This is a genomic window from Fervidobacterium islandicum, assembly GCF_000767275.3.
Taxonomy (GTDB): domain Bacteria; phylum Thermotogota; class Thermotogae; order Thermotogales; family Fervidobacteriaceae; genus Fervidobacterium; species Fervidobacterium islandicum.
On record NZ_CP014334.2, the window covers coordinates 1408258 to 1522787 of the forward strand.

Sequence of the window (114530 nt, forward strand, 5' to 3'; positions counted from 1 at the left end):
CTTGAAAACGTTGAAAATATAGTCGCCTCAACAACGCTTGTAACTGAAAAGATAAGAAAGCGAATATCATCAATTCGAGAATCTCTTGATTCTATCGTGCAGGTGGCCCAGGCATCTACGACGAACGTTGAGAAGATAGTTAGTGCTTCGAAGATGGCGCACAATTCAGTTGAACAGCTCTACTCAGGTATCGAACAGCTCGAAGAAGCTATAATTAAAATAAAGGAAGAAATCGAAACATTCAGTTCAAAAGTGCTAACTGCGTTACAATCTGGGAAAGCCAACGAGCAGGATCAGGAATAAAGTACGTTTCATCTTGGAGTGCTGATAAGATTTCTTTGGGGGTCGTTGAGGTTTGAAGTTGAAAAATCAAAAAAGCGCGTCAAACACAAAAAAGGTCATTATCGTAGGCTCAGCTGGAAGTCCTTCAGTAGCTGTGGACATTCTAAAGATCGAAGAAAAATTGAATATACCTGTTGTTGTAGTTATTCACTTCACAAGCAGTGCAATACCGACGTTTGCACAGCATATTCATTCTGAAACCGGCCATGATGTGACGATAGTCGACGGTCTAACCATCCTTGAGCCGGGGATCTATTTGCCCGAAGGCGGTAAGGATTTGGTCTTTGTCAACGAAGAGACCGTAACGGTTATCGATGAACAAACATCGAAAGAAAGCGTACATCCTTCCATCTCCGCTTTGTTTAAATCTCTTAGGAAAGTGGCAAATCCGGACTTCACAATAATTGTCCTCGGTGGTTTGGGGAACGACGGTGCTGAATATGTCAAAGAATTGAAGGCAAAAGGTGTAAAATTCGTTATCGAAAAGACGCCGAAGTTTCCGTATCTTCCAGACAATATAGCTCGGCAATTGGGTGAAAGGTACGAAAGATACGAAATTGAAAGGATAAGAGAGCTGATCAAGACGATAAATATCCAAAATTCCTCGGAAAAGGCGCGAAAAATTGAAAATCATACAGAAGGCGGTGATGGGAATTGAAAAAGGTACTCATAGTGGATGATTCTGCTGTGTGGAGGACTTATCTACAGAATCTTTTAGAACTGCACGGGCACACAACTGAAGTTGCAAAAGATGGGCTTGAAGGCTTGAATAAATTTTTCACGTTCCTACCTGATGTGGTCATTCTGGACTACGTCATGCCAAAACTAAACGGTGTTCACTTCACAAGATTCATTAGAAGCTTCAGTACATTCAGGAACGTCGGAATTATGATCCTTACGGGGGCTGAAGAGACAATAAATCCGTTCTGGGCAAAAAAGAGCGGTGCAAATGTGTTCTTGAAAAAGACGGCAGCTCAGAGTGAGATCGAAAGAACCGTTCTTGAGTTTGTATCCCAGCCGTTCTCTATGGAATGGTCAAGAGAACTCCACACGCTCCACATCGAACCGTACGGCGAACTTGTGGACATACTTGAGGAAAGTCTGCGAGACTCCACAATCACAAAGGAAATTTTGCAACTCTCAGAATACATCTACGACGAAACCCTTATCATGAAGAAAATCTACTCACTTTTCACCGAACTGCTTGAGTTCGACAACTTTTACGCCTGCATCTCTACTTACTCACATGCAAGAATATACGCATTTGGGAAAACTGACCTTGCAAGTCCGTACAGTGTGTTAGAAAAAGCAGAAAATTACGGTTTTTTTAGTTACTTCGAGTATGTTGAGAAATGCTACAACTTTGCCGATAGAAACTTAGGACAAGCTGTCGTGGAGCTCATGTCAAAGAAAGATGAACCTATAGGCTTCGTTCTTATCGAAAATCCGAAAATCCCCGAAGTCGCGGGACATATCCTTGCACTTGCTAATTACAGCATCTCTCAATTATTTGATTTGCTCAATTACAACAAGCTACTTGGTAGTGGGAAAGAATTAGATGAAGTAACGGGAGCTTACAATCGTCATTCGATAGCTGCCAAAATAACCAATTTGATGGATTTCTCAAAAAGAAGCGAACTACCCCTCTTGTTCGTTCGTATCACACTGCGAAGTCTAAGGAAACTTTACATTTCCAAAGGTGCGGAATATACAAACCGTTTGCTGAAAAGCTTTGTAACATTGCTTGAAGAAAGTCTTTCCGATACAGTTGCAAGAGTCTCAATCGGTGAATTCTTAGTAGTCTTATTAGGAAAAAACCAACAACAAGCGCAAGCTCAGATAGATTCACTTTTGAAGCTCTGCTCTGAACCAGGCAGATGCGAAGATTTAAAAGAATTGGTCATAGAAACATATATCCTTGAATGGAAAGATGAAAGTATCGGTGAGATCTTTGAAAGGCTATCAAGCAAGAAATAAAGAAGATTGGGGAGGAGAGCATTTATGAAAATCAACTTGCGCATTTCTTGGAGCTACGCGATAACTGTTTCTATTTTTGTCTTAGCCTGGGTTGTCGTTATCCTTTTGTTCTTCATGTCAGAAGCAACAAAATCCACCACCGATGTCGCTTACAAAGTTTTACTGCAGGAAGTCGTCGCCATTTCACAGACCAAAAGCTATGCTTTAATATTTATGGAAAAACCATCTTTCGGATACTACTACATGGTGGACGAAAAAGGGTACACCGTTGCTCACACGGACAGAACAAAAGTTGGACTAAATGTCCGAGAACAAGTCCCCGAACTGTTCGAATTCATGGAAAAAAATAAAAAAGGAGTTTACGAATACAAATACGAAGGCATAAAGCGGTACGTTGCCTTTACATACGATGGACAATATTATTTTGCACACGCGACATCGGAAAACGAGTTACTTAACCGTTTCCAAAAGTTCAAAACCACTTTCAACAGAGTGCTGCTACCAGTGGTAATTTTACTCACTCTTGTGAGTAGCTACTTTGTGGCCGAATTCCTTTTGAAAAAACCGAGGTACCAACTTAAAGTTTCAAACAACTTAGTCAAAAATATCTCGGAAAATATTATACAGACGTCTTCTTCTGCATCGGAGATTAAGGCTATGGCAGAGAACACCGAAAGTGCAGCAAACCAAGTAGACCGCTCGCTCGAAGAATTTGCAGCTTACTTAGAAGAAAGCAGAGCGGAAACTGAAACCACGATAAGAGGGCTTAACGAATTCACAAACACAATAGAGCAGATAACGGAATACACTTCGAAACTCGCCGTGTTAACGGAATCTCTTGGAAAATTGACCGACAGCATTACCGATATTTCAGACAACATCACCGTTTTGGCAATTAACGTATCCATCGAAACGAGCAAACAGAACATAGACAGGGAAGGATTGTCAAGGATCGCTGAAATGATTATGGAGCTTTCCAATTCTGCGCGTAACCTTGCAAAAGAGAGCAAACAATCTCTTGAAAATGTTGAAAACATAGTGACATCAACGACGCTGATAACAGAAAAAATCACAAAACGCCTATCCTCCGTTCGAGAATCGCTCAACACGATACTCCAAGTGTCGCAAGCTTCGACCACAAACGTCGATAAACTTGTTAATGCATCACGTATAGCTCACGAATCGGTAGAAGAACTCTATTCGGGCATCGAACAGCTCGAAGAAGCTATCATGAACATAAAAGACGAGATTGAAAGATTCAAAGAAGAAATTGGGAAGTTCAACCTGTGATTTTACACCTGTCAGGAGGATTGGAAATGGAAGGTATGGAAAGAGCCGAAAATTTCGTGTTTTTTGACTATTCCCCACTTTACAGACAGATGGCTATCCTTCAAGCTTTGTTTGAAGGAATAACGAAGCATTCCGAACTGGCTTTGAAAGCAGGAATCGTTCCATCGCTTGTGAACAAATACCTGAAGAACTTTGAAAAAGAAGGACTGGTTCGTAAAACAAAAAAGGGCTACGAATTAACAAGTGAAGGTATCGTTCGGCTCAATTACCTGAGGTTAGGATACTTATCGGAAATCTCCCAGATGTACAAGAGCATCGAACTCAAATTCCAAGACATATTCCTGAAGATCACAGGCAAGAAGGACCTTTGTGTTTACGGAGCTGGTGTTGTTGGGAAGATGCTTGCTCAGTTGATTTCCACAAGGCAAACCCACAATGTAGTAGCCTTTTTAGATGAAGATGAAAAGAAGGTCGGAAGTCGGATCGAAGGGATACCGGTTATGCCACTTGACACACGCGTTCAGGCTGATGCCTACATAGTCGCTTCATTCAAGAACGCCGAGTCAATGGCGAAAAAATTGCTCGACAAAGGTTATAGGAATGTCTACACTGTAGAATTCAGCAAAGATAGGTTAAGACTCGTGTGGAAAGGATAGTCAGCTATGTCCGAAAAAGAATACTTTGAGAAGCTTCTCGCTGGTGTTGAACAAAGCCTGAAAGAAGAATTTCTATCGCTGAAGCAGTTGAACGAGGAAAACTTTTCGGAATACAAAGACCAGTTCTCTGAAGTATTCTGGAAATTATACGAAGCCATCGCACAAAACATAGATGAAACGTCCCCGCTTGAGCAGAAATTCTTCCTTCGACTTGGGCTTGTCGATCCCAGGTACCTGACGAAAGATGACTTGGAAAGAATCAAAGAGTGCATGATTTCTCAACCGGATGACACATTTTACTACGTCGACGAGTGGTTAGTTGCGGTGAAAAATGGAAAGATAAATCCCTCGACATTCGAAGAAGTAATCCAAGAACAACCCCAAGAAAAGCGCACTTATGATTATACTTGGATCGAAAAAGAATACGAAAGAAAGCTTTTCGAACGAAATGTGGAAGAAGAAAAACTGAAGGACTTAGTGAAAGGAGTACAAGGAAAAGGGCCTTACACAAAAGGCGTGTACGTTATATTCGACGAGATAACAAAATCAATCGGAAAGCTCAAGAAACTAGATAACGACATCAAAAATTTAAAAGAAACTCTCGACAAAGCTAGAGAGCAAGCACAGGCAGTCCAGCGGCTGCCTAAATCAAATGGGAAATCCTCAGCTTTTACGGAACCTTTGGTGATCCGTCAGATGGTTAAAAAGACAGTAGGAAAACTTGGTATTCAATATCCTGCGCTCACCTCGAACTACTTAAGAGAAATCAGCGCGATTTTTTCCAAAAAAAACTCGCTGAAGCTCTTTGAAGAACTCAAATTGCTTGATCCAACAACATTGAGAAGAACGATCAAAGGTACTGAGGTCTTCATGTCACCGTTTGTAATATTAGTTCCAGGCTATGGTGAAAGTGGCTTTTGCTGGGAACCTATCGAAGGTTTAAATATCTATGGACGTGGTCGTATTGTTGTCCCCATATTCTCCAGAAAAGGGCTTGATCCGTTCTATCAAGCGTTCGGGGAATACAGATGGAAGCTTGAAAAAGAACTTTCATTCGGTAGGTGGATGGAAGAGGGACTAACGGGGGAATACTACCAGTACCTCGAAGAAAACAAACTCAAGGGTCAACCTGCTGAATATTTCGTTAAAGACTACATCCTCTGGCTTTCAAAAGAAGCAAACGGTATACAAAAACTCGACAAAGCGGTTCGGGAGATATTTTGGAAATACATGCCATTCGATGATTCAGTGAAGGAAAAGTTATCCAAAGTGAGCTACATCTACCAACAACTATGGGAAAGAGATTTAAGGAAAAGGCAGAGGGACCAGTACTAATGAAAAGGGGGAACGACTGTGACAAAAGTAAAAGCTTTAAGAGCAGTTTTACTAGCGGCTATTTTCTTTGCAATTGCTTTCGGTTTATTTCTTTTTTTGAAAGAAGTTTTTTCAGGTAGGCTGATCGTAAGGGATTACATCTTCCAAATTGGACGTTTTCAGATCAGATGGTACAGTGTATGCATAGCTACGGGGATCTTCACAGCGTATTTTCTTGCCAGAAGAAGACTGAAAAACTATCCTATAACCCCAGAAGACCTCGACGAAGGTGTATTCTGGGGAGTTATATTCGGTATACTTGGTGCAAGGACTTACTACGTGATCTTCAACTGGTCGTATTATTCACGGTATCCTTCTGAAATTTACAAAATTTGGCACGGTGGACTCGCTATACACGGTGGATTTTTCGCAGCGCTTTTAACAATATATGTGTATTCAAAAATAAAGAAACGGTTCACCTTCGTTCAGGCAGCTGACCTTTTCACCTCCGTTCTTCCAATTGCCCAAGCGATTGGTAGATGGGGGAACTTTTTTAACTACGAAGCCTACGGCAGACCGACAAACTTGCCATGGGGAATGTACGTTCCACCAGAAAGGCGCATGCCGGGTTTCGACATGGCAACTCATTACCACCCAACATTTCTCTACGAAAGCCTCTGGGATTTAGCGGTGTTTGTGATACTTTACTTCATCGTAGAGAAAAGAAAAAGGCACTTCGGAGAAACGACCGCACTCTATCTTGTGATGTATTCTCTGGGTAGGTTTTGGATAGAAGGTCTGCGTTTAGATAGTCTCATGGTAGGTCACCTCAGAACTGCGCAGATAGTAAGCATAGTGCTCATAATCTTCGGAGCATCGTGGTACGCTTTTCTGCTTGGGAAGAACAAAAACTCAGAAACAAATCCCGAAAGTAAATATCAGCCTAAAGGATAAAACATTTTTCGAACTTTTTCCAAACCTTTGAACGTTTTTTGAAAATCTAGGGTCTAAAATAATGGGAAGAATGGAAAACCTCTAGATGTTATTGGTGAGACCGGTATGTTGTGTGTTCCTTCTTAATCCTACAGCTTAAGGGGGGATTATATGGAAAAAGAAAAGATGGTCAGCTATGTGAAATACGAACACGAACTGGAACCAGAATACCGGGAAAAACTCGCCGAAGCAAAGAGGAAAAGCGATGTTCGGGAAGTTTTTGCCGAGTTCGTTATCAGATTGCTGCGAATGATCAACCCGGACATACCATTTTCATTCAAAGAGCAAATTCGGTTTGATGAAAAGGAATTCCAATTCGAATTCGTGGATGAACTAAAACAAGCAGTTGATGAACTCTCTGCAGGGAGTGATTTGAAAGCGATAATAAACAGAATGTACGAAGCGGCAAATAAAAGATACAAAAAAATTGAGCACGACGAAAATCTGGACTACTTCAGGTTAGGAAACAACGCGAAGAAAGAATAAATTCTCCCCCTCCCCTATCCCCCAATGAAAAGACATTACCCCGTGTGTTTGTTTTCAACGCACGGGGATTTTTTGTACTATTACTTCTTTGTTCTTTGAGTTTTTAACTCTTTTAAAGCCTGTAGATTCAATGCCCTTGGTCCCAGTTCAAATGTTGTCTTGTAACTTTCGCCGAGTATCGTCATCGTCACACCTGCAAAACAAGTCTCCTTTATGATAATTCTCGGATTTAACTTGAACATCTCCTGAGTAGAAACAAACTTTAGGGCCTTTAGTTTTTGTCTCAGCTCATTGATTTCGTTTGCAATCTCCTCTCTCCTGGCCTCCAGTTGAACGATAAGGCTTCTAAATTTGTCCTTGTTAACAGAAAAACTTTCAGAAAGCTTCTCATATGCAGCCCTTAGTTTTAAGACATACACACTTATATCGCTCATTTCATCTAAGAGCAACTTCAACCTGTGTGTTATCTCCGCTTTTCTTGTTTCGTATTCAAAATCTATACCTACTTCAACATTCGTTGCCACCCCGAATTCATTTCCAATGCGTCTTGCTTCAACGAGCTCCCCAGCCTTTACGTTACCTCCCAAGATCAATCCTTCTCCAGAAACCTTGACTGACCTGCCTGCTATCACTTCTGAGTTCATCACATAATCTCCTACATAAATGTCCTTTTTAGCTATCACCAACCCCTCGGTTATGAACTGCACAGTAACACTTCCATCAGCCATCACCAAACCTCTTCCCCTGCCAAAGAACCCACCTTTTATGTACACATCCCCACCAGCTTTAATCTTGACACTTCCAGACACTACACCGTTGATATTTAAATCCCTACCGGCACTTATTCTAAAAGGCCCGTCGACATTACATGTAACAACAATCGTTCCTGGAAAATCAAACTTCCGGCATCTTTCCAAATCTTGTTCTCCAATGATAAGAACGTCCCTAACGTGGACTCTTCCTTCTTCATCTACATACGGTTGACCGCTAATTGCAGCAACGATTTTGTTGTCTACGACCTTTGTATTTTCACCGGCGTATTTTCTCAAATCAAAATCTTGCCCCTTTTGACTCGGTGATGCTGTTAACTAAAAGTATTGAAAATTTCCAAAAACCGTATTATCTTCTTATTAGTGGAACACCCCCCACCATCAATTCTCACAAAAAGGAGGTACTCCACTATGCAAAATTCTGTAGTCTCTTGCCCCAAATGCGGCTCTACCAACATCTACAAAAACGGTCATGATAAGTACGGTAACCAACAATACTTTTGCAAAGACTGTAAGCGCACTTTCAGACTTGTTCATTCAAAAAAACACAAGCTCTTCTCTTTCCCTTATCCTAAATGCCCTGTCTGTGGAAAAACTATGCAAATCCACAAAATCAAAAAAGCCTTCGTTAAGTTCCGTTGCCGTTCTTGCCATACCAGAGACGAAATCCCAACTAACTTACCTCAATTTGTCCCTCTTCCTTTCGACTCTTTCAAGTTCTTCCGTTTCCCTATCTTTATTGTCCTTAAAGCCTTCGTCCTTTATTTCAAAGCTGTGTCCTTGCGTTCCATCAGAGACTCACTTAATATCAAAGTCTCTCATGTCGCTATCTACAAGTGGATCCTTAAGTTGTCTTGTTTCTTTTCCATCCTCGTTCCTGTAGATGCTTTCAAAGTCCATGGTGATGAAACTGTCGTTTTGTTTAAATCCAAAAAGTACTACGTTTGGTTCTTAGTTGAGCACGATTCGAATCTTATTGTTGCTTGGCATGTATCCAAATATCGCGATATGGGTCAAGTGAAGATATTGTTAGAGAAGTTCTTTGGTAACAACGAAAGAGAAATCGAACTAATCACTGATGGACTTGGTGCGTATGGTGCAGTGAAGATACTATACAAGAATATCAACCATATAGTTGTGAGACTTGGGCAGAACAATCAATGTGAATCTAAATTTTCGTTATTCCAAGACTTTGTACGAGCCAAGCGTGGATTTAAGAATATTGACAATCTTCCAATGTACGTAAACAGCTTTTGTGTAGTGAGAAATCTCTTGAAACTGAACGGGAATGATATTGCGCGTGTTATGAGTGTTCTATTGTCTTCCATCACTACAAGTTAACAGCATCACTCGGTATTTCTTTGCCAGTCACCGTTCTTCCTGGAACGCCGTCCTTTGGGGGAATTTTCTCGGCAAGCACCTGCCCCTCGGTGCAACTGGGGAATTCGTCTAAGCCTTCAAGTTCTCTTGATATTTTGAACCTATATTCTATCATCGCATTCACAGGGGCTTCTGGCAGTTTTCCCTCCGCAACTAATATCTGCTGGTAGGTCATCTTCTCGTTGATTATCTTTTCAAGAACATCCTTTTTGATACCAAAGATCACACCTGATTTGTTCAGGGCACCGATTAGTTCGTCTATTGTCGGCATCTCCTTTTCAAGTCCAGGGATAATGGTGACATACGCTTTCATTTCATCTTCGCTTACTGTTACGTAAATTCTTGGATTTTCATACTCTTTGAGCTTCTCTTCAAGATTTTCAATCTTCGAAACTGCTTCCTCCAAATATTCTCCCATCTTCTTTCCAGCAACGACATCATGAAAATCTTCCGTGGCTTTTACCTCTTTCCCTACAAAAGCTCTAAAGGCAATAGGTGTGATGATTACACGAATAGTACTATCTGCATCCGTACTAATATCAACGTGAACGTGTTCGTACCAATTTTTCCCGTACCGTTTCTCAAGCTCATCGAAGACTTCTGTTAACTCCTTTGCTTTGATAACCTCCATTCAATTCACCCCCTAACATCGTTCTGGGGACGATCATCGTTTGACCGAGCTATTCAATTTTCTTCAACACCATGCCTTCCTTTACAAGCCCACCGTTCTTCGCATCACTGAAGGTTATCTTGTTCTTTCCCGGGAACTGGATATACTTTATCCACAACGCTTTATCTTCGCAAGCAACAAGCCCACCTTTCGATTTGTCTATACATACCACCGTTCCTGGCGTTGGTAAAGCCCCATGCCCACTATCGAATTCAAATTCCTCAACTTCGCAAGCACCGAACAACTTAACTTCAACATCGTCTAACAACGCCCTTGTTCCTGGAACAGGATCGTACGCTCTGATCTTATTCCTCACCACTTCTGCTGGCATTGAAAAATCCACACACAGATCTTTCTTCTCAATCTTCGGAGCATAACTGGCTTGCGTGTGGTCTTGGGGGATCAATGGAACTGGATAATTTGTTAAAAACTCATCGAGCAATTGCGTTCCGTATTTAATCATCTTTTCGTATAATTCACCGAGCGTCTCACATTCGCTGATTTCAAACGCCTTTTGCATCGCTATATCTCCATCGTCCATTCCTTCGGAGATTTTGAATATAGTAACCCCTGTAACTTTTTCACCTGCTTCTAAGCATCTTTGCATAGGAGCTGCGCCTCTGTACTTAGGCAAAAGCGAAGTATGAACGTTGTAAAACTTCAGCGCATCTAAAAACGGCTTTTTCAAAAGCCTGCCGTACGCAACAACGATGCCAATGTTTGGCCTGAACTTCTCGATAACTTCCATCCCTTCTTTTGCCAAACTCTTCGGTTGGAAAACAGGTATTCTGTACTTCAAAGCCACTTCCTTCACAGGGGTTGGCAACAATTTCTGACCTCTTCCGCGCGGTTTGTCTGCCTGTGAGATAACAGCCACAATGTTGTAATTCCTTTCCAGCAAGAATTCCAAATAACTTGCGGCAAACTCCGGAGTACCAAGAAAGAGTATTTTCAAATCTTCCCTAGACTTCACACCGCTCATCTACCCAACCTCCAGCGTTTCGGATTTAAGATTTCCAATAAACCTCTCAGAAGCTAATATCTATCGCATTCTTATTATACCACAAAAGCCTATTCTAAAATCAGTTGCAAAAATCCAAGAAGTTTTGGTATAATTGACAATGTTAGATGCAGCAAACTTATAGGAACGATTAGAGTGAAAACGAAAACACAGAAGATTTCCGGTAATAAGTCAAGAGGAGAAAAAATAGAAAAATAAAAAACCTAGTCAACACTTTGACTTTCAATAACTTAATATTTCACTTTCATTCTTCACATACTTGATTTCGTTCTTTTTACCTATTTCATCGGTACATACGGTACGTTGTTCTTTAGTAAATAATACACTAAATTTACTAATTTCCTTGCAGTTAATATTAGCGCTCTCATGTGTTTGTGTGTTGTTGCTTCTGCGTACTTTTTGCGATAATATTCTTTGTATACAGGATCGTATGTCTTTACTCCGTTCGCTGCCATTACTAGGTATGTTCTTAGATACTTGTTCCCTTTTTTCGTTAGTTGGTTGTTTTCTGATTTGTAATTTCCACTTTGATTGATTGTCCATACAAGCCCTGCGTATGATGCTAACGCTGAGGCTTTTTCGAAACGATTGATGTCTCCTATTTCGGCTATAATTCCAGCTGCAGTTATTTCTCCTATCCCTTTGACTGTTGTTAGTGTGTTCGAAATTACTTTAAGTAATTTACTTATTTCTTTCTTTACTAGTTCGATTTGTTTTTCATAGTGCTGTATCAAATCGATAGTGGAAACAATAGATATTCTCAGAGTGTTTGAAGGATTAACAGACAACCTCAAGGCATCTTTAGCAAGAGTTTGGAGTTTTTCTGCTAAGACTTGTGAAGAGACATTGTGTCTGGAAATTTTCGCAATATATTCAAATAACTCTTCAATTGGCATGTTTGCGATTTCTTCGATTGTATAATCTTTAAGCAGGCATTCGAAAGTCTTATTTAGTTTAAAGTCAAGTTTAGGGAAATAAAGAGAAACGCCTAAGTTTCAATCGAGCGATATCTTCGTTGAACTTTAAATAAAGTCTGGTGAGATTACGAAGCTCAGAGATGATATATGAGTTATTGACAAAAGGGACTAAAGACTCAGGAAATTTAGAAGCGATAGAGAAAATAAGTTCAGCATCGATTTTGTCAGTTTTAGGACGATTGAGAATTTTGCGATAGAGCTTAATGTTATCAGTTTTAACCCAAAAGACAGGTACGTTGTTTTGAAAGAAGAAGTTAGCGACATTAAAAGAAAAAACACCAGTTGATTCAAGGACAAGAGAAAAATCGGAAGAAGAAGCAAAAGCTTTGTTAAAAAGTTCAACAATACCTTGAGGAGAGTTCTCAACAGTCCCACTACCGATGAAATCAGAAAAGAAAGAAAGATAGTTCTTTGAGACATCAATAGCTAAAATAGCCAAAGGAATCACCTCCGGATTGAGTACAGCCTTACAACCTCGCGGTACATAAGAAAACGAGGCAAAACATTTTCCGGCAAGTAAAAAGCTGTACTCTAGTTAGGCAATCTTATTTAAGAGAACAAAGTCTCAAGGAGGGGCAACCTGAAACTATTTTACCAGAGGTGTTAAAAAATATGCATTCAATTTTCAAAGACCAATTTTAATTTTTACCGAACTTATTATACGAGGAGGGAGAACGATGAAAAACAGAAGGTGGATTTTTCTTTTCACGGTGTTTGCTATTTTACTAACCACTCTGGCTTTTGCAGATTCAAAAACAGAAGACTTAAACAAAATGTTCTACGAAGCAAGAAGAGACCGTGATGCAAGCAAGATTCAAAGTGTTATTAAAGACATCGAATCAACACCAAATTTCGACAAAGATTCGAGACTTCTAACGATATTAGCAGATGCGTATTTAGAATACGGCTTGTGGGGAGTAAGTGACAAAGAAAAAGAAAAGACCTACGAAAAAGCACGCTCCTACGCAGAAATGGCTCTCAAAATCGATCCAAGGAATGGCAGGGCATCTTACATAGCAGGTGCCTCAATTGGCAGGCTTGCTCAGTACAAAGGTATATTGCAGAGCCTTTTCATGCTCGGGGATTTCGACAGATACATCGACAGCGCAATAAAACTCCTCGATGAAAAAGACGAAGAACAAAGGTTGTACAAAACATTTGCTTACATAGCTTCTGGCATGAGATACAGAGATGTTCCGTGGCCACTGTACAACTACAAAAAGTCTGAAGAGCTTCTGAACAACGCGTTGAAACTTACTCCAAACTATTCAAACATTTACTTAGAACTTGGACTTCTGTATGTTAAAACAGGTGACAAAGCCAAAGCAAAGGAGATGTTCGAGAAAGTAATTTCCATGCCACCTCATCCTTGGCTTGTTAAAACACACGAAGAAGCTGTGAAAACAGCTCAGGAAGAACTGAAAAAGTTGAAATAGAGTTTAAAATAATCTTCACATGATTGCCTCGCGCGAAGCGAGGCATTTTTGTTTTGCAGTACATCGATATGATTGGCTGAGAAAAACGATGCCATCGGCTGAAGTTGAGATTTAAAACAAGAAATTCCACATTAATTCTGGTTATTGCAATGCAAAAACGCAGCACGTAGCATGTTATAATAAATGCGTAAAACAATCCACACTATATCAAGGCGGAGGTAGGAGCATGAAGTTTTCACGGTTTTTTGTTTCAGTCTTTTTCTCGGTTCTTTTTTTATCTCCGTTTTTGGTAACGTTACCAAAAAGGAACTCAACAAGATGTTCAACGAAGCAAGGTGAGACTACGACGTTCAAAAGATTTAAAACGTCATAAAAACTATCGAAGGCACTCCGGGATTCGACAAAGACGCAAGGCTTCTTACGATCCTTGCGGATGCTTGTATGGAGTACGGTGTATGGGGTGCAAGCGATAAAGAGAAAGAAAAATTTTACGAAAAGGCAAGAAGTTACGCTGAAGCCACGCTCAAACTCGATCCCAAAAACGGTCGAGCTTCATACGTTGCAGGTTCTGTAATAGGAAGACTCGCGCGGTACAGAGGCATCGTCCAAAGCCTTTTCATGCTTGAAGACTTTGACAGATACATCGACAACGCAATTAAGCTGTTAAACGAAAATGACGAAGAACAAAGATTGTACAAGACCTTTGCCTATATCGCTTCTGGTATGAGATACAGAGACGTTCCATGGCCACTGTACAATTACAAAAAGGCAAAAGAGCTTCTTAATGCTGCCTTAAAGCTTATGCTCAATTATCCAAACATTTGCCTTGAGCTTGGTTACCTGTATTTAAAGACCGGAGAAAAGGCAGAAGCCAAGGAGATGTTTGAAGCTAAAGACACTCTCGTGTCTTCAGACATGAGTAACAGCTGATATGTTAGATAGTTATGTTACCAGAATCGTCGTTTTGAGTTTCAAACAACAGATGGTATAATACATTTAGCATGTTAATTTACCTACAAATGAGCATCGGTAGTGGCGTGCCTTTACAGATGGAAAGGTAGGGAGAGAAGTTAAGTTGATAGTCACGTACAGATATAGGATATATCCAAACAAGCAACAAAAACTGCAACTTGCCAAAACATTCGGCTGCACAAGATTTGTGTGGAACTATTTTCTTGCTTGGAGAGAGGAAAGATACAAAGAACAAAAACTCGCAACCACTGAGGCTGAGTGTAGAAAACACCTAAATAGCGTGCTCAAAGAGCAGTATCCTTGGCTTAGGGAAGTCGATAAGTTTGCTCTGGAAGATGCATTGATAAGATTGGATAATGCTTACAAGAGATTCTTCAAGGGTCTATCCGGTAAACCTCGCTTTAAGAAGAAAAAATCACACAGGTTTTCATACACAACGTATTCTACAAACAACAACATCCAGATTGATTTCGGAGTTATGGCAAAAGATAAGACCAAGAACCGCTGTTGGGGAAAAATAAGACTACCAAAACTTGGTTGGATTAAGGCACGAATACACAGAACGTTCAACGGTAAGATAAAGACTGCAACAGTTACGTTACTTCCCAGTGGACATTACTATGTTTCAATCGCTGTTGAGGTTGATAAAGTTAACAACAAAACCAAACACCAGAGCCAATCAACTATGCAGTTGCACTTGACCTTGGGCTTAAAAGTTTCTACGTGGATAGCAACGGTAATCGTGTCGAAGCACCGAAGGTGCTTGCTAAATATGAGAAAAAACTAAAGAAACTGCAAAAAGATTTATCAAGAAAGAAAGTAAAAAGCAAGAACTTTGAGAAAGCAAGAATCAAACTTGCTAAGTTGCATCAGAAGGTATCAAATATCAGAAATGATTTTCTGGAGAAATTATCCTTGCAGGTGATTAACGAAAACCAAGTAATTATCTGCGAGGATTTGCGTGTTAAAAACCTGGTAAAGAACGGACGGCTTGCAAAGAGCATACATGATGCATCATGGTCGAAATTTTTACAAATGCTAAAATACAAAGCCGAGAGACGAGGCAGGATTTTCATGCAGGTATCGCCAAACTTTCCATCATCACAAATATGCAGTGATTGTGGATACAAGAATGAGGAAGTGAAAGAGCTGAGTGTGAGAGATTGGGAGTGTCCAAGGTGTGGTAGTGTACACGACAGAGATTTCAATGCGGCGAGGAATATACTTGCAGAAGGTCTAAAGCTGCTTAGCGAGATTAATAAACCCGTAGGGCTGGGACGGTCCGAGCCGGAAGGCGATGCCTGTGGAGGCAAGACCTCTACTATCGGTGGTGTACCACTGGTAGCAAGTCTTGTCAGTGAAGCAGGAAGCTCGTGACTTCAGTCATGAGCGGTTCACAAATCTGAAATGATGGTCACTTGCATAGGGAAAGCCAACTTGGATATTTCTTATTCTATTCAGCAAGTACATTTGGGGGACAACCACGTATCACTCTCAGTTGACCTCCACCTCGGTGGGAAGGCGGCAAATGTATCGGTAGCACTCAAAAAACTCGGTATACAGTCACAGCTGATTGCAGATATTGGTAATGACCCTTTCGGACAAAGGATTACTGAAGAGTTGAAAACATTTGGTGTAATTTCCCTTCTCAAAGTAAAGCCCGCCATGACGGGCTTCACTTTTATCGTTGTCGAACGCGATGGAAAAAACACCATGTTCAACTATCCCGGCGCTAACTTATTACTTTCTGTAGAAGATATCTCAAGTTTTAAGAACGAACTACTCAGTTCCAGTATCATATTCTACCAATCAGGTACAGGAAACCAAAATGAAATTATTCGTTATTTAAAAACACTTCGCAAACCGATATTCTTAGAACTCTCCGAAGCCGTTGAACCTGATTTACTCAGCGAAATAGACTTTGTTTCACTCAACGAACAAGAGGCAATAAATATAACCAACACACGAGATATCGACAAAGCTCTTGAAAAGCTCTTAAGATATGGCATCAAGAACATCTTTCTCAAACTCGGCGAGAAAGGGAGCGTACATGCAAGCAAGCAGGGAATCGTTAGAAAAGGTGCTTTTAAAATCCAACCAGTTGACACGACAGGAGCTGGTGATTCGTTCAGCGCCGGGTGTATATACGGTATTTTGCACAACCTTGCGATTGAAAAGATTCTTGAATTTGCCAACAAATGCGCAGCAATAACGTGCACGCGTTTAGGTACGGTGAGCGCGTTTCCAAGCATAGACGAGGTGGAAAAATTAGGTTTATAGCTTTAGATAAAAATAAAAAAACCGATGGGGGATTGCCCCATCGGTTTGCTGTGTTTTCGATTTACTTAATGCCTATTCCATACCAAAGACAGTCCACCAAATGTAGAGTGGATCCGAAGGAGTATTGAGGTTTAAACCACCGTATTCGTCCATTATCACCCACGTTGTTCCTTGTTTTAGCACACCTCTGACTGGGATTTCATAGCCATTAATTGTTACCGTTCCCTGTATCAATATATCCGATTGAGCGGGCAACAGCGTCTGAATACCTAGGGCTACCGGACCTGATAAGTAAGAAATGTCATACTCTCTGCCCTTCTGGTACTTGTAGCGGCCGTAAATTCCTCTCAGAGCTGGATCAACAATTACGAACTCGGGGAATCTCACTCCTGTTAGATCAGTATCAAACTTTACTTTAAAGGTTGATGAGAAGTTTACTGTTAGTTCCGGATTTTCCTGAGAAACATCAAAGTTATCAAACGCCGCCTGTCTTTCCTCTTCCATTCTCCAAGAAATCGCATAAGCACCAGGCTGGCTTTCACCGCCGTACGGTGCTAATGCCCTGTCCCAATGATCTGGACCGCCGACAATAATTTTGTAAGTTCCTTCATCTATGTGTGGGAACCTCGCAATTCCGTCCAGGCCCGTCTTTGCAAAGTAGCATGAACCATTATCTCTCATCAACGAAACAAACACCGTAGGAACTCCCCACTCTTCGTACGCATCGGTAACTACGACCTGAAATTCTTCGACACCGCCAGCTGTCGGTAATGAACCTTCCAGTGCTGTATTCAATTTCACAAGTCCGTAACCTGTATCGTGGTCCCAACCATTGTTGTTAAAATCATACGCTGTGTTTTCAAGCAGCTTTCTTATCTGCCATGGTTTTGCATTTGGGAATTTCTGCAGCAACACAGCAACGGCGCCGGTTACGTGCGGTGCGGCCATCGATGTTCCCTGATAATAGTCATATGTACCACCGTTGGTTACAGGAACGTTTGGGTTATGCCCTTCATACCCGAGGCTAGCCACACCAGGAACTGTCGAAAGAATTGCAACACCAGGAGCACCCACTGAAACTCCATCGCTTCTGCTGGAGAAACTTGCTACCCTGAAGGTACCACCGTAGTATTCAAGTGCTGCAACTTGTACAACACCAGGGTATCCAGCTGGGTATTGGTGATGCGAATCGGAAGTATTATTACCTGCCGAAACAACCATCACAACTCCATTTTTCAGTGCATAGTCAAATGCTTCCTTCATAGTGTAGCTGTATCCCCGGCCACCCCACGAGTGGTTCATTACCTTGGCTCCGTGATCAACTGCCCAGACGATACCTGCAGCTACAAAGTCGTCACCAACGTATCCATTTCCACCAACAAGTGCAGGATCATCAAAAATCACTATCGGCATTATCTTTGCGCCGGGTGCAACACCGACGATGCCTTTACCGTCTTTCTTAGCAGCGATGGTACCTGCTACGTGCGTACCGTGCGCACCGCCGAATGAGGAATCTGTTCCAGCAGGAAGTTCTTCATCAAAAGCTGGTCTGTAGCCACCAATAACTTGCCCTTGCAGGTCTGGATGCGTTCCATCAACACCGGTATCGACAACGGCTACGATTACTCCTGTTCCAGATGCTTCCTCCCAAAGTGTCGTTGTTATACCGAGTGCTTCAAGTCCCCAAAGTTCGTTGGATAGTTCTTCTCCGTAATTCCTCGTATTGTTTAATCCAGGTTTGCCTATTTTGAACATTTCCGGATTTGGTTTTACGACTGTTGGCTTTATCAGTTCTCTCTTGTAACTTGGTTCAACGTACCTAATACCAGAAAGTTTGAGTGTTTTTATTTTATCGTAAGCCTGCTTGACCGTCATGTTATTTAACTTGATTGAAACTACCTTAATTTCTGGTATTTCAAGTACGATTTTTCCATTAACTGCTTTAACAATCTTGTCGACTTCTTTTCTGTCGTTATACCCAACAAGAATTCTTCCTTCCGTGTATTCACCATCTTTCAATTCGCCAAATAGAATGTTGAATCCGTTCGGCTTGATTTCAGGTAGAGAGGTTAGATCTTTAATCTCATTTCTTGGTTCAAAGCTCGGATTAGTACATGAAAATAGCGCAAGAAGAAGAGCAACAACAGAAATGATCAAGAATGCTTTTCTCATCACAATCCCCCCCTTCTCAATTCTCACCAGTTACGAATCTGTGGTAAATTTCTGTAGGAATTGTTCCAAGACCAATGTAGTTGTTATTATCGACTCTAATTGCGTAAGCGATGCTTCTATCGCTTGGGTCAATGATTCTTGCAACAAGCAATTCATTGCCCCATTCGTAGACTTTGTTGGCTTGTAGTTTGTTGTATGGATACCATGCTTGTGCTGAAAAGTCTATCCAGCGATATGTTCCAGACGTGAAATCACTGAATTTAAATTCAACAGTCGGAGCCGTTGCAAGAGTTCCGAATATCGAATAAGAACCGGATGTAGGATTCGTACCTAACGAGTAGTAACAGTAATCATTGACCACTTCATCGTACAACCAGATATCCCAGAGGTATTGAACCGTTCCTTCAGCAGTTGAAGACGTACCATCAAATCTCCACCTAAATGTTGGGTCCCTTGAAACGTTCGTTGAACCGTTTACAGGAGATACGTAGATTACATTGAACATCGGAAGTGGGATAACGTCTCCGATAACCGTGTACGGCGTTTCAAATCCGTCGTACACCGACGAAACAGCGTAGTATACCCTCTTCAGTGGTTCAAGTTCTGCCGAGTAGTCACGGTAGTAATACGTTGTGTTAGGCACCGTTGCTATTGGTTCGTATGTAATGTTATCAAACGACCTATAGATTCTGTAAGCTTTTGGACGTGTTGTATTTGACGCAGAATACCAAGCTCTCCAGCGCACTTCAACATAGAGATTAGTACCTTTAGGAGCTGCTGTCGGCTTTTCTCCACCTTTGTAGTACTCTACAGCCAGATTTCTTGTATATGCCAAAATGTTGTAGCTTGTGGGAGCTGCTGTTGTGTACCTTTGAACAATGTAAGGAACGATGTTTGTTGCTGCTTGTCTTACAATGTTGACGTACACTATTTTTTCATATCTATTGTCGTTCTGATCATAAACATCAATAAGAACTGGTGTCATACCTTCAAACTCGGCCGCTGATTGAGTAGCTACGATAGGATTGCTGTAGCCAATAGTTCGCGGAGCTGTAAATGTTGCAGTTCCTGGTACTCCTCCGACTTTGACGTACCATAGATTGAGTGTGTATTCGGTTGAAGTAGCTTGTCCAACAACTCTTATGGTATCAGTACTCAGGTTACCGTTGGGGAGTACCACGTTGTTGTTTGCATCATACATCGCAAAATTAAGTTCGAAAGGTTTTACAGAGGTTGTCGGTCCGAGTTTTGCAACTCTGAGTTGTGTTTCGAATTTAACTGTTTCGTTGTGTTTCAGTCTTAATCCTTCGATATATGTCTTGGCATATCCAGCTTTTTCAATTACTATGTCAAAATCTGTTGTTGTGGATAGAGTAACGTTGTTGAATTGAACCTTTCCATTCGCATCAGTTGTACCAACGGCTACTTGAGTGTTACCAACCATCAATTTAACAGCTGCGTCAACAGTAGCGCTACCGGATTTATAATCAGTCACGTAAACTACCAATGAACCAGTTCCGTCGTATGGTGCGCTTACTTTAAATGTCATGTTAGCTGTTCCACCTTTGCCGTCGGAAACTTCAACTGTCACCGTATTCTTTGTTGAACTCTTTGCTGTTGGGAACCAATAGTATTTATTACTGATAATATACCCGGGACCAGATTTGATTTTGAATGTCAAAGCATCGCCGTCTGGATCGTATGCATAGTCGGAAAGATTAATAGTTAACATCTTACCAACGTTCACAAGCTGGTCCGCTATTGGTAAAACGGAAGGATTTCTGTTGGTAGTAGGAACAGGAAGTACAGAAACCTTTAAGTGACCATATGAGAATGCACCTTTCGAATCAGTAGCCTTTAGAAGGAATATGTAAAGCCCTTCTGCGAAAGTAGCTGTGTCCCACTTTAACCTATCGTTTTCTATTAGTGCTCCCGATGGCCCACTTTCGAGCGTTATAGTTATTTCGTCACCGTCGGGATCACTAACTCTGCTCGTTAAATCATAGTCAAGCTTTTGACCCTTAATTATTTGAATGTCTTCTGGAAGATTCCACATCGGAGCGTTGTTCGGCGCAGCTGAAGCCACGACTATCAAAGTAGCAAACGCTTCTCCACCTCTTCCGTTAGAAGCCTTCAATGTAAATGTATAAGTTCCTACTGATGCTGGAGTAAACTTAAAGACCTTGTTTGTAATAGTTGCACCATGAGTCTCGCCCACAATAGTAATCGTGACTTGATCCCCATTTGGATCGGTTACTTTCCCAGATAGATCAAAGCTGACTTCTTGCCCTACGGTACCAGTCAAGGTGTAATTTGGCTTATCCCAAACCGGTGCTACCGGCACACAGCTGGTGAGTGTGAGCAGCAAAAACAACATGATACTGGCTGCTAAAAATACCACTTTCTTCACACTAATCCCCCCTCGTTTTAGAGATGTGATATTGCAGGCTTGGTAATTTGAGGACTTTCGTTTAGCTTCCCCCGTTAGCTTTGTTTGTTAGGAGAGCATAATAATTATACAATTTTTATATTTTGATGTCAATACCATCCGTCCCTATTTTCTGTTTATATTTCAAAAAGCGGTACATCGTTGTAAAGCTTAGTTAAAAATCATTCCTTCTAAGAAATTCTCTCAACAATGCAAGTGTATGCTCGTAGTCTTTTTTGTTGATTATCGACACCGGTGAGTGTATGTATCTTGCCGGCACTGAAACAACGCCTGCTGGGATGCCCGTTAGTGCGTACCTTCTTGCGTTCGTTCCACCAACGGTGCGCATTTTGTATTGGAATGGTATGTTGTTCTGCTTTGCTGTCTCAACGAGTTTTTCAAATATCGTCTGGTTTACTACGTATCCGCTGTGCATGAAGGTGATGGCTGGTCCGTCTCCAAGATGTGTGGACCAAAGCTGTCTTTCAAGTTCAGGATCATCACCGCTTGTTGTGGTCTCAACTGCAATTGCTATGTCTACTTTGAACTGTTCAGCTATGATAGCTGGTCCTCTAAGACCTGTTTCTTCTTGAACGGTAAATGCAAAGTATACGTCGTGGTCTGTTTCTATGCCTTCTTCTATTAAGTCCATTAATACACTGCAACCACACCTATCATCAAGTGCTTTGGCGATTATGTAATCTCCCCGCTCTTCGTATGATGTCACAAACGATACGTAATCACCGATTTTTACTAGTTTTTCAGCTTCGGCTTTCGATTTTGCTCCGATGTCTATTTTAAGTTCGCTGTATTTAGGTGTGCTCAGATAACCATCCCTTTGCAGATGTATCGCTTTGTAGCCGATAATACCGATGACGTCTTTCCCAACTTTCACTTTCTTGCCAATAACAACCCTCGTATCCACACCGCCAACCGGTGCAAATGAGAGTGTCCCGTCTTCGTTTATGTTTGTAATCAGAAAGCCCACTTCGTCCATGTGTGCATCAAGCAGTATCTTTTTGCCACTACCTTTGCCTTTTTTGAGTGCTATCAAATTGCCCATTCTATCCGTAATTACCTCATCGACTTTGCCAGCGATCTTTTCTTTTATGTACTCTCTGACGTTATCCTCGTTTCCCGATGGACCTGCAAACTCTGTTAAGTCTTTCAGGTACTTAAGCATCATTCTCCCTCCTCGTATAATAAGTTCGGTAAAAATTAAAATTGGTCTTTGAAAATTGAATGCATATTTTTTAACACCTCTGGTAAAATAGTTTCAGGTTGCCCCTCCTTGAGACTTTGTTCTCTTAAATAAGATTGCCTAACTAGAGTACAGCTTTTTACTTGCCGGAAAATGTTTTGCCTCGTTTTCTTATGTACCGCGAGGTTGTAAGGCTGTACTCAATCCGGAGGTGATTCCTTTGGCTATTTTAGCTATTGATGTCTCAAAGAACTATCTTTCTTTCTTTTCTGATTTCATCGGTAGTGGGACTGTTGAGAACTCTCCTCAAGGTATTGTTGAACTTTTTAACAAAGCTTTTGCTTCTTCTTCCGATTTTTCTCTTGTCCTTGAATCAACTGGTGTTTTTTCTTTTAATGTCGCTAACTTCTTCTTTCAAAACAACGTACCTGTCTTTTGGGTTAAAACTGATAACATTAAGCTCTATCGCAAAATTCTCAATCGTCCTAAAACTGACAAAATCGATGCTGAACTTATTTTCTCTATCGCTTCTAAATTTCCTGAGTCTTTAGTCCCTTTTGTCAATAACTCATATATCATCTCTGAGCTTCGTAATCTCACCAGACTTTATTTAAAGTTCAACGAAGATATCGCTCGATTGAAACTTAGGCGTTTCTCTTTATTTCCCTAAACTTGACTTTAAACTAAATAAGACTTTCGAATGCCTGCTTAAAGATTATACAATCGAAGAAATCGCAAACATGCCAATTGAAGAGTTATTTGAATATATTGCGAAAATTTCCAGACACAATGTCTCTTCACAAGTCTTAGCAGAAAAACTCCAAACTCTTGCTAAAGATGCCTTGAGGTTGTCTGTTAATCCTTCAAACACTCTGAGAATATCTATTGTTTCCACTATCGATTTGATACAGCACTATGAAAAACAAATCGAACTAGTAAAGAAAGAAATAAGTAAATTACTTAAAGTAATTTCGAACACACTAACAACAGTCAAAGGGATAGGAGAAATAACTGCAGCTGGAATTATAGCCGAAATAGGAGACATCAATCGTTTCGAAAAAGCCTCAGCGTTAGCATCATACGCAGGGCTTGTATGGACAATCAATCAAAGTGGAAATTACAAATCAGAAAACAACCAACTAACGAAAAAAGGGAACAAGTATCTAAGAACATACCTAGTAATGGCAGCGAACGGAGTAAAGACATACGATCCTGTATACAAAGAATATTATCGCAAAAAGTACGCAGAAGCAACAACACACAAACACATGAGAGCGCTAATATTAACTGCAAGGAAATTAGTAAATTTAGTGTATTATTTACTAAAGAACAACGTACCGTATGTACCGATGAAATAGGTAAAAAGAACGAAATCAAGTATGTGAAGAATGAAAGTGAAATATTAAGTTATTGAAAGTCAAAGTGTTGACTAGGTTTTTTATTTTTCTATTTTTTCTCCTCTTGACTTATTACCGGAAATCTTAGCCAAAGCCGAGTCTCTGCTTGGTTCTTCAATACCAACTTCTGGAAGGTGCGCTGCGCAGAATGCAAGTAGTTTTGCGGTGTCTTCAACGTCTTTAACAAAGACTTTTTCATATGGGTTGTGCATGTATTTCAGAGGAATGGATACAAGCGCTGTTTTGACACCGATTCTTGTGAGCTGGACTTCGTCTGTGTCCGTTCCAGACCTTCCTGCTATCGGTTCTATCTGTGTCTTTATGTTGTACTTACCTGCTACAGTGTTAATGTGTTCTACAAACTTTTTGTTCGTTACAGGTCCGATGGCAACAGCGGGTCCTTCACCCATTTTTATTTTTGGATAGCCCGGAACATCCTCGTCTCCGTGTGTTACATCGATGACTACACCGTATTCGATTTCAGATATGTACGCTCCGCTTTTTGCCCCGGGTCCTCCAATTTCTTCTTGCGTGGAGAAGATGTAGTAAACTTGTGCATCTGTTTTAATTTTGCTCAAAAGTTCAGCTGCTTTGATTATCGCGACACAGCTTGCCCTGTTATCGAGTGCAGGTGCGAAGATCGTTCCATTTTTTTCAAAGCCTTCAACATCGAGTGTGACTAAATCTCCAATTGAGATATCCTTCCAGTTTTGATTCATCATGACATCCACAAAGATACGATCGTAGTCTGGTACCTTTTTCGATTCTTCAGTTGTCTGGAGGTGTGGCGGCATGAATCCGATAACTCCCCTGAGTTTACCTTTTTTTGTGTGTACCCACACCTTTTGGCTGATTATCGTTTTTGGATCCCAACCGCCTACTCCAGAAAACCTCAGAAAGCCGTCTTCGTAGATTTTAGTCACAACGAACGCGATCTGATCAGCGTGAGCAAAAAATCCCACTTTTGGACCAGAACCTTTCTTAACGCACACCAAACTACCCATGGGTGTTCTAAAACACTCGTCGATGTATGGCTCCATTATCTGCTCAATTTCACTGAGCACCCCATCTTCGTATCCCGACGGTCCGGGTATGGATGTTAACTTCAATAATAATTCGTTTGTCTTCAGTTCGACTTGTTTGTCAGCCAAGTTCTATCCCTCCTATCTTTGTATCGTATTTTCCGACCTCTATTCTTCCTGCTTTTACGTGTAAAACAACTGGATAGTTGAACTTCTCCGTAAACGTGCCTTTTAAGTCTGAAATTTGGACAAAAGGCGACTCAAATGAAAGTGCGATGATTATAGCCTCTCTGCCTTCGTTTATCCCCGCCCTTACCGTTCCTTGACATCTACCGAAGATGACAACACTACCACCGGCAACGATTTCCGCACCGGCGTGCAGGTTTCCGACCAAGATAACATCCCCGGAATGGATGATGCTCTGCCCGCTTCTGAGGTTTTTCTTAACAAGTTTTGTACCAGAGCGCGTGTCACCTTGGTTGACCATATCGACTTTCTTTTTTATTATCACATCGTCTTTCCCTTCCGAGCCCATCAGAACATGCGAGATGGTCAGTCCAAGTTCTTGGACCCGAGCAACGATCTTTGGGATATCCGAGATGTGTTTTTCGTGCTCTTCGACCAAAAGCATGATTTTATCGCCCTTGGCAAAGAAATTGCCCATCGATTTTACTTTGTCCTCCACTTTCTGGAGCACATCAACGATATCCGCGTAATCTTTTATGTACAGCACCAATCCATCCTTCGTCATCTTGAAATCTACCATGCCTGTTCTCCTCCACCAAGTTTTTATTAAACTTAGAAAATCACGCTTTCTATTTCATCTATCCACTGCGAAACGTCTATTGGAGAGGTTTCTTTTATCAGTTTTTTGAAATTGAAGAAGTTTTCCCGAAAGATTTCTATCTTGTTTCCTGAATCTATCTCCACAGCACATTCTAAGAGCGCAGCAAGATAGTCCGCTGTTCTGACTATTCTGCCGGCTTCTCCAGAAAACGGCTCTACAGCCCAGTCGATGTATCTTTTGAGCGCAGACATAGTTTCACATCCGCTTATCCACTCAACCATCATCTCTTTTTCGACATTTGACACAAGTTCATCAAGCCCAGGGACTTTTTTCTTGGTGGGTGTTATCACATCGCCGGTGAAAGCTTCCGGCAAATCGTGGAGGATGCTTTTGACGATTACCTCTTCGACACCTTCGAATTCGGAAAGCTTGGCTATTAGGTAAGCCATCGTGACAACCGCGAACGAATGCCCACTGACACTTGTGCGGACATTCCTGTGCGTTCTGTTCCAGCGGACCATCGATGTGAGGTTGACAAGCGGGCTCCAGACGTACTGTGCTATCTGCCAGTATTTTTCCATCTCGCTTGGTGGAATATTTTCAGCCATTCTGTCGATTTTTTCTTTCAGTTCCCTGAGAGGCTGGTTGTAGTCGTAGAGCTTGCCATTTTCGTAAGCTTCCAGATAGCTTATGTAAAGGTCGGCAAGTTTGTCAAGGGGATTGCAGTCAAGTACTTGGGGCACAAGCACGTTAACAGTCTCTTCGTCTGCCATGACCTTTAAATCGTCGAGTGCTTTCGTTCTTACTTGGTTCCACACATCTGGCGCAAAGCGCTCGATACGCTCTTTGAGCTGTAGGGAAACGTCTGAAAGCACGATTTTAGGCAGCTCGCGGGAAAGTCTCCAGCGCAGGCTGTTTTCGATCAGTTGTTTTTCTTCGTCGTTAATTGTAAGGAAGACAAAAGAAAGGAAGAGCGTGTTGAAAGAGTTCTCCGCTTCGGTAAACCTAAGGAGCGCTGGTCGGTTGTTCCAGCGCTGTATGGTGAATAGATTCGATAAGGAAAATAAAAATGTTCCCTTCCCCAATTATGACCACCCCTTTACGTTCTTTAATAGATTATATCACAGGATGGTTGGGAAAGAGAACATTGAAATAGGCATACAAAACCGTCTTTTAAGTGAAGCCCCCTGTAAGTTTGGAAAATCTTTCAAAAGCTTATGAAAACACTTTCTTTCAATTGTCTGGTTGGAGAACTACACTCTTTTTTTCTTTTTCTCTTCGTACATTCTCTTATCGGCAAGTTTCAGAATTTCGACTAAGGTTTGCCCTTGCTCGATGCGAGCTAGTCCATAAGAAAATTCAACACCACAACTACTTCTTATCCTCTCAAGCAAACCGTTGGGATTTTCTGAGTCTACGAAAAGAACAAACTCGTCTCCTCCGTATCTGACAAGAAAATCTGTTTTTCTCATGTTGTTCAAACACGCTTGTGCGAATTCTTTTAAGGTTTCGTCCCCTTTTGAATGCCCAAATGCATCGTTGATTGTCTTCAAATCGTCGATATCGATAAATACTACAAACGCCGTTCTGCCAGTTCGCTGAACACTTTCCACTGCACTCCCCAGGATTTTCATCCCTGCCGTTCTTGTGTACGCTCCGGTGAGATAATCGTACAACGCCATGTTTGAAATTGTGCTGTGCTTTAGAATGTTTCTGTAGTGCAGTTCACAAATGATTGAAGCTGAATTTAGAAGTTCGATGTCCTCTTTGGAGATCTTTGAGAAGTAAACTATGATTTTTACGTGCTCAGAGTCAAAATGCAGCGGGACACCTGAATTGGTGCCGAGTATTTTAACGAAGTTAGGGGTCATTACCCGGACTCCGTTTGCATTTGTGTGCACATATACTGCTTTTGCAAGTTTATCAACAAATTCCAGTTCGTCCAACTCGGTTATGAAATCAACTACCAACATCGTTAAGTTCGGTATTTGACTTGACGTTCTCAAAGAAATCAATTCTTCAAACTTTTCCATGCTTTCAGCTCCAATGAAGTTTGTTTTTCCTTCCTGAACAAATTATCGTCTAACTTGGTCTAATATTTTAGAAGGCATGTAAGAGTGGGAAAATTTTTCGGGATAATGTAGTAAAATTTTGTTAAGGTGACCAGGGGGTGAACTTGGTGAATAACTTGTATTTAAAAAGAGGCTTTTCCTTAACCGAAGCTCTTGTTTCGTTATTACTTATCGGCATCGTCTTTGCCGTTATTGCAAGTGGGTTGTCGGTTGTTCTTCAGTCGATTTCGATGTTATCAAACCAGCAACGTGTAATTGAGTTGGAGAATTTTATCGCAAGGTATGTGTACATGTTGGGTACACAGAATGCGCAGGTCAACATAGAAAACATAAATAAAGCGTTTTATCAAGGAAGCCAGCTTTCTTATCCCAAAGTTACTGGTGTTCAAACCACAACGGTTGGTCAATATTTTACAAAATATACTTTTACTATAGAAACCTCTCCAAGTAAATTCCAACCGTTCATTGTGTACCAGTACAAGCCATATTAATCAAATCTTTGCGAAAGCGGGGTGTTAAAATGGATATAACTCTTTCTGGACTAATTGCATCGATGGTTGTTTTGGCTTTCATAATTGGAATGTTAGGGTTGATAGTTAATATCACGTTGAGTGTCTTAAATGAGCAAAAAGAATACGCGAGTTTTTACTCGGAAGTGCAAACCATAACATCGCTCATCGATAATCTGCTAACTCAAAGTGTTTGGAATGATGACTGGCTGAATACCGATAAAAGCCCAAATCCAAACGAAATTGATCCGAATGGTAGATATATAAGTTTAGCGTTCTTCGCTCCGTCTGGATCAGGCGTTGTCGCCAGAGAAATGGAGTTGAAATTCGATAAGAGACCTGAAGATAATAAGATTGTTATTAAGTTCGATGGTAAAACTATTTACACATGCTCGGAAAGAATAGAAAGTATAACGATCGCTCTTCAGACAAGACAAGATAATGGCGTGATAACCGACCCGAAGTATTTGGAGTTAAAGTTCACCCCTCGAAGTCAAAAGTTGAAAAGGAGAGAATTTGTAGTTCCACTGCTCACAGCTCTAAGTAGCGCATCGTGAAAAGTGTGAGAAAAATCGTGGGAGGGCTGCTCATGAAAAGAAAAGGTTTTATAACCGCTTTAGTGCTCATTTTTCTTTTAGTTGGAAGCATAACACTTTTGGCGCTGTACGAACTCGTCGCGAATTACCGAACGAATATCGTGAGAACACAGATAAGTTCGCAACTTGATGTTGATGCACTCAACGTGCTCAACACGGGTATCGGTTACATCCGAACCCGTTCGGCTGGGGTATTGGGATTCAACATCGTGTACCAGAATCAAGTTCCACAATGGTATAATACATTTTTGTCAAGGCTCGGCGCGGAGTGGAAGGGTTTCTTCCAGACAAATGTGCTGAGTAACAATTCGTTTGCGATAGCCACAATAACAACTACAAGCGCATCTGCTGAGGATAATGTATTGAGAGATGAGCTTAGAAACTATCTATCATCGAGGAATCTAGACAGCATTTCCATATACGCCTTCAGAACTACTTTCCCTCTAACCGTTATGCTTGTTTCGAAAGTTGAGAAGAAGAACCTGGTAACGTACGCATACGGAATCGTGACTTCAAAATTACTCAATCAGTACATATACTTCACAAACAGAGAAACAAGACCCGATGGTACAACGATATATTTCATAAAAGATGAACTGATCGATGGACCGCTGAGAAGTCATGATTTTATAAACATAAACAACGCTGGTGGAAGACCGACGTTTAGGTCAACAATAGAAGTAAGGGGAATAAAGGACAGGAACGGGCAAGTTGTTCCAGAATCGAATTACGGTTCTCACGCAAACCTGCTCGGCAATCCACCATACCGCATACTAACTCAGCAAGATATTGATGCACTTAATTTTTCTGCCATCAAGGATGAATACCGAAGAACGGTCAACGACCTTGTTCGTGATTACAACACGATAAAAAACAATCCAAATGTACTGAGTGGGATAAAATTCACCGGGGATGTAAAAGTAAGCTTCAACCACGGTCAAGGCGCAACTAATTACGACGTTATGATTTCTCAAGGAAATACAGACTACATTATCACATGGAATCCTGAACCCCCGCACGCAAGACTCACAAGACGTGGCGGTGGTCCTCAGGAAACAATTAACATGCTTTTTAATGGGATAATTTACGCAACTGGAAATATCACCGTGGAAGGGCAAACCAAACTTTCCACTTACAAAGGAGCGTATACTCTGTTCTCTGAAGGAGATATTGTCTTAAAACAGCGCATAATACCTTACGAAACGTTCAGAGACCATTTTGGAGCATCTGAACACGGACAAAACGGTGAATTAGTTAGTCAGTCAAAAATAGATCAAATCAAAAATTTTGTCAACTCCAACGAAACTTCTGCTTTGAATCTTGTTGCGATAAACAACATAAGAGTTGGTGAAAAACTGCAAAATATGAAGATATTCGCAAGCCTTTTTGCCTTTGATGGGTCGTTCCAAGTAGATGGATACAACCAAGGTAGCTCAGCAGGTCAGCTTTTTGTTTTTGGGAGCATAATGCAAAACGTCAGGGGGCCTGTTGGAACGTTTAATCCATCTACCGGGGATATAGTGACGGGTTATCGTAAAACGTACGTGTACGACCCAAGGATAATCACCGGTGCTTTTCTGGCGTACGGAACACCAACTCGCTCACAGACCGTAGCTTTGAAGGTCTTGGGATTAGTTAAATGAGGTAGATAGGTTCTATGAATCAAAAACCCCCACAACTTGTCGTGGGGGTTTCAGTTTTATCAGTTCACTAAACTTTAAACTTTCCTATTTCCGAAATTAATCTATCGACAACAGCTCTCAGTTTGCTTATCTGCTCACCGATACGTTCTATTTCACTTATACTCCCACGCGTTTTTTCAAGTATCATTTGTCCACTTTCCTCAATTCCTTCCATACTGTGAACGATTTCTGTCGAAGCTGACCTCATTTCTTCTGCACTTGCTGTTTGCTCTTCCGAGTGAGCAGCGATGCTGTCAATTAAATTGGTGATGTCTCTGACCACTTTTGCAATCCTTTCAAAACTTTCAGAGACTTTGTTGTATCCCGATTCGGTCTGCTCAACCTCTTTGTAAAGTCTTTCAATCTGCTTTTCCAAAACTTTTGAATATTCGTCCACAGCAGATATGGTAGAGGTAATAGTATCGGTTGATGCTTTTGTTTGCTCTGCCAGTTTCCTAATCTCGTCAGCAACTACAGCAAAACCTCTTCCAGCTTCGCCAGCTCTTGCAGCTTCAATTGCAGCGTTTAGTGCGAGTAAGTTCGTTTGCTCAGCTATCTGGCGAACCGTTTCTATTATACTCCCAATATTCTTCGTCGCATCGGCCAGGTTACGGATACCATTTCTCAGTTCTTCGTACTCCTTTACAAAGCCAGTTGTCAATTTTCTGACACTTTCCAGCTCGCTACTTCCGTATTCGGTCTTTTCTTCAAGTATCTTTGCAAGAGAGGCGGCATTAATAGAAATCTTGCTCAGACCTTCAGCTTGACTGGACAGTTCTTCAATTGTTGCATTTATTTCTTCCACTGAGCTTGTGATTCGTTCAATAGCTTCCTGCTGCTTTTCTATGCTGTTTAAAAAGACCCGCGAATTTTCTTCGTACTTTGCAAAGAGCTTTCTGAATTCCTCTAACGATTCCTTCGTTAGAGTCGAAGTTGTTTTTGAATCCTCGATCAATTTGGCTATGCTTTTTGTTGCATAATTCAACATAGAACCGATTTGGTAAAACTCATCAACAGATGAAATTTCAACGTTAAACGTCAGATCACCCGCAGCGATTTTTTCAAAAGAATGTCTCAAAATCGGTAGGCTTTTCAATACTCTGCTTACAAGTACGATTGTCACTATTGCAATCAGAAAATTCAGTACAATACTTATCAGGACCAACCTTCCTTGTACCGACTGGTCTAACTGAAACCTCAAAGTAGCGTACTTTAGCAAAGCCGGACCTATCCAAAGCGAGACAGACATAACACCTACGCTTATTTTCAGCGTGGTTGGAATCATGAACTTGTCAAATACTTTATCTGGTACACTTTTTGCAATGTTGAGTTTTGAGTAGATAAAAATCGCAAGCGCAACTATGTTCATATTAATTGCGAGTGCGCCTGAGAGCCTCAAAATAAGTGAGCCTTCAGGTAGAGGTGACAATTTGTTGGCCACTATTCCAACTACAGTGGCTGCTACGATATTAGCCACGAACAGCACCACCGATGTGTAGATTGAAACATTGAATCCGCTCCCGTTCAGTGCTTTTAAAGCGTTGCTTCTAATCAGGAACAGCACTACAGGAAGCGTTATCAGAACCGCAATCATATATCCTATCACCATGTTCAGTATCGGGTAACTCCCGATGCCTGTAAAAACATAGTAGCTGAACATCAAAGCAGGGAAATCGATTAAGAAAACAACTATCATTATAAGTTTTGTGAGCGAACTTACCACACGGGACCTCACATCTTCCATACAAATCACCCCTTTTCGTGAAATAAGCGTATTATCAGGAAGAACTCTCTCTATTAAAATATTATACCACGAAAAGGAGTAAACCACAATCGTTTACTAAGTTTCACATTTGAAACCTTTTTATAAAGGTCAACAACCCAGAGTCCTACTCAGAACCCGTTACGAATAGGTAGTATTTTTCAGGCGCGATTACCATAGGTGCAACTTTGAAGTTGTAATCGCAGTTAACTGAGAGTGAAACCGAGTTGTTTTCTCTGTCCTCCCACATTGCTGCTATGAGTTCCGGTGCCCATTCGTAAGGTTTCCCACTCTGTAATTTTCCATCTGGAAGCTTATACCATGAATAACTTGACAGAGCTATCGAAACGTGTGAGGACTCACTTACAAAGTATGTGTCTTCTATTAGTGGATAATGGAATTGTCCGCTGTTTACAGTAAGGTCGTACAACCAAATGTCGTAGAGGTATTTGACTTTGCCTACGTATTTGTCCACACCGGCCATTTTCCAGCTGAAAGTAGGTGTTAAAGACACGTTTGTGGCTCCGTCCGTCGGTGAAACGTCGGTAATGTAAACCATTGGAAGCGGGACAACACTGCCAAGAAACGTCTTTGGTCCTTCCAAATCACCATATTTCGCACTAATCGAATACCAAACCCTGACATCAGGTAAGTTATTGTATGTGTCGTAATATGCATTCTGCTTTGAACCAACCACGGAGAGTCTTTCGTACTTTTGACCGTCGTATGATTTGTAAATAACGTATCCGTCTGGTTCATTCGTCCGGCTTCTTTGAGTACTATCGCTCCATTTTTTCCAAACGAGCTTCACGTAAAGATTCGTAAGTTTTTCTTTTGAATCGTACGATTCACCAATCTCGGTTGAATAGTACTTGACGGTGGTGTTTAGATGGTAAGCGTACACGGAAGGTTGTTGAGCTTCAACGATGTATGGTACAATCTTTAAATCCGTCGATTTGATTATGTTCAGAGGAACCACTATTTCGTATCTGTTGTCGTTCACATCGTATGCATCGATAAATAGGTACGTCTTACCCGAAAATGGTGTAAGTTCCAAATAGCCTTCAAGAACATCAGATTCAGCAAACAACCTCGGTGAGCTAAGGTATTCTGCACCTGGCGGATTGCCAAGTTTTGCGTACATAAAAGCTATGGGGAGTCTTGAAACTGTGCTTTGCGCTGATATGTATAACTTTGGCAGTCCGAAAATGCTATAAACTCCATTCTCATCAGGAAGCAATTTGGAGAGTTTTCTATCAGAAGTGTATATATCAAATGATATGTCTATCTCGTTCGTGTTTTGCTCTCCGACCAGAAATTTCGGTCTTCTCAAAGTGGTGTTGAGTACAAGTGGGGAATGTATGTTTAAAACCTTTATCGTAGTGGTTGCGTACCCATCTTTCGAAATTCTTATCAAATAAGGACCGGAATATCGCGGTACTTCGAACCGAGCTAATCCACTATTTGTCTTTTTCTTGTCGATTACACTTCCGTTTTTAATAACCTCGACAATAGCATCCTCAACAGATGGACCGCTGTTGTATTCCGAAACGAACAGAGATATCTGAACATCATTTGCATTGGGCCTTCCAGCATTGAGGAAAACACAAGAACTAAGAGAAAGTAGCGAAAGTGGTAAAACCACTGTTAGTAAAACATAAGAAGAATAGTTTGTCCATAGTTGTCTCAGCTTTCTCATTTTTCCACTCTCCACTAAATCTGCCTTTTAACCCTTTATTCCGCTTTTCCAAAAAGCGTCCACCAGGTATATGAACCGTTGTCATCCGACAAGTAAGTTTCCGTGGAATTTTTGGTTATTTTTCCATTCACGGGGATTTCCACCCCGTTCAGTGTCAACGTTCCAGAAAGTAAGATATCCGTATCAGCTTTCTGAGGCAATCTCAGCTTAATCAGATACCGTCCGCTGAGTTCTGAGAAGTCAACAAAATTTTCTTCTAAATTCATTGCTATCTCATATCCTGTTTCCGTGGGCAACTTTGTCACATCAACGAAAACAATTTGCGAATTAACAACCGCCGGTGGTGGATTCACAAGACGCAACGATGCAGATGAGGAAAACCTTACCGCATTGTTACGGTTATCAACCAAAGCCGCTTGGAAAATCACCGTTCGTTCCTCTGCTTTTCTGAAAGCTACCCTCGTTAATCCGTTTGAGTTCACTTTCGTGTCTGGACCACTGACAATTACATCGTACCTACCGGAGTCTATACCGATAAACTTCGCAATACCTTCAGTGTTGGTCTTTGCAAAGTACCGAACATTGCGACCAGTACTTGAAATTCCAAGAAGTGAGACACTAACGGAAGGCACCCTCCAACTGCTATAAGCATCTGTAACGGTGAGTTGATAGTCCAATCCTCCACTTGAAGGTAAGTCGTCTTCGACAGCATTAGCCTGAATGAGTCCATAGCCTGCCTTTTCATCGTAACCAGTAGTTTCAATATCCAAAGCATTTTGCTCGAGCATTTTTCTTATTTGCCAAGGTTTTGCGGTTGGATACTTTTGCAATAGCAACGCCACCAAACCTGACACGTGCGGTGTTGCCATCGAGGTACCGGTCATGAAACCGTAATAGCCGCCGTTTTCAGGTATAACGAAGCTTTGCTTCGCTTCGTGTCCATAAGAGTCTTTTTGTGGCATCGTTGAAATAATCGAAACTCCAGGTGCACACACACTTATCATCGGGCTTCCACTTGAAAAGTCCGCTATTATGTAATTCCCACCGTTGAATTCTACAGCACCGACTTGTATTACACCGGGATAGTTCGCAGGATATTGATAAGATTGTGTCGATTTCGAGTTTCCCGCTGCCGCAACTACGACAACACCTCTTTCAAGTGCGTAATCGAACGCCTCTTTCAGCGTCTGTGAATAACCAGAACCGCCCCACGAATTGCTGAGCACTTTCGCACCATGGTTGACCGCCCAAACGATGCCTTTTGCAGCGTAATCATCTCCCACGTACCATCCACCGTTGTCAAACAAAACAACAGGCATAATCTTTGCGCGTGGCGCAACGCCGACGATTCCCTTACCATCTAACTTCGCTGCTATCGTTCCTGCAACATGTGTCCCGTGCGCACCGCCGAACGATGAATCACTGCCAGCTGGAAGTATTTCATCATTCAAAGGCCTGTATCCTTCAACCAACTGCCCTTCTAAGTCAGGATGAGTTCCATCGACACCGGTGTCAAGCACGGCTACGATAACGCCATCACCATTATATCCAGCTTTCCAACCGTCTTTCACTTTAATCGCTCTGAGCCCCCACAAATATACATCGAGTGATTCACCTGTGTAGTTGGAATAATATGAGGATACCTTGGATGCAACAAGCGCTCTGTTTACCTCTTGAAGAGGTCCAATTTCAAATGGTACCAGTTTTCTAACGTATACGTACTCTGCGTAGCGTATTCCATATTTATTCTTGATTCCTTCCGTTTCCAGCAGTTGAATTGCCTTTTTCGCATCTTCGGTGATTTCTACAGAAATTACACTTATCTCAGGAATGTGGAGCAACAATCTTCCGTTCAAAAGGTTCAGGATTTGACTTATCTTTCTTACATCAGAGTACCCGATGAGTACACGATTGGGATAGTACTCATTGCCGGTCTCATCTATGCAGACAGAGGGCTTGGTGGATTGGCCTTCTTTGAGTTGTTCATATCCTTGTTTTGTAAGCGCGCAAGAACTAAGGAGCAGGAAAATCGTGAGCGTGACAGCAATAGTGACTGTAAAACAAGAAAAGATTAGGCTCGTTGAAAAAAAGCCTAATCTATTTAAAAAAGCGTACCTCACACTTTTCTCATCGCCTAACATCGTATGTTTTTCTCCTTCCTACTTTGTTTATTTTTCTAATCCTCAGCCGAATTTTCTTGCTTAGACTTCTTTTTCATCTCATACATTCTTCTGTCGACTTCTTTGTAAATATCTTCAATTGTTGCGAATTCAGAAATTTCTATCATCCCATACGAAATTGATATATTCTTTTCACCAAGTGCTTCCACTATTCTTTTCATAACTAAACCGGCATTCTCCGGCGTTGTTTCAGGTAAAACAATCACAAATTCATCACCGCCGTATCTTGCAACTAAGTCCATTATTCTGATATTTTTGTATATAACCTCATTTATCTCCGTACACGTGTCCATAAGTATCATTTATTCTCTTGAATTCGTTAACATCCAAAAAGGCAACGGCTGTCTTCGAATTCGTCCTTTTGCATTTACTCAGTTCTTTTTCTAGGAACTGTTCCAAAAATAGCCTGCTGTATGCACCGGTTAGATAGTCTTTTATTGATACCTCCAAGAGTTTTTTCTTTTCATCCTCCAGCTCCTCCAATATATCGATGAACCTGAGGGCAAGAAAGATGAAGTGTGCTACTTTATCGAATACAGCAAGCGTTGCGTTCGAAATTGTTCTGTCCCTTGCTTTTCAAATAGGATCACTCCTCTTGTTTGTCCTCTGAAGATTATTGGAACGCCGTAGATTGTGAAGTCTTCTCCTCTTATCTTCTTAAGCCTATATCCATCCCCCAAATCTTGCTGTTTTAAAGCGCTTTTTATGTGCAATTTAAGCCCTTTGTCTATGATGTACCGCGACATCGTCTTTTCTGAAGGTGACATCACAAGGCCGCTTCTATCATCTTCATCTGCGTATTTAAAATATGGAAAGTAAATCTCACCGTTGGTCCTTAGCAATCCTACTCCAAAGATATCGACAAGACCATGCTTATTAAGTATAGTCCTAATCCTGTCACCAAATTCATATAAGCTAATGCTCTCTTTTGAAATTTCCTCTTCAAAAATCTCGTTCAGCTCGGCTAATATGGTGGTTTCCAAATTTGAGAGCTCGTGAGAAACATCCCTTGTCGTCAAAACTACGTACTGTTTCCCGTCTAAAAATCTTCTGATGTACTTTATTTCAATGTACTTTTGGCCAATCTCTTTTCTCCATGAGCCGTAATATTCTTGCACATTTGCTTCACGTCGTTTTTTAATCTCAGTTATAACATCGTAAATAACAAGATGCTTCTCTGGATGAGCAAACAACTCATCAAGTTCTTTTCTACTCTTTATATCGATTCCCAACAGATTCGAATGTTCCAGCAAAATACTATTAATGTACGTCAAATCGTTGTCAATCCATATGGATATTCCGAGTTTTTCTGTATCCAATACGATTCCGAAACCCGCAAGAAGCTTGTTTAGAAATGCTTCGCTTTCGATTTTGTCACTTAATCTGCGCTTCAGTAATACAAAAAAGATCGTAAGGATAGTTACCATGCTAATCAGAAAAACTACAAACCAAACCATTTTATCACTCCTTAAGAAAAAAATGCCAAGGCTTTAGTAACTCCTTGGCATTTATTTTATCACAAAAAGGCTGCGAAGAGCCATATTCTTTTTTTCTTCTGAAAATTTTACTCAATTTTGATTGTCGTCGATCACCAGTTGCTTTTTATACATCCTCGCGTACAATCCGTCGTTTTGCAAGAGTTCATAGTGCGTGCCTTTTTCAAGTATAACACCTTGATCAAGTACATAGATGACATCAGCATTTTGGAGCACTTTTAGTCTATGTGTTATTATTATCATCGTTGAGCCCTTCATTTTATCCCTAAGTGTTTGGATGATTTCTTCTTCGGTTTCCGGGTCTACAGCGGATAGACAGTCATCGAAGATGTAGACATCCGCTTTTTTCATAAGCGCCCTTGCAATTGTTAATCTTTGTTTTTGACCACCTGAGAGCATCACACCGCGCTGCCCAACGACTGTGTCGTATTTTTCGGGGAACTTCTCGATGTCTTCATCAACTGCAGAAAGTTTTACATATTGCTTTACTTCTTCCAAATCGAATTCCTCCATAGCGAAGGCGACGTTTTTTGCCACAGTGTCGGAAAATAGGAATGTTTCTTGTGGCACGTACGAAATAAGTCTTCGAATATCTTGCGAATGTATGTCATTTATATCGATTCCGTTTATAAAGATTTTACCTCTGTCAACTGGATAGAACTTACTGATAACCTTGACCAACGTTGATTTGCCACTGCCGACAGTTCCAACGATACCTACAAACTGTCCCCGTTTCACTTCGAAATTAACACCTTTTAGCACATATCTTTCCGTTCCAGGGTATTTGAACCAAAGGTTGTTGATCGTTATATCGTCTATCCTATCTATCTTAACAGGTTTCTCAGGCTCTATCACCACAGGCTCAGCGTTGCTGATTTCCTTTAATCTTTGCAATGAAGCCCTTCCTTGCTGGATCACGTTCATGACCATACCGTACGCAGTGAGGGGCCAGACCAACATCCCTATGTAGCTATTGAACGCAACGTAATCACCGAGTGTGACCGTCCCCTTCACCACCATGGGACCTCCGACGGTTAGTGCAAGAAAGAACGCAAGAGTTCCTATGAAGTGAACAAGTGGCCACATGATACCCCATATACGTATCAACGACATCGTTGCTGTGAAATGTTCTTTGGCCTTTTTATCGAAAAGTTCTTCTATTTTCGGCAGTATTGAAAAGCTCTTTATCACCCTTATTCCATCCATAGTCTCTTCCGTGTAACCACTCAGGTCCATGTAAACATCCTGCGTGTAGCGGGACCTTTTGAATATTAGTTTACCAAAAAAGAGGGAAACAAGGATTATCCCAGGAAGTGGAATCAGGGCTGTTAATGTTAACCTCCAGTTTGTGGATGTCGCCATGAAAAATACCGTCATCGAGCTCATGAAAAGTGCATCGGTTAGTTGGACAACCCCTATTCCAAGCATCCTTTCAACCGTACTCACATCGTTTGTAAAGTACGCCATAATATCTCCGGAGCGGTGCTTATCAAAAAAGTGCATATCCAAACTTAGTATTTTGTCAAAAAGATTCTTTTTGGCGTAGTAGTCGAAATATCGTGCGCTCCCCATTATGAAATATCGCCACCAAAACCTGCCTAAAAGCATGCCAAACGCTAGTGCCAATATTGTAAGCACAAGAAACCGTACTTCAGAAATGTCTCTTATACTTTGCAGCGAATTTATAGCTTTTGATATGACCTTAGGTACAAAAAGCTGTAGTAGGTCTATAACGATCAACGAGATGATACCAAAAACGTAAAAATGCCACCTCTTCCTGATGAACTCTCTAAACACTCAGCTCACTCCCATTTGAGAAGTTTCTTTGTTCAATGCACTGTATTTAAAAATTAAAAAGTTTGTTCTACGAACAATATTATAACACGAAAGTATAAAAAATGGAGCCCCAATTTTAGGGGCTCCAAGAATTTACCGAATTTATTTATTACATTGGATAGTATCCTCTTTCCTTGACAGCATTTGCAACTCTGTTGATTGCAACGATGTATGCTGCCGTTCTCATGTCTGTATTGTATTTTTCTTTCGTCTTGTAGACTTCTGCAAAGGCGTTGACCATCATCTTTGTGAGTTTCTTTCTAATATCATCGATGTCCCAGAAGAACGTCTGGAGGTCTTGTACCCATTCAAAGTAGGAGACCGTAACACCACCAGCGTTTGCAAGGATGTCTGGAACTATGAGAACACCTTTCTTTATGAGTATTTCTTCCGCCTCTGGGGTTGTTGGACCGTTTGCACCTTCGACGATGATCTTCGCTTTGATGTTGCTTGCGTTCTTTTCTGTGATTGCATTTTCAAGTGCTGCTGGAACAAGGATGTCCACATCAAGTTCGAGTAGTTCTTCGTTTGTGATCGGTTTGGCTTTTGGATAACCTTTGATGAGCCCCTTGTTTGCATCGCGGTAAGCGATGAGGTCGTTGATGTCAAGCCCGTTTTCGTTGTAAAGCCCGCCACTTACATCGCTGACTGCAACAATTTTTGCACCGAATTCTTCACTCAGTATCTTCGCAGAGTAAGAACCGACATTACCAAACCCCTGAATTGCCACTGTTGCCTTGGATATATCTTTACCGAGCGCTTTGCATGCTTCATTAGCTGTTATTGCAACACCACGTCCTGTTGCCTCTGGTCTACCTTCCGAACCACCAAGGTCGAGTGGTTTTCCGGTAACAACACCGAGGGCTGTGTAACCAACGTTCATACTGTAGGTGTCCATGTACCAAGCCATTATCTTTGCATTCGTGTTTACATCTGGAGCTGGGATGTCTTTCTGAGGTCCTACCAATACTTGAATTTCGGAGAAGAACCTTCTGCTGAGTCTTTCAAGTTCCTTTTCCGACAGCTGAGTTACATCTACCCTAACTCCACCTTTTCCGCCACCGTATGGGAGGTTCATAACAGCACATTTCCATGTCATCCAGAACGCAAGTGATGCAACTTCGTCAAGGTTCGTATCGGGGTGATACCTGATACCACCTTTTGCTGGACCTCTTGCTGTGTTGTGCTGAACTCTGTAACCTTCGAATATCTCTACTCTTCCGTCATCCATTACTACTGGGAAGTGGACTTCTAGAATTCTCTGTGGCCACAGCAAAAAGTTCCCAATGTTTGGGTCAAGGTCCATCAGATCTGCCGCTTTTAAGAACTGCTTCTGCGCATTTTCATAGAGTGGTCCAAATGGTTTAAGGTTACCCATCGTGCTCAGCTTCATCTTTTCACAACCTCCCTGATTTTTGATGCTGGCGCAACTACGTGCCAGCGTGTAGACTGCAAAGATTTATCATTTCCAAGTCTATTATCTTTTAGCTTGGCCAAAGTATCAACGTTCATTTTGTGAAGGGTATCACATTTACATTGAAAGAAGGCTAAAAATCTTCTTTTTTCTCTTAGATGTTTATTTATCTTTGCTTATGCGTTCATATACATCAATCGTTTCTCAGAACAAACCTGTAATCTCTCCATTCTCGTCTATGTCGATATTCACTGCCGCAGGCACTTTCGGAAGGCCGGGCATGAGCATAATTTCTCCAGCAAGCGCAACAACAAAACCTGCACCCGAGCTGATTTGGAAATCTCTAACTGTAAATTCGTACCCTTTTGGCGCATTTATCTTCTTTGGATCATCGGAAATGCTGTTTTGAGTCTTTGCCACAATCACAGGGTAGTTTCCAAATCCGTTCTTTTTAAGCATGTTCAACTTTGTTCTCGCAGTTTCTGTATATGTGACCTTACCAGCACGGTATATTTCCTTCGCTATGAGTTCTATCTTTTGTTCAACCGGTAGTTCCATAGGGACAAGTGGTTTGTAGTTGCTTGGTATTTTTTCGATCGTTTCAACTACAGTCTTTGCAAGTTCAATAGCCCCTTGCGAACCTTTTGCGTACGCTTCGTTAAGTACACATGGAACTGGGCTGTTATTCACGACTGCATCTATCTCTCGCGCTGTATCGCTTTCAAATTTGTTGAGCGCAACGACAACAGGAACACCATATTTTTGCAAATTCTCAACGTGGACCTTCAAATTCTCCATTCCTGTTATTACAGCTTCTACGTTTTCTTTAGAAAGCTCTTCTTTTGAAACTCCTCCGTGGTATTTTAAAGCTCTTATGGAAGCAACCAAGACAACCGCATCGACAAACAGTCCACCCGTCGGAGCGACGAAGTCTAAGAACTTCTCAGCACCCAAATCGGCTGCAAACCCCGCTTCAGTCACTACGTAATCTGCCAATTTAAGCGCCAATTTTGTTGCAATAAGTGTGTTGGTTCCGTGTGCAATATTTGCGAATGGTCCACCGTGAACAAACGCCGGAGTGTTTTCAATTGTTTGCACAAGGTTTGGGTTAATCGCGTCTTTCAACAGAGCAGTTACTGCTCCCTGTGCACCAAGGTCCTTCACCCTTATGAGACCTTTATTTTCACTCTGTGCAACAACTATCTCGCCTATCCTTCTTTTCAAATCCGCAATATCTGAAGCAAGGCACAAAGTTGCCATAATCTCGGAAGCAGCGGTAATCAAAAATCCATCTTCCCTTGGGTAACCATTTGCACTTCCACCAAGCCCCACAACAATTTGCCTGAGAGCTCTATCATTCATATCCATTGCGCGCTTCCAATAGATTTTTCGGATATCTATCCCTAGTTCGTTGCCATGGTTTACGTGCGAGTCTATCATCGCAGATATTAGGTTGTGCGCAGCCGTAACTGCGTGTATATCTCCAGTAAAATGAAGGTTTATATCCTCCATCGGTAAGACTTGCGAATATCCCCCACCTGCGGCACCGCCTTTCACACCAAAAACAGGACCCAGGGAAGGTTCTCGAAGTGTCACTATTGATTTTTTTCCGATTTTATTCAATGCCATCGACAAGCCTATGCTCGTTGTCGTCTTCCCTTCACCAGCCGGTGTTGGTGTAATCGCGGTAACAAGTATCAACTTTCCATTTTTCCTTCCTTGAGACTCAAGCTCCTTCAAATATTTGTGGTCCACTTTCGCAATGTAATTGCCGTACAGCTTCAATTTCTCTTCTGGAACTCCAATCAACGCCGCAATCTCCCTTATATCCTTCAGTTTGGCACTCTTTGCGATTTCGATGTCAGACAACATACTGTCACCTCCTACATAAAAATATGGTATAAATAATTTAGCTTAAAAAAATTGAGGGCAGGACAACTTATGTCACCTTGGCTTTTAAGCCATTTAAGGAGTCTGTTGCCTGCCTTTAACCATGATTAGTTGGTTGGGCTTTCAGCCCTCGTCAGCATGGAGGATTGGTTCAGCAGGCTCCCTGCCCTCATCATTCGAAAGGAGGATTTTTCATGGATAACTTCCCTGTTTTCGTCGGCATCGATGTTTCCAAGGATAAGTTCAACGTCTGCGCTATCTCTAATCCCAGTTCCATCATCTTCGAATCTTCTTTCGATATGTCCCAGCAAGGCTTTTCCTCCTTCGCAAACAAACTCTCTGCCTTCCCAAAACAATCCATCATCATCGCTATGGAATCTACTGGCTGTTATCATCTCAACCTTCTGGCTTTCCTTTCTTCCAACGACTTTGCTTGCGCTGTTTTTAATCCTCTAACTGTTAAAAACTTTGCTTCTCTTCGAAAGACCAAAACCGACAAAATCGATGCTCGCATTATCGCTACTGCTTTGTTTTACCTACAACATCAAATTCCTTCTTCTGCTTTTGTCAACTCTGAGCTTCGTGATATTGTCAGAGCACGCGAAAACATTATCCACCGCATCGCAAAAGTTAAAGACAATATCGAAAAACTGCTCAACGTTCTTTTCCCTGAACTCGAAAGAGTTACCAATATCTACAGTGACACTATCCTCAATCTTCTTTCTCATTTCCCTTCTGCCAAGGCTATTCAAAAGGCTCGTAATCTGGATGTGTTCTTTTCCAAAGACCGTGGCAGAAGTACAAAACTTAATGCTCAAAAACTTAAAGAACTCGCTAATAACTCGATTGCTCAATATTGGCCGATGAAAGAAAAGATTCTTGTGCAAAATATCAAAGAACTACAATTTTTACAGCAACAGCTTGAAGAATACGACAAGATGATGAAAGAATATTGCGAATGTAGTGCGATAAACCTTGATATCGAGATACTCACGTCAATACCAGGTATTGGTGAAAACAGCGCGATGCATTTCTTGGCAGAAGTTGGAGATATCTCAAGATTTAGTACATACAAAAAACTCATTGCGTATTGTGGACTCGATCCAAGCATTGCCCAATCAGGCAAAAGCAAAGTAGAAGGACACATATCGAAAAGGGGCAATGCCCACCTAAGACGAATACTATGGCTAATGGCAGTGAGTGTAGTGATTCACAACGAATATTTCCGAACATACTATGAACGAAAAAGGCAGCAAGGTATACCGTACAAAAAAGCGATAATGTCAGTAGTACACAAGTTATTGCGAACGTTGTACGCAATGTTGAGAAAGAAAGAGAAGTTCAATATTGATTATGCTATCTCACACTCAAAACAAAAATTTAATTTTGCATAGTTGACTCCCATTCTAAGTTTACCACGGCTTTTTGCTTCTTGAAAGCATAGAAAGTTACATTAAAACATTTTTATTATGCCACTTCAAACTATGTTTTCACAAAAGCTTCGTGCTATTCAATTTTGCTCTCAAATATGGTAGAATATTAAAAAAAAAGCAAGAAAGCAAAAGAGGTGCAAAAATCGATGCCAGTGAAATCTAAGGAAGAAATCATAAATGAGATAAGAGAGGTTGCAAATCAGTATGGCATGGATTTTGTTGTAGCGTTCTCTGGAGGTATGGACAGTACAGCTGCAGCATTGCTGTGTGCCGAGGCACTTGGAAAAGAGCACGTTGAACTTGTTCATGTAGTCTACGGCCCATATACGTATTCTAACGCCTTGAAAATAGTTTCTGATTTTGCAAAAAACCACGGTTTCAAGCTTACATTCGTTGAAAATTTCGGACAAGAGAAAATCTGGAAGACAGGGCCATCCTGTAACATGTGCACGAAAACGATCAAGATGGGAACCGTTTTGAAATACGCAAATGGTCGTATAGTTGTGACCGGCTCAAATTTATCAGACACTTGGGGAAAAACAGGCTTAAGAGTATTCAACGGAATGTACGCACCTCTTGGTGATTTGACCAAGGATGAAATAAAAGCGATTCTTGACGACTACGGTGTAGGTATCCGAAGAATCGGAGAACACGCTACTAGGGAAGGCTGCAAACTCAAGCACTTACTGAAACCCATGACAAATCCCTCTTATCACGGACAGGCAACAGTTGTTGCAAATGAGTTGGTCTTGAAGTACTTCCCTCAAGGAAATGAGATTGCGAATGTTAAGATAATCGGTCCGCTATCTAAGAACATCGCGGTCATCAACGTCAAACCTTTCAGAAAGGAGGTTTATGATTTAGCTGAAGAGTTGAGAAAAATTGAAGTAATTGACGAAGTGGTTGTCGCTGACAGGCCTTTGGTTTTGGTAGCTGTTGCAAATCCGTCGATTTACAGAGTTGAGGAATCAAGATACTGGATAGCTGAAGGCAAACTAAAGCCGGAATTTGCCGTACCAATCAAGGTTGAATGGCACGAAACGAAAAACAACAAACTCAGAACTTTTCACGTTGTGGAGGTGCGTGAATGGACGACATACGAGAACGAGAAAGAAGAATACTGGGAGAACTTCAAGAAAAACTCGGATATCATTTCAAAGATCAAATGCTCTTGTTCAATGCCCTCTGCCATTCCAGTTACGCCTACGAAGTGAACCAACTCGGGAGGAATATAAAGAACAACGAAAGGTTGGAATTTCTAGGAGATGCTGTAGTAGAATTGGTCGTCTGTGATATACTATATAACAAATACCCAGAAGCAACAGAGGGAGAAATGGCAAAGACTAAGGGAGCCGTTGCCAGCGAAGAAGTTCTTACCGAGATAGCCAGCCAGTATGAACTCGGTAAGTACATCTTCCTTGGCAAAGGCGAAGAGAAAACTGGCGGTCGAACAAGGAGTAGTATAGTAGCTGACACTTTTGAAGCGGTCTGTGCAGCTATCTATCTTGATGCTGGATTGGCAAAAGTAAAGGAGATTTTCGGTGGAAAGTTTGAAAAAGCCATTGAAGTCTTTCTGACAGGGCAAAGGATTTTTGATTATAAGACCGCTCTGCAAGAGATTACACAGGAAAAGTACAGAGAGTTACCTGAGTACAGAACTGTTAAACAGGATGAAAATGGAAGATTCGTAGTCGATCTGTATCTGCAAGGTCAAAGGGTTTCAACGGGCACAGGTGCATCAAAGAAGGATGCGGAAAAGGATGCAGCAAAAAAGGCCTATGAAATACTGACTTCTAATCAAGAAGACAAGAAGAATGGTGATTAAGTATTGAAAAAGGCTGGTAAAATCTCTTGGGGGGATTCCTATCGACATTGGAGCTTTACTGAAAACTTTTGAAGATTACCTAAGACATGTGAGACGAAGTTCAGAAAATACAGTAAAGGCTTATATGAAGGATATTAAAAGGTTCTTCGAATACCTTGGAAAGTCCCCAAAGGAAGTTGAACGTACAGATGTTGAAAAATTCGTAAAAGCACTCTCAAAGGGTGATATAACTGGGGAAACGGTAACTGAGTCGACGGTCTCGCGGTATATCTCTTCGCTTAGAACGTTTTTCGATTACCTCGAACTGATAGGCGTCGTTGAAGAAAATCCAATGGAACGGGTTAGACATCCAAGGCTGAGGAAGAAGATACCGAGCTTTTTGACACTCGAGGAAGTTAAAGCTTTACTTTCTGTTTACGATGAAGAACGAAAGCTTAAGTATAAAGCCATAGTTTCACTTTTGTATTTCTGTGGGCTTCGAGTCAGTGAGCTTTGCAATTTGCGTGTCGAGGATGTTTCGTTCTACCCACCGTACGTCAAAGTTATAATGGGTAAGGGGAACAAAGACAGGTTGGTTCCTATAAGCGAAAATGTCGTCCCATTGTTGGAAAGATATGTAGAAAAGTACAAGCCGAAGATCTATTTCTTCGAAAATAAAGGTCAACCGTTACACCCTTCGACGGTCTTTAGAATTGTCAAGAGAGCAGCGTTGCGTGCTGGAATAACAAAGCGTATCCATCCGCACACGTTGAGACATACCTTTGCAACACACTTAGTTATGAACAACGTAAACGTCAAGATTGTCCAGGAATTGCTGGGACACGCAAATTTGAGTACTACAAGCATATATCTGCACGTTGCTGACAAAGAAAAGTTCGATGCGGTGAAAAAATTAGTTATTTAAGAAAGAAGAAAGAGGGTATCTGTTTGGAAACACAAGAAAACAGGAAAAGTCAAGTTCAGACGCAGAACGTTGAGAACATGAGAGCCAACACAACAAGGGTTAATGTTACAGGAGCTATTCGTGAATACGACAGGGAAAATTTCATATCTGAGATAGAATCACTCCTTGGAAGGCAACTTGGAGACGAGGAGAAAGATGTGGTTTTGCACGCTTTCGACATGGCGGAAGTTGCTTATCGCGGACTGTACAGAAAGTCTGGAGAACCTTTTATAACCCATCCTATAGAAGTCGCAAAGATAATCGCTTCTTTGAAACTCGATATAGATAGCATAGTGGCTGCGTTGTTGCACGATGCAATTGAAGATAGCGAAGGCCGAGTGACTTACGAGATGATAGAAAAGGCATTCGGGGCAGACATCGCCAAGATAGTAGACGGTGTCACAAAGGTCAGCAGGATAAACGCACCTGTTGGGAATGTTGAGCAGAAGAAAAAGCTTGAGACCATTCAAAAGATGCTATTTGCCATGGCAGAGGACATAAGGGTGATATTTGTTAAACTCGCTGATAGGCTCCACAATATGCGCACAATCGATTTTGTGGAAGATGAGGAAAAGAAAAGATATAAGGCAATGGAAACGCTGGAAGTCTACGCTCCCATAGCACACAAACTTGGTATAAATGTCATTAAGTCCGAGTTGGAGGATTTGAGCTTTAAAGTGCTGCACTACGATGAATACCAGAAGATAAAGCAACTCGTCTCTCAAAAGAAGGTCGAACGAGAAGAAAGGTTAAAGAAATACATCCAACAACTCCAGACATCGTTCCAAGAGCACAACATAGATGCAATAGTTGAAGGAAGGTATAAACATTACTACAGCATATGGAAAAAGATGATTCAAAAAGGTAAAGATTTCAACGAACTGTACGACCTCATGGGTTTGCGAGCGATTGTCCCCGATGTCACAACGTGCTACACCGCCGTTGGCGTGGTCCATAACCTTTGGGTGCCATTACCAGGAAGGTTCAAGGACTACATCGCTGCGCCGAAATCAAATGGCTATAGATCAATTCATACGACGGTTATCACCCAATTTGGCGAACCTTTGGAAATCCAAATCCGTGACAAGCAGATGCACGAAGAGGCTGAATACGGTCTTATCGCACACTGGGCTTACAAAAGCGGAGAAGCGATTGTAGATATAAAACAAAAGTGGATCTTAAGGCTTGCGGAATGGCGTAAGGAACTCGCCCAAGGCTATGCGAGTATAGAAGATTTGAAAAAGGAATTACAGATGTCAGAAGTGTTCGTTTTAACTCCCAAAGGGGAAATCATCCACTTGCCTTACGGTGCTACTCCTATAGACTTCGCCTACGCCATACACACAGAAGTAGGCCACCACTATGCGGGCGCCAAGGTGAATGGGAAAATCGTGCCCATTGACTATCAGTTAAACAACGGAGATGTGGTAGAAATTATAGTCAACAAATCTTCGCCGGGCCCGAGCCTCGATTGGCTCCGGTATGCGAAAAGCCCTAGAACAAAGGCAAAGATCAAAAGGTTCTTCAAAGAAAAGGAAAGAGAGCAACTCATTGAGAGAGGAAAAGACGTTCTTCGCAGAGTCGCGAAGAAGATGAACATCTCTATCGAGGACCTGCTGAATAAGCCGGAGATTAAGAAATACATAAGTGCTCACCAAATCGATGAAGAAGAGTTCATAATTCGACTCGGAGACAAAACGATAACACAGGAAGAACTGCTCTTGATAGTCGGTTTCAAAGAACCTCCGAAAAAGAAGGTAGCAAAGGCAAAGAAAAAGAGTACAGGCTCTCTTGTCATAGTGGATGGCCTTGCAACACTTGAAACTCTGTTTGCAAAATGTTGCAACCCGATTCCGGGGGATAAGATCGTCGGAGTTTCCAGTAAGAGGGGAATTGTGATCCATAGATCGAATTGTCCGAACGTTGCTTCCCTTGGACCGGATAGGAAGTTCCCAGCCATTTGGCGCTCGGATATAACCGCTCAGTTCGGCGTTTTGGTGAAGCTGGAACTCGATAAGAAGGAACGTGTTCCAGAGTTACTTTCGAAAACAATGGAAAAGAAAATTGAAGTCAGAAATTTCAAATTCGAATCCGTAGAAGACGATTTTGTGATTATATCGCTCAGTGTTACAGTTAAATCTCTTGAGGAACTGGAGGATATAATGGAATACTTCAAATCATCCCCGGGAGTTAGAAAGGTGGTTCGCGGATAAGATGCGTGCGGTTGTTCAAAGAGTATCAAAGGCAAGTGTTACTGTGGAAAACGAAATCGTCGGGAAGATTTCGACCGGTGTTACCGTTTTGCTCGGAGTTGGGAAAGACGACACTGAGGAGGATGCGAAGTACTTAGCTGAAAAAATCGTCAATCTAAGGATCTTCGATGATGAAAATGGGAAGATGAACCTCTCTCTGCTCGATGTGAAAGGGGAAGCTTTGATTATATCACAGTTCACACTTTACGGTGACTGCCGAAGGGGTCGAAGACCTTCGTATTCCGATAGTGCATCTCCCGATCTGGCAAAAGCCCTTTATGAAAAATTCATAGAACTGGTGAAAAGCTATGGTGTCCATGTGGAAACCGGTATTTTCGCTGCCCACATGCTTGTTGAAATACAAAACGACGGACCAGTCACGTTGTTACTCGACTCAAAGAAGGTATTTTGAGTATATTTGGTGAGGATAGTGAACCTATGACTGAAAGAGCAATTGAAACAGAGAGTGAATTTATCGTTCAAAATGATGTAAAAGGTTGCCATTTACTCCACGTGTGCTGCGCACCTGATTTGGTTATTTCATATTTGTCAGGTGCCCGTGGTGATATTTTCTTTTACAATCCGAACATCCATCCAAAAAGCGAATACGAAAAGCGGTACAACGAAGTGTTCAAAGTCGCCTCTTTATTTCAGATGAATGTTATCCAAGTTCCGTACGACCCTGAACGATTTTTCAAACTCACAAAAGGATTGGAAAAAGAACCCGAAGGCAGTCCAAGGTGCGAAATCTGTATAAGGATGAGACTTGAGAAAACAATGGAGTACGCAAAACAGCACGGTTACAAGAGCGTTTCAACAACACTTACATCATCACCGAAAAAATCCGTGGAGATGATTAACAGAATCGGAAAGGAGTTAGAAAAACAACACGGTATTGAATTTCTACCAAACGTATATCGAAAAAGTCCGCTCTACAACGATGCACAAAAGCTTGTACGAAAACTTGGGATTTACAGGCAAAACTACTGCGGCTGCATCTACTCAATCAGGCACTCCGACGGAGAAACCGCTTGGAAAGTTACGAAAAGTGAGGTTGAGGTATGAAGATATACTACAATTTAGAAGAAGTTGAAGAAGAAAAAAGAAAGTACGCTTCCATCGCATTTGCATCGAAGGTCAGGGTGGAATATGATTCAGGCGGTGAAAAGCACGCATTTGTGCCCGTAAGTATCGGCGACTTTACTGTTCTTATCGAAATAAATGACGATAAAGAGGTATTTAATACGTTGCTCAACGAATACATCCGCAACTCTATTTTAAAGCACTTCACTTATCCTGAGGAAATAAGAGAACTTGCTAAGCATTTTCGCACTGAATTGAAACAGTTCAGGATATTGGTCGTAAAGTACAACACCGTCGAAGAAAAGGAATTCGCAAGGTACTCTTTATCTAATATAACCTTCGGTGTTGTATCGTACAACCACGTCGATATTCATCTACTACCGAGCAATGTAAAAGTAAGGCAAAAGCCCGGATACTGTCTTTCAAGTGTAGTTCAAAGACCTGAAGAAGGTTTGAGACAAGCGCTTTTAATAGCTCGATGGTTTGCAAGAGGAGCTTATAACGAGTTGCCGAGGCTAGCACTGGAAACCGACAACATTGACCTCGGGAAGTGGACTGATTTGGTGAAGTACGTACTTGTTGGAGATTTTGAGGAAAAGTATTTTTCTGGTATAATAAGAAAGCTGAATGAGTTCAGAACTGAGACGTACTTTGACCCATTTTCAAGACTTGAAACGGTTGCGCTTGGCATAATCGTCGCCAAGTCGAGGGGAGGAGGAGATTTTGAACCAGACAGTTACGATATCATTTAGAGCACTCACCGAAAACATAAAATTGGCAAGAGTTGTGATACACACGTTCCTAACATTCAGGGGCGTATTCGATAAGGACATATTTGATACAGAATTGGCCGTAAATGAGGCCATTGCTAATATAATTCAGCATACGTACAAAGGCGAACCAAACTACATTGTTATGACTATGAACTGGGTAGAGCCCAATACACTCGAAGTATTACTTCGCGATTTTGGCCCAAAAGTAGACCCTGCGAAAATCAAACCTCGGAACTTGGACGACATTAGACCCGGTGGACTTGGGGTTTACATCATCCAGCGCATTTTTGATGTAATGGAGTTCCGCGACGTAAGCGAGGGGAATCTGCTGTATCTTAAGCGTTCCTTCCTGATTCCTCCGAAAAAACCGGAGGATGGAACATCAAATAACGAAACTTTGAGAGAATACTGATTCTTTTTAGTTGGAGGAAAAAGTACAATGAGCTGGTTAATAGGCTTGTCAAAGAATCCATCTTTTATGGCTGCTTTTTTCGGCTTTCTATCTGCTCAGTTTATTAAGGTAATAATATACAAAGATTTTCGCGTCTTTGGTAGGTATGGTGGGATGCCAAGTGCACATGTTGCTACCACTTCAGCACTCGCATGGGCTGTAGGTTACACCACAGGATTCGACTCATCATTAACGGCTATAGCTGCAATCTTTTTAGCCATTACGACAGCAGACGCCGTTGGTCTAAGAAGGAATGTAGACCCGAATAAGGGACATACGCTTATGGAAGCTATCTATGGCTTTTTGCTTGGTTGGATTGTTGCACTGTTGACTGTCAAGTTCTATCGATGAGACTTGTTTATTTAAAGAAAGAGGTGAAATTTTGGTGGTCTTCTCACGAATGATTAAATTGAACGCTTTCATGCTCTTGCTTTTCGTATTTGTTTTGGCAAGCATTGTTGGTTTCGGTCAAGAAAATCAATCCAGCAATCAGATTCAAACACCAGAATGGTTTAAAAACGCGGTAGTTAAAAAAAGAGCAGGTATAAATTTAAAGACTGCGCCAGAATTCATAAACGACCTGTGGAGTGCGATATATACCATAAGTACAAAGTACCAAGTTCCGCCAACATTGATAGCTGCGCTAATCTCTGTGGAAAGTAACTTCGCCAATGTAAAAGGTGGTGGAGATGTTGTTGGTATGATGCAAATTTCGATTTCCACCGCCAAAAATATATCTAAGCTACTCGGTTTGGAACCACCAAAGAACGGATGGGATGAATTACTCACAAATCACTGGATGAACATAACGTACGGCACAGCGTATATTTCCTATCTTTACAAAAAGACAGGTAGTTTCCAAAAAGCACTAGAAATGTACAACAACGGCAAGAACAAAACATCATACGCTCAAATGATACTAAAGCAGTACGAGTATTATGAAGGTCTACACATCGCGGAACTTAAAAGTAAACAGCAGAACGCTTCTCCAAATACCTCTGATTACGCTTCGCTATCAAACAGTGCTACACAAACAGACCTATTCGAACAAATTTTGTCGAATCCAGCACCAAGTGCTACAGAAACGGCGAATGCTTCTAACACATCAACGAATAGTTTAACGGGGTCGCTTTCTAATTCGAACGGCGGTAGTACAGATAAACTACCACCTCTTTTTGGGGTAACAGACAACAAAAAGTGAGAAAAAGTACTTTTCGAGGTGTGTCTGATGGGCAATGAAATCATATTAAAGGCTGAAAATCTCTGTTTCTCCTACCCGAACTTCAAACTGAAAGATATAACATTTTCTGTCCGAAAAGGTAGCTTTTTCGGTATCATCGGTCCCAACGGTTCAGGAAAAACAACTTTGCTCTCCCTGATCATGAAATTTCAAAGACCAGAAAGCGGTAAGATTACTGTTAATCACAACGATGTGTCTAAACTTTCGCACAAAAAGATTGCCCAGTTAATAGCATATATTGCGCAAGATTTCAATCCAGCATACGATTTCACGGTTGAAGAACTTGTTGAAATGGGTGGCATTGCTCGTTCCGTACACTTTTTTGAAACACCTGTCTACGAAGAAGAACTCGAGAACGCACTTAGGACCGTTGATTTGCTTGAGTACAGAAAAAGAATATTTTCTACCTTAAGTGGAGGTCAACAGCGCAGGGTTTTGATCGCACGTGCGATATATCAAAACACGCCTATCATTATTGCAGATGAATTGGTTAATCACCTTGATCTGGGCCAAGCTGTCAAAGTTTTGGACTACTTAAAGCAACTTACCAAAAACGGGAAGACAATAATTGCAACATTCCACGACATATCATTAGCCGCGAAATACTGCGATGAAATATGCGTTATGAACGATGGAAAAATCGTCGCCATGGGGAAACCTCAAGAAGTGATAAGGAAAGAAATCATAGACAGTGTTTACGGAATTTCCGTTCATATACTACGTCATCCGGAAAATGATTATCCTGTTATTCTAATATAGCAGTTGTCGATGTTAGATTTTCTCTTCTGCTTCGAGTCACTTAGCAAGTTTTCGTTACATTTGTCTTTTTTTCTTAACGTTGACTTTCTAAAAACGAGTGTGGTAATATAATGCTGTAGGAACTCAAAAACCTTTAAACTCGTCCAGCGAGGCGAGAAAGGAGGAGAAAAGATGGAAAAAGACGTCATTTTTGGTAATTCTGAACCGGCAAATGATGTTTCTTCTGCTTCCAACGTTACCCACCGAATTGATTTACCTGCCTCAAAGAGATTTCTGCTTTCACTTCAACACTTCGTCGCTATGTTTGGTGCCACCGTTTTAGTTCCGCTCCTTACAGGACTTGACCCGCTTGTAGCACTCTTTACCGCAGGACTTGGAACACTGGTTTTCCACTTTTTAACTGGTGGTATCGTGCCCGTCTTCTTAGGTTCAAGTTTCGCTTTCATAGCTCCTGTCATATTAGTTAAAGAAAAATACGGAGATATACGTTACTCCCTTGGCGGAATCGTAGTGGCAGGCTCTGTTTATCTGATTTTCTCGTTGGTTGTAAAACTGTTGGGGACAAACATAGTGAAGAAACTATTCCCTCCTGTTGTAACTGGTCCAATGATAATGGTTATAGGTCTTGGGTTGAGTCCCGTTGCAGTCAACATGGCTTCTTCGAATTGGCCTATCGCATTCGTAGTAATCATTACCGTTATCGCATCTGCAACAATTTTCAAAGGTTTCTTCTCTCTTATCCCCGTCCTCACGGGTGTCTTTGTTGGATACATAACCTCGATCCTTTCACGTATAGTAGATTTCTCACCTATAGTAAACGCATCGTGGTTCTCAATTCCAAATTTCACCTTCCCAAAGTTTGATGCTGGAGCGATTAGCCTGATAGCACCTGTTGCATTCGTTACAGTGATGGAACATATCGGAGATATAACAACGAATGGTGCAGTTGTCGGAAAGAATTTCTTTGAAAAGCCAGGTATCCACAGAACACTTCTCGGAGATGGCTTGGCTACGATGATTGCAGGACTTCTTGGAGGACCTGCTAACACAACTTACAGTGAAAATACAGGAGTATTAGCTATCACCAAAGTGTACGACCCATCTATCTTGCGCGGTGCAGCTCTCCTTGCCATGCTCGTTGCCTTTCTGTCAAAATTCGGTGCGGTTCTCCAGACTATACCTACTCCTGTAATTGGTGGTGTAAGCTTGATCCTTTTCGGTATGATCGCATCTATTGGTGTGCGCACGCTCGTTGAGGCAAAAGTGGATTTCTCGAAATCCAGAAATCTGATCATTGCCGCACTTATCCTAACACTTGGTATAGGTGGGGCAAGCATCAAAATAGGTGTCGTTGAGCTAAAAGGTATGGCTCTTGCTGCAATCGTCGGTATTATAGCTAACCTTGTAATTCCAGAGAAATTAGAAAAATGATAGAAAAAGAAAGCCGCATAAAGCCGTGGGGGATTTAAGAAATGTTTGGATCGACTGAGAAAGTTGCACACTCCTTACCTATCAAGACCGTTGGTATTATAGGTGGAGGACAGCTTGGAAAGATGTTAACACTGAAGGCAAAAGAGATGGGTTTAAGAATCATTGCGCTCGATAAAGATCCAAGCTGTCCGGTTTCCTCGATATGCGATGAGTTAATAGTTGGCTCACTCTACGACAAGGAGAAGTTGTTGGAACTTGCAAAGAAGTCAGATGTGGTTACATACGAAATTGAGCACACCGATACCGAGACTTTAAAATGCATCGAGCAAGAAGGAATAAACATTCTCCCATCACCTGCCCTCCTTGAACTAATAAACGATAAGCTCAAGCAAAAAGTCCATCTGATAAGTCACGGCATCCCCACATCAAAACTGATATGTGAGGTCAGTAAAGAAGAAACTGTTGCTTATAAATCAAAAAGAAAGCAACTTCCACAATTTCCTTTAGTTCAAAAGGCAAGAAAGGGCGGTTACGACGGGAGAGGGGTTGCGGTAATCAGAAACGAAAATGACTTACATAAGGTCTTAGAAACCGATTCCTTCTTTGAAGAATTCATCGAAATAGAGAAGGAAATCGCCGTCTTAGTCGCTCGAGACCTTGAAGGTAACGTGGAGTCATATCCGGTGGTTGAGATGGTATTTGATAGTAGGTCGAACATCCTAGACATGCTCATTTCACCTGCTCGGATACCGGAAGAAATTTCAGAAAAGGCAAAGAGGATCGCATTTGATGTTATTAATTCTTTTGTCCTTTCCAATTTAAAAGCTGTGGGGGTTTTTGCCATCGAGATGTTCCTTACCAAGAGCGGAGATATACTTGTAAACGAAATCGCACCGAGAGTTCATAATTCCGGTCATCACACAATCGAATCGTGTTACACAAGCCAGTTTGAACAGCATCTCAGAGCCATCGCAGGCTTACCGTTGGGTTCCACAAAACAGCACTCACCTGCCGTTATGATAAACTTGCTCGGTGAACCTGGCTACTACGGTAAACCAGCCATCGTTGGGCTCGAGGAAATCTTAAGAACCGACGGAGCCTATCTGCATTGGTATGGGAAATCTACAACAGGCCCGTTTAGAAAAATGGGACATGTAACTATAATCGACGAAAGTTTAGATTCTGCAATTGGAAAAGCAAAAAGATTAAAAGATAGTGTTAAGATTATCTCAGAAGGTTCTGAATAAACGCATATTTCGAGGTGATGTATCTTGAATAACGTTGACAACGTTCAAAAGCCGCTTGTTGGTATAATAATGGGTAGTGACTCTGATCTTGCTATCATGAAAGAGGCTGCGCAAGTGCTTGAAGAGTTCGGTGTTCCATATGAAATCACTATTGTATCAGCCCACAGAACTCCTGAAAGGATGTTCGAATACGCAAAAACGGCAGAAGAAAGAGGCATAGAAGTGATAATAGCGGGCGCAGGCGGTGCTGCGCACTTGCCCGGAATGACCGCATCGATAACAACTTTACCCGTGATAGGTGTTCCTGTGAAAGGTTCCAATCTGGAAGGGCTCGACTCACTGCTTTCGATCGTCCAAATGCCAAAAGGTGTACCAGTTGCCACCGTTGCTATCAACAACGCAAGAAATGCTGGTCTACTCGCAATTTCTATACTCGGTGTAAAATACCCAGACCTTAGGGAAAAGCTAAAAGCCTACAAGGAACGCATGAGGCAGGAAGTAGTTGAGAAGGCTTGTGAATTAGAAAGGTTGGGATATTTGGAATACCTAAAATCTAACTCTCAGAGGTGAACAAGGATGTCCGGAACGTTTTTGTACGAAGGAAAAACGAAAATTGTTGAACTTTCGGAAGATGGCCAGAGCGTTATTTTAACGTTTAAGGACGATATTACCGCTGGGGATGGCGCAAAACATGATGTTCTGACTTCAAAAGGGCAGTTCTGTTCAGAAACCACCGCACGGTTGATGCATTATCTAAACACCAAGGGCGTCTACACGATGTTCATCAACTACATCCCACCTAACAAAATCCGCGCGCGTAAGTTAAAGATGATACCTCTTGAGGTTATTGTAAGATTCAAGAAAGCTGGTTCCTTTGTGCGAAGGTACGGGGGAACGGAAGGGGAAGATCTACCTGAAGCTCTTGTGGAATTCACTTACAAGAGCGATGCCATGCACGACCCATTGATGTGCGTTGAACATCTCGAAGTGCTCGGTATTTTGGACAGAGAAAATGCCGTCAAGATTATCAATCAAGCCAAGCAGGCAGCTAATTTTTTGAAGGAATTCTTCTCCTTGCATGGATTTGAACTCTGGGACATAAAGTTCGAGTACGGTTTCGACGAGGCTGGGAATATCTGTCTTGGTGATGAGATATCACCGGACACGATGCGCCTTAGAAAAGCTGGAGAGATTTTTGACAAAGACATCTACAGAAGAGACCTTGGAAATCCCATGGAAAAATACGAGGTGGTGTTGAACTTATGCAGAAGTATACTTTTGTAGTCGATATCCAGTACAAAAGCAATGTGCGTGACCCAAGGGGAGAAACTATAAAAAGGGTGCTCAACGAGGAGTATTCCATACCAGTAAGTTCCTTGAGATTAGGAAAATCTATACATCTCGAGGTGGAAGCAGAAAATGAAGAAGAGGCAAGGCTTTTGGTAGAAAAGGCTTGCAAAGAACTTCTGGTTAACCCCGTTACGGAAACATATGAGGTGAGACTGATATGAACATCCCGAAAGCCCAGGTAGTTGTCTATCCTGGGAGCAACTGTGATAGAGACGCCCTTTGGGCCTGTAAATACGTCGGCTTTGATGCAGAATTCATAGATATCCACTCAGAAATCGACGCTGATTTGCTGGTTCTACCTGGTGGATTCTCGTACGGAGATTATCTGCGAGTCGGGGCAGTTGCGGCGCGTGAACCAATAGCTCAAAAGATAAAAGATTTTGTTAGCCGTGGGGGGCTTGTTATTGGCATCTGTAACGGCTTTCAGATACTCGTAGAAATGGGACTTTTAGACGGAGCGCTTCTTCAAAATTCCAACGGCCGATTCATATGTAAAATCGTCGATTTAGAAGTTGTGGATAATTCAACGCCATTTACCAGCTACTTCTTAAAAGGTGAACGAATCAAACTACCCATAGCTCACGGTTTTGGAAGGTACGTCAAGGTAGACGATGTTAACGTAGTTATGAAATATGTGGAAGATGTCAACGGAAGCGACGAGCTGATAGCAGGGATAACTAATGTTAACAAGAACGTCTTTGGTTTAATGCCGCACCCGGAACGTGCGATGGAAAAGGTACTCGGCTCAGACGATGGATTGAGGGTCTTTTTGTCGGCATTTAATTACATCAAAACTAACGGTGGTGTTAGGGGATGAAGTACTTAGACGTCCTTGAATCGAAATTGGGGAGAAAAGCAACAAGGGAAGAGATAGAAGCGTTTACCGTGATGTGGAGCGAACATTGTGGGTATTCCCATACAAAAGGCTATATAAGACAGCTGCCAAAAGTTGGAGCTGGAGGTAATGCCGGGATAATAACGCTCGATGACTATCATTTCTTAGCTTTCAAAGTCGAGAGTCACAATCATCCAAGCGCAATTGAGCCTTTCAACGGCGCAGCAACTGGGGTGGGGGGAATTATTCGCGACGTGCTCGCCATGGGCGCACGACCAACGGCGATTTTGGATTCTCTTCATATGGATAGAATAATAGACGGAATCATCGAAGGTATATCCGACTACGGAAATTCCATTGGTGTTCCAACCGTCGGTGGAGAACTGCGCATATCGAATTACTACAAACACAATCCTCTCGTTAACGTTATGGCCGTTGGAGTGGGTAAAAACGAACACCTCATATCTTCTAAAGCTTCCAAACCCGGACAAGTTATTGTCATATTTGGTGGAGCTACCGGCAGGGATGGAATACACGGTGCGTCTTTTGCCTCAGAAGATTTAACAGGTGAAAAGGCCACAAAACTTTCCATTCAGGTAGGAGATCCATTTGCTGAGAAGTTGCTAATAGAAGCGTTTCTTGAGATGGTGGAAAAAGGGCTCGTTGAAGGTGCGCAAGACCTTGGCGCTGGTGGCGTGCTGTCCGCCACAAGTGAACTCGTTGCACGTGGTGGATTGGGTGCCGTTGTACATCTTGAAAGAGTTCCTCTTAGAGAATCTGACATGTTGCCAATAGAAATCCTGATAAGCGAAAGTCAAGAACGCATGGCGGTTGTCACATCAGCGGAAAAGGCAGAAGAAGTTTTGAGGATAGCAAGAAAACATCTGCTCTTTGGTGATATTGTTGCTGAAGTTACCGACAATGGAAGGTACGTGGCTAAGTATAAAGATGAAGTCATACTTGATGTACCAGCAAAACTGTTAGAAGAATCACCTGAGGAACCAATTTACGATTATACACCTGCACCTTTCAGAAAGTTCAGATGGATCAGATTCAAGAACGTTGATGCACACGATGTGTTTGAAAGGTACGACTACATGGTAGGGACCGACACAATACTACCACCAGGCTTAGGACCTGCGGTAATGAGGGTCAAGAGCTCAGCGTTAGGATATTCACTCGTAATCCATAGCCGAGCCGATTTAGGCGCACAAGATCCATACTGGGGTGCATACATAACCGTACTGGAAGCCATTAGAAAGACCTTATCTGTTGGTGCAAATCCTGTTGCGATAACCGATGGTATAAACTACGCAGATCCAGACATCGAACCACTGGGCTTGGCAGGACAGATGAAAGGGCTAAGAGACGCTTGTGAGCGATTCGACGTTCCCGTAGCCTCGGGAAATGCTTCACTGTATAACACTTACAAAAAGAAAGGGATACCTCCAACATTGGTTGTTGGCATGGTTGGGAAAATTGAAAACTTGAACATCCCAAAGCCTTCCAAAGGTCCCGTGTACGCAGTCGGTTATCCTGACTTTTCATTCGACCGGGAAAAGAAACTTCAAGAAGAGATAACCAAACTGGTAAGAAAAGGGCTCTTCGTAATATCAATGCATGATTACTCAAGAATGACAACATTCAAGAATGCTTTATCAAAACTCGGACTCAATTTAAGAATCCAGACGCCAATAACAGAGGCTGTACATCAAATGGTTATTGTGTTTGGCGAGCCAAAAACAGAATTACCAGTTCGAAAAATTGGTTTTTGCTACTGAGAATTACTCTGAATAAATCTTTTTTAACCTAACCTTCGCGGCGCATCAGCGCCGTTTTTTGTTCAGAATAACAATTAAAAATTCTATGGAACTTTTTTTAACAAATCGTTATATAATAGATTTTGATTACCATCCTGTTCTTCAACCTTTGGAAGGGGGGATACTGATGAAAAGGTTATTCACGATTATTGCGGTTTTCATGATGTTAGTGATCATCCAACTTCCGATGTTTGCCGAAACCAGTTCCGGCCATCATCACGAAGAGGGTGAAGAGTGTGCCTGTGAAGTTGCTGAGTCAAGGGATATAACCATAGCAGAGAAAGAGTTACAAACTATCGATGAAGAACTAACAGCAAAGATTTCAGAACTGGAAGAGCTTACCAACATGTTGTACGAGCTCATTTCAACTAAGCTTAGCATCGAAGATTTCGAGATGTTCTCCAGTGAGCTCGAGCTCAGGTTATCCGAGGTCGAGCAAAAGCTTTTGAACGTGGAATCAACCATCGAAACGGGGCTTCCAGCAGTGCGCGATATGATTTACGAAATTTCTTCGAATTTGGATTCTTTGGAGAATCGGTTAACGGAATACATTAACGTTGCTACGGCACAATCAGTCGAGGAGGTAAAGACGACCGTCTTGGATGAAGTGAACACAAAACTCGCCGATATCGAAGTTACTTTGGATATCCATGACTCCGACATCCTGAAGATCTACGATTTGCTCGGAGAGGTTTCCGAAAAGCTGTCCTTACTTGAAGACACAATTAAATCACTTACGGAAATGAAAGATGCCACAAAGAGCGAAGTCTTTGACGAATTGAGCCCTATACTAGATGACCTACAAGTTGCTCTAAATATACACGATTCTGACATTTTAAAACTATATGACATCACATCAACACTGACTGAGGAAATAGCATCGATAGAAGAATCTATAGCGAATATCCTTCCACTTCAGGAGTCCCTCGAAACGGTCTCACTTAGATTAGACATGCACGATCAAGACATCGTAAACATCTATGATGCACTATCCACAAAGGCTAACGTCTCGGACGTTGAAGAGCTCACCGTTAGAATCGAGAACCTGGAAAGTGTCGTTGGGACACTGGGAAATTCGAATATTGAAGACAGGATATCCCTACTTGAGGAATACGCTAATATGATATACGACACCATGAGTACCAAACCGTCGCTTGAAGATGTTGAGCAGATGATAATTCCGGTAAAAGAAGAGATGGACAACATTTCGGTGTCATTGAAAACCGTTGCTGACAAAGTTAGCGCTCAGGATGTTGATATTGTCAAACTATATGGATACGTGACACAACTTTTCAACGAGGTGCAGAAACTGTCAGGAAGGATTTCTCTGATTGAAACAATGGTAAGGGAACTATATCAAAAAGAAGGGAAATAAAAACCCAAGAAGAATAAATGAAAGCCCGGGAATCCCCGGGCTTTCGCTTTCTAATTATTAAAAACACCTGGTCTGGGCGGTGGGACTTGAACCCACGACCACCAGATCCCGATTCTGGCGTTCTAGCCATCTGAACTACGCCCAGAACTTTAGATACCTAAACATCCCAAATCCTTTGTTTATTTTACCACACAGGTTCAACTTTATCAAGATTTTTTGAAATTTTTTTCTTTCCATATTCTTGTCTAAGGAATTTTTGTGTTATAATAAGTTTGTAAATCTAAAATTTACCTGATATGAACAAGAATTAACTTTTTCAAACTCCTTCAAAGATTATTAATCTTGGAGGCTTAGAGATGGAGAGAACGAAGATTTTAATAGTTGACGATTCGAAAACTGTTCATTCAGAACTTACAGCTATTTTAAGTGATATTTATCTGAATGGTAAAGTTTTAGATATAGAACATGCCTATGGGTTTGAAGACTTCCGGAAGATTTTTGTTCCTGAAAAGTATGCACTGGTCATTACCGATTTGGTTATGGAGCGCGATGATTCTGGAATCCAAGTTATAAATCACATTAGACATACGTATAACGATAAAAGAACCAGAATAATCCTTATGACCGCAAATCCCGAGAAGATACCCTCTGATTTATTAACAAAAGATTATGATGTGAATGCATACCTTGAAAAGAATCATCTTTCGCCGTTTTCAATGAAGCTCACGGTTCTCTCCATGTTAAAGACATATGAGGATATAGTCTCGCTTGAGCGTGCGATAGTAACGTTAGAAAACGTAACAGCGAACGCAACCGAAATGAGCTTGGAAGAACTGCTCATAAATACGTTTTTCCAAGTTCGAACGTTTTTGTCTTTAAAAAGACCGGACATAAAATTGAACGGTGAGATCTTTGTTAACAACGAGCGTATTTTTCCACCAAAATTCATCAAGAGCGAGCCTCTTGAACATAGGTATGATTTCCAAACAAAAGTGCAGGAAAATAGAATTCTTTTTAACATATATTCATCGAAAGAGTTAAATACACTCGAAATATCTTATGTTAGAAGTCTTTTGAAGAATCTTCAAAGGTCAGTTATTTCGACGAGGTATCCGGATGTTGAGGAAGAGTTTGTCATAATGCTCTCAAAGGTTGTTGAAGCGAAATCTGAGGAAACAGGTGACCATGTAAATCGTGTCGCTGAGCTTTCTGGATATTTGGCAGAAGCCTTGGGATTCAACTCGAGTGACGCGAATTTGATTAAGAAGGCTTCTGCTCTACACGATATCGGAAAAGTTGGAGTTCCAGACTACATACTCAACAAACCTGAGAAACTCAACGATAAGGAGTTTGCCGTTATAAAAGAGCATAGCATGATAGGATTTGAGATATTGCGCGATTCAACTTTAAATGTTTTTGAAATAGGGGCTGTTGTTGCCTTAGAACACCACGAAAGATGGGATGGAACAGGTTATCCCTACGGATTGCAAGGCGAAGAGATTGCCATCGAAGCTCGGATCGTACAGGTTGCCGATGTATTTGAAGCGTTAACCCATGCCAGGTGTTATCGCCCAGCTTGGCCCGTTGAAAAGGCTGTGGAGTATATGAACGATATGAAAGGTCAGCAGTTTGATCCAAAGGTAGTTGAAGCATTCAACAAGCATTTAAAAGATATGATTGCGATAGTGACCTCTCGCTACAATGAAGAAGTTCGAAACTTTTGAGTCAGTACCTGTCTTCAATGAATTTCTGAATGTTTTTGATCGCCCTCGCAAAATCTTCTGGCAATCTCGCAATGAATTTTACTCGTTCACCTGTTCTTGGATGGTAGAACGACAGGCTTAATGCATGGAGCATCTGCCTATGAATGTCGAACTTCTCATCTTCCTTTGCCTTTCCATATACTTCATCACCCATTAATGGATGCCCGATGTACTTCATGTGCACTCTTATTTGGTGTGTCCTTCCTGTCTTTGGCCATGCAAAGACCAACGAGGCCAAATCCCCAAACTTCCTCACAACCTTGTAATATGTGAGTGCTGGTTTCCCGTAATTGCTTTGTGTCACGGTCATTTTAACTCTCAGTACAGGATTTCGCGCGATGCTTACGTCTATATCCCCTTCACTTTTCTCTGGCACACCTTTTACAAGGCAAACATATAGCTTTTCCGTAACTCTGTCTTTGAATTGTTTGGTTAAAGACTGGTGGGCCAAATCATTCTTGGCTATTACCATAACACCGCTTGTGTCTTTGTCGAGCCTGTGGACGATTCCGGGGCGTAGTACACCGCCAACACCTTGTAAGTCTTTGCAGTGGTATAATACCGCGTTAACGATGGTCCCTGAAGTATGTGACGGAATAGGATGGGTTATGATGCCAGGCTGTTTGTTGATTACAAGGATATCTCTGTCCTCGTAGATGATATCCAACGGTATATTCTCAGGTAGAATTTCTGGAATCTGGGGTTTCTGAGGTACCATCAAGGTAATTGTATCCCCAGACTTCACCTTGTAGCTCGGCTTCTTCAAAGTTCCATTCACCAGAACCTCGCCATTCTTTATCGCTTTCTGAATAAACGTTCTTGATATCCAGTCTGGAGTCTTCTCCATCACGAATTTGTCTAGCCGCCAACCGTCTTCCCTGCTTGTTACCTGTATATCCATCTTCTCCAGTTGCTGAGGCTCCGGCTGTAGCTCCTCCATTTCGTCCAGTTCTTCCAGTTCCTCCATATTCTCCATGTCCTCGAAGTCGCCCGTATATTCTCTCATATATTCCCTTCTCTTCCCTCCGGTCTTTTGTGCTCTCAATCGTACCTTTATTCTTCGCTTTCGATTCGGCGATTATCATCTGGATCATTATACCTATGCTACCGATTGTAATAAAGATATCGGCTACGTTTATTATGGTGGGCCAGTAGGTGAACGTTAGAAAGTCGACAACGTAACCGTACCGTATACGGTCAACTAAGTTCCCTAATGCACCACCGACGATGAATCCAATGAACATCTCTGTTAGTTTGCTAACTTTGAATACCAATGGTATCAGAGAGGCAATAACGGTGATAATCAAAGTGAGGTAGATGACTGCCTCTTTTACACCGGGAAATAATCCAAATGCAATACCTCGGTTGGTAGCGTAAGTGAAATGGAAAAAGCCGAGAAAGGTTTTAATCTCACCAAACCGAAGATACAACGTTGCCAGATGCTTTGTGATTTGGTCTAGCGTGAGAGAAAGAACTATCCAAAACATTTGATCTCCCTTTCAAAAATCTATTTGACCTTTTTGTAAATAAACGGAGAAGCAACCTCAAGTCCAAGGTTTCTGTAATTGAATATCCTCTCCGTGTTACCCACGAATAATAGTCCGCCAACGCGTAGGCTTTCAGCAAACTTTCTGTAGAGCTCTTCTTTTGCTTCCATCTCAAAGTAGATAACAACATTTCTACAAAGTATCAAGTCGAAGCCTTTTTCAAATGGATCTTGGAGAAGATTGTGCCGTTTGAATTGAACGCGTGCTTTTACATTTGGTTTTACAATGTACTTTCCATCTCGAACGATGAAGTATTTCTGGATGTATTCCGGCGGTGTACTAACCATTGAACGTTCTTCGTATTCACCAATCTGCGCCCTTGTAAGCACGCCAATATCGATATCCGTTGCTAAAACCTTAGCTGTTGGAGGAGCTTTCAGCTCCTCAAGTAGTATCGCCAGTGAGTATGGTTCCTCACCTGAAGAGCATCCCGCACTCCAAGCCCGGAACTTCGAGCCGCTCTCCTGAAGAAGTTGAGGTAAAAATACCTTTTTTAATTCTTCCCATTTTTCCGGATTTCTGAAGAACTCCGTAACGTTAATCGTGAGCTTGTCAAGAAATTCGTCCCTCTTCTTGTTGTCTTTTGAAATGAGTTCGAAGTACTCTTTATAGCTCTTGCAATTGTACTTCCTTATAAGCATTTCAATGCGTCTTTTCATCCTTTCCGGCTTGTAACCGGAAAGGTCCAATCCCATCGTCTCTTTTACTTTTTCAACAAACCATTCGAACTGATCCCATGGGAGTTCTGGGATCTCACCAGATTGGAAATTCGAAATCCAAGCGAACTTCTTGTCCTTGAAGTCGTCCAATGACATACATCTCACCTACCTTCAAAATAACTTTCCCAGTTAAGACATTGCTTCCATCTATCACATCATTCAGCACATTGATCTCAAAATTATCAGTTTTCAATGTAAAACCTGATTTTGTCAAGAAATTACCATCTTTGTAAAAAGCAAGTGCGTAGATGAGAAAATTTTCGTCATTTAACAAAAGCCCCACACCGGTCTTATCACCAGCAAATAAGTATACTTTGTTGCCTGCTCCGATTGTAAATCCATCTTGCGAATTCTCGAAAAAGATATCCATACCGTAAACCCTGAACGTCACGTTAATATTAGTCTTATCGCTCAGTATTGAGAAGTAATCATTCTTGTGGATGTAGCCATCAGCAAAGTAACCTGTGTTAACCCAAGTTGCATTCCAGCTTTTTTTGGCGGGGTTGGCAAATGTTGTGAATGGGATATCGTTGTTCAGGTTTGAGTAGGTAACTTTATACGGTTCATTTCTGAATTCAAAATACTCAAACACATCGGAAAAATCAGGAATGAGTCTTACAAACCCAACTTTTTGTTCGACTTTGATACTTGCACTAAACGTAGCTACAAATTTCCAAAATGAAAAATCGTAGCGTCCGACTAATCTAAATGAAGTATCAAATGGAGAGACGCCAAAAAAGAGCGTCTCTCCCATTAGAAACGTATCCGCAATGAGAATTATAGCAACTAGTAACAAGAAGATACTCCTTACAATTGGAGCTCTACGTTTCAATGTGTTCAGCTCCATTCTCAATGTTTTTTACTATCGGGTCATCACAAAATATGCAATTCGAAACTGCTTAGCCTTCCAACTTTGCCATTATCGCTTCAAGTTCGGCATCGTCGATATCGAAGTTTCCGAAAACTTCCTGTACATCGTCGTTATCTTCAAGTGCATCGACAAGTTTTAAAACTTTCTCCGCATCTGAACCTGTTACTTTTACATAGTTCTTTGGTTTGTAAGTGATCTTTGCAGAACCTTCAAAGCCGTTCTTTGCAAGGTTTTCCTTCAGTGTTGTAAGGTTCTCAGGAGATGTGTAGACAAGCACTGGATCGCCTTCCTCTATGTCTTCCGCCCCTGCGTCAATTGCCAAGAGTGTGAATTCATCCATATCGGCGATCTTTTCTGCAGGTATTTCAACGACACCCTTTCTTTCGAAAATCCAAGCGACCGAACCGCTTTCGGCAAGTGAGCCACCGTTCTTGCTGAGTATGTGCCTCAATTCTTGCGCTGTTCTGTTCTTGTTATCCGTTAGTGCGAGAATGTAAAGCGCAACTCCACCAGGAGCGTATGCTTCGTAGATAACTTCTTCGTATTTTTCGCCTTCGAGTTCTCCAGTACCTTTCTTAATAGATCTTTCAATTGTATCTTTTGGCATGTTCGCTTCTCTTGCTTTTTCAAGAACAGCTCTCAACCTTGGGTTCGTTTCTGGATTTCCGCCACCTTCTCTTGCGGCAACGATGATTTCCCTAATGAGTTTTGTGAAGATTTTCGACCTCTTTGCATCCTGGGCGGCTTTCCTGTGCTTAATATTTGCCCACTTATTGTGACCCGACATACTCTCTTCCTCCCTACTCAGTTGTCTTATTTAAAATGCCTCTTGATTATCTTTCTCCCGGCATGATGACCCTATCTATTATACCATATTCCTGTGCTTCTTGTGCACTCATGAAGAAATCTCTGTCTGTATCTTTTTCTATCCTTTCTATCGGTTGACCAGTGTGCTTGCTAAGGATTTCGTTTAGGAGGTGTTTAATCCTCAAAAGTTCTTTCGTGAGTATCTCTACATCCTTAGCGGTTCCTTCCGCACCACCGAGTGGCTGGTGGATCATTATCCTGCTGTTTGGCAGCGAAAATCTCTTGCCTTTTGTACCTGCGGCAAGTAGCACTGCAGCCATTGAGGCAGCTTGACCAATACATATCGTTGCAACGTCGCATTTAACGTACTGCATCGTATCGTAAATGGCGAGTCCTGCCGTCACCAAACCTCCCGGTGAGTTGATGTAAAGCTGTATATCTTTGTCCGGGTTCTCCGCCTCCAAGAACAACAGCTGTGCAACAACAAGATTGGCGACGTGATCATCAATGGCACTACCAAGGAAGATAATCCTATCTTTTAAGAGCCTCGAGTAAATATCGTACGCACGCTCGTATCTACCTGTTGTTTCAATAACTATCGGCACGTACTGGTCGAGTATCTTTTTCATTTCTCTATCCATTTCCATAAACTCTCATCTCCCTAAACATTTCGAAAAGTTGCTTATTCCCTTTGCTCCTTTGTTTCTTCGTTTTGCTTTTCCTGTTCTTTAAACGATACTTCCTCTATCTGAGCCTGCTGTGCAAGAATCTTTGCAACCTTTGATTCTACTATCTCCATAACTACTTCGTTTCTTATATCCTGCCTGCTCTTGATTATCGCCTCAGCCCTATCCGGACTTACTCCCCATTCAACCGAAACTCTCTCAGCGTAAGTTTTTATATCTTCGGCATCAACTTTTATATCGTTTTCTTCCGCAATCTTTTTAACTACCAGGTCTTTCTTTATCATATTCAGGTAGTAATTCTTCAACTCTTCGACAAGCTTTTCTTCGCTTCCGTAATTTTGAACGTAGGAATCATATTTTCCATCTTCTTTCAGGTTATCTATAATGTTCTCGACAGCCCTTTCGATTGTCTTCTCGCTGATTTCAATTTCCGAAATTTCCGAAATTTGGTCAATAATCTGTGCACGGTAGGATTCTGCCAGTTCTCTGTCGTATATCTCTTTACCTTCTGTTCTAAACTTATCTTTGAGCTGTTCTGTTGTTTCTATGTTTTCAATTGCCAAAGACTTTACAAATTCATCGGTGAATTCTGGGAGAATTCTCTTGTATACCTCTTCTACTTCAAGGACGTATTTGTAGACGATTTTGTCATCGCCCTTTTCGAATGCTCTTTCGAATTCAACAACATCACCCTTTTTCTTTCCGTAAAGCTGTTTGACAACTTCTCTTTCGTCATCCTTTAACAAGACGTATTCTCTTTCTTCCGCATCCCTAAGTTTCTTCTCCCCGAGCATAACCGTTTCTTTCACCTTAACCAAGTCGCCTTCTTCTGCTTCGCCATCTTTTGGTTCGAGAACAGCGTTTTCCTCTATCACGTATTTTATTCTCATGTCAACATAACCATCAAGAACCTCGTCTTCCTTTGCCTTTCTTAGTTTGAGCTTTGTTGGGTCGAATTTAACTACCGGTTCCGTATGAAGTTCAACAACGACTTTTCCACCTTCTGCAGTGAAATTGGCATCGGCAATTACGGGGGGAAGAAGAAGTTGGAATTCTTCTTTATCGAGCTCCTTTTCGACCTCTTTAATCGCTTCATCCGCTACGTATATCTCATAGAATGCATCTTTTAACCTAAGTTTGTATACTTCTTTTGGAACTCTTCCGGGTCTGAAACCTTCGATGTGGTAATTTTTCCTGTTCAGCTCTGCCACGGCTTTGTCTTCGAGTCTCATTATATCTTCTTTGCCAAAAAGGTACTCTCTTATTATAACGTTCTTATCTTTTGAGATTTCTTTGACTTCCATCTTTGCACCTCCTGGATTCACCAAAAAACTGTTTTCTATTATTTATCACTTTAAAAAGGGGCATTCCGCCCCCTCTTTGTGTAGATAATCAGTTCCACATTTTTGACTCAGGATTACTCTTCAACAAGTTGAAGGACTGAAAGCTCTGCTCCGTCGCCTCTTCTCTGGCCAACTTTGATAACCCTTGTGTATCCTCCGTTTTTGGATGCGTATTTAGGAGCTATTTCATCGACAAGTTTATTTACGAGCCTTCTGTCACCAAGTTCTGCGAATATCTGTCTTCTGAGAGCAACACTTTCAGCCTTGTTTTCATCTTTTATCTTGTAAGCCTTTACTGCTTTTGTTATGAGTTTTTCAATGTACGTTTTCCCGACCTTTGCCTTAACCGTCGTCGTCATGATTGTTCCGTGTTCGATTATCTCTTTTGCAAGGTTTCTCATGAGAGAAGCCCTGTGTGAACCGTATCTATTGATTTTGTTCCTCTTCATTCGATGTCTCATCTCATTTGTCCCCCTTTCTTAGCGAAAGACCGAATTTTTCTCTGAGTTTTTCTTTCACTTCGTCAAGCGATTTCACACCAAAATTTTTGATTTTTAGTAAGTCCTCTTCAGTTCTTTCGAGCAAGTCGCCTATTGTCTCTATTTTGTCTCTTTTCAGACAATTCAGTGACCTTGCTGAAAGCTCAAGCTCTTCTATCTTTTTCGATGCAACATCTTCAGCCGATACACTTTCTTCAACTACAGAATATGTTTCTTCATATGCTGGAATTGGTAGTTCTTCGACGTCGCTAAGGCTCTGCTCAATGAAATTGAAGTGGTCGAGTATGATCTTTAGCGAATGTTTCAATGCCTCGGCCGGCTTTATGCTCTTTTTCGTCCAGATTTCAAGTATCAATTTCTCAAAGTCTGTTCTTTTATCAACACGTACGTTCTCAACGAGCCAGTTCACTTTCAAAACAGGACTGTAAACACCATCCATGACAATCCAGCCTATCTCTGGTCTTTCGTTTCTTTCGCTCGCTGGAACGAAACCTTTACCAAACGTTGCGTAGAGCTCAACTTCGATATCAGCATCTTCATTAAGCGTGGCTATGTAATGATTTGGATTTACCACCACGACGCCTGCTGGGCATTGAATATCTTTCGCCGTTAATATAGCTGGACCCTTCTTTTCGATTATCAGCTTAACTGGAGATTCGACGTACGCTTCTACACGCAACTGAACTTTTTTCAAATTCAACAAGATATCCATTATGTCTTCTTTAACGCCTTCTATTGTATCGAACTCGTGGTACTTTTCAGGCTTTACAAATCTAACATCCGTAATTGCAAAGCTTGGTATGGAAGAGAGCAAGACTCTCCTCAACGTGTTTCCTATCGTAACTGCATAGCCCTTTTCAAGCGGCGCCATTGAGTATTTCGCATAGTAGTGGTCTTCGTAAACCGCTTGCTCCTCGAGCTTGAACTTTCTTCCAAAAGTTTGAAGCATTAACATCACCTCGAGTAGAATTCAACGATAGCCTGTACATTGACTGGAAGGTCTGTAACTTCTTCAAGTTTCGGATTCCTGACGTATTTTCCTGTGAATTGGTCGTAATCGACTTCAAGCCATGGAGCAACTGCTCTACCTTTGTTAAGTTCAAGTGCTTGCTTTATCGGCTGAATTCCTCTGCTGCTTTCTTTTATTGAGATTGCATCACCGGGTCTTACTTGGTAAGATGGTATGTCAACCTTCTTACCGTTCACAAGTATGTGACCATGGGAAACGAGCTGCCTTGCAGTTCGTCTATTGATGGCAAATCCAAGTCTATATACCACGTTATCAAGTCTTCTTTCGACCTGAGCAACCAAGTTTTCACGGGTATCGCCCGACTGCTTTGCTGCCCTTTCGTAGTAAATCCTGAACTGTTTTTCAAGAACTCCGTATATTCTCTTCATCGTCTGTTTAGCTCTCAATTGCAAACCGTATTGCGTTAATTTTTTCTTTTCCCTACCGTGCTGTCCGGGTGCGAATGGTCTTTTATCGAAAGGACACTTTTCGCTGAAACATCTTTCGCCTTTCAAATAGAGCTTCATTCCTTCTCTTCTACACAGCCTGCAAAGAGCACCTGTATATCGTGCCATTATTTTCCCTCCTTATCACTTAGACACCAAATTGAGCTGATTATACTCTTCTTCTTTTCGGTGGTCTGCATCCGTTAAATGGAATTGGTGTAGCATCTTTTATGTTTTCAATTTCCAGTCCTGCCGCTTGAAGTGTTCTTATAGCTGTTTCTCTACCTGCACCAGGTCCTTTAACGATTACATCTACCCTTTTGATTCCCATTTTAACAGCTTCTTTTGCAACCTTGTCTGCTGCAAGTTGTGCCGCGTAAGGTGTTCCTTTCCTTGTTCCTTCAAAACCTGCCGTTCCTCCACTGCCCCAGCTTAACACATTTCCATTTGGGTCCGTCAATGTGACTATTGTGTTATTGTACGTGGATTTGATGTGGACTACACCGTGGTCAACGGTTACCTTTTTCTTAGCTTTCGCTCTTGTTCGACCTTTCGCCATTTAGCTTTCCCTCCTTCGGTTCTCTCAGTCCTCAGAAATATCTTGAATAACCTAACCGGTCAAGTCTTTACTTATTTACCCTTTTTCTTAATCCTACTTGGTCTCGGACCTTTGCGTGTCCTTGCATTTGACCTGGTCCTCTGACCTCTCACTGGAAGCCCCAGTTTGTGCCTTAAGCCGCGGTAACACCCGATATCTATGAGCCTTTTGATATTTCTCATGACTTCTGTTCTTAATTCACCTTCGACCTTGTAGTTCTGCTGAATAAACGACGAAATCTTGCTGATTTCATCTTCTGTGAGGTCTTTAACTCTTTTTTCTGGATCTACACCTGTGTGTTTACAGATTTCGAGTGCTCTGGTTGGTCCAATTCCGTATATGTATCTAAGAGCAATATGTACTTTCTTGTTGCTCGGTATTTCAACACCAACGATACGAGCCATTAATCTCCCTCCTCAAAAGATTTTCCACTATCTTAACCCTGTCTCTGGTTGTGTTTTGGGTTTACTTTGCAAATAACGTAAACTCTACCTTTTCTTCTTATAACCTTACAGTACTCGCATCTTTTCCCAACGGATGCTTTTACTTTCATAGCTCCCTCTCCTTTCGGAAAAAATTTGTTCTATTATCATTTATTCTTCGTCGTCAAGTATCTCTTCTTCACCTTTAGCGTCGAGCTTTTTTCGATAAACTATTCGGCCACGTGTAAGGTCGTAAACCGTTAGTTCGACAACCACACGGTCTCCTGGTACAAGCCTGATAAAATTTTTGCGCATCTTTCCAGACACGTGTGCCAATACCTTGAAACCGTTGTCTAGCTGTACTCTGAACATAGCGTTGGGTAGTGCTTCAACTATTGTTCCTTCCATTCGTATGACGTCTTCCTTGTTTTTCAGAAAAATCACCTCTCAGCCTTCCGAGACTTTCCGCCTGGTTAAAAAACTACAAAGTTGTTAATACCTCACAACCACTCTCGGTTACAACAATAGAATGTTCAAAATGTGCTGATCTCTTACCGTCAACGGTAACAACCGTCCAACCATCTTCCAAAACCACTACGTGCCAGCCGCCTTCAGTAACCATAGGTTCTATCGCAAGTGTCATTCCCGCCTTCAAGATTACACCCGTGCCGGGCTTTCCATAATTTGGAACCTGCGGATCTTCGTGAAGTTGCTTGCCGATTCCGTGTCCTACAAAATCTCTGACCACGTTAAATCCGTTGCTTTCTACATAGCTTTGAATAGTGTAAGATACATCTCCCAATCTGATACCAGGTTTCACAACCTCTATTGCCCTCATTAGCGATTCTTTAGTGACCTCGACAAGCTTTTGACCTATCTCGTCAGTCGTTCCAACTATAAACGTTGCTGCCCCGTCTCCATAGTATCCTTCGTAAATTGCCCCGACATCTACTGAGACAATGTCACCTTTTTTGAACACCTTGCTTTTCAAGGGAAACCCGTGAATAACCTCTTCGTTTACGGAAACCGTCGTGATATAAGGATATCCACCGTAACCCTTGAAAGCTGGTTTGCAACGATGTTCCTTAATGACCTTTTCTGCCATGATTTCTATATCGTACGCAGTTGCTCCCTCAACAGCTAATCTCTTTGCTTGCTCAAGCACCGCTGCAACCGCACGACCTGCTATTCTCATTTTTTCTATCTCGTGCTTGGTCTTTACACGTATCATTTCTTTTCAATACCACCCAATATATTAAACAACATTTTCATTACTTCTTCTACACTCTTTCTTCCGTCCAAAGTAAAAAGTTTGTTTTGATTTCTATAATATTCGATTAACGGCGATGTTTTTTCGATGTAGACTCTGTATCTGCCTCTAACAACATCTTCTTTGTCGTCTTCTCTTTGGATGAGTTGCCCACCGCAGTCGTCACAAATACCTTCGGTTTTCGGTGGTAAAGTGATCAAATTGTAAACCTTTCCACACTTTGAGCAGACTCTTCTTGTTGAAATCCTCTGAACAACTGTCTCTTCATCCACTTCGAAATATATAGCTGCGTCAAGTATTTTACCCATAGCCGATAACATTTCGTCCAATGCTTGAGCTTGGTTAAGAGTTCTTGGGTAACCGTCCAAAATGAACCCGTTTGCACAATCTGGTTGTTTCAATCTTTCTTCAACTAAAGCGTTCGTCAGCTCGTCTGGAACGAGGTTCCCTGAATTGACAATGTCTTGGACCTTTTTCCCAAGCTCAGTACCCTTTGCTATGGCCTCTCTAAAAATATCACCTGTTGAGATGTGAGGAATATTGTATTTTTCCACAACTCTTTTCGCGTAAGTTCCCTTTCCCGCACCCGGAGGTCCTAAGAAGACCAAGTTCATAATTCCACCTTCTTTTATTTCCTACCAGCTATTTTACCCTTCTTAACAAATCCTTCGTAGTTTCTCATGATAAGGTGTGCTTCGAGCTGCTGTGCGATATCGAGTGCTACACCAACAGCGATAAGCGCACTTGTCCCACCAAGCCAGATGTTTACCCTGGTTATACCCTCAACGAGGTACGGAAGCAGGGAAATACCTACCAAGAAGATAGCACCTATGAACGTCACCCTGTTGAGTACGTAAGTGATGTATTCTTCCGTCGGCTTACCTGCCCTGATACCAGGGATAAATCCACCGTAACGTTTGATATTCTCCGAGATGTCCTTTGGATCAATAACTACAACGCTGTAGAAGTATGTAAAGAAGAATATGAGTAGTGCGTAGATTATTATCATAAGTGGGCTCTGCATACTGAAGAGCTTGACTGCCCATTGAGCACCTGTTATTTGAGCGATTGCTTCAGGAATACTGACAATTGCCCATGCGAAGATTATTGGAATAACTCCCGAGTGGTTGACCTTTATCGGCAGGTATGTGCTCGTTCCACCATATATCCTTCTTCCAACCATCCTTGTCGCATACTCGATCTTGATTCTTCTTTCAGCTTGTTGAACGTAGATGATAGCAACAACCATGAATATCGCAACAGCGATGAGGAAAATCCAACCGAAGATGTTGAGATTGCCAAGAACAGCAGTCCTGAAGTAAGCCGGGTACCTTGAAACGATACCTGCGAAAATGAGTATACTTACACCATTTCCGATACCTTTTTCCGTGATCCTGTCACCTATCCAAAGAAGGAACATCGTTCCAGCAACAAGAGATACCGTTGAAACAAATGAGAATAACCATCTGTTAACAGCTATTATACCTTGATAACTGTTTGCCAAACCAAATGAAACCACAAACGATTGGAGCGCTGCGAGTCCAAGCGTGAGGTTTTTTGTGTAGTGCTGGAATTTCTTCCTTCCCTCTTCTCCCTCTTTTAAAAGTTCTTTGAGTGAAGGAATGATGGAAGCAAGTAACTGCATGATAATCGATGCGTTGATATACGGTGTAACGCTCATTGAGAATACTGAGAATCGGCTGAATGCACCACCGGTGAAAACGTCATAGAAACTAAGAACGCCACCGGCAAGGCCGGTGCCCTGCTTGGAAAGCGCTTCCCCCCAAGCTTTGATGTTTATACCAGGAACTGGAACGTAAATTCCCAACCTGAAAACAAGTAACATTAAGAATGTAAAGATAACCCTATCCCGAACCTCTGGAATCTTCATCGCATTGCGCAGCGCTTTCCACATTATTAGATCACCTCTATTTTACCGCCGACTTTTTCTATCTTCTCTTTCGCCTTTTCACTGAATTTGTGTGCCTTAACCACAAGTGGCTTGGTTATTTCCCCTCTTGCAAGTATCTTGACACCATCGTACAATTTGTCAATTATGCCTCTTTCCAAAAGAACTTCTGGAGTTACTACATCGTTGCTTTCGAATTTTTCTTCAAGTGTGTCAAGATTAACAACTGCATAGACCTTCTTAGCGAAGTTCTTAAATCCAAACTTTGGAAGTCTTCTGTGTAATGGTGTCTGACCACCTTCCAACCATGGACTAACTTTACCTTTTCCTCTTGCCTTCTGACCTTTGTGTCCTTTACCTGCCGTTTTACCCTTTCCTGAACCCTGACCTCTCCCAAGACGTTTGAATTTCTTATTTGAACCTGGTGTTGGTCTGAGCTGGTCTATAGTTAGAATTTCAGGCATTTCTGATTCCCTCCTTATTTTTATTCTTCAATCTCTTCAACCTTAAGAAGGTGCTTTACCTTTTCAACCATACCTCTTATCTGCGGAGTATCATCTTTAATTACCGTCTGGTGCATTTTTCTCAAACCAAGTCTTCTGACCGTATCTTTTTGGTCGTATTTGTATCCAATTGGACTTCTCACAAGCGTAATTTTCAGCTTTTTCATATCTTAGCCCTCCTTTTTTACTCCGCGAACTACTTGAGCAGGGGTTATATCTCTTAGCGCTGCTATCTTTTCAATTGGATAGAGGTTCTTAATACCATTAATCGTTGCCTGAGCCATAACAACTGGGTTTGTTGAACCCATAGCCTTTGTCAAAACGTTTTGAACACCAGCCAGTTCAAGAATAGCACGGACCGTACCATTTGCGATGATACCAGTACCGGGTGCAGCTGGCTTCATAAGTATTTTTGCTGCATCTTGTCTACCAATTACTTCGTGAGGAATTGTTCCTTTCACTACAGGTACATCGATGATATTCCTTCTTGCGCTGACGAGTGCCTTTCTAATTGCATCTGGCACTTCTCTTGCTTTTCCTACTCCAACACCTACTTTACCTTCCCTGTTACCAACAACAGCAAGAACTCTGAATGAAAGGTTCTTACCACCTTTTGTAACCTTTGTTGTTCTTCTGATTTCTATTATTCTTTCTTCAAATGTTTCAGCAGATTGTTTTATCTTTTCTGTAATTTCTGACACTGTGAGCACCTCCTAACCTATACAATTAGAATTTCAATCCAGCTTCTCTTGCAGCATCCGCAAGAGCCTTAATTCTTCCGTGGTACTTGAATCCACCGCGGTCAAAAACAACGGTAGTTATACCTTTTGCCAGCGCTCTTTCGGCTATAATCTTTCCGACCTCTTTAGCTGCTGCTACGTTCCACGTCTTCTTAACCTTTTCCTTTATATCCTTCTCGACAGTGGATGCTGCGACGAGCGTTCTTCCAGCAATGTCATCTATTATCTGTGCATAGATGTGCTTCTCACTTCTGTAAACGGCGAGTCTTGGTCTTTCGGGCGTTCCAAATATCTTCTTTCTTATTCTTCTATGCCTGATAAGTCTCAATTTCTTGCGATCTTCTCTCTTAATCACGTTTTATACCCCCTTATGCTTTCTTTCCTTCTTTGAGTCTGATGACCTCGTCTACATACTTAATACCCTTGCCACTGTACGGGTTCGGTTCTCTCCATCTTCTGATGTCAGCTGCGAATTGTCCTACTCTCTGTTTATCAATACCGCTGACGATGATTTTGTTCGGTGCTGGTACTTCAACCTTTACATCGGCAGGTATTTCCATTTCTACGGGGTGCGCATAACCAAGGTTCATAACGAGCTTGTTTCCCTGAAGCTGAGCCCTGTAACCAACACCAACGATTTCAAGCTCTTTTTTGAATCCTTCAGTAACACCTATCACCATGTTCCTTACAAGTCTCCAATATGTACCAACCATCGCTTTGAACTTTCTTTCGTCTGCTTTCCTTTTTGCAATCTCAAGATTTGGTGAGAACCATACTTCATTTCCTTCAATTTTGATATTTACATAGGGATGAGCTGCGAGTTTCAACTCGCCTTTCGGACCCTTTACTTTTATTTCAGAGTCGGTGATTGTTAATTGAACGTTCGATGGAAGTACGACGGGCTTTTTCGCAATACGAGACATAGGCTGCACCTCCTTACCAGATATAGGCGATAACTTCTCCACCGACTCCAAGTTCTGCTGCTTCTTTGTCGGTGAGCACACCTTTGGATGTTGAGATTATCGCAATTCCTAAACCATTCTTCACTCTTGGAAGATTGTTCTTGCCTACGTATATCCTTCTTCCTGGTTTTGATACGCGAACAATTCCGTGAATTACTCTTTCTTTGTTCTTTCTGGATCCTTTGTACTTCATCTGGATTCTGAGTATTCCCTGCTTTCCATCTTCAATGTACGTATATCCTTTTATGAATCCTTCTCTTGCCAAAATATCTGCTATCGCCTTTTTCAAATTTGAAGCAGGAACATCTACTTGATCTTTGAAAACAAGGTTTGCATTTCTAATTCTTGTAAGCATGTCAGCTATTGGGTCGCTCCACACGGTTAACACCTCCACGATTACCAGCTTGCTTTCCTAACGCCCGGGAGTTTTCCCTCGTTAGCGAGTCTTCTGAAGCAAACTCTGCATATTCCAAATTCTCTATAAACTGAATGTACTCTTCCACAAATGTGGCACCTTGTGTATTCTCTTACTTTGTACTTTTTCGGCTTTTTCCATCTTTCGACCATTGATTTCTTCGCCATTTAATATTCCCTCCTCACGTTGAACTACTTTTCTACTGAAATTACTGTTTTCTGAACGGGAAGCCGAGTAATTCTAATAACCTCCTTGCTTCCTCGTCTTTCTTTGCCGTCGTAACAATTATGATATCCATTCCCTGAATTCTCTTGATCTGGTCTGGCGAAATTTCTGGGAAGACAAGTTGTTCTGTTAAACCAAAGCTATAGTTTCCTTTTCCATCAAATGAGTTCGGATTGAGTCCTCTGAAGTCCCTAACTTTTGGAAGGACAAGGTTGACAAGCTTGTAAACGAAATTGTACATTCTTGGTCCTCTGAGCGTTACTTTGACACCGATTGTCATGCCTTTTCTGATTTTGAAGTTTGATATACTCTTCTTTGCTCTTGTAATAAGGGGTTTTTGACCGGTAATTAATGAGAGTTCTCTTGCGTGTGACTCAATAACATCCTTGTTTCTGGCACCTTCACCAACACCCATGTTGATGACAACTTTTACAAGTCTCGGAACCTCGTGGATGTTCTTGTATCCAAACTCTTTCATTAACGTCGGTACCACTTCTTTAAGGTATTTATCTTTCAGCGGTACGTATTCGTAGGCCATTTTTTACTCCTCCTTACTTCTTATCTATGATTTCTCCGCATTTCTTGCAGAATCTCACCTTTGAACCGTCTTCTAGTACTTTAAATCCAACTCTTGTTGGCTTGTCACAGCTAGGACACACGAGCATAACTTTTGACCAGTAAAGTGGTGATTCTTTCTCGATGATTCCGCCTTGTCTCAATTGTCCTGTTGGTCTTTGGTGTCTCTTTACTACATTAACTCCTCTGACAAGCAATTTTTGTTCCTTTGGGAGAACCTGGATAACCTCTCCTCTTTTACCTTTGTCCCTTCCAGAAATAACCTGGACTGTATCGCCTTTTTTAATCTTCTGTGCCATCGATTACCACCCCTTACCATACTTCTGGAGCAAGAGATACGATTTTCATGAAACCTTTTTCTCTAAGTTCCCTTGCCACTGGCCCAAAGACACGTGTCCCTTTTGGTTGATTGAACTTATCAAGTACAACTGCTGCGTTGTCATCGAACCTTATGTAGCTTCCGTCTGGTCTTCTAATTTCTTTTTTCGTTCTTACTATAACTGCTTTAACAACGTCACCTTTTTTAATGTCAGTGTTTGGAACAGCTTCTCTAACGCTGCAAACGACTATATCTCCAACTGTTCCGTATTTCTTGTGTGAGCCTCCAAGCACTCTTATAACCCTTAAAACCTTAGCACCGGAATTGTCCGCCGCTACGAGGTAGCTTTCGTTTTGTATCATTGTTCACTACCCCCTTCAACTAGGTCTGTGTCTAATACCTCTGTCTCAGGCGTTTCTCCAAGTTTCGATCTTTCGACAATTCTTACAACAACCCATCTCTTAAGTTTACTAAGGGGTCTTGATTCTTCGATTTCAACAACATCTCCGACTCTGCAGGCGTTGTTTTCATCGTGTGCGTAGAATTTCTTGGACCTCTTAACGTACTTTCCGAACTTTGGATGTTTAACGAGTCTTTCAACTTTAACTGTTACTGTCTTATCCATTTTATCGCTTACAACAACTCCGATGAATCTTTTCTTAGGCATGTGGATTACCTCCTTATACCAAGTTCACGTTCGCGAAGGATTGTCTTGATTCGTGCAATGTCTCTTTTTGTCTTCTGAATCAAGCTGAAATCTCTGAGTTCTCCCATCGCGTTCTGAAATCTCAAGTTCATGAGCGTTCTTTTCTTTTCTTCAAGTAGCTTTAACAATTCTTCATTACTCATATTTCTAATTTCCACAGGTTTCATACTGCTTCACCACCTATGTGATGTCTCGTGACTATTTTTGTCTTTATCGGGAGCTTTGTCGCCGCATATTCGAGCGCTCTAATAGCTGTCTCTTCGTCCACACCACCGATTTCGAACATAACCTTTCCTGGTTTCACTACTGCAACCCATCCTTCGACGTTACCCTTTCCCTTTCCAAGCTTCGTTTCAGGTGGATGTTTTGTATAAGATTTGTCTGGGAATATTTTTATCCAAAGTTTTCCTTCTTTCTTAAGTGTCCTTGTTATAGCCAACCTACATGCTTCTATCTGTTGTGCTGTGATCCAAGCCGGTTCTAATGCCTTAAGACCGTATTCACCAAATGCGACCAATGCTCCGCCTTTTGCGTCGCCCTTTGTTCGGCCTCTTTGCTGTTTTCTGTATTTTACTCTTTTCGGCATCAACATGGTTTTGCTAACCTCCTTTTACGCTATATCGTGTCATGCTCTCGAGTCAATCGCGGGCAAATGCTTCTGACTGTTATATATTTGCATCGCCTTTGTATATCCAAACTTTTACACCGATGGTTCCGTATTTTGTTTCTGCTCTTGCTGTTGAGTAGTCTATAACGGCTCTTAAAGTTTGAAGTGGGAGTCTTCCTTTCAGGTACCATTCCGTTCTTGCGATTTCAGCTCCAGCAAGCCTACCGGCTACCATTATCTTGATTCCTTTTGCTCCCCTTCTCATTGCCGCAGCAATTGCTCTTTTCATAACAATCTTATAGGAAGCCCTCTTTTCAATTTTCTGTGCTATGGACTCTGCCACAAGGCTTGCCTCGGTCTCAGGCGTTTTCACTTCAACTATATCAACACCGAACTTCCTGTTGAATTTGCCCTCAAGAGCTTGTCTTAGTTCCGTTATACCGGCACCTTTCCTTCCTATGAGTATTCCAGGTCTTGCCGCGTGGATTGTAACCAATACTCTTTCGGCGTCTGGTCTTTGGATGAACACTCTTGCTATACCTGCCTGGTTGTAGGTCTTCTTTATGAAGTCTCTTATAGCCTCGTCTTCAAGTAGGTATTCGCTGTATTTCTTTTCATTGAACCACTGTGCATCCCAGTCTGTTGTTAATCCAAGCCTAAAACCCTTCGGATGAACTTTTTGACCCACCTATATCACCTCACAAGCATGTTTTTGTATTATTTTGCATTTTCTTTTTCCCTGTCTCTAACAACAACAGTTATATGGGACATCCTTTTTTGAATGATGTCCGCTCTTCCTCTTCCGCGTGGCCATACTCTCTTCATTCTTGGTCCATCGTTCACATAGCACTCAGCAATGTAAAGATTGTCCTCGGAAAGTCCGAAGTTATTTGTTGCATTCGCTACTGCAGATTTTAGCACATTATATACGAGTCGTGCAGCCTTTTTAGGCGAAAATTCAAGAATTGTATACGCTTCTGAAACATTCTTACCCCTTATGGAGTTGATGACAGCTCTTGCCTTCCTTGGAGATATGCGGACAAACCTCGCAACAGCACGTGCTTCATACTTTGGTAACGTAGCAAGAACTTCTTTGCGTTTCGCATGGAACCTGGACCTTTTGAGTCCCTCTCTTTTGACGATGGGTTGCATTATATACTCCCTCCTTATTTCTTGACCTCACCTTTTTTAGCAGATTTGTTTGTGTGTCCTCCGAATCTCCTGGTGAATGAAAACTCGCCAAGCTTATGTCCTACCATATTCTCCGTTATGTAGACTGGTATATGTTTCATTCCGTTGTATACAGCTATCGTGTGACCAACCATTTCCGGAACGATTGTGCTTGCCCTGCTCCATGTTTTGATTATCTTCTTCTCACCAGTTTCGTTAAGCATCCTTATTTTCTTTAACAGTTTCGGATCAACGTAAGGTCCCTTTTTACTGGAACGGCTCATTTATTACACCTCCTGATTGGCTACTCAACACTGCTTATTAAGCATTCCTTCTTCTCACAATGAATTTGTCGCTTGGCCTCTTACCTCTTCTGGTCTTGTAACCCTTTGCCGGAACGCCCCATGGACTCTGTGGATGGTGACCTTTACCTCTACCTTCTCCACCACCATGTGGGTGGTCAACTGGGTTCATGACAACACCACGTACGTGTGGCCTTCTACCCTTCCATCTTTCCCTACCAGCTTTACCGGACACTTCGTTTTTGTGGTCTTCGTTACCTACAACACCAACGGTTGCATAGCATCTAACGTGAACTTTTCTGAGTTCACCAGATGGCATCCTAAGAAGTGCGTAGTCCCCTTCTTTTGCCATGAGCTGGCAGGAAACACCGGCACTTCTTGCAATCTTGGCACCACCGCGTGGATAGAATTCAATGCTGTGCACAATTGTACCAACTGGTATGTTTTCAAGTGGAAGCGCATTACCGGGCTTAATTTCCGCGTTTGGTCCAGCCATTACTGTGTCTCCAACGTTCAAACCGTTTGGAGCAAGGATATACCTTTTTTCACCATCAGCATAAACAAGTAACGCAATTCTTGCAGTCCTGTTAGGATCGTACTCTATAGCTGCAACCTTCGCGGGGATATTTTCTTTTTCCCATCTTCTAAAGTCAACTATTCTGTAGAGCCTCTTGTGGCCACCACCTCTGAACCTAACGGTTATTCTACCGTGGTGGTTCCTTCCTCCTGTCTTCTTAAGAGGAACAATTAACGACTTTTCGGGTTCTGTTTTTGTGATCTCCGAAAAGTCTGGTATGACCATGAATCTTCTACCTGGAGTTGTTGGCTTGAATCTTTTAAGACCCATTGTTATTCACCCCTTACGCTTGGAGTTCTTTAATCGTGTAGCCTTCTGCTAATTTGACTATGGCCTTTTTCCATTCTTTTGTATGTCCTTCTCTCGCCATATAGCCTCTTCTGAGGTCTCTTTTTGGCTTCGGCTTCACGATAAGTGTGTTCACACGCTCTACCTTAACGTTGAAAAGTTTTTCAACAGCTTCTTTTATCTGTTTCTTGTTTGCATTCTTGTCCACTTCGAAAACGTATTCTCTTTCAGCACGTAGATTCATCGATTTTTCACTGATAATCGGCCTGATGATGATATCTGAGTATTCTTTCCTCATTTTCCGAGCACCTCCTCAATTTTGCGAACGGTGCCCTCCGTAAGGACAACCTTTGACGCGTTGATGATATCGTAAACGTTCAATCCGTCAATGTTATTTCCGTCGTTGTTGTTCGGGTTGTCAGCAATGATAACCTTTACACCGGGGATGTTTCTTCCGGAAAGCTTAACGTTTACGTAGGAATCTTCTTTCTTTGGAAGAACGAAAAGAACCTTTTCGTCAGCGATTCCGAGAGCCTTCAAAACTTCTCTCATCTGTTTTGTTTGAGGCTTATCAAATCGTATATCGCTCACAACTATAAGGTTGCCTTCCTGGAATCTCACAGAGAGCGCTGATTTCAGTGCTAACCTCTTCATTTTCTTATTCAATCTCTTCAAGAACTTTCTTGGTTTTGGACCGTGCGCAACACCACCGTGTCTCCAGTGAATAGCCCTTATCGAGCCTTGCCTTGCTCTACCGGTGTGTTTCTGTGGCCACGGTTTTCTTCCACCACCAGAAACTTCTCCTCTTGTCTTTGTCGATGCCGTTCCTGACCTTGCGTTTGTGAGCTGCATATCGATGTAACGCCACATAACATCGAGGTTCGGTTCAATGTTAAAAACTTCGTCGCTAACCTCAATCGTTCCGATCTTCTCACCTTTGATATTCAAAAGTGCCACATGTGCCATGTTCTTCTTCCTCCCTTACTCCGTTTTCGGAGCACGTCCTTTGTACTGCATCAGAAAGCGCCAAGCTTTTTTTCAAGAAATCCTTCGAAGAAAAAAATTACTTGTCTACTTTCACAGCGCTTCTGATGAGAACAAGGCTGCCCCTCGCTCCTGGCACTCCACCCTTAACTGCTATAAGGTTATTTTCTGGATCGACTTTCACAACTTCCGAATTGAGTACTGTTACCCTTTCGTTTCCGTATCTTCCAGGCATCTTCTTGCCTTTGAAAATTCTTGCTGGTTCGGTGTGCTGACCAACAGAACCAAGTTCTCGGTGGAATTTCGCACCGTGCGATTTCGGACCACCTTGGAAGTTCCATCTTTTCATTGCGCCAGTGTAACCTCTACCTTTTGTCCATCCCGTAATGTCAATTTTATCGCCTTCTTGGAAAATTGCAACTGTGATTTCTTGTCCAACGGAGTATTCGTCTACACTGTCAACCCTAAATTCTTTTAAAACTCTCATAGGTTTTACGTTAGCCTTTTTGAACACTCCAAGAAGTGGCTTTGTAAGTCTCTTCTCATTTACTTCCTCGAATCCCAATTGGACTGCATTGTATCCGTCTTTATCAGCTGTCTTTTTTTGGACAACAACGCATGGACCAGCTTTAAGAACCGTAACAGGAACAACCTTATCATCTTTCCACAAGCGGGTCATTCCAACTTTTCTAGCAATTATAAATTTCATCACAAAACACCTCCGAGGACTCACAGATTGATTTCAACGTCGACACCTGCTGGAAGGTTTATCTTCATCAGAGCGTCAATCGTTTTTGAGTTTGGATCAATGATATCTATAAGTCTCTTGTGTATTTTCTTTTCGAATTGCTCACGTGAGTCTTTGTGCTTTAACGGTGACCTAAGAACAACGTAGAGTGTTCTTTCCGTTGGTAGTGGAATTGGACCTGAAACCTTTGCATTCGTCTGCTTAGCTACTTCCACTATCTTCTTTGCTGATTCATCCAATAATCTATGGTCATATGCCCTTAGTCTGATTCTAATTTTCTGTCCTGGCATGTCTTACCCTCCTTCTTAGAAAAGGGGGGGAACCCCCCCGATTACCGTTTTGTCAAAGAGCAAAAAAAGTATTCACCTGATCGCGTCTTAAAGTTCATAAATTACTCAATTATTTCGGAAACGACACCTGCGCCAACCGTTCTTCCACCTTCACGAACTGCGAACCTCATACCTTTTTCGATAGCAACTGGGTAGATGAGTTCGACTGTCATTTCGACGTTATCACCGGGCATGACCATTTCGACTCCAGCTGGAAGGTCAACGATTTCACCTGTAACGTCTGCTGTTCTGATGTAGAACTGTGGTTTGTAACCTTTTGTGAATGGCGTGTGGCGTCCACCTTCTTCTTTCTTCAAAACGTAGATGTTTGCTTTGAACTTCTTGTGAGGTGTAATGGAGCCTGGTTTTGCAAGAACTTGTCCTCTTTCAACTTCGTCCTTGTCGATACCTCTGAGCAGACATCCAACGTTGTCACCAGCAATTGCTTCATCGAGTTCTTTTCTGAACATTTCAACGCTTGTGATAACTGTCTTTTTAATTTCGTAGCTCATACCGATGATTTCTGCTTCAACGCCTGGTTTGATTACACCACGTTCGATTCTTCCAGTGACAACCGTACCCCTACCAGTGATCGAGAAGACGTCTTCAACTGGCATAAGGAATGGTTTGTCAACTTCACGAACTGGATCCGGGAAGTATGTATCCATTGCGTCAAGGAGTTCTTTGATTGGTTTGTATGCTGGGTCGTTCGGGTCGTTTGGTGCTTCTATTGCTTTGAGAGCTGATCCTCTAACTACTGGAACTTCGTCACCAGGGAATTCGTATTTGCTGAGGAGGTCTCTGACTTCCATTTCAACAAGGTCAACAAGTTCTGGGTCATCAACCATATCAACTTTGTTAATGAAAACTATCATTGCTGGAACGTTAACCTGTCTTGCAAGAAGAACGTGTTCCCTTGTTTGTGGCATTGGACCATCTGTTGCAGCAACGACAAGGATTGCACCGTCCATCTGAGCTGCACCAGTGATCATGTTCTTAATGTAGTCAGCGTGACCTGGACAGTCGATGTGTGCGTAGTGTCTCTTTTCTGTCTGGTATTCAACGTGTGTGATGTTGATGGTGATACCTCTTGCCCTTTCTTCCGGTGCTTTGTCAATCATTTCGTATGGTGTGTAGTCTGCCCATCCGAAGAACGAACAGTACTTTGTAATAGCTGCTGTAAGTGTTGTCTTACCGTGGTCGATGTGTCCGATCGTACCAACGTTCATGTGAGGTTTGGTTCTTACAAATTTTTCCTTTGCCATACCTTTGACCCTCCTTCTTCACCTATGGTGGAGTATAGTTTTTGTTTTTTTATTGATATCGGTATTAAGCACCTTTCAATATCTTTTCAGCAACCTTGTCAGGCACTTTGTCGTAGTGGGAAAGTACCATTACATAATTTGCTCTTCCTTGAGAAAGTGACCTCAGCGTTGTAGCGTAGCCAAACATTTCACTTAGCGGCACAAGTGCCCTTACAATTCTCAAGTGTCCTCTGTTTTCAAGCGCCTCGATGTGCGCTCTTCTGGAGTTCAAGTCTGCAATGATGTTACCCATGTATTCTTCTGGTGTGGTTACTTCAACTTTCATTATTGGTTCCAGAAGAACGGGACTGCCTTTTTCCATCGCTTCCTTAAATGCCATGCTTGCAGCTATTTTGAACGCCATTTCGGATGAGTCGACTTCGTGGTATGAACCATCGACGAGGGTAGCCTTTACTCCGACAACTGGGTAACCTGCCAAAACTCCAACCTGCATCGCTTCCCTGATACCTTCTTCAATTGCCGGTATGTACTGTTTCGGTATAACACCGCCAACTGTTCTATCTTCAAACTCAAATGTCTTATCAAGACTTAATGGCTCGAATTCAACGATGACATGTCCGTACTGACCTCTACCACCACTCTGCCTAATGTACTTACCTTCTGCTTTGACTGGTCTGGTTATTGTTTCTCTGTAGGCCACCTGTGGTTTGCCAACTCTGACGTTTACGTTGAACTCCCTCTTAAGTCTGTCAACTATGATTTCCAAGTGGAGCTCGCCCATACCAGCAAGAATTGTTTCTCCGGTTTCTTGGTCGACGTACGCTCTAAGCGATGGGTCTTCTTCAAGAAGAGCCTGTAAGGCTTTTGAAAGTTTCGTTTCATCATCCTTTGTTTCTGGTTCAATCGCAATAGATATAACTGGTTCTGGGAACTCCATCTTCTCAAGGATGACGTGTGTACCTTCTTCACAAACCGTGTCGCCTGTTATCGTGCTCTTCATCCCTATAACGCCAACGATGTCTCCTGCCCTAACGTATTCAACATCCTCTCGTTTATCCGCATGCAGGAATATCAACCTTGAGACACGTTCCTTCACACCTTTTGTGGTGTTAATAACGTAGCTTCCCTTTTCCAAGCGTCCGCTGTAGACTCTCAAGAACGTGAGCTTACCAACATACGGATCTGTCTGTATCTTGAAAGCATAAGCAACAAAGGGTGCATCTTCTTTTGGAAATACCTGAACTTCGTTTCCGTTCTTGTCAAATCCCCTGACAGGTGGTAAATCGAGTGGGGATGGAAGATACCTGATAACACCATCCAGAAGTGGTTGAATTCCAACGTTCATCTTTGCTGAACCGCAGAATACCGGTGTTCCTAGATTTCCTATTGTAATTCTCCTCAGTGCATCATGGATCTGCTCTTCCGTTGGTTCTTCACCTTCAAGATAAAGCATCATGATTTCGTCGTCTACTTCGGCTATTTTTTCAATCATATCCTCTCTTGCTTCTTCAGCCTTTTCGAGCCATTCTTCAGGTATATCTTCATAGACATACTCAGTTCCTTCTGGGTTCAACCACCTGATGGCCTTCATCTGAATCAGGTCAATAATACCTTTAAAATCGCTTTCCGCACTCATCGGTATCTGGACTGGAATTGGATGAGCACCGAGTCTTTCAACCATGGTCTGGACGGCCATTTCAAAGTCTGCACCTGTTTTATCCATCTTGTTCATGAACGCAATTCTTGGAACGTTGTATTTATCAGCCTGTCTCCAAACCGTTTCAGACTGTGGTTCAACACCAGCGGTCGCATCAAAAACTGCTATTGCACCGTCAAGAACTCTCAGTGACCTTTCGACTTCGATTGTGAAGTCGACGTGGCCCGGTGTGTCGATAATGTTTATTCTGTGACCTTTCCAAAAGCACGTTGTCGCAGCCGAGGTGATTGTGATACCTCTTTCTTTTTCCTGTATCATCCAGTCCATCGTAGCTGTTCCATCATCAACACTTCCGATGGTGTGCTTTCTTCCAGTGAAAAACAGGATACGCTCGGTAGTTGTTGTCTTACCGGCGTCGATATGAGCCATTATTCCAATGTTTCTAAGCTTATCCAAGTCAACATATAAAGCCTTTATCTCTTCCATAGTTTCCTCCTCGAAGGCACTTTCCTGTTTTGTTTTTCAAATTACCATCTGAAGTGCGCAAACGCCCTGTTTGCTTCAGCCATTTTGTGGACGTCGTCTCTCTTCTTAATAGCTGTACCTGTGTTGTTATATGCATTTAGAAGCTCTTCAGCGAGTTTTTCTTTCATTGGCTTACCTTTCTTTGCTCTTGCTGCATCGACGATCCATCTGATGGCAAGAGCTGTTTTCCTTGGTTCCTGAACTTCGACAGGAACTTGGTACGTTGCACCGCCAACCCTTCTCGGTCTAACTTCTACAATTGGTTTAACGTTCTCTACCGCTTGCTTGAAAACTTCTATTCCGCTTTTTCCTGTCTTCTGCTCGAGTATTTCGATAGCTCCGTAAACTATTTTCTGAGCAATCGACTTTTTGCCATCCCACATAACTTTGTTAATCATCTTAGTCACAAGAACTTCTCCGTAGACTGGGTCTGGTGGGACTACCCTAACCTCGGCTCTTCTTCGCCTCATCTAATTCCCTCCTTATTTCTTACCCTTTGCTGCAGCAGCTGCGCCTGCTTTTGGCCTCTTTGCACCGTACTTGCTCCTGCTCTGGCGTCTGTTCTCAACACCAGCTGCGTCAAGGGTTCCGCGGATGATCTTGTATCTAACACCTGGTAAGTCCTTAACCCTTCCGCCTCTGACGAGAACGATTGAGTGTTCCTGAAGATTGTGTCCGATACCTGGGATGTATGCCGTGACTTCGATACCGTTTGAAAGTCTTACTTTTGCAATCTTTCTCAAAGCGGAGTTTGGTTTCTTTGGGGTCATTGTAGAAACCCTAACACAAACTCCTCTTTTCTGTGGGTGTCCCTGGAGTGCTGGTGATTTGGATTTCTCCTTAACTTTTTCCCTTCCGTGTCTTACTAACTGATTAATAGTTGGCATCTTAACCCTCCCTTCAAACTCTACATTCGTGAGATATTATAACCGCCTATTTTAGAAAATACAATAAAGCCCGTGTGAATTTTTTGTTTCGAACACTCAGTCGGGCGTTTCTGATAAGGGTATAAAATATTAAGCACACTTAAGCCATTTACAAAATCCAAAATAAAGGGCGCAAACGCGCCCGGCTTTTTCTTTAGACTTTCTGCAATTTGGCTGGGGCGGTAGGACTCGAACCTACACAACTGGAGCCAAAGTCCAGGGTCCTGCCAATTAGACGACGCCCCAGCGCTTTGCTTTAGCTTGTAGTTCCATAAAAAACTGGTGGGTGCGGCAGGGATTGAACCTACGACCTCTTCCGCGTCAAGGAAGCGCTCTCCCACTGAGCTACGCACCCACTAATTCTTTGCCGTCAAGCGATACACATTTTACTATGTACCACTAATTCTGTCAAGGGGTGAATTTTTCGTCTCTAAGACTTTCTTAATCTCTTCAATAGCCTTTCTGATAACGCTTTTGGAGTGTTCAAGCAATTCCTGCTCTTCATCGGCTAATTTCAGCTTTACAATCTTTTCTACCCCGTTTCGACCTAAAACTGCAGGGAACCCGATGTACACGTCATCGATAAGCACTGAAGGTGTCCAAACCCTCTTTTCGTTTTTCCAAATACTATCTATTAGTTTTGCTGTTATGGCACCAATTGCCAGATTTGTAGCCCCTTTCTTCTCGATAATTTTGTAAGCAGCAGTTCTTACTTCCTCAACTATCTTTTCGAAGTCCAAACAAGTTGATGAACCTTCGGCTTTCATATCACAGTCTGCACAGTAATCTCTTAACAAAACTCCGCCGATTGTTGCACTCGATAATGGCATGAACTCACTATCACCGTGTTCGCCGATGATGTATGCATGGATACTGGCGGATGAAACTCCACATTGCTGAGCTAACAAAGTCCGTAGTCTAAGAGTATCAAGCGTCGTCCCAGTTCCAATGATCTTTCTAGGGTCGAATTCAGTGAACTCCCATATTAAGTACGTTAGTACATCTACCGGATTAGTTATATTAATTACGATACTGTCCTTAGCGTACTTTTTTATATCTTCTGAGATAGACTTTATGATTTTCACATTGTCAATCAACAAGTCCAATCTTGTTTCACCTGGTCTTTGTGCTCGTCCAGCAGTTATCACAACAAAATCGCTATCTATGATATCTGATGGATCACCTGCGTATATATTGCAATACTTGAAAACCCCAGAAGCATGTAGAAGGTCCATCGCTTCACCAATACTTCTGTTCTTGTCTATGTCCACCATAACAATCTTATCCACTATCGAATAGTGCAAAAGTGAAAAAGCAACACTTACACCAACCCTTCCGGCTCCGTAAATACTCACTTTCATAAGCTTCCCCTCCTTTTGCAGCTTCAATATTAAATTTTATCATAAATTAAAATTTGTACAACCCAATTTGTCTTCGTGCTGAATTTGATTAAGATCTTTATCTTATTTTACCGCTCAGAAACTCCAAGTCAGTTTGTACGTGTAGCGAGCTATACAATAAAAAAAGCGCGCTCATCTGAGCGCGCCAACATGTTGAAAGTGGTAGTTTAGAACACTATTCCCAATTGACAAACAGAATCACAAAATCGCCAGCCATCAGGTTTACAGGTATGGTATTTCCTATACCGTACGTCATTTTCCTTTTCCCATGTCTTGTTGCGATTGTAACACTTTTTATTTCTATATTTCTACCAACGGTTTCATTTACCAAGATTTCGATGTACTTTTCATGAGCGAAGTCCAAGTTTCCAAGAACTATTACTCCTTTGTCGTCTTTCCAATAACTGTAGTTTGCGGTTGTCCCATCCTGGTAGTTCAGATACACGTATCTAAACTCCGAATCCATAAAGTCAGCTATCTCATCACGTATAGTCAAAACCCATTTGAGGAAATTGAACATATCATCTTTTGAATTCTCCCAGTGCAAAGCATAGTAGTCAAAGAACGCAAGTTTTCCATAAAATTGGTCATCAGGTGGCAAGACGGTTTTTCCATATATGGTGTTATCAAGACCTAAGTTCATGGGTTGAATCTCCTCTATCTCCTGACCTGAGTTTATATATGCTATTGAGTTCGGTGATAGGTACAATAGTGCTGGTGCAAGGTACTTTAATTTACTTCCGTTTTCTCTTGCCACAATTCTTGGTGTATCCGGGGTTTCACAGGATGCTATATACGGAACCTCGAGGTTAGGCGTTATTTCTTCGATAAATTTGTAGAATTCCGAAGGTCTTGCTGCTGCATACCAGCTATTACCAAGTATGCAGTCGTATCCTTCCGACTTAGCTTTCTTGTCGTTTTTCATTTCCAGCTCTTCTGCGATAAATCCAAAAGCTGGGTCGATTTCTCTGGCAGTTGAAATTATCATATCTTGAAGCTGAGATGGTAATGCATGCCCCATATCTATCCTTGCACCATCGATACCGTACTTTTTCTGATAGGTTGGTATGATATTCGCTATGTACTCCCAGAGCTTTTTATTGGGCTTTTTGCCAGGGAATTTGCTTGACTTTATAACATCAAACAAAATATAAGGTGGTTGGTCTTTACTCACATATCTTGCGCTCGCCTCCGGATGGTCGAGATACAACCTCAGGAACGTCACATCATCCCACGTTGGTTGTGGATCGTTAACCCAGTCGGAGAAACCGGGAGGGGTGATGATTCCAAATTCTTTAGCTATATTTGAAAGTATATCGCCTTCCATCTTCTTGACTTTTTCCCACTTTTCTTTATCGATCTTATCGGGAGACAAGGTGAATTTTGAAAGGTGTGTTTTCACCTCTTCCGATGAGTAGATTATCTCTAAGTCTTCTGTGTCTGGAATTTTAAACGGGAGTTGTGGTATGTGTGGTGGTCTGTAACTCGCTGCCTCTTCTATCTTTATCCAGTAGAACCAGTCTGGATGAGATTTTATCAAGTCACTATCCCTTGCGGCTGTACGCGGGATGAAATCCAAGACCACCCTTATTCCAAGCACATGAGCAGCTTGAACCAAAGCTTTGAATTGTTCTTCTAATTTTATTCCATCAAGAAGTGGATCCGCATAGCTTTCATCAAGTTCTACAGGGTTTTTCACCGCGTAAGGAGAGCCAACCTCTCCTTTTTTGAAAACATCGCTCATCTTAGAAATAGGAAGCATGTAGAGTACGTTTATACCCATCTGTTTCAGATAAGGCAAAAGGCCTATCATTTTGAGAAATGTTCCTGATTCCCGATATCCAAAGATGTCTTCTGGTTCAAATGCACCGAACCCTTTGTGGTTGTATGCAACCGTTGCCCTTGGCAGAGCACCGTACATTTTTGCTTTTCTTAGCCAAATCGCATCTTTTTCGCCGTTTAAGAGCGCAAGTGATTTCGAATAATCCAAACCCTTATCGTGTTCCAATATAGTGTCGATAACTATTGAGTAGTACTCGTAAGGGTCAACAAAATACCTACCGTCCTTTATGGAAAGCTTTCCAGGGTAATTTGAAATAATCCACTGACGCGGTAGAGCGTATAGTGTTTTACCAGTTATCTTCCTTTTTAGGTACTTGCTTAGTTCCCTGAGTTCTTTCATCTTTATACCTCCTTCTCACCTTTTATCACAACCTGTGCAGCATGGCTATTGACGATATCAAAGAGTTGTTGTATAATCTTTCGTGCTGGACGGAGGCGTGTCCGAACTGGCTAAGGAGCCGGTCTTGAAAATCGGTGGTGGTCAAACCACCGTGTGGGTTCGAGTCCCACCGCCTCCGCCATTTTTTTGTTTTTATTCCTTCATTCCTTCCGAAGAACTGTTCGCATCAAGCGTTTGACTTGCCATTTCCATAGCAAGTTCCCTCATCTTTTTATTGAGTGCCTCTACTTCTACCTCAAAATACCACGCAGAAAGCATGAGTAGGAAACCACAAACAAGCCAAAAGTACGCTGTGATTTCCAACGCTGCTCCCAAAGTTCCCAAAGTAACAGATAACGAACCACCAACGAACCTTCCGATTCCAGTACCAACTGAATCCGTTAGATTAAATATCGAGAAGATTCGGCCACGGTCCTTTGGTTCATTCACATTCAGCAACATCATTTTCACATTCGGACCAGTGTACGAATCCATCGCAGCAGCGATGAATCCAAGCATTCCAAATGTTAAGAATCCTATCAATCCGTTAGATGTGTTAGATGTGTACGAGTACCTAAAAACACTCACTGTTAGAAAAACACCCAATATCGTCGTTATTGCAGAGACAAGCGGAACCAATTTCTTTGAGCGCCTATAAATCTTCTCACCAATAAAACCCCCTGCGATATTACCAGCGATACTTCCAAGTGCAAAAAGCAGGAACATCGTCGTTGCTTGGTTTAAATCCATGGACTTTTCACGCCTGAAGAATTCTATCATGAAATAGGGAATAGCACCCCAGGGTATTGTACCTGCGATACCTTGCAGAAAAAGTAGAAGGTTTGTTTTGATCTTTACAAGTTGAGTATAATCCGAAAGCTTTATGGTATAAGAATAATCCGCTTGTGTCTCAGAGAAACCTTCTTCGCTCGCACCACGTTTTGGTTCTTGGAGCACGTTGATTATTAAAGGAATCAAAAGAAGGTTTGGAGCGGAAACGAGTATGAACGGTATCCTCCATCCAAAAATATTGGCAGTGTAACCTGCTACAAGCATTCCTACTATACTTCCGACAGTTGAGGCAAGCCCTAATACAGATACTATCTTACCTCTTTCCCTATGACCATAAAGGTCCCCGACAAGTGAATAAGATATTGGGAATGAAGCACCAATTCCAATTCCTGTTAAAACTCGCCAAAAGAACAGTTCGCCGTAAGAACCGGAAATAGCAGTTAGCAAACAAGGAACTTCACCAACAAGGATTGAGCCTATCAGTAACCATTTTCTACTGTACTTGTCTGTTAAATATCCCCAGATCAAGCTGATGAGTGCACCAACAATACTAAAGACTCCTCCGATGAGTCCTATGTGTGAATCCGTGATATTGAATTCTTTCTCTATCATTCCAATCACAGGACTCATTACCATCTGGTCTGCATTCAATACAACAAGTAGCAAGAAAAGAAAAAGAGAGATCTTTTTTCGATCTTTTGCACCCCTATCCATAAAACTCCCTCCGCTATTTCTAAAATGCAAACCGAATTCTTAAGTATTATACCACAACATCTCTTTTCAAAAGCCAGAGAAAGCACTATTTCCATGGAGACTTTATAATAAATGTCAACTGCTGAAAATAAAAACCAGAGGCTCAGGTTTCCCCAAGCCTCTGATTTGATTTATTTTAGATTAAAAGAGCGGTTTAAAAGAGCGGTTCAAAGCCCTGCTGATTCCAGTAATTTCTTTTTGCCTCTTCGTAAGCATCCTCCAAGACTTTTTTATGACCATTTTCCCAATTCCCAAGTAATTCCAAGATTTTCTTCATCTCCAAATCTGACACTTTCTGTGCACTCTCTTTGTAGAACTTCTCAAAATCTTCTTCAATCAGGTATGCCATTCTAAGTATGGCAAGATCATTCGCCATCTGGTCTAGTGTTCCATTTACCATCTCTGATTTTTCTCTTCCTTCCAAAAAGTCCGTGCGAACTATCGCTTGCTGTGCATCATCCAGTGTTATTTCCACGTTGTTCTCAACCTTTTTCATCAAGTTTTCAATGAACTTGATGTGGTCCTCCTCCATGCTTGCAAGACCTTCAAGAAGTTCTTTGACTTCCTTGCTGGAAACCTTTTTTGCTTTCTCTTTGTAAAATTCTCTACCTTCAATTTCTCGCATCAACGCAAATCTCAGTATACCTATCACTTTTTCCATGCTCACACCCCCTTGTGAAGAGTTGATGCTGTTAACTAAAAGTATTGAAAATTTCCAAAAACCGTATTATCTTCTTATTAGTGGAACACCCCCCACCATCAATTCTCACAAAAAGGAGGTACTCCACTATGCAAAATTCTGTAGTCTCTTGCCCCAAATGCGGCTCTACCAACATCTACAAAAACGGTCATGATAAGTACGGTAACCAACAATACTTTTGCAAAGACTGTAAGCGCACTTTCAGACTTGTTCATTCAAAAAAACACAAGCTCTTCTCTTTCCCTTATCCTAAATGCCCTGTCTGTGGAAAAACTATGCAAATCCACAAAATCAAAAAAGCCTTCGTTAAGTTCCGTTGCCGTTCTTGCCATACCAGAGACGAAATCCCAACTAACTTACCTCAATTTGTCCCTCTTCCTTTCGACTCTTTCAAGTTCTTCCGTTTCCCTATCTTTATTGTCCTTAAAGCCTTCGTCCTTTATTTCAAAGCTGTGTCCTTGCGTTCCATCAGAGACTCACTTAATATCAAAGTCTCTCATGTCGCTATCTACAAGTGGATCCTTAAGTTGTCTTGTTTCTTTTCCATCCTCGTTCCTGTAGATGCTTTCAAAGTCCATGGTGATGAAACTGTCGTTTTGTTTAAATCCAAAAAGTACTATGTTTGGTTCTTAGTTGACCATGAGACGAATCTTATTGTTGCTTGGCATGTATCCAAATATCGCGATATGGGTCAAGTGAAGATATTGTTAGAGAAGTTCTTTGGTAACAACGAAAGAACAATCGAACTAATTACAGATGGACTTGGTGCATATGGTGCAGTGAAGATACTATACAAGAATATCAATCATATTGTTGTGAGACTTGGGCAAAACAATCAATGTGAATCGAAGTTTTCGTTATTCCAAGACTTTGTACGAGCCAAGCGTGGATTTAAGAATATTGACAATCTTCCAATGTACGTAAACAGTTTTTGTGTAGTGAGAAATCTCTTGAAACTGAATGGCAATGATATTGCGCGTGTTATGAGTGTTCTATTGTCTTCCATCACTACAAGTTAACAGCATCGAAGAGTTGAAACTTTAAACTCACTTTGCATCCAGCTCAATACCAAGTATATCATACATTCTCTGGATATATTCCCTTATTTCAAATTCAGAAAAATTCCTTGCGAATCTCTTCAGCTCGTTTCCTTCGTCGTCTAAAAAAATAATAGTTGGAACTGTAAAAACCATGTTCTGACCTGCTATCTCTGGTTTCTCAACTACATCGACGACTTCTAACTCGAGGCTGTATTCCTCAGATATTCTTTTCATTTTCGGTAAGAACGCAACACACACTCCACACTTATCGTTTTTGAAGTAAAGAGCCTTTATTTTCATAACCTTCTGACCAACCTCCTACTTTTTGTTTTCTTCACTACTTTCATCAAAAAAACCGTTCTGTAACATGAAATCAAAGACTTTGCGAGCCAGTGGAGCTGCGTTATGTCCACCACTTTCTCCGTTTTCTACCAGCACCAGGACCGAATATTTCGGACTTCTTGAAGGTGCAAAACCCACAAACCAAGCATGGGGAGGACCACTGTGAGTTTGTGCAGTTCCCGTCTTACCAGCAACTGTGATTTCGAAACCTTGGAAACTTTTCGTAGCCGTTCCACCGCTGGAAGCAGGACCTTGAACTGTTGTCACCTGTTCTAACCCATCTATTAAAGTGTTCCAAACGTTCTCTGGAACGTTCAGCGGTATTTTCTTAGTTGAAACTTCCTCATTCAAAACCAATTTGGGTCTAACAAACAGCCCTTTGTTAGCTACGGTGTTGTAAAGGCTCAGCACTTGAATCGGAGTGAGGTCAAGAAATCCCTGCCCGATTCCAAATAAGATTGTGTCTCCTGGATACCATTTCTCACCTAATTTTTTCAATTTCCACTCGGGAGTTGGTAGCGTTCCGGCAACTTCTCCGGGCAAGTTTATGCCAGTTTTTTGGTCAAGGTAAAATGCCTTTGCAACGGTAATAAGTTTATCAATTCCAACATCTAAAGCTGCGTTATAGAAGTAAACATTACAAGATACTCGAATGGCCTTCCTCAAATCCACAACTCCATGTCCCGTAATTAGCCAATCTTTGTAAGTTGCTGTCACTCTCCCCTTTGAATCTCTATATCTGAAAACTCCGTTGCACGTTATTGTATTAGGATGGCTATAGAGCATCTGGGCTATCGCAGTGACAACTTTAAACGTCGAACCTGGCGGGTAAACGTTTGATATTGCCCTGTTTAGTAGAGGCTTCAGTGGATCGTTGACGAGCTTTTCCCATGTGAGAACATCTACCCCGTTTAAATCTACCTCCGGTGCAGGATAGGAAGCCATTGCGAGAATATCACCTGTTTGAACATTGCTTACAATGATAACAGAAGGAGTTGCAAGTTCACTGAGCAGGTCGTAAGCGTACTTTTGGAGTTTAAAGTTAATCGTTGTCTGTAAATCAAGGCCATTCTCTCCGAAGCTTTCTATGATGCTTTGCTGGTATTTACCACCCGGTGACCTGATGCCGTATGAGACGGATAATTTGCCTTTTAGTACATTGTTGTAAACATATTCAAGCCCAGAAATACCTTCTCCGTCCTTGTTAACGCTACCAACTATATGATAGAGGAAGCCATAAGACTTTCGTCGTTCAGTGGGGATAATTTCGTATCCCATACTCTGCAAAACAAAAGCTTGTTCCCAGCTAACTTCAACACTACCGTTGTTTTTTAAGATTGCAAGCTGTGAATCATCAATATATTTTCGTAATTTCTTCTCATCTTCCGCAGTGTATTTTTTCAAAACGAGTGTTGGTATTCTTTCACTCCAAGCAATTTTGACACCATCTGAAGAGTATATCGCTCCACGTAACCCTTTACTGTAAACACTCCGCTCAAGCAAAGAATTGAGCAAAGCCCTATGTTTTGGTTGGTCTATGACCTGAACTTTTACAAGACCGTAAATGATGTAGAAAAACATAAAAAAGAACATCACAAACGGTATAAAGCGCCTTATAGAACTTCCTGACACCAGTTCTCACCCACACAACTTTAGTCTACTGATCTGCTCATGTCTTTTGGTTTTCTGAAATTTCCGCCTGCTCAAGGTTTTTCAGGAACTGTTCAGCGATTTTTTCAACGGTTTGAATCTCATCAAGTTTTGGATTGTCCAATTTCATTGCGTACAGTCTTTCCAAAATCTCGTTTATAACAGGTCCGGATTTGAGACTAAATCTTTCAATAACGTATTTACCAGAGACTTTCTCAAGTTTTGTGTTAAGAATAGCGTCTATGTAAGTTATTAGGTATTCTTGGTCATCCTCTTCAAGGTATGCCGAGAGATGGATAAAGATGTACGGATTGCCTTTGCCAATCACTTTGTAGATATCTGAAAAATTCAATCGCGTTTCGATCATCGACTTTAAAGGCATCATCATATTCTCAGTGAATTTCAAACTTTCAATGAACTTCTTTGGATAACCGTAGCGGTTTCTCATGTCATCCAGAGTCTCTTTGTCGTAGAACTCCAGAAGAACCGTTGATATCGCGTAAAAATCACTGATGTTTTGGTACCTTTCTTTGACACTTGGCAAAAACTTAAAGACTCGTTCCAGTTTTTCATCCATAGTAGGTGTGTAATATGTTTTTGGAAAGATGTGTTTTAAAATCCCAAGTTCTGCTAAACGTCTGATTGCTTTCATCGGCTCTCTTTCTTCCAATATCTTTTCTATCTCCTGCCTTATCCTCGATCCTGAAACCCTTTCTAAATATTTGCCCTCCAGATTCTTTTTCAAAATGTCCAATGTATGTTCTTCTATTCTGAAGTTGTACCTTGTTTCAAACCTGACAGCCCTAATCATGCGAGTAGGGTCTTCTATGAAACTCAAGTTGTGAAGTATCCTTATGATACCTTCTTGAAGGTCTCTCTGGCAGTTAAAGAAGTCATAGAGCACTCCAAACTCATTGGGATTCAACTTTATTGCCATTGCGTTTATTGTGAAATCCCTTCGGTACAGGTCTTTCTTTATCGTGCTCACGTCAACTTGTGGAAGTTCTCCTGGCTTTTCATAGTATTCCGTTCGCGCTGTTGCAATATCTATTTTGAAACCATCTTTAAATACCAACGTTGCAGTATAAAATTTCTCGTAAGGGACAACAATCGCATCGAGCTGTTTGCCCACGTACTTTGCAAACTCAATCCCATTCCCCTCTACGACTATATCTATATCGTAATTAGGTATATTTAATAATAAGTCCCTGACAAATCCACCCACTACATAGACTGGCATCTTCAATTCATGTCCATAAATACCAATGAGTCTCAACAAGTTGACAATTCTCTTGTCGAGCCTTTCGTATATAATATCAGTTACATTCTTGAAATTAAAGCTAACTTCGCTTTCCTGAGGTGTTTGAACCGGTTGCTTTTGACTTGCCCTGATGATATCTGACCTTGTAACGATTCCAACAAGTATATTGTTTTCATCCAAGATAGGTATTCTCCCGACGTCGTGCTCGATCATCAGCTTTTTGAGAGTACTTACAGGTGTGTCTGTCTTTGCCGTTATAAGCTTCGATGTCATTACCGATTTAACGGGTCTTTTGCCTAAACCGTGGTTAATAGCCTTTTCTATCGTCTTTTTAGTAACAATCCCAACAAGCTTATTACCTTCAACAATTGGTATACCGTTGTGCCCGGTTATTTCCATTGTTTTGTTAACCTCTTCTATTGTTTCCGATGCCAACGCCGTTCTAACAGGTGAAGACATGATGTCTTTAGCCTTGAGGCCTGATGAAATGTATTTTGGAAGTGTATTCAAAACCTTGTGTATGACCTCTTCGACAGCCACCATCGAGAGCGTCGCAGAAGCTGCCTGCCTATGTCCTCCACCTCCAAATTCACTCATCAAGCCTCTTATGTCCACATCGGGAGACTTCGTCCTTCCCACGATAAAGACTTTCTTTCCCATTCTCACCACTGCGATCAGCGTCTCCGGTTCTTGAGCATACCAGTATTTTGCAACGACCGCAGAAAGCCCACCTACGAATTTTTCGGTTTCCGCATGCGTTATCGTAATGATATGATTGTCTATGGTGTAAGTTTGCGTGTTCTGTAGTAAATTTTGGAGTAGTAATTTCTGGTCTATCGTCAGATCAAATTTCACGTATTCGGCTACTATTTCCACCTCTAAACCGCATTCAAATAGATATCTAACTGCATCGATATCATCCAACGTTGTGCTTGAGAAGAGCAGATTACCAGTGTCTTCGTATATGGCAATCCCAAGCAAGGTAGCTTCTATTCTATTTGGTTTAACCCCGTGTTCCCTCAACATTTTCGTTACGATGCTTGCGGCAGCTCCTGTTTGTCGAAAGATTTTAGTGATACCATATCCGAGCGTACTTGTGCTATTTTCTGAACTATCAGAACCTCTTATATCGGGGTGATGGTCAATTATCGTTATCTTGGCATCAGGTCTTAGTTTCTTCTTTATCTCATCACCGATTCTCTCCAAGCCTGGCGTATCGACGATTATCAGTTCCTCTATACCCTCTTCCACCTTCGCAATCTGATCACTTGTTAAATAGGGAAATTCGTCCTCGTAAAGTCGTAGGTATTCTTTAAGGTTCTGCATGGGAACCCCAGAGATAACGATCTCAAAGTCCGGATGGAGTTTTTTCATACCTACACAAGAAGCAAACCCATCAAAATCTGGATTGTTGTGAGTGGTTATAACCTTCAAACAATCACTTCCCTCTTTCTTAACTTGTTGACAGAACCTGTGACAATTTCAATTTCACCTGAGGCATCAACACGAGCAATAGCGTAGAATATTTCAAAGAATCTTTGGAAAATATTCTTTGACTTTCTTTCGACAACGGGCTTCCAAGAACCACAGTTCACGTAAAACTTCACATCGTCTTTTATTTTAATCAAGTCAAAACCAGGTTTGTGGTTATGTCCCATCACAATACCTTGTATGTCTTCAAAAGGCTTGCTAAGAAAAGTTTCGTTTAAATACCCATCCATATTCTTGAAAAACCACTCCGGATCTTTGAATATCTTAATCGCAGCCTTTTTCAAATAATCCGTTTTCCTAACATTTCGTGCTTTCATAACCCCGCGTACCAATAACTCACCAAGTTTTATTCCGCCAATTTTGTTCAAAAATAGTATCGACAAGTTACTCATCAACGGGTACCTTTTTTTCATCCAGTACTTAGCCTCATCTTCGCGCATCATGGTTATGAAGTTGTCTATCCACAACTTCAGTAAATCGACGCTCGTTTCATACAATTTCGAAATCTGTTCAAGCCATTGGAAAACATCGAGTGAAGGTCTGACGTTATCGTAGTCGCTCACTACTTCTTCTGGCAAATATTCTCTCAACACGTCGTCGAAGTTTATCATCATGTACCTTGAGATAAAATCACCAAGTGGAGGGATTATCTCACCGTTGACTTCGGTAAACTTGTTGATAGCATCGAACTGATTGCCATGTACCGCTAGGATCTGTGTTTGCTCATCGTAGTAGTACGGGACTATTTCGAGATTTCTTATCTTTTCCTTTAGCCTTTCTTGCAGCGTTTCATTTCCTAAAATATAGTAATCGTGGTTACCAACCACGTATGTAACTTTTCCTTTAAATTTTGCCAGAGCATCAAATACTTTGGGATGAGCTTGCTCTATAGAATCTATAAGTTTTCCATCAAGCGAATGAACAATTTCCCAGAACGGTTTTAACCCAGCATGCCTAATGTATTCGGACTCGAGAATCTCAAACCCGTCACCTACAATAACAAGCTCTGGGTTTTCCAAACTGTTCCACTCATTTATGAAGTTAGTAAAAAGTTCGTCTTGTGTGAAATCATCTTTACCGTTTCCATCTCCGATGTGCAAATCACTGACGAATATTATATTCCTCAAATCCCAACTTCATCCCCTTTTCTATTAGAGTTCAAATATTCTCTCAGGATGGACGTACAATATCTTTGTTCCCGGGATCTGTATTTTCTTGATGACCTTCTCCATGCTTCTTATGTATCTGGAAGATATGTGATAAAGGACGAGCGTTTGAACATTTGCCTCTTTCACAAGTTCTATTACTTCTTCGAGTGATGCGTGGTTGTTGAATTTTCTGTCCTCTTTCTTTAGAAAAGTGCACTCGTGAAAGAGGATTTCGGTGTCTTGTATGTCTTCTTTTTTCAACAAGATCGTGTCGCCCGAGATAGTCAGAACCTTTTTTTCGTACGTTTCCGTCACTTGCTCGCTTCCATAAGTCTTGACAAGCTTTGTTATTTCTTCTTTCGAAAGGTCCCTATATTCTGCTTTCAACCTTTTGCGGACCTCGACAAGGTGATAACCGAATGCCGTTTCGCTGTAAGTATGCAGAACACTAAATGGTTTTATATAACGATTCGTTGTTTCAGAATCTCTCAATGGAACCTTTTCACCTTCTTTGAGAGGCACAAACTGGAGTTTAAATCGTAGTTCGCTGTTTGCTCTCCTTAAGAAATCTGCGTACAGTTCTATGCCTTTGTTTCCCGAAGGATAATAAATGGTCAAAGGTTTTTCTCTATCGCCCATTGCATTGTTTCTTGTGTTGATTATCGACCATAGACCTGATATATGGTCAACATGACCATGCGTCAAAAAGATGTGCTTAACTGCGTATATTTTATTTGTTAACATCGTTGCTACGCCTTCACCTGCGTCAAATAGTATGCGCTCAGGTGAGTAGTAAATCCATGTGGAATAAAGTGCCTTGGAAAAAGCTACTATGTTCATATCTTTGCATCTTCAACTCCTTTTTCAGCGCATTTAGGATCTTGGTCTATTAATCTTCGCCCCTCACTACTTCAACTTTAATTTTTCCAGAAACACCGCCGGGTAATTTAACAACCACGTCGTAGAGTCCCACGCTTTTTATAGGTGTATCAAGTGATATCCACCTTTTGTCAAACTCCCTTCCTAAGATTTTTTCTATTTCCTCTGCGATGTTCGAATTTGTAAGCGAACCAAATAACTTACCGCCCTCGCCAGCTTTTGCTTTGATTTTAAAGAGGTGTTTTTGAAGTTCGGCAAGGAGCTCTTCACTTGCTTTTTTCTGTTCTTCTTGTCTTCTTTTTTCCTCTTCTTTTTGTCTTTCCAACTCTTTAATCACTTCAGGTGTCGCTTCCTTAGCCAATCCCTTTGGAATAAGGAAATTTCTGGCGTATCCATCGGAAACGCTGACTATCTGACCTCTTTTTCCAAGTTTCGGAACATCCTGCATCAGGACTACTTTCATAGCTTCTTCACCCCTTTTTTGAAACTTTAGAAATTTGACTCAATCTCTTGGCTCAATAACCAAATATCTATCTTTTCCAGCGAGGTCTTTTAAGATTTTTCCACCGGTTAAACTTATTAATTTCTCACCTTGGTCCTCGCCTATTTCCATTATAACAATTTTACCTGAGATATCATAGCGATTGAAGAATTCTCTGTAAAAGTCCAGCCCATCCTCTCCAGCAAAGAGTGCTTCTTTTGGTTCAAAATCGAGTTCTTTTTGGAGTTTGGCATTATTCCTTACATACGGCGGATTAGAGACTACCAATTCTATACTATCCCACTCTTTTCGGAACGGTTCTGCATAGCTGCCAAGTCTGAATTCACAACTTATACCATATCTCTCCGCATTCTTCTTGGCAAGTCTTATCGCTTTTTCGTTAACGTCCGTTCCGAGAACTTTCACACCAAGTGTTGACAATTCTTTGTTGGTAGCACACTCAAGTGCAATGGTCACAGCTATCACTCCGCTACCAACACCTATGTCTAAAACTTTCCTCAGCTTGTATTTTCTTATGTACTCCAGGCTCAAATCTACAAGTCCTTCTGTTTCCCACCTTGGTATGAGCACGCCTTCTTCTATGTAAAACAACCTGCCGTAAAATTCCACTTCGCCAACGATATACTGCAGCGGATATCCTGTGAGACGTTTCTCAAACAGGTGAATTATGGAATCAAGCTGTTCATCTGGGCATTCTTCATCATAATGCGCAATTACGTATTCTTTCCTTTTTCCAAGTACTTTTCCAATCAAAAGAAGAGCCTCCCGCTCGGGAAGCCCTCTTTCCTTGTAAGTGCGAACAATTTCAGAAAACTTCATGGAGCCTTCGAGCACTCAAAACACTGTTCTTAAATCCCGAGTTGTTTTCGAATGACTGGATCTATTCTATCAGGTGTCCAAGGTGGGTCAAATGTGAGTTCGACTTCTACATTATTAACACCCTCTATAGACCTTATCTTCATTTCCGCATCACCCATAATTCCACCAGCGAGCGGGCACATCGGGGTAGTCATCGTCATGAGCACTTTGACATTGTTTTGGTCATCCACCTGTATATCGTAAACAAGACCCAATGTAACCACGTCAAGTCCTATCTCCCAGTCAATAACTTCCTTAAGTTTGTTCCACACAGCATTTTTTAGTTCTTCCTTTGTCATGCATTTTCACCTCCGTTGGTAAGCTCTTCTATCTTACTGGCTATTTCGTATGCAACATTATTAATGTATTCTTCATCTGGTCCCTGAACAAAGACCCTTACAAGCGGTTCGGTTCCCGACGGTCTGACGACGATGTCCGTGTCTTCTCGTTTGTATTTTTCAATCAGTTCTCTTACCTCTTTGTTTTCAACAACAAGTTTATTCTTGCACTTGATATTGAGCATAACTTGTGGATAATCCGATATTTCGTCAGCAAGTTCAGATAGTTTCTTCCCTTTTAGAATCATTACCCTTATAGTTTCCAATGCCGTTATCAATCCGTCACCTGTTGTCGACCTATCCAAGAAGATAATATGCCCGCTTCTCTCTCCACCAAGGACCGCACCATGTTCCATCATCTGCTCAAGAACGTACCTATCTCCGACTTTCGCCCTTAAAAGTTTGATACCGTGCTTTTTAAGGAAGACCTCAAGCCCCATGTTAGAAAGCACAGTTCCCACAACTACATTGTTCTTCAAACGTCCCTCGCTTTTCATCTGGACCGCACACATTCCTAATATTTTGTCACCATGAACTTCCTGCTTTTTCTCATCTAGCAAAATACATCTATCAGCGTCACCATCGTGAAGTATCGCAAGGTTGTGACTTGTCATCTTTTCTCTTGCATGGTCTGGATTTGTAGAACCGCAGTTAACGTTTATATTGTACCCATCGGGCGTATTATTAATCACTTCTACCTTCGCTCCAAGTTGTCTTAAAACGAACGGTGTTGTTTCAAAGGCTGCTCCATTTCCAGCATCGACCAGTATTTTTAAACCCGAGAGGTCCAAGTCCGAAAATTGTTGGATGACGTAGTTTGTATACTCTTCAAACGCGAGTTTGTAATCAACCACGCAACCTATCTCGTTGTAAGGAGCGTAATGAAGCTCTTTCATCCGCTTTTCCAAATTTTCCTCCACATCATCTGGAAGCTTAAAGCCTTTGGAGATGACCTTTAAGCCGTTGAATTCTGGAGGATTGTGCGAAGCGGAAATCATCACTCCCAAAGCATCTTCAAGTTTCGTTATTATCGCCAACGCTGGGGTCGGAAGAACACCGCATCGATAAACCGTGGCACCCGCAGCAGTAGCCCCGGCAATAATTGCCGCTTCGAGCATATCACCGCTCGCTCTTGTATCTTTAGCTATAAATATTCTGTTACTGATGTATCTGCCAAGTGCATTTCCCAACCTAAACGCTATTTCTGATGTAAGTTCTTCGTTAACCACACCCCTTATGCCATCAGTTCCAAAGAGCCTCATAAGAAATCCTCCCTTGATTCATTTTTTTGTTAGTTTAGAATACCTCCGAACGTTTTTATTATCTGCTTCCAGTATCTCGAGGAACAAGGGATTTGATCCACTCCACAAATTCAGGATAATTTCTCGTTTGCACGTATATTCTCCCGGGTCCTGTGAAATCGCAAACCAAGCCTTCCCCACCAAAAAGCGTAGACTTAATTCCGCCGAAGGTTCTGACATTGTAGCTAACACTTCCATCAAAAGCTACGACGTGTCCTGTATCAATGGTTAGCTTCTCACCTACTCCCAATTCGATCATCTTAATAGCCCCAAAGGAAGAAACTGCGACATCACCGTACCCTTGAAGTTTGAGTAGGAAGATGCCTTCACCTGCAAAGAATGATTTAAATCCACCGAAGGAGACATCTACATCAACTTGCGTATCACTCGCCAAGAATGATGTCGACTGAACAAAAAGCGTACCGTTCACCTGAACGATTTCTATATCACCAGGTAGTTCCGGAGCTATACCGAGCTCTCCGTTTCCTGAGGAATAATAAGTATTCATGAAAAAGCTCTCGCCACCGAGAAACGCACGCTTTAATGCCTTCCACACTCCACCTGTTGACGTCTCAACGTTGATTGGACCTTTCATATAAACCATCGCGCCAGGTTCTACTCTCACTTGCTCACCAGGTCCGAGGTACACCTTCAAGAGTGCATAACTACCCCTGAACTCTATATCCCCTCTCATATGTCATCCCCCACCTTTAAAATATAGACTCCGTCTTCACCATCAACTTCTTTCAACCTGACTTTAACGACTTCAAGGTCTTTTGAGCTTGGGATGTTTTTTCCCACGTAATCCGGTCTTATTGGAAATTCTCTGTGCCCTCTATCAATAAGAACCGCAAGCTGTATGGATTTCGGTCTTCCACGCGAGATGATCGCATCCATTGCCGCTCTAATCGTTCTACCTGTGAAGAGTACATCGTCGACAAGAATCACTTTCTTGCCTTGCAAATTGAAATCAATTATACTTTTGTCTTGTTCCTTTGTGGTTCTCTTTTCGTCATCCCTAAAAGGTGCAACATCCAACGCCCCCACTGGGAGCTCCACACCTTCTATCATCGATATATTCTTAGCTATCCTTTTAGCCAGATACCAACCACGCGTGATGATTCCGATTATCACCAAATCTTCGGCACCTTTGTTCTTTTCTAATATCTCATGCGATATACGCATAAGCGACCTTCTAACATCGTCTTCTCCCAGTATCTTAACCATTTTCTCACTTCCCACCATCGGTGCTTGCCCTAAATATCCCACAATTCTACATATTAAATCCAAGACTTATTTTGAGTCCATAATTCGACTTCAGTTCCTCGTAAGTCGAAACGCTTTCACCAAAATTGTAAAATCCACTCACTTCGATTATGTAGTTATCAATCAGCAATTTCATCTTTCCGTAGACAAGATGGTATATCATCCCTCCAGAGAGTGCGTAGACTGGAACGTATGAAAGAACTACCTCGTCAAGTGGCAGTAATTTAGATAACACGAAGCCTAAATTGAATTTCAAATAATCAAGCCCAAGATTCATCAAGCCAAATTTTAAAGTTGTCTGAGGTGTAACAGACCAGCCGAAAACCGATTCCATACTGGGCAAAAGGCGTTCCTGTCTTTCCGAGTAGAGCATCAGATTGTATATTGCAAAACTTAAACTGGAAGAATCCGAAATCTTAATCAATCCTCCGACATCCAAGCTCAAAGCTTTAGCATCGAATGGGAGTAACTTAAGCTTCAGGTTCAGCCCGTACAACTTTGAAATATCGACCAACCTGTAGTTTATAGTCCCTGTTGCGTAGGTGGAGTCCGTTGTGTAACCGAGCTCCCCAAAGAGTGTTCCCTGCCTCTGCCTCCAGTAAACTCCAAGCTCCCAATCAGACTGCTGTGGAATTTTGATTGTAAACATCAATGTATTATTACCCGACGTGAAATATACGGGATTTTCGTAGAACTGTGCGTACAGCAATGAAGTCGTTATAAAAGTAAGAATAACAACAAGAAGGTTAATCTTACGAAGATTGCTTTTCATACGCTTTTTTCACCTTCTCTCTGAATTCAAAAAAGGTACCATTTTCTATGCTTTCGCGCATCTTCTCACCGAATTCCATCATGAAGTGTACGTCGTGAATGGTTAATAGTATCTGCCCGAGTACCTCTTCCCTATCAAAGAGGTGTCTTATGTAGCCCTTTGAAAAATTGCGACAAGTGTAGCACGTGCAATTTTCATCAATCGGTGTCTTATCATATTTGTACCTTGCTGAGCGGATGTTGAATTTTCCATTCCACGTAACTGCAAGCCCATGTCTTGCAACACGTGTTGGGAAAACGCTATCAAACATATCAACACCATTTGCGACCAGATCTACCAACAAATCGGGTGAACCACCGCCCATGAAGTACCTTGGTTTGTTTTCAGGCATCTTTGGACCTACGAACTCAACCATTTTCAAAGTAACCTCTCGTGGTTCGCCAACACTTAGCCCACCGATGGCGAATCCATCAAAATCCAATTCGGTGATTTCTCTTAAACTCATTTCTCTGAGGTCTTCGTATACTGCGCCTTGTATTATGCCAAAGATCGCCTGGTGAGAAATTCTTCTTAAATGTTCTAAACTCCGCTTTGCCCATTTCGTTGTGAGCTTCACAGACCTTTTTGCTTCTTCATACCCGTCCTTGGGATCGGCGCAGTAATCGAATGCCATAACGATATCTGAGCCGAGTGTTGCCTGTATTTCCATAGACAACTCCGGCGTAATGTAATGTTTTGACCCGTCTATGGGAGACATAATCCACACGCCATCATCTGTGATCTTCTGACCTTTCTTAAGGCTAAAGACCTGGAATCCTCCACTATCGGTCAGAATAGGTCTATCCCAATTCATGAAGTTGTGCAGCCCACCAAACTCGCGGATAACATCCAAGCCCGGCTTGAGGTACAAATGAAACGCGTTTGAAAGAATTATCTGAACATTGTTTTCTTTCAAAATATGCGGAGTGACCAACTTTACATTCGCATTAGTACCAACCGGCATGAACGTAGGAGTTTCAACAACACCATGCGGAAGGTGTATTCTTCCCCGTCTTGCATTTCCAACAGTTTTTAAAACTTCAAATCTTAGTGAACCCATTTTCTTTTACCAACTCCTGTATTCTTTCGTAGTAGACTTTTGCTTCTCCCATAACTTCGTACATTTCATCCAAAATTTTATTTTTGAATTCTTCGTCGGTTATCGACTTGAGGTTAATCATAACGTTATATTCTCCTATCTTACAAGCGGCTCTTGCCAATTCTGCGGCGCTGAAAGCATCAGATACTGCGTTCTGATTACCCCACTTTGCAACAATTTCACTGTATTTGAGTATATCTCTCGCACATTCAACAAGTTCGAAAGGCGTTTCAACAGCTTTTTTAAGTGCCTCCTGAAGCTTTTTCTCCTTCTCGGGATCTTCCTTTGGCAGTTTGTAAGCTTCCATAACCTTATTGAACGCTTCGACATCTTCGGAAGCTAACCTGAGTGTTCTTTCTACAACAAGTTCCATATTTTCTAACACTTCTTGCATGAGTCCTTCGTAATTTTCGTATTTTTTCTTTCCGAGCGTGAGATTTGCAACCATCGAGTTCAGCGATGCACCGAGTGCGGCAACGACAGCACCAACGGCTCCTCCGCCTGGAACCGGTGTTTTTTCTTTCACTTTATTACAAAGGTCCTCAACAGATAATTTTCTAATATCCATCATCATACGCTTCCCCCTCCTCGTCAATGAGTTTAAAAAGCACTGAACTTTCAATATTAAAAACCTCTTCACAATAGAAAAATTATTAAACATTCCTATTTACAAACATTATACCACAAAAAAGCACAATTGAAAAATCTCGAAAACGTGGTACAATTCATACGGGTGCCGTACTAGGCGGGGGGTTGGTGGTCCCCTGTAACCCGAAACCCACCTTAGCGGGGCCGAACTCCCCGACTGAGGCTGCCCGGGTTCGGTACCGGCACACCCGGTGGCAACGAAGGTTGGGTCCCACGCAATAACTGCCTACGAACCGGGTCAGGTCCGGAAGGAAGCAGCCCTAAGTAGGTAAGTGTGTGCCGTGGGGGTGCCCGGCTGGAGCCATGCAGGGTGTGTACGGCCGGGTCTGGACAAGTCGAAGCGGGGTGTACGGCACCCTTTTTTTATTTCAAGGTTGCATTATCACTCTACCCGAGGGAAGCTGTAAGCCGGATTCTGTCTAGACAGGCATCTGTCTATGCGGCCTACCCGGGGGAATTTGGGCGGAGCCACCCTACCCCCTGCTTGGCCTTGCTCCGGATGGGGGTTGCCAAGCCGGTGCATTGCTGCACCGCTGGTGAGCTCTTACCTCACCTTTCCACCCTTGCCCTAAAATAGGGCGGTTTTCGTTTCTATGGCCCTGTCCGTGGCTCGCGCCACCTGGCCGTTAGCCAGCATCCTGCCCACGGAGTCCGGACTTTCCTCAGGTCAGCCTTGTGCGACCGCCTGCGCCTGTCCGCTCCCCTCGGGAATTTACAAAATTTACATTCCTCAAACCTGAATAATTATATACCGCCCATTCCAATAATTCAAGAAAAATGCTTTCCTTACTTGTTCAGCATGATTTTAAAAAGTTATTTTCCAAATTGCGAAATTTTCGGTGCGTAGAACACCTTTGATAATTGCAGAAATATATGTTAGAATAAAGATGTATTGTTCGCTATACGAAACATCCTAAAGATTGCACCAAAGGAGCGTGCTTTTCAAGTGGCTAGAGTTGAAGTACTAAATCAAAGAATCGAATACTCGATTTTTCAACTGGCTTGGCCGTTGATAATTTCTAACTCACTTCAAACAATCTACAACATCGTAGACTCTTACTTCCTTGGTAAGCTTGGGCCAATCCAATTTTCCGCTGCGACCGTTACCTGGCCGGTGATTTTCACATTTATTTCCCTTGCGATGGGCTTTGCAAATGCTGGTATAGCCCTCGTATCCCAAAACGCCGGTAAGAGAGATACCTTAGCCATGAAAAAATCTGCTGGTCAGCTGTATTTAGTAACAATCGTCACAGGTGTTGTTTCAACTATTCTGGGACTTGCTTTTACAAAACCCATCGTATATGGAATAGTCGGTCCAAAGAGCCCGCAAATAATACCATATGCGATTAGTTACTATGTTGTAGACATGATAGGTCTTCCACTTGTTTTTGTTATCAACTCCACGACCTCCGTGATGCGGGCCATAGGTGATTCGCAATTTGGAATGCGAATGACATTTTACATGAACGTAATTAACATGATTTTCGACCCTCTGTTGATCTTCGGAATAGGTCCTTTTCCAAAGCTTGGTGTTGCGGGAGCCGCATGGGCCACAAACTTGGGAAGGTTCGTGGCTGCAGCGATTAGTATCCAACACGCCTTTTCAGAAAGAGCTGTACTAAAAGTCCAAAAGCATGATTTCAAGCCTGACTGGAAGATGATATCTATAATCTTGAAACTTGGGCTTCCCAGCGCAATAGGTTTGTCCGTAACATCGGCAGGTTTTGCAGTCATAATGAAGTACGTAGCGATGTTCGGACCTGCGGTGATCAGTGCGTATGGTATTGGCAACAGAGTGACAAACCTTGTCTCCATGGTTTCTTTTGGTTTGGCGGGGGCAGTCTCGACAATGGTTGGTCAGTTCATCGGGGCAAGAAGGTACGAAGATGCGGAAAGGACGGTGAAAACTGCATTTTTCTGGAATGTAGTTATTGTTGGTATTCTCTCGGTACTTACGTTTGTATACGCAAAACAGGTCACAAAATTCTTCATCAACGATCCGGAAGTTATACAAATGGGGGACATATTCTTCAAGTACATTTCGTTCTCATTGCCCATATTCACGTCCTACATGATTTACAATAGCGCACTTATAGGTGCTGGAAAAACTGTGCTTTCAATGATTGGAGATATACTGAGGTTATGGGGTATAAGGATTCCAATAATCGCAGTACTTGCAACAACTATGGGGTTTAAAGGGATTTTTATAGGTATGATAATCAGTAACTTGATCGTCTTCTTCATTACTTACGCATTCTTCAAATTCTCAAATTGGAAAAAAGCGATCGTATGAATCCATTTGCTAAGGAGGGTACTTAAGAAATGGATACTACACCAGTTAGATACATTTTTTTGGACTACGACGGGACGATAATTGAAAACGCGGAAGGAGAATTTCTAAAAGAGTACTTCTCGTTGCTTTCGAAGAAATCGGGTATTGAATTTAACCAACTGTTCCAGCTTGTAATGTCTTCAGTGGAAGAGAGTATAAGAAACATGCAACCGAACGAAAGCCTTTTTGAAAAGTTCAGCAAAGCGATTTCAAGCAAGTCAGAAAAACCCAAAGAATACTGGCAGAATCTATTCTACGATTTCTATGAAAATGAATTCGACGAACTCTCAAAGATAGTGAAACCAAACATCGAATTAATAGAATTAATTAAAAAAACCAACAAAAAGGTTATCTTTGCATCAAACCCTCTCTTTCCCAAAATTGCAACTCACAAGCGGATACAGTTTGCTGGTTTAGAACCCGACATGTTCTTTTATATCGCCCACATGGAAAACAGCACGTACGCTAAACCGAATCCCTTGTTTTTCCAAGAAATTCTCAACAAACTGAACATTTCACCAAATGAATGCGTAATGATAGGTGACTCGGAATTTGACATGTCCTCAGAAAAAGCTGGCATTAAATTTGTACACATCGACGAAGTGGAAAAATGGAAACCCATATTTTAAACAAAAAAGCCCTGAGGACCTTTAAATCCTCAGGGCGTTGTTAATCGAGCTTAAAAATCTTAATTCCTTATTCTCTAAACAATGTCAAATCAGGTTTTTAAAAGAGTACGAATGCAAGGTAATCTATCGCCGATGAAACAATCAAGTGGTAGATCTCCCTTGGAATCTGTATGTTTAGTTCATCGTAGAGTTCATCCATGAGTTCCATGACTTCCGCTTTCTTCTTGTCTCCCTCACCGGGCCTTTCAACAAGGTACATGAAGAGCTTAAGAATGTCCCAAACCCACTTCATCCCTATCACCCGCAATCTGCACCAAGAGAATTTCAACCATTCATAAGTTATTCGATCAGATTAACAAGGATTTCGACGTTTGTTTCTGTTAATCTTGCTTCGTCTGGTTCGAACCCATCGGGTACAACACCGAGCTGTTTGAGCTGTTGCATATCTTGTGTCAATTCTGTTGGATTGATAGAATCAACAGGTTCTGGAATGTTCAACCTATAAGTTCGCATTCTTGTTCCATCGCTTTTCCTAAACATCAGTGTGAGTCTTTTCATAATTCATCACCTACACTTTCGGTAGTAACAAGCTGAGCACTTTCGCACATGTACTTTGAATACTTATCAAGTATTGAAACAATCACTTGAGCGTTTTCACTGTTAAAAGAATCAGAAACCGCGATACTCTGCCTTCTGTAAATAGGTTCGTTGTTCTCATCAAACCCCACTACCCATCTCAAAACCAATCTTTTCATACTCACACCCCCGTTCATGTTCCAGATGCTGTTAACTAAAAGTATTGAAAATTTCCAAAAACCGTATTATCTTCTTATTAGTGGAACACCCCCCACCATCAATTCTCACAAAAAGGAGGTACTCCACTATGCAAAATTCTGTAGTCTCTTGCCCCAAATGCGGCTCTACCAACATCTACAAAAACGGTCATGATAAGTACGGTAACCAACAATACTTTTGCAAAGACTGTAAGCGCACTTTCAGACTTGTTCATTCAAAAAAACACAAGCTCTTCTCTTTCCCTTATCCTAAATGCCCTGTCTGTGGAAAAACTATGCAAATCCACAAAATCAAAAAAGCCTTCGTTAAGTTCCGTTGCCGTTCTTGCCATACCAGAGACGAAATCCCAACTAACTTACCTCAATTTGTCCCTCTTCCTTTCGACTCTTTCAAGTTCTTCCGTTTCCCTATCTTTATTGTCCTTAAAGCCTTCGTCCTTTATTTCAAAGCTGTGTCCTTGCGTTCCATCAGAGACTCACTTAATATCAAAGTCTCTCATGTCGCTATCTACAAGTGGATCCTTAAGTTGTCTTGTTTCTTTTCCATCCTCGTTCCTGTAGATGCTTTCAAAGTCCATGGTGATGAAACTGTCGTTTTGTTTAAATCCAAAAAGTACTATGTTTGGTTCTTAGTTGACCATGAGACGAATCTTATTGTTGCTTGGCATGTATCCAAATATCGCGATATGGGTCAAGTGAAGATATTGTTAGAGAAGTTCTTTGGTAACAACGAAAGAACAATCGAACTAATTACAGATGGACTTGGTGCGTATGGTGCAGTGAAGATACTATACAAGAATATCAATCATATTGTTGTGAGACTTGGGCAAAACAATCAATGTGAATCGAAGTTTTCCTTATTCCAAGACTTTGTACGAGCCAAGCGTGGATTTAAGAATATTGAGAATCTTCCAATGTACGTAAATAGCTTTTGTGTAGTGAGAAATCTCTTGAAACTGAACGGGAATGATATTGCGCGTGTTATGAGTGTTCTATTGTCTTCCATCACTACAAGTTAACAGGATCATGTTCCAGTA

122 protein-coding genes, 4 tRNA genes, 2 other RNA genes and 4 pseudogenes (1 of these 132 running past the window's edge) are annotated in these 114530 nt (G+C 41.7%); 45 read left to right on the forward strand and 87 right to left on the reverse strand.

Going from position 1 to position 114530, the window contains the following annotated elements:
* From NA23_RS06740 to NA23_RS06775, 8 genes are all read left to right on the forward strand, one after another.
* Positions 1–303, forward strand: the final stretch of a protein-coding gene (locus tag NA23_RS06740; protein ID WP_084384067.1) for a cache domain-containing protein. The gene continues 1371 nt to the left of window position 1, outside the view; the window shows 303 of its 1674 coding nt (coding positions 1372–1674); its start codon lies off the left edge, out of view; the stop codon is at positions 301–303.
* A gap of 52 nt (positions 304–355) precedes the next feature.
* Positions 356–1000: a chemotaxis protein CheB gene (locus NA23_RS06745; protein WP_236938341.1), complete on the forward strand. Its 645-nt coding sequence runs from the start codon at positions 356–358 to the stop codon at positions 998–1000.
* Entirely contained in the window at positions 997–2319 is a 1323-nt protein-coding gene (locus tag NA23_RS06750; RefSeq protein WP_052107193.1) for a GGDEF domain-containing response regulator, read from the forward strand. The genes NA23_RS06745 and NA23_RS06750 overlap by 4 nt, the downstream gene beginning before the upstream one ends.
* Positions 2320–2343: 24 nt before the next feature.
* Entirely contained in the window at positions 2344–3609 is a 1266-nt protein-coding gene (locus tag NA23_RS06755) for a chemotaxis protein (RefSeq protein ID WP_033191962.1), read from the forward strand.
* 26 nt (positions 3610–3635) lie between these two features.
* Positions 3636–4265 (forward strand): winged helix-turn-helix domain-containing protein, encoded by a 630-nt coding sequence (locus NA23_RS06760; protein WP_052107194.1) that lies wholly within the window; start codon positions 3636–3638, stop codon positions 4263–4265.
* A gap of 6 nt (positions 4266–4271) precedes the next feature.
* A complete protein-coding gene (locus tag NA23_RS06765) occupies positions 4272–5600 on the forward strand; it encodes a hypothetical protein (RefSeq protein ID WP_033191963.1) in 1329 nt (442 codons plus the stop codon).
* Positions 5601–5618: 18 nt separating this feature from the next.
* Positions 5619–6533: a prolipoprotein diacylglyceryl transferase gene (gene lgt, locus NA23_RS06770; protein WP_052107195.1), complete on the forward strand. Its 915-nt coding sequence runs from the start codon at positions 5619–5621 to the stop codon at positions 6531–6533.
* Between the two features lie 150 nt (positions 6534–6683).
* The gene (locus tag NA23_RS06775) at positions 6684–7058 is read left to right on the forward strand and encodes a hypothetical protein (protein ID WP_033191964.1); all 375 of its coding nucleotides are present in this window, start codon (positions 6684–6686) and stop codon (positions 7056–7058) included.
* An 80-nt stretch (positions 7059–7138) separates the two neighbouring features.
* Here the strand turns inward: NA23_RS06775 and NA23_RS06780 are convergent, their stop codons facing one another.
* A complete protein-coding gene (locus NA23_RS06780) occupies positions 7139–8107 on the reverse strand; it encodes a FapA family protein (RefSeq protein WP_033191965.1) in 969 nt (322 codons plus the stop codon).
* Between the two features lie 132 nt (positions 8108–8239).
* Between NA23_RS06780 and NA23_RS06785 the strand changes: the two genes are divergently transcribed.
* On the forward strand, positions 8240–9169 hold the full coding sequence (locus NA23_RS06785; RefSeq protein WP_033190913.1) for a DDE-type integrase/transposase/recombinase: 930 nt from the start codon (positions 8240–8242) through the stop codon (positions 9167–9169).
* Here NA23_RS06785 and NA23_RS06790 read toward each other — a convergent pair.
* The 3 genes and pseudogenes from NA23_RS06790 to NA23_RS10710 form a co-directional block, all read right to left on the reverse strand.
* A complete protein-coding gene (locus NA23_RS06790; RefSeq protein ID WP_033191966.1) occupies positions 9159–9839 on the reverse strand; it encodes a flagellar assembly protein A in 681 nt (226 codons plus the stop codon). The two genes, NA23_RS06785 and NA23_RS06790, sit on opposite strands and share 11 nt — an antisense overlap.
* A 49-nt stretch (positions 9840–9888) precedes the next feature.
* Positions 9889–10833 (reverse strand): methionyl-tRNA formyltransferase, encoded by a 945-nt coding sequence (gene fmt, locus NA23_RS06795; RefSeq protein WP_033192673.1) that lies wholly within the window; start codon positions 10831–10833, stop codon positions 9889–9891.
* Positions 10834–11177: 344 nt separating this feature from the next.
* Positions 11178–12315, reverse strand: a pseudogene (locus NA23_RS10710) (IS110 family RNA-guided transposase).
* A 238-nt stretch (positions 12316–12553) separates the two neighbouring features.
* On the opposite strand from NA23_RS10710, the gene NA23_RS06810 reads away from it, so the two are divergent.
* From NA23_RS06810 to NA23_RS06825, 5 genes are all read left to right on the forward strand, one after another.
* On the forward strand, positions 12554–13312 hold the full coding sequence (locus NA23_RS06810) for a tetratricopeptide repeat protein (protein WP_033191967.1): 759 nt from the start codon (positions 12554–12556) through the stop codon (positions 13310–13312).
* Positions 13313–13753: 441 nt separating this feature from the next.
* On the forward strand, positions 13754–14242 hold the full coding sequence (locus NA23_RS06815) for a tetratricopeptide repeat protein (protein WP_052107196.1): 489 nt from the start codon (positions 13754–13756) through the stop codon (positions 14240–14242).
* 145 nt (positions 14243–14387) lie between these two features.
* Positions 14388–15071 (forward strand): RNA-guided endonuclease TnpB family protein, encoded by a 684-nt coding sequence (locus NA23_RS10625; protein WP_203225707.1) that lies wholly within the window; start codon positions 14388–14390, stop codon positions 15069–15071.
* Entirely contained in the window at positions 15008–15661 is a 654-nt protein-coding gene (locus NA23_RS10630) for an RNA-guided endonuclease TnpB family protein (RefSeq protein ID WP_275060684.1), read from the forward strand. Before NA23_RS10625 ends, NA23_RS10630 begins: the two co-directional genes overlap by 64 nt.
* A 30-nt stretch (positions 15662–15691) precedes the next feature.
* Positions 15692–16564: a carbohydrate kinase family protein gene (locus NA23_RS06825; RefSeq protein WP_084384068.1), complete on the forward strand. Its 873-nt coding sequence runs from the start codon at positions 15692–15694 to the stop codon at positions 16562–16564.
* A gap of 72 nt (positions 16565–16636) precedes the next feature.
* Here NA23_RS06825 and NA23_RS06830 read toward each other — a convergent pair whose 3' ends face one another.
* The 3 genes from NA23_RS06830 to NA23_RS06840 all read right to left on the reverse strand — a co-directional run bounded on the left by NA23_RS06830 (position 16637) and on the right by NA23_RS06840 (position 22347).
* The gene (locus tag NA23_RS06830) at positions 16637–18736 is read right to left on the reverse strand and encodes a S8 family serine peptidase (RefSeq protein WP_033191969.1); all 2100 of its coding nucleotides are present in this window, start codon (positions 18734–18736) and stop codon (positions 16637–16639) included.
* 16 nt (positions 18737–18752) lie between these two features.
* Positions 18753–21146, reverse strand: a complete 2394-nt coding sequence (locus NA23_RS06835) for an Ig-like domain-containing protein (RefSeq protein WP_033191970.1) — start codon at positions 21144–21146, stop codon at positions 18753–18755.
* A 193-nt stretch (positions 21147–21339) separates the two neighbouring features.
* Entirely contained in the window at positions 21340–22347 is a 1008-nt protein-coding gene (locus NA23_RS06840) for a M42 family metallopeptidase (RefSeq protein ID WP_033191971.1), read from the reverse strand.
* 238 nt (positions 22348–22585) lie between these two features.
* Here NA23_RS06840 and NA23_RS10715 point away from each other — a divergent pair.
* A pseudogene (locus tag NA23_RS10715) lies at positions 22586–23723 on the forward strand (IS110 family RNA-guided transposase).
* Between the two features lie 80 nt (positions 23724–23803).
* On the opposite strand, the gene NA23_RS06855 reads toward NA23_RS10715, so the two are convergent.
* The 4 genes from NA23_RS06855 to NA23_RS06870 form a co-directional block, all read right to left on the reverse strand.
* On the reverse strand, positions 23804–24913 hold the full coding sequence (locus tag NA23_RS06855; protein WP_084384069.1) for a M42 family metallopeptidase: 1110 nt from the start codon (positions 24911–24913) through the stop codon (positions 23804–23806).
* Positions 24906–25550, reverse strand: a complete 645-nt coding sequence (minC, locus tag NA23_RS06860) for a septum site-determining protein MinC (RefSeq protein ID WP_033191972.1) — start codon at positions 25548–25550, stop codon at positions 24906–24908. The genes NA23_RS06855 and minC overlap by 8 nt, the downstream gene beginning before the upstream one ends.
* Before the next feature lie 32 nt (positions 25551–25582).
* Positions 25583–26656, reverse strand: a complete 1074-nt coding sequence (locus NA23_RS06865) for an HD domain-containing protein (protein ID WP_033191973.1) — start codon at positions 26654–26656, stop codon at positions 25583–25585.
* A gap of 168 nt (positions 26657–26824) precedes the next feature.
* Positions 26825–27604, reverse strand: a complete 780-nt coding sequence (locus NA23_RS06870; protein WP_033191974.1) for a GGDEF domain-containing protein — start codon at positions 27602–27604, stop codon at positions 26825–26827.
* Positions 27605–27750: 146 nt separating this feature from the next.
* Here NA23_RS06870 and NA23_RS06875 point away from each other — a divergent pair, with 146 nt between their 5' ends.
* The 3 genes from NA23_RS06875 to NA23_RS06885 are packed head-to-tail and all read left to right on the forward strand — an operon-like array spanning position 27751 to position 30391.
* Complete coding sequence (locus NA23_RS06875; RefSeq protein ID WP_033191975.1) at positions 27751–28134, forward strand: type II secretion system protein; 384 nt, start codon at positions 27751–27753, stop codon at positions 28132–28134.
* Positions 28135–28163: 29 nt separating this feature from the next.
* A complete protein-coding gene (locus NA23_RS06880; protein WP_033191976.1) occupies positions 28164–28709 on the forward strand; it encodes a hypothetical protein in 546 nt (181 codons plus the stop codon).
* Positions 28710–28741: 32 nt separating this feature from the next.
* Positions 28742–30391, forward strand: coding sequence for a hypothetical protein (locus tag NA23_RS06885; RefSeq protein WP_033191977.1), 1650 nt, complete (start codon positions 28742–28744; stop codon positions 30389–30391).
* A gap of 67 nt (positions 30392–30458) precedes the next feature.
* On the opposite strand, the gene NA23_RS06890 is transcribed toward NA23_RS06885, so the two are convergent.
* From NA23_RS06890 to NA23_RS06925, 9 genes and pseudogenes are all read right to left on the reverse strand, one after another.
* Entirely contained in the window at positions 30459–32174 is a 1716-nt protein-coding gene (locus tag NA23_RS06890) for a methyl-accepting chemotaxis protein (protein WP_033191978.1), read from the reverse strand.
* Positions 32175–32319: 145 nt separating this feature from the next.
* Positions 32320–33891 (reverse strand): hypothetical protein, encoded by a 1572-nt coding sequence (locus NA23_RS06895; RefSeq protein WP_090221970.1) that lies wholly within the window; start codon positions 33889–33891, stop codon positions 32320–32322.
* Between the two features lie 35 nt (positions 33892–33926).
* On the reverse strand, positions 33927–36032 hold the full coding sequence (locus NA23_RS06900; RefSeq protein WP_052107197.1) for a S8 family peptidase: 2106 nt from the start codon (positions 36030–36032) through the stop codon (positions 33927–33929).
* Between the two features lie 35 nt (positions 36033–36067).
* Positions 36068–36554 (reverse strand): annotated as a pseudogene (locus NA23_RS06905) (GGDEF domain-containing protein).
* A 38-nt stretch (positions 36555–36592) separates the two neighbouring features.
* Complete coding sequence (locus NA23_RS06910; protein WP_033191980.1) at positions 36593–37528, reverse strand: hypothetical protein; 936 nt, start codon at positions 37526–37528, stop codon at positions 36593–36595.
* Between the two features lie 111 nt (positions 37529–37639).
* Positions 37640–39364: an ABC transporter ATP-binding protein gene (locus NA23_RS06915; RefSeq protein WP_033191981.1), complete on the reverse strand. Its 1725-nt coding sequence runs from the start codon at positions 39362–39364 to the stop codon at positions 37640–37642.
* Positions 39365–39512: 148 nt separating this feature from the next.
* On the reverse strand, positions 39513–40796 hold the full coding sequence (locus NA23_RS06920; protein WP_052107200.1) for a Glu/Leu/Phe/Val family dehydrogenase: 1284 nt from the start codon (positions 40794–40796) through the stop codon (positions 39513–39515).
* Positions 40793–40915: a hypothetical protein gene (locus NA23_RS10635; protein WP_275060685.1), complete on the reverse strand. Its 123-nt coding sequence runs from the start codon at positions 40913–40915 to the stop codon at positions 40793–40795. The genes NA23_RS06920 and NA23_RS10635 overlap by 4 nt, the downstream gene beginning before the upstream one ends.
* A 106-nt stretch (positions 40916–41021) precedes the next feature.
* Complete coding sequence (locus NA23_RS06925; RefSeq protein WP_033191982.1) at positions 41022–42689, reverse strand: formate--tetrahydrofolate ligase; 1668 nt, start codon at positions 42687–42689, stop codon at positions 41022–41024.
* Positions 42690–42901: 212 nt separating this feature from the next.
* Between NA23_RS06925 and NA23_RS06930 the strand changes: the two genes are divergently transcribed.
* From NA23_RS06930 to NA23_RS07025, 20 genes are all read left to right on the forward strand, one after another.
* Entirely contained in the window at positions 42902–44101 is a 1200-nt protein-coding gene (locus NA23_RS06930) for an IS110 family RNA-guided transposase (RefSeq protein WP_236938321.1), read from the forward strand.
* A gap of 185 nt (positions 44102–44286) precedes the next feature.
* The gene (locus tag NA23_RS06935) at positions 44287–45354 is read left to right on the forward strand and encodes an adenine nucleotide alpha hydrolase family protein (protein WP_033191983.1); all 1068 of its coding nucleotides are present in this window, start codon (positions 44287–44289) and stop codon (positions 45352–45354) included.
* Entirely contained in the window at positions 45237–45965 is a 729-nt protein-coding gene (gene rnc / locus NA23_RS06940) for a ribonuclease III (protein ID WP_084384124.1), read from the forward strand. Before NA23_RS06935 ends, rnc begins: the two co-directional genes overlap by 118 nt.
* A gap of 58 nt (positions 45966–46023) precedes the next feature.
* Positions 46024–46869, forward strand: coding sequence for a site-specific tyrosine recombinase/integron integrase (gene xerA, locus NA23_RS06945; RefSeq protein WP_033191984.1), 846 nt, complete (start codon positions 46024–46026; stop codon positions 46867–46869).
* 77 nt (positions 46870–46946) lie between these two features.
* Positions 46947–49121 (forward strand): RelA/SpoT family protein, encoded by a 2175-nt coding sequence (locus NA23_RS06950; RefSeq protein ID WP_052107286.1) that lies wholly within the window; start codon positions 46947–46949, stop codon positions 49119–49121.
* Position 49122: 1 nt separating this feature from the next.
* Positions 49123–49572: a D-aminoacyl-tRNA deacylase gene (gene dtd / locus NA23_RS06955; protein WP_033191985.1), complete on the forward strand. Its 450-nt coding sequence runs from the start codon at positions 49123–49125 to the stop codon at positions 49570–49572.
* Positions 49573–49598: 26 nt separating this feature from the next.
* On the forward strand, positions 49599–50225 hold the full coding sequence (locus tag NA23_RS06960; RefSeq protein WP_052107287.1) for an epoxyqueuosine reductase QueH: 627 nt from the start codon (positions 49599–49601) through the stop codon (positions 50223–50225).
* Entirely contained in the window at positions 50222–50995 is a 774-nt protein-coding gene (locus NA23_RS06965; protein ID WP_033191986.1) for a DUF4940 domain-containing protein, read from the forward strand. The genes NA23_RS06960 and NA23_RS06965 overlap by 4 nt, the downstream gene beginning before the upstream one ends.
* On the forward strand, positions 50967–51428 hold the full coding sequence (locus NA23_RS06970; protein ID WP_033191987.1) for an ATP-binding protein: 462 nt from the start codon (positions 50967–50969) through the stop codon (positions 51426–51428). The genes NA23_RS06965 and NA23_RS06970 overlap by 29 nt, the downstream gene beginning before the upstream one ends.
* A 27-nt stretch (positions 51429–51455) precedes the next feature.
* Complete coding sequence (locus NA23_RS06975) at positions 51456–51818, forward strand: divergent PAP2 family protein (protein WP_033191988.1); 363 nt, start codon at positions 51456–51458, stop codon at positions 51816–51818.
* Between the two features lie 49 nt (positions 51819–51867).
* A complete protein-coding gene (locus tag NA23_RS06980; RefSeq protein ID WP_033192679.1) occupies positions 51868–52668 on the forward strand; it encodes a transglycosylase SLT domain-containing protein in 801 nt (266 codons plus the stop codon).
* A 27-nt stretch (positions 52669–52695) separates the two neighbouring features.
* Entirely contained in the window at positions 52696–53466 is a 771-nt protein-coding gene (locus tag NA23_RS06985; RefSeq protein WP_033191989.1) for an ABC transporter ATP-binding protein, read from the forward strand.
* A 171-nt stretch (positions 53467–53637) separates the two neighbouring features.
* A complete protein-coding gene (locus tag NA23_RS06990; RefSeq protein WP_145974461.1) occupies positions 53638–54897 on the forward strand; it encodes a uracil-xanthine permease family protein in 1260 nt (419 codons plus the stop codon).
* A gap of 41 nt (positions 54898–54938) precedes the next feature.
* Positions 54939–56144, forward strand: a complete 1206-nt coding sequence (locus NA23_RS06995; protein ID WP_084384073.1) for a 5-(carboxyamino)imidazole ribonucleotide synthase — start codon at positions 54939–54941, stop codon at positions 56142–56144.
* Between the two features lie 69 nt (positions 56145–56213).
* Complete coding sequence (gene purE, locus NA23_RS07000; protein WP_033192682.1) at positions 56214–56714, forward strand: 5-(carboxyamino)imidazole ribonucleotide mutase; 501 nt, start codon at positions 56214–56216, stop codon at positions 56712–56714.
* 6 nt (positions 56715–56720) lie between these two features.
* Entirely contained in the window at positions 56721–57428 is a 708-nt protein-coding gene (locus NA23_RS07005) for a phosphoribosylaminoimidazolesuccinocarboxamide synthase (RefSeq protein WP_033191990.1), read from the forward strand.
* Positions 57407–57655: a phosphoribosylformylglycinamidine synthase subunit PurS gene (gene purS / locus NA23_RS07010; protein ID WP_033191991.1), complete on the forward strand. Its 249-nt coding sequence runs from the start codon at positions 57407–57409 to the stop codon at positions 57653–57655. Before NA23_RS07005 ends, purS begins: the two co-directional genes overlap by 22 nt.
* Complete coding sequence (purQ, locus tag NA23_RS07015) at positions 57652–58311, forward strand: phosphoribosylformylglycinamidine synthase subunit PurQ (protein ID WP_033191992.1); 660 nt, start codon at positions 57652–57654, stop codon at positions 58309–58311. The genes purS and purQ overlap by 4 nt, the downstream gene beginning before the upstream one ends.
* A complete protein-coding gene (purL, locus tag NA23_RS07020) occupies positions 58308–60110 on the forward strand; it encodes a phosphoribosylformylglycinamidine synthase subunit PurL (protein WP_033191993.1) in 1803 nt (600 codons plus the stop codon). The genes purQ and purL overlap by 4 nt, the downstream gene beginning before the upstream one ends.
* Before the next feature lie 166 nt (positions 60111–60276).
* Complete coding sequence (locus NA23_RS07025; protein ID WP_033191994.1) at positions 60277–61524, forward strand: coiled-coil domain-containing protein; 1248 nt, start codon at positions 60277–60279, stop codon at positions 61522–61524.
* A 68-nt stretch (positions 61525–61592) separates the two neighbouring features.
* On the opposite strand, the gene NA23_RS07030 is transcribed toward NA23_RS07025, so the two are convergent.
* A tRNA-Pro gene (locus tag NA23_RS07030) sits at positions 61593–61669 on the reverse strand.
* Positions 61670–61880: 211 nt separating this feature from the next.
* Between NA23_RS07030 and NA23_RS07035 the strand changes: the two genes are divergently transcribed.
* A complete protein-coding gene (locus tag NA23_RS07035; protein WP_033191995.1) occupies positions 61881–63248 on the forward strand; it encodes a response regulator in 1368 nt (455 codons plus the stop codon).
* Position 63249: 1 nt separating this feature from the next.
* Here the strand turns inward: NA23_RS07035 and NA23_RS07040 are convergent, their stop codons facing one another.
* The 46 genes and pseudogenes from NA23_RS07040 to NA23_RS07265 form a co-directional block, all read right to left on the reverse strand.
* Positions 63250–64188 carry an RluA family pseudouridine synthase gene (locus tag NA23_RS07040; protein ID WP_033191996.1) on the reverse strand — a complete coding sequence of 313 codons (939 nt, stop codon included), beginning with the start codon at positions 64186–64188 and terminating at the stop codon, positions 63250–63252.
* 166 nt (positions 64189–64354) lie between these two features.
* A pseudogene (gene lspA / locus NA23_RS07045) lies at positions 64355–64774 on the reverse strand (signal peptidase II); the annotation flags it as partial.
* A 20-nt stretch (positions 64775–64794) separates the two neighbouring features.
* Positions 64795–65649: a CheR family methyltransferase gene (locus NA23_RS07050; protein ID WP_033191997.1), complete on the reverse strand. Its 855-nt coding sequence runs from the start codon at positions 65647–65649 to the stop codon at positions 64795–64797.
* Positions 65588–66385, reverse strand: coding sequence for a hypothetical protein (locus tag NA23_RS07055; protein ID WP_062946236.1), 798 nt, complete (start codon positions 66383–66385; stop codon positions 65588–65590). The genes NA23_RS07050 and NA23_RS07055 overlap by 62 nt, the downstream gene beginning before the upstream one ends.
* 67 nt (positions 66386–66452) lie before the next feature.
* Entirely contained in the window at positions 66453–67211 is a 759-nt protein-coding gene (locus NA23_RS07060; protein WP_033191999.1) for a YebC/PmpR family DNA-binding transcriptional regulator, read from the reverse strand.
* Between the two features lie 46 nt (positions 67212–67257).
* Positions 67258–67872 (reverse strand): ATP-dependent Clp endopeptidase proteolytic subunit ClpP, encoded by a 615-nt coding sequence (clpP, locus tag NA23_RS07065; protein WP_033192684.1) that lies wholly within the window; start codon positions 67870–67872, stop codon positions 67258–67260.
* Positions 67873–67913: 41 nt separating this feature from the next.
* On the reverse strand, positions 67914–69221 hold the full coding sequence (locus NA23_RS07070) for a trigger factor (RefSeq protein WP_033192000.1): 1308 nt from the start codon (positions 69219–69221) through the stop codon (positions 67914–67916).
* A gap of 113 nt (positions 69222–69334) precedes the next feature.
* The gene (gene rplQ / locus NA23_RS07075; protein ID WP_033192001.1) at positions 69335–69721 is read right to left on the reverse strand and encodes a 50S ribosomal protein L17; all 387 of its coding nucleotides are present in this window, start codon (positions 69719–69721) and stop codon (positions 69335–69337) included.
* Between the two features lies 1 nt (position 69722).
* Positions 69723–70709, reverse strand: coding sequence for a DNA-directed RNA polymerase subunit alpha (locus NA23_RS07080; RefSeq protein ID WP_033192002.1), 987 nt, complete (start codon positions 70707–70709; stop codon positions 69723–69725).
* 5 nt (positions 70710–70714) lie between these two features.
* On the reverse strand, positions 70715–71344 hold the full coding sequence (gene rpsD, locus NA23_RS07085; RefSeq protein WP_033192003.1) for a 30S ribosomal protein S4: 630 nt from the start codon (positions 71342–71344) through the stop codon (positions 70715–70717).
* Positions 71345–71384: 40 nt separating this feature from the next.
* Positions 71385–71774, reverse strand: coding sequence for a 30S ribosomal protein S11 (rpsK, locus tag NA23_RS07090; protein ID WP_033192004.1), 390 nt, complete (start codon positions 71772–71774; stop codon positions 71385–71387).
* 71 nt (positions 71775–71845) lie between these two features.
* Positions 71846–72217, reverse strand: coding sequence for a 30S ribosomal protein S13 (gene rpsM, locus NA23_RS07095; RefSeq protein ID WP_033192005.1), 372 nt, complete (start codon positions 72215–72217; stop codon positions 71846–71848).
* A 32-nt stretch (positions 72218–72249) separates the two neighbouring features.
* A complete protein-coding gene (gene rpmJ / locus NA23_RS07100; RefSeq protein WP_033192006.1) occupies positions 72250–72366 on the reverse strand; it encodes a 50S ribosomal protein L36 in 117 nt (38 codons plus the stop codon).
* A gap of 40 nt (positions 72367–72406) precedes the next feature.
* The gene (infA, locus tag NA23_RS07105) at positions 72407–72670 is read right to left on the reverse strand and encodes a translation initiation factor IF-1 (RefSeq protein ID WP_084384125.1); all 264 of its coding nucleotides are present in this window, start codon (positions 72668–72670) and stop codon (positions 72407–72409) included.
* A 46-nt stretch (positions 72671–72716) separates the two neighbouring features.
* On the reverse strand, positions 72717–73466 hold the full coding sequence (map, locus tag NA23_RS07110) for a type I methionyl aminopeptidase (RefSeq protein WP_033192007.1): 750 nt from the start codon (positions 73464–73466) through the stop codon (positions 72717–72719).
* A complete protein-coding gene (locus NA23_RS07115) occupies positions 73463–74119 on the reverse strand; it encodes an adenylate kinase (RefSeq protein ID WP_033192008.1) in 657 nt (218 codons plus the stop codon). The genes map and NA23_RS07115 overlap by 4 nt, the downstream gene beginning before the upstream one ends.
* A 14-nt stretch (positions 74120–74133) precedes the next feature.
* Complete coding sequence (secY, locus tag NA23_RS07120; protein WP_033192009.1) at positions 74134–75420, reverse strand: preprotein translocase subunit SecY; 1287 nt, start codon at positions 75418–75420, stop codon at positions 74134–74136.
* Positions 75421–75422: 2 nt separating this feature from the next.
* Positions 75423–75878 carry a 50S ribosomal protein L15 gene (rplO, locus tag NA23_RS07125; protein ID WP_033192010.1) on the reverse strand — a complete coding sequence of 152 codons (456 nt, stop codon included), beginning with the start codon at positions 75876–75878 and terminating at the stop codon, positions 75423–75425.
* A gap of 20 nt (positions 75879–75898) precedes the next feature.
* A complete protein-coding gene (rpmD, locus tag NA23_RS07130; RefSeq protein WP_014451910.1) occupies positions 75899–76084 on the reverse strand; it encodes a 50S ribosomal protein L30 in 186 nt (61 codons plus the stop codon).
* 3 nt (positions 76085–76087) lie between these two features.
* Positions 76088–76618: a 30S ribosomal protein S5 gene (rpsE, locus tag NA23_RS07135; protein ID WP_033192011.1), complete on the reverse strand. Its 531-nt coding sequence runs from the start codon at positions 76616–76618 to the stop codon at positions 76088–76090.
* 25 nt (positions 76619–76643) lie between these two features.
* On the reverse strand, positions 76644–77012 hold the full coding sequence (gene rplR, locus NA23_RS07140; RefSeq protein ID WP_033192012.1) for a 50S ribosomal protein L18: 369 nt from the start codon (positions 77010–77012) through the stop codon (positions 76644–76646).
* A 13-nt stretch (positions 77013–77025) separates the two neighbouring features.
* Positions 77026–77580, reverse strand: a complete 555-nt coding sequence (rplF, locus tag NA23_RS07145) for a 50S ribosomal protein L6 (RefSeq protein WP_033192013.1) — start codon at positions 77578–77580, stop codon at positions 77026–77028.
* Between the two features lie 13 nt (positions 77581–77593).
* Complete coding sequence (gene rpsH, locus NA23_RS07150) at positions 77594–77998, reverse strand: 30S ribosomal protein S8 (protein ID WP_033192014.1); 405 nt, start codon at positions 77996–77998, stop codon at positions 77594–77596.
* Positions 77999–78015: 17 nt separating this feature from the next.
* Positions 78016–78201: a type Z 30S ribosomal protein S14 gene (locus tag NA23_RS07155; protein ID WP_029683944.1), complete on the reverse strand. Its 186-nt coding sequence runs from the start codon at positions 78199–78201 to the stop codon at positions 78016–78018.
* A 41-nt stretch (positions 78202–78242) separates the two neighbouring features.
* Complete coding sequence (gene rplE / locus NA23_RS07160) at positions 78243–78797, reverse strand: 50S ribosomal protein L5 (protein WP_033192015.1); 555 nt, start codon at positions 78795–78797, stop codon at positions 78243–78245.
* Positions 78798–78810: 13 nt separating this feature from the next.
* Positions 78811–79134 (reverse strand): 50S ribosomal protein L24, encoded by a 324-nt coding sequence (gene rplX / locus NA23_RS07165; protein WP_033192016.1) that lies wholly within the window; start codon positions 79132–79134, stop codon positions 78811–78813.
* A gap of 13 nt (positions 79135–79147) precedes the next feature.
* Positions 79148–79516 carry a 50S ribosomal protein L14 gene (gene rplN / locus NA23_RS07170; protein ID WP_033192017.1) on the reverse strand — a complete coding sequence of 123 codons (369 nt, stop codon included), beginning with the start codon at positions 79514–79516 and terminating at the stop codon, positions 79148–79150.
* Positions 79513–79821 carry a 30S ribosomal protein S17 gene (rpsQ, locus tag NA23_RS07175; protein ID WP_033192018.1) on the reverse strand — a complete coding sequence of 103 codons (309 nt, stop codon included), beginning with the start codon at positions 79819–79821 and terminating at the stop codon, positions 79513–79515. Before rpsQ ends, rplN begins: the two co-directional genes overlap by 4 nt.
* A 5-nt stretch (positions 79822–79826) precedes the next feature.
* A complete protein-coding gene (gene rpmC, locus NA23_RS07180) occupies positions 79827–80027 on the reverse strand; it encodes a 50S ribosomal protein L29 (RefSeq protein WP_014451920.1) in 201 nt (66 codons plus the stop codon).
* A complete protein-coding gene (rplP, locus tag NA23_RS07185) occupies positions 80024–80452 on the reverse strand; it encodes a 50S ribosomal protein L16 (protein ID WP_029683948.1) in 429 nt (142 codons plus the stop codon). Before rplP ends, rpmC begins: the two co-directional genes overlap by 4 nt.
* Before the next feature lie 73 nt (positions 80453–80525).
* Positions 80526–81155, reverse strand: coding sequence for a 30S ribosomal protein S3 (gene rpsC / locus NA23_RS07190; RefSeq protein WP_033192019.1), 630 nt, complete (start codon positions 81153–81155; stop codon positions 80526–80528).
* A gap of 29 nt (positions 81156–81184) precedes the next feature.
* Positions 81185–81619: a 50S ribosomal protein L22 gene (gene rplV / locus NA23_RS07195; protein WP_033192020.1), complete on the reverse strand. Its 435-nt coding sequence runs from the start codon at positions 81617–81619 to the stop codon at positions 81185–81187.
* Positions 81620–81633: 14 nt separating this feature from the next.
* On the reverse strand, positions 81634–81921 hold the full coding sequence (rpsS, locus tag NA23_RS07200; protein WP_014451924.1) for a 30S ribosomal protein S19: 288 nt from the start codon (positions 81919–81921) through the stop codon (positions 81634–81636).
* A 37-nt stretch (positions 81922–81958) separates the two neighbouring features.
* A complete protein-coding gene (rplB, locus tag NA23_RS07205; RefSeq protein WP_033192021.1) occupies positions 81959–82786 on the reverse strand; it encodes a 50S ribosomal protein L2 in 828 nt (275 codons plus the stop codon).
* 13 nt (positions 82787–82799) lie between these two features.
* Positions 82800–83102: a 50S ribosomal protein L23 gene (gene rplW / locus NA23_RS07210; RefSeq protein WP_033192022.1), complete on the reverse strand. Its 303-nt coding sequence runs from the start codon at positions 83100–83102 to the stop codon at positions 82800–82802.
* Positions 83099–83770 (reverse strand): 50S ribosomal protein L4, encoded by a 672-nt coding sequence (gene rplD / locus NA23_RS07215; protein WP_033192023.1) that lies wholly within the window; start codon positions 83768–83770, stop codon positions 83099–83101. The genes rplW and rplD overlap by 4 nt, the downstream gene beginning before the upstream one ends.
* Before the next feature lie 97 nt (positions 83771–83867).
* Positions 83868–84497, reverse strand: coding sequence for a 50S ribosomal protein L3 (gene rplC, locus NA23_RS07220; protein WP_033192024.1), 630 nt, complete (start codon positions 84495–84497; stop codon positions 83868–83870).
* A 20-nt stretch (positions 84498–84517) separates the two neighbouring features.
* Positions 84518–84826 carry a 30S ribosomal protein S10 gene (gene rpsJ / locus NA23_RS07225; RefSeq protein ID WP_033192025.1) on the reverse strand — a complete coding sequence of 103 codons (309 nt, stop codon included), beginning with the start codon at positions 84824–84826 and terminating at the stop codon, positions 84518–84520.
* A 101-nt stretch (positions 84827–84927) separates the two neighbouring features.
* Positions 84928–86130, reverse strand: coding sequence for an elongation factor Tu (gene tuf, locus NA23_RS07230; protein ID WP_033192026.1), 1203 nt, complete (start codon positions 86128–86130; stop codon positions 84928–84930).
* Positions 86131–86194: 64 nt separating this feature from the next.
* On the reverse strand, positions 86195–88273 hold the full coding sequence (gene fusA, locus NA23_RS07235; RefSeq protein ID WP_033192027.1) for an elongation factor G: 2079 nt from the start codon (positions 88271–88273) through the stop codon (positions 86195–86197).
* A 41-nt stretch (positions 88274–88314) separates the two neighbouring features.
* Entirely contained in the window at positions 88315–88782 is a 468-nt protein-coding gene (gene rpsG, locus NA23_RS07240; protein ID WP_033192028.1) for a 30S ribosomal protein S7, read from the reverse strand.
* A gap of 12 nt (positions 88783–88794) precedes the next feature.
* The gene (gene rpsL / locus NA23_RS07245) at positions 88795–89199 is read right to left on the reverse strand and encodes a 30S ribosomal protein S12 (RefSeq protein WP_033192029.1); all 405 of its coding nucleotides are present in this window, start codon (positions 89197–89199) and stop codon (positions 88795–88797) included.
* A 210-nt stretch (positions 89200–89409) separates the two neighbouring features.
* Positions 89410–89484 (reverse strand) — tRNA-Gln (locus NA23_RS07250).
* Positions 89485–89518: 34 nt separating this feature from the next.
* Positions 89519–89593, reverse strand: a tRNA-Val gene (locus NA23_RS07255).
* A 34-nt stretch (positions 89594–89627) separates the two neighbouring features.
* Entirely contained in the window at positions 89628–90599 is a 972-nt protein-coding gene (locus tag NA23_RS07260; protein ID WP_033192031.1) for an L-lactate dehydrogenase, read from the reverse strand.
* Between the two features lie 214 nt (positions 90600–90813).
* On the reverse strand, positions 90814–92820 hold the full coding sequence (locus tag NA23_RS07265) for an alpha-amylase family glycosyl hydrolase (RefSeq protein WP_033192032.1): 2007 nt from the start codon (positions 92818–92820) through the stop codon (positions 90814–90816).
* 91 nt (positions 92821–92911) lie between these two features.
* Between NA23_RS07265 and NA23_RS07270 the strand changes: the two genes are divergently transcribed.
* Positions 92912–93001 (forward strand) — tRNA-Ser (locus NA23_RS07270).
* Between the two features lie 11 nt (positions 93002–93012).
* Here the strand turns inward: NA23_RS07270 and NA23_RS07275 are convergent.
* Both NA23_RS07275 and NA23_RS07280 read right to left on the reverse strand, forming a co-directional pair.
* Complete coding sequence (locus tag NA23_RS07275; RefSeq protein WP_052107201.1) at positions 93013–94365, reverse strand: MFS transporter; 1353 nt, start codon at positions 94363–94365, stop codon at positions 93013–93015.
* Positions 94366–94558: 193 nt separating this feature from the next.
* Positions 94559–95065 carry a ferritin-like domain-containing protein gene (locus tag NA23_RS07280; RefSeq protein WP_033192033.1) on the reverse strand — a complete coding sequence of 169 codons (507 nt, stop codon included), beginning with the start codon at positions 95063–95065 and terminating at the stop codon, positions 94559–94561.
* Between the two features lie 128 nt (positions 95066–95193).
* On the opposite strand from NA23_RS07280, the gene NA23_RS07285 reads away from it, so the two are divergent.
* On the forward strand, positions 95194–96123 hold the full coding sequence (locus NA23_RS07285) for a DDE-type integrase/transposase/recombinase (RefSeq protein WP_033190915.1): 930 nt from the start codon (positions 95194–95196) through the stop codon (positions 96121–96123).
* Between the two features lie 27 nt (positions 96124–96150).
* On the opposite strand, the gene NA23_RS07290 is transcribed toward NA23_RS07285, so the two are convergent.
* From NA23_RS07290 to NA23_RS07355, 14 genes are read right to left on the reverse strand one after another with little or no spacing between them, the layout of a single operon-like run.
* Complete coding sequence (locus NA23_RS07290) at positions 96151–96444, reverse strand: thioredoxin family protein (protein WP_033192034.1); 294 nt, start codon at positions 96442–96444, stop codon at positions 96151–96153.
* A gap of 18 nt (positions 96445–96462) precedes the next feature.
* Positions 96463–98118 (reverse strand): peptidoglycan D,D-transpeptidase FtsI family protein, encoded by a 1656-nt coding sequence (locus tag NA23_RS07295; protein ID WP_249477005.1) that lies wholly within the window; start codon positions 98116–98118, stop codon positions 96463–96465.
* Positions 98119–98155: 37 nt separating this feature from the next.
* Positions 98156–100831, reverse strand: a complete 2676-nt coding sequence (locus NA23_RS07300) for a CBS domain-containing protein (RefSeq protein WP_033192035.1) — start codon at positions 100829–100831, stop codon at positions 98156–98158.
* Positions 100828–102015, reverse strand: a complete 1188-nt coding sequence (locus NA23_RS07305; protein ID WP_052107202.1) for a metallophosphoesterase — start codon at positions 102013–102015, stop codon at positions 100828–100830. Before NA23_RS07305 ends, NA23_RS07300 begins: the two co-directional genes overlap by 4 nt.
* 24 nt (positions 102016–102039) lie before the next feature.
* On the reverse strand, positions 102040–102876 hold the full coding sequence (locus NA23_RS07310; RefSeq protein ID WP_033192036.1) for an MBL fold metallo-hydrolase: 837 nt from the start codon (positions 102874–102876) through the stop codon (positions 102040–102042).
* 49 nt (positions 102877–102925) lie between these two features.
* Positions 102926–103378 carry a 50S ribosomal protein L9 gene (rplI, locus tag NA23_RS07315; RefSeq protein ID WP_033192037.1) on the reverse strand — a complete coding sequence of 151 codons (453 nt, stop codon included), beginning with the start codon at positions 103376–103378 and terminating at the stop codon, positions 102926–102928.
* 39 nt (positions 103379–103417) lie between these two features.
* Positions 103418–104236: a peptide chain release factor N(5)-glutamine methyltransferase gene (gene prmC / locus NA23_RS07320; RefSeq protein WP_033192038.1), complete on the reverse strand. Its 819-nt coding sequence runs from the start codon at positions 104234–104236 to the stop codon at positions 103418–103420.
* A gap of 29 nt (positions 104237–104265) precedes the next feature.
* Positions 104266–104574 (reverse strand): metal-sulfur cluster assembly factor, encoded by a 309-nt coding sequence (locus tag NA23_RS07325; RefSeq protein ID WP_033192039.1) that lies wholly within the window; start codon positions 104572–104574, stop codon positions 104266–104268.
* The gene (gene glmM / locus NA23_RS07330; protein ID WP_033192040.1) at positions 104571–105875 is read right to left on the reverse strand and encodes a phosphoglucosamine mutase; all 1305 of its coding nucleotides are present in this window, start codon (positions 105873–105875) and stop codon (positions 104571–104573) included. Before glmM ends, NA23_RS07325 begins: the two co-directional genes overlap by 4 nt.
* Before the next feature lie 58 nt (positions 105876–105933).
* The gene (locus NA23_RS07335) at positions 105934–106608 is read right to left on the reverse strand and encodes a TIGR00266 family protein (RefSeq protein ID WP_033192041.1); all 675 of its coding nucleotides are present in this window, start codon (positions 106606–106608) and stop codon (positions 105934–105936) included.
* Positions 106605–107141: a bifunctional pyr operon transcriptional regulator/uracil phosphoribosyltransferase PyrR gene (gene pyrR, locus NA23_RS07340; RefSeq protein WP_033192042.1), complete on the reverse strand. Its 537-nt coding sequence runs from the start codon at positions 107139–107141 to the stop codon at positions 106605–106607. The genes NA23_RS07335 and pyrR overlap by 4 nt, the downstream gene beginning before the upstream one ends.
* Positions 107142–107187: 46 nt before the next feature.
* Positions 107188–107952 carry a hypothetical protein gene (locus tag NA23_RS07345; protein ID WP_033192043.1) on the reverse strand — a complete coding sequence of 255 codons (765 nt, stop codon included), beginning with the start codon at positions 107950–107952 and terminating at the stop codon, positions 107188–107190.
* Positions 107933–109051, reverse strand: coding sequence for a tRNA guanosine(34) transglycosylase Tgt (gene tgt, locus NA23_RS07350; RefSeq protein WP_033192044.1), 1119 nt, complete (start codon positions 109049–109051; stop codon positions 107933–107935). The genes NA23_RS07345 and tgt overlap by 20 nt, the downstream gene beginning before the upstream one ends.
* On the reverse strand, positions 109032–109664 hold the full coding sequence (locus NA23_RS07355) for a cyclodeaminase/cyclohydrolase family protein (RefSeq protein ID WP_236938344.1): 633 nt from the start codon (positions 109662–109664) through the stop codon (positions 109032–109034). Before NA23_RS07355 ends, tgt begins: the two co-directional genes overlap by 20 nt.
* A 162-nt stretch (positions 109665–109826) precedes the next feature.
* Between NA23_RS07355 and ffs the strand changes: the two genes are divergently transcribed.
* Positions 109827–110091, forward strand: an RNA gene (gene ffs, locus NA23_RS07360) — signal recognition particle sRNA large type.
* A gap of 35 nt (positions 110092–110126) precedes the next feature.
* Here ffs and rnpB read toward each other — a convergent pair.
* An RNA gene (rnpB, locus tag NA23_RS07365) (RNase P RNA component class A) lies at positions 110127–110445 on the reverse strand.
* Between the two features lie 239 nt (positions 110446–110684).
* Between rnpB and NA23_RS07370 the strand changes: the two genes are divergently transcribed.
* Positions 110685–112031 (forward strand): MATE family efflux transporter, encoded by a 1347-nt coding sequence (locus tag NA23_RS07370; protein ID WP_033192045.1) that lies wholly within the window; start codon positions 110685–110687, stop codon positions 112029–112031.
* A 29-nt stretch (positions 112032–112060) separates the two neighbouring features.
* Positions 112061–112699 carry an HAD family hydrolase gene (locus NA23_RS07375; RefSeq protein WP_033192046.1) on the forward strand — a complete coding sequence of 213 codons (639 nt, stop codon included), beginning with the start codon at positions 112061–112063 and terminating at the stop codon, positions 112697–112699.
* Between the two features lie 97 nt (positions 112700–112796).
* Here NA23_RS07375 and NA23_RS07380 read toward each other — a convergent pair whose 3' ends face one another.
* From NA23_RS07380 to NA23_RS07390, 3 genes are read right to left on the reverse strand one after another with little or no spacing between them, the layout of a single operon-like run.
* Positions 112797–112991 carry a hypothetical protein gene (locus NA23_RS07380; RefSeq protein ID WP_033192047.1) on the reverse strand — a complete coding sequence of 65 codons (195 nt, stop codon included), beginning with the start codon at positions 112989–112991 and terminating at the stop codon, positions 112797–112799.
* A 47-nt stretch (positions 112992–113038) separates the two neighbouring features.
* Complete coding sequence (locus NA23_RS07385; protein WP_033192048.1) at positions 113039–113257, reverse strand: DUF2922 domain-containing protein; 219 nt, start codon at positions 113255–113257, stop codon at positions 113039–113041.
* Positions 113254–113454, reverse strand: coding sequence for a hypothetical protein (locus NA23_RS07390; RefSeq protein ID WP_033192049.1), 201 nt, complete (start codon positions 113452–113454; stop codon positions 113254–113256). The genes NA23_RS07385 and NA23_RS07390 overlap by 4 nt, the downstream gene beginning before the upstream one ends.
* A gap of 128 nt (positions 113455–113582) precedes the next feature.
* Between NA23_RS07390 and NA23_RS07395 the strand changes: the two genes are divergently transcribed.
* Positions 113583–114512: a DDE-type integrase/transposase/recombinase gene (locus NA23_RS07395; RefSeq protein WP_033192050.1), complete on the forward strand. Its 930-nt coding sequence runs from the start codon at positions 113583–113585 to the stop codon at positions 114510–114512.
* The last annotated feature ends 18 nt before the right edge of the window (positions 114513–114530 follow it).

What these genes read in the sequence shown, in the direction of transcription:
- NA23_RS06755 (WP_033191962.1), top strand. Translation starts at nt 2,344, where the DNA reads ATGAAAATCAACTTGCGCATTTCTTGGAGCTACGCGATAACTGTTTCT.
- NA23_RS06760 (WP_052107194.1), top strand. Translation starts at nt 3,636, where the DNA reads ATGGAAGGTATGGAAAGAGCCGAAAATTTCGTGTTTTTTGACTATTCC.
- NA23_RS06765 (WP_033191963.1), top strand. Translation starts at nt 4,272, where the DNA reads ATGTCCGAAAAAGAATACTTTGAGAAGCTTCTCGCTGGTGTTGAACAA.
- NA23_RS06775 (WP_033191964.1), top strand. Translation starts at nt 6,684, where the DNA reads ATGGAAAAAGAAAAGATGGTCAGCTATGTGAAATACGAACACGAACTG.
- NA23_RS06785 (WP_033190913.1), top strand. Translation starts at nt 8,240, where the DNA reads ATGCAAAATTCTGTAGTCTCTTGCCCCAAATGCGGCTCTACCAACATC.
- NA23_RS06790 (WP_033191966.1), bottom strand. Translation starts at nt 9,839, where the DNA reads ATGGAGGTTATCAAAGCAAAGGAGTTAACAGAAGTCTTCGATGAGCTT.
- NA23_RS06810 (WP_033191967.1), top strand. Translation starts at nt 12,554, where the DNA reads ATGAAAAACAGAAGGTGGATTTTTCTTTTCACGGTGTTTGCTATTTTA.
- NA23_RS06815 (WP_052107196.1), top strand. Translation starts at nt 13,754, where the DNA reads ATGGAGTACGGTGTATGGGGTGCAAGCGATAAAGAGAAAGAAAAATTT.
- NA23_RS06825 (WP_084384068.1), top strand. Translation starts at nt 15,692, where the DNA reads ATGATGGTCACTTGCATAGGGAAAGCCAACTTGGATATTTCTTATTCT.
- NA23_RS06830 (WP_033191969.1), bottom strand. Translation starts at nt 18,736, where the DNA reads ATGAGAAAAGCATTCTTGATCATTTCTGTTGTTGCTCTTCTTCTTGCG.
- NA23_RS06840 (WP_033191971.1), bottom strand. Translation starts at nt 22,347, where the DNA reads ATGCTTAAGTACCTGAAAGACTTAACAGAGTTTGCAGGTCCATCGGGA.
- minC (WP_033191972.1), bottom strand. Translation starts at nt 25,550, where the DNA reads ATGGTAGATTTCAAGATGACGAAGGATGGATTGGTGCTGTACATAAAA.
- NA23_RS06870 (WP_033191974.1), bottom strand. Translation starts at nt 27,604, where the DNA reads ATGGAAAAGTTTGAAGAATTGATTTCTTTGAGAACGTCAAGTCAAATA.
- NA23_RS06880 (WP_033191976.1), top strand. Translation starts at nt 28,164, where the DNA reads ATGGATATAACTCTTTCTGGACTAATTGCATCGATGGTTGTTTTGGCT.
- NA23_RS06885 (WP_033191977.1), top strand. Translation starts at nt 28,742, where the DNA reads ATGAAAAGAAAAGGTTTTATAACCGCTTTAGTGCTCATTTTTCTTTTA.
- NA23_RS06890 (WP_033191978.1), bottom strand. Translation starts at nt 32,174, where the DNA reads ATGGAAGATGTGAGGTCCCGTGTGGTAAGTTCGCTCACAAAACTTATA.
- NA23_RS06895 (WP_090221970.1), bottom strand. Translation starts at nt 33,891, where the DNA reads ATGAGAAAGCTGAGACAACTATGGACAAACTATTCTTCTTATGTTTTA.
- NA23_RS06900 (WP_052107197.1), bottom strand. Translation starts at nt 36,032, where the DNA reads ATGTTAGGCGATGAGAAAAGTGTGAGGTACGCTTTTTTAAATAGATTA.
- NA23_RS06910 (WP_033191980.1), bottom strand. Translation starts at nt 37,528, where the DNA reads ATGGTTTGGTTTGTAGTTTTTCTGATTAGCATGGTAACTATCCTTACG.
- NA23_RS06920 (WP_052107200.1), bottom strand. Translation starts at nt 40,796, where the DNA reads ATGAAGCTGAGCACGATGGGTAACCTTAAACCATTTGGACCACTCTAT.
- NA23_RS10635 (WP_275060685.1), bottom strand. Translation starts at nt 40,915, where the DNA reads ATGAACGTTGATACTTTGGCCAAGCTAAAAGATAATAGACTTGGAAAT.
- NA23_RS06925 (WP_033191982.1), bottom strand. Translation starts at nt 42,689, where the DNA reads ATGTTGTCTGACATCGAAATCGCAAAGAGTGCCAAACTGAAGGATATA.
- NA23_RS06930 (WP_236938321.1), top strand. Translation starts at nt 42,902, where the DNA reads ATGGATAACTTCCCTGTTTTCGTCGGCATCGATGTTTCCAAGGATAAG.
- NA23_RS06935 (WP_033191983.1), top strand. Translation starts at nt 44,287, where the DNA reads ATGCCAGTGAAATCTAAGGAAGAAATCATAAATGAGATAAGAGAGGTT.
- NA23_RS06950 (WP_052107286.1), top strand. Translation starts at nt 46,947, where the DNA reads ATGAGAGCCAACACAACAAGGGTTAATGTTACAGGAGCTATTCGTGAA.
- dtd (WP_033191985.1), top strand. Translation starts at nt 49,123, where the DNA reads ATGCGTGCGGTTGTTCAAAGAGTATCAAAGGCAAGTGTTACTGTGGAA.
- NA23_RS06960 (WP_052107287.1), top strand. Translation starts at nt 49,599, where the DNA reads ATGACTGAAAGAGCAATTGAAACAGAGAGTGAATTTATCGTTCAAAAT.
- NA23_RS06965 (WP_033191986.1), top strand. Translation starts at nt 50,222, where the DNA reads ATGAAGATATACTACAATTTAGAAGAAGTTGAAGAAGAAAAAAGAAAG.
- NA23_RS06975 (WP_033191988.1), top strand. Translation starts at nt 51,456, where the DNA reads ATGAGCTGGTTAATAGGCTTGTCAAAGAATCCATCTTTTATGGCTGCT.
- NA23_RS06980 (WP_033192679.1), top strand. Translation starts at nt 51,868, where the DNA reads ATGATTAAATTGAACGCTTTCATGCTCTTGCTTTTCGTATTTGTTTTG.
- NA23_RS06985 (WP_033191989.1), top strand. Translation starts at nt 52,696, where the DNA reads ATGGGCAATGAAATCATATTAAAGGCTGAAAATCTCTGTTTCTCCTAC.
- NA23_RS06990 (WP_145974461.1), top strand. Translation starts at nt 53,638, where the DNA reads ATGGAAAAAGACGTCATTTTTGGTAATTCTGAACCGGCAAATGATGTT.
- NA23_RS06995 (WP_084384073.1), top strand. Translation starts at nt 54,939, where the DNA reads ATGTTTGGATCGACTGAGAAAGTTGCACACTCCTTACCTATCAAGACC.
- purE (WP_033192682.1), top strand. Translation starts at nt 56,214, where the DNA reads ATGGGTAGTGACTCTGATCTTGCTATCATGAAAGAGGCTGCGCAAGTG.
- NA23_RS07005 (WP_033191990.1), top strand. Translation starts at nt 56,721, where the DNA reads ATGTCCGGAACGTTTTTGTACGAAGGAAAAACGAAAATTGTTGAACTT.
- purS (WP_033191991.1), top strand. Translation starts at nt 57,407, where the DNA reads ATGCAGAAGTATACTTTTGTAGTCGATATCCAGTACAAAAGCAATGTG.
- purQ (WP_033191992.1), top strand. Translation starts at nt 57,652, where the DNA reads ATGAACATCCCGAAAGCCCAGGTAGTTGTCTATCCTGGGAGCAACTGT.
- purL (WP_033191993.1), top strand. Translation starts at nt 58,308, where the DNA reads ATGAAGTACTTAGACGTCCTTGAATCGAAATTGGGGAGAAAAGCAACA.
- NA23_RS07025 (WP_033191994.1), top strand. Translation starts at nt 60,277, where the DNA reads ATGAAAAGGTTATTCACGATTATTGCGGTTTTCATGATGTTAGTGATC.
- NA23_RS07035 (WP_033191995.1), top strand. Translation starts at nt 61,881, where the DNA reads ATGGAGAGAACGAAGATTTTAATAGTTGACGATTCGAAAACTGTTCAT.
- NA23_RS07040 (WP_033191996.1), bottom strand. Translation starts at nt 64,188, where the DNA reads ATGGATATACAGGTAACAAGCAGGGAAGACGGTTGGCGGCTAGACAAA.
- NA23_RS07050 (WP_033191997.1), bottom strand. Translation starts at nt 65,649, where the DNA reads ATGTCATTGGACGACTTCAAGGACAAGAAGTTCGCTTGGATTTCGAAT.
- NA23_RS07060 (WP_033191999.1), bottom strand. Translation starts at nt 67,211, where the DNA reads ATGTCGGGTCACAATAAGTGGGCAAATATTAAGCACAGGAAAGCCGCC.
- clpP (WP_033192684.1), bottom strand. Translation starts at nt 67,872, where the DNA reads ATGGATAGAGAAATGAAAAAGATACTCGACCAGTACGTGCCGATAGTT.
- NA23_RS07070 (WP_033192000.1), bottom strand. Translation starts at nt 69,221, where the DNA reads ATGGAAGTCAAAGAAATCTCAAAAGATAAGAACGTTATAATAAGAGAG.
- rplQ (WP_033192001.1), bottom strand. Translation starts at nt 69,721, where the DNA reads ATGAGACATCGAATGAAGAGGAACAAAATCAATAGATACGGTTCACAC.
- NA23_RS07080 (WP_033192002.1), bottom strand. Translation starts at nt 70,709, where the DNA reads ATGCTTCAAACTTTTGGAAGAAAGTTCAAGCTCGAGGAGCAAGCGGTT.
- rpsD (WP_033192003.1), bottom strand. Translation starts at nt 71,344, where the DNA reads ATGGCACGATATACAGGTGCTCTTTGCAGGCTGTGTAGAAGAGAAGGA.
- rpsK (WP_033192004.1), bottom strand. Translation starts at nt 71,774, where the DNA reads ATGGCGAAAGGTCGAACAAGAGCGAAAGCTAAGAAAAAGGTAACCGTT.
- rpsM (WP_033192005.1), bottom strand. Translation starts at nt 72,217, where the DNA reads ATGGCTCGTATCGTTGGTGTTGAAATACCGAGCAACAAGAAAGTACAT.
- rpmJ (WP_033192006.1), bottom strand. Translation starts at nt 72,366, where the DNA reads ATGAAAGTAAAAGCATCCGTTGGGAAAAGATGCGAGTACTGTAAGGTT.
- map (WP_033192007.1), bottom strand. Translation starts at nt 73,466, where the DNA reads ATGATACGTGTAAAGACCAAGCACGAGATAGAAAAAATGAGAATAGCA.
- NA23_RS07115 (WP_033192008.1), bottom strand. Translation starts at nt 74,119, where the DNA reads ATGAACTTGGTCTTCTTAGGACCTCCGGGTGCGGGAAAGGGAACTTAC.
- secY (WP_033192009.1), bottom strand. Translation starts at nt 75,420, where the DNA reads ATGTGGAAAGCGCTGCGCAATGCGATGAAGATTCCAGAGGTTCGGGAT.
- rplO (WP_033192010.1), bottom strand. Translation starts at nt 75,878, where the DNA reads ATGCCTGAAATTCTAACTATAGACCAGCTCAGACCAACACCAGGTTCA.
- rpmD (WP_014451910.1), bottom strand. Translation starts at nt 76,084, where the DNA reads ATGAAAAAGCTGAAAATTACGCTTGTGAGAAGTCCAATTGGATACAAA.
- rplF (WP_033192013.1), bottom strand. Translation starts at nt 77,580, where the DNA reads ATGTCTCGTATTGCGAAAAAGCCCGTCGTACTTCCATCGAACGTTCAA.
- NA23_RS07155 (WP_029683944.1), bottom strand. Translation starts at nt 78,201, where the DNA reads ATGGCGAAGAAATCAATGGTCGAAAGATGGAAAAAGCCGAAAAAGTAC.
- rplE (WP_033192015.1), bottom strand. Translation starts at nt 78,797, where the DNA reads ATGGCCTACGAATACGTACCGCTGAAAGATAAATACCTTAAAGAAGTG.
- rplX (WP_033192016.1), bottom strand. Translation starts at nt 79,134, where the DNA reads ATGGCACAGAAGATTAAAAAAGGCGATACAGTCCAGGTTATTTCTGGA.
- rplN (WP_033192017.1), bottom strand. Translation starts at nt 79,516, where the DNA reads ATGATACAAAACGAAAGCTACCTCGTAGCGGCGGACAATTCCGGTGCT.
- rpsQ (WP_033192018.1), bottom strand. Translation starts at nt 79,821, where the DNA reads ATGCCTAAGAAAAGATTCATCGGAGTTGTTGTAAGCGATAAAATGGAT.
- rpmC (WP_014451920.1), bottom strand. Translation starts at nt 80,027, where the DNA reads ATGAAACCTGTGGAAATTAGAAATATGAGTAATGAAGAATTGTTAAAG.
- rplP (WP_029683948.1), bottom strand. Translation starts at nt 80,452, where the DNA reads ATGTTGATGCCGAAAAGAGTAAAATACAGAAAACAGCAAAGAGGCCGA.
- rplV (WP_033192020.1), bottom strand. Translation starts at nt 81,619, where the DNA reads ATGCAACCCATCGTCAAAAGAGAGGGACTCAAAAGGTCCAGGTTCCAT.
- rpsS (WP_014451924.1), bottom strand. Translation starts at nt 81,921, where the DNA reads ATGAGCCGTTCCAGTAAAAAGGGACCTTACGTTGATCCGAAACTGTTA.
- rplB (WP_033192021.1), bottom strand. Translation starts at nt 82,786, where the DNA reads ATGGGTCTTAAAAGATTCAAGCCAACAACTCCAGGTAGAAGATTCATG.
- rplW (WP_033192022.1), bottom strand. Translation starts at nt 83,102, where the DNA reads ATGAGGAAAGAATACTCAGATATCATCATCAGGCCGATTATCAGTGAA.
- rplD (WP_033192023.1), bottom strand. Translation starts at nt 83,770, where the DNA reads ATGGCACATGTGGCACTTTTGAATATCAAAGGTGAGAAGATCGGAACG.
- rplC (WP_033192024.1), bottom strand. Translation starts at nt 84,497, where the DNA reads ATGAAATTTATAATTGCTAGAAAAGTTGGAATGACCCGCTTGTGGAAA.
- rpsJ (WP_033192025.1), bottom strand. Translation starts at nt 84,826, where the DNA reads ATGCCAGGACAGAAAATTAGAATCAGACTAAGGGCATATGACCATAGA.
- tuf (WP_033192026.1), bottom strand. Translation starts at nt 86,130, where the DNA reads ATGGCAAAGGAAAAATTTGTAAGAACCAAACCTCACATGAACGTTGGT.
- fusA (WP_033192027.1), bottom strand. Translation starts at nt 88,273, where the DNA reads ATGGAAGAGATAAAGGCTTTATATGTTGACTTGGATAAGCTTAGAAAC.
- rpsG (WP_033192028.1), bottom strand. Translation starts at nt 88,782, where the DNA reads ATGAGGCGAAGAAGAGCCGAGGTTAGGGTAGTCCCACCAGACCCAGTC.
- rpsL (WP_033192029.1), bottom strand. Translation starts at nt 89,199, where the DNA reads ATGCCAACTATTAATCAGTTAGTAAGACACGGAAGGGAAAAAGTTAAG.
- NA23_RS07260 (WP_033192031.1), bottom strand. Translation starts at nt 90,599, where the DNA reads ATGAAAGTGAGTATTTACGGAGCCGGAAGGGTTGGTGTAAGTGTTGCT.
- NA23_RS07265 (WP_033192032.1), bottom strand. Translation starts at nt 92,820, where the DNA reads ATGAAAGAACTCAGGGAACTAAGCAAGTACCTAAAAAGGAAGATAACT.
- NA23_RS07275 (WP_052107201.1), bottom strand. Translation starts at nt 94,365, where the DNA reads ATGGATAGGGGTGCAAAAGATCGAAAAAAGATCTCTCTTTTTCTTTTC.
- NA23_RS07280 (WP_033192033.1), bottom strand. Translation starts at nt 95,065, where the DNA reads ATGGAAAAAGTGATAGGTATACTGAGATTTGCGTTGATGCGAGAAATT.
- NA23_RS07285 (WP_033190915.1), top strand. Translation starts at nt 95,194, where the DNA reads ATGCAAAATTCTGTAGTCTCTTGCCCCAAATGCGGCTCTACCAACATC.
- NA23_RS07290 (WP_033192034.1), bottom strand. Translation starts at nt 96,444, where the DNA reads ATGAAAATAAAGGCTCTTTACTTCAAAAACGATAAGTGTGGAGTGTGT.
- NA23_RS07310 (WP_033192036.1), bottom strand. Translation starts at nt 102,876, where the DNA reads ATGAACATAGTAGCTTTTTCCAAGGCACTTTATTCCACATGGATTTAC.
- rplI (WP_033192037.1), bottom strand. Translation starts at nt 103,378, where the DNA reads ATGAAAGTAGTCCTGATGCAGGATGTTCCGAAACTTGGAAAAAGAGGT.
- prmC (WP_033192038.1), bottom strand. Translation starts at nt 104,236, where the DNA reads ATGAAGTTTTCTGAAATTGTTCGCACTTACAAGGAAAGAGGGCTTCCC.
- NA23_RS07325 (WP_033192039.1), bottom strand. Translation starts at nt 104,574, where the DNA reads ATGACAAAGGAAGAACTAAAAAATGCTGTGTGGAACAAACTTAAGGAA.
- glmM (WP_033192040.1), bottom strand. Translation starts at nt 105,875, where the DNA reads ATGAGGCTCTTTGGAACTGATGGCATAAGGGGTGTGGTTAACGAAGAA.
- NA23_RS07335 (WP_033192041.1), bottom strand. Translation starts at nt 106,608, where the DNA reads ATGAGAGGGGATATAGAGTTCAGGGGTAGTTATGCACTCTTGAAGGTG.
- pyrR (WP_033192042.1), bottom strand. Translation starts at nt 107,141, where the DNA reads ATGGTTAAGATACTGGGAGAAGACGATGTTAGAAGGTCGCTTATGCGT.
- NA23_RS07345 (WP_033192043.1), bottom strand. Translation starts at nt 107,952, where the DNA reads ATGAAAAGCAATCTTCGTAAGATTAACCTTCTTGTTGTTATTCTTACT.
- tgt (WP_033192044.1), bottom strand. Translation starts at nt 109,051, where the DNA reads ATGGGTTCACTAAGATTTGAAGTTTTAAAAACTGTTGGAAATGCAAGA.
- NA23_RS07355 (WP_236938344.1), bottom strand. Translation starts at nt 109,664, where the DNA reads ATGATGATGGATATTAGAAAATTATCTGTTGAGGACCTTTGTAATAAA.
- NA23_RS07375 (WP_033192046.1), top strand. Translation starts at nt 112,061, where the DNA reads ATGGATACTACACCAGTTAGATACATTTTTTTGGACTACGACGGGACG.
- NA23_RS07380 (WP_033192047.1), bottom strand. Translation starts at nt 112,991, where the DNA reads ATGAAGTGGGTTTGGGACATTCTTAAGCTCTTCATGTACCTTGTTGAA.
- NA23_RS07385 (WP_033192048.1), bottom strand. Translation starts at nt 113,257, where the DNA reads ATGAAAAGACTCACACTGATGTTTAGGAAAAGCGATGGAACAAGAATG.
- NA23_RS07390 (WP_033192049.1), bottom strand. Translation starts at nt 113,454, where the DNA reads ATGAAAAGATTGGTTTTGAGATGGGTAGTGGGGTTTGATGAGAACAAC.
- NA23_RS07395 (WP_033192050.1), top strand. Translation starts at nt 113,583, where the DNA reads ATGCAAAATTCTGTAGTCTCTTGCCCCAAATGCGGCTCTACCAACATC.